Origin of the sequence: Stenotrophomonas sp. NPDC047960 (assembly GCF_043204395.1) — a bacterium.
Lineage (GTDB): Bacteria > Pseudomonadota > Gammaproteobacteria > Xanthomonadales > Xanthomonadaceae > Stenotrophomonas.
Window position 1 is genome coordinate 1 of sequence record NZ_JBIDBX010000006.1, and the last position, 115343, is coordinate 115343.

The window sequence follows — 115343 nt, forward strand, 5'->3', positions numbered from 1 at the left end:
CTCGGAAGTGAAACGCAGCTGCGCCGATGGTAGTGTGGCTCAAGCCATGCGAGAGTAGGTCATCGCCAGGGTTTACACCCCGAAAACCCCGCTGCTCACGCAGCGGGGTTTTTTCTTTGCATCACCGGGTGACGACCAACGGTCGGTACCCCAACGGATGCATGGAGAAGGCGCCCCGCAGGGCGCCTCTCGGGATCACGACCAATGGTCGTGATCTACCAGCCGGTAGCTATCGGCTGTCAGTCGATACGCACACCACCTCAGCGGAAGGCTGCAACCGCCTCGGTCAGGCCGGCTGCCTGCTGCTCCAACTCGCGGGCGGCGGCGCTGGCTTCTTCGACCAGTGCGGCGTTCTGCTGGGTAGCGTCGTCCATCTGGACCACCGTTTGGCTGATCTGGTCGATGCCTGCGGCCTGCTCCTGCGACGCGGCAGCAATGCTGGCCATGATCGCGCTGACGCCGGCCACGCTGCTGACGATCTCCTGCATGGTGCCGCCGGCGCTCTGCGCCAACCGGGCGCCATCGGCGACCTCGCTGGCAGATGCATCGATGAGCTGCCGGATTTCACGCGCGGCCTCCGCCGAACGTTGCGCCAGGCTGCGCACTTCGCTGGCCACCACCGCGAAACCACGCCCCTGGTCGCCGGCGCGCGCCGCTTCCACCGCCGCGTTGAGGGCCAGGATGTTGGTCTGGAAGGCAATGCCGTCAATGACGCCTGTGATCTCGCCAATCCGCTTGGACGCGGCATGGATGCTGTCCATGGTGCTGACCACGCGCCCGACCACCGCGCTGCCGCGCTCGGCCACCTCCTGCGCCCCAAGCGCAAGCGTGCTCGCGTTGCGTGCATGGTCCGCGTTCTGCCGGACAGTGGAGGTAAGCTCTTCCATCGAGGACGCCGTCTCTTCCAGATGTGCCGCCTGTCGTTCGGTGCGGGTGGATAGGTCATGGTTGCCACTGGCAATCTCCTCGGCCCCAAGCGCGATTGCGCCGGCACTGCGCCGGATGCGTTCGACCATGTTGCCCAGCTGGATCGCCGTCGCATTGGCATCGCGCTGCATGGCGGCGAACGACCCCTGGTAGTCGCCCTGCATGCGCTGGCCCAGGTCACCCTTGGCCAGGGCCGACAGCACGCGGCGAAGATCACCCACGGTGCTGCCGACCCGCTCCAGCAGTTGATTGATGCCGATGGTGAGGCCATCCATGAAGGCGCTGCCGCCGGCGGCAGGTGACAGTCGGCGGTCCAGGTCGCCACGGGCGGCGGCGCCCACGATCTCGGCCATGGCCGTCTCGAGCGCCAGCTCCTGAGTCCGGTCGTGCCATTCAACGGCAAAACCGACGCGTGTTCCGACTGCGTCGAACATCGGGCTCACCACCTGGGCAAAGTGCACCGGTCCGATCTGCACGCGCCCGTGATGGGTGGCCTGCAGTGTATCCAGGATGGCCCGGATGCGATCCGGGTTGGCGTGGAAGCGATGGATGCTGGTCCCCACCAGGGCATCGGCCTCGAAATCCGGAAACGCCTCGCGCAGATTGGCCTGCTGGTTGCGCAGTAGACGTACTACCGCGGGGTTTACATAGCGGATCACGTGGGACGCGTCGGCCATCATCACCGCGGTGGGCGAGACCTCCAGGGCCAGGCGCAGCGCAGCGTCGGCCGCAGCGCCGGCATGCTCGTGGGCGCAGCGTGCCTGCAACTGACCATGGCCGTTCGTTATCCGCGCCAGCTCAGCGTGCAGCTCGGCCCTGCTGCGCCGCACCCGCGGAGCCAGCACAACCAGCGCGCCGGTCGCGATCGCGATGCCAAGCGCAGTGACGGCCGGTTGCTGCCACAGGGCGCCGGCAAGGCCGCCCACGAGCCCAGCGCAGAGCACCCCTGCAGCGGCGCGCTCCCCGCGCGGATACGGGGGCAGCGCACAGGACGGCAGCGTTGGGTCGGGTGGACGGGACGAAGGGTGGCGGATGGCAGACATGACAACTCCAGTGAGAATGCGGAACGGAACGCCCTCCGCTGAAACGCGGAGAGACGGATGCGAGATCCTGCGGCCCATCGGCGAAAGACCTTGCGGAAATATGGATGCGTGGGAACGTGCTCCTTCCTGGAAGCCGGATGACACGCGGCTTCGCGACGGCGGAGCAGGTGACGACACAGGCGATCCTTGCGGGCCTGCGTCATCGGTATCGGACATCACCGATGGAAATTGAGTGCGACCCTGTGTCGCAGGGCTCCGACCGCGTATCGACCAGCGGTCGACGCCTACCTCAGAAAGCGGGCGATGACGTCGGCCACCAGCGCCGGGTGCTCCATGTGCAGATGATGGGTGCCAGGGAACACATCGAGTCGGCCATCGCGCAGCAGCTTGATCCGCTCGCTGCGCAGCGGTTCGGGATAGTACGACTGTGCCGGCGTGGCGTAGATCACCTGGGTGGGGCATTCGATTGCCGCCAGCAGGTCGTCGATCTGCCCTTCGCTCAACCGCATCGCGGTGGGCAGCATCAGGCGCTGGTCGCTGCACCAGCTGTAGCCGCCGTCCACCGGCATCACGCCGCGCTCGACCAGCAGGCGCGCACATGGCTCGCTGAGCTGGTTGGCCATCATCCGCGCACGCACCGGTGCGGCGAGGTCGGCGAACACGCGCAGCTTCTTCGACGGCAATGCGCGCACCGCGTGTACATGCTCGCGAAGGCGCTGCGCGGTTTCATTTTCGGGTCCGCGCAGGCCACCGAGTGCCTCAATGGCGATCAGCCGCTCCACGCGCTCCGGTGCGGCAGCAGCGGTGAGGCTGGCAATGCCGGCGCCCATCGAATGGCCCAGCAGCGTAAAGCGCTCCCAGCCCAACGCATCGGCTACCTCGAGCACATGGCAGATCGCGCCCGGCGTGTTGTACTGCGTGCCCGGCGGCATATGTGCGCTGTGGCCGTGACCGGGCAGGTCGATGGCCACCAGATCCAATCCGGGCAGCGCGGCAGCCAACGGGATGAAGCTGGCCGCGTTGTCGAGCCACCCGTGCAGGGCCAGCACACGCGTGCCCTGCGCGGCCGCCGAACGAAGCCCGGCCACGGTCGTGCCGGCCACCGGCAGTACAAACGGCTCGAGCGTCATGCCAGCGCGGCGATGCTCAGCCGCGCCAACGCCAGGGCGTGCGCGGGATCGGCGTTGAGGCAGGGGATGTAGCGCATCTGTGCGCCGCGTTCGGCAACGGTTTCTGTGAATCCCATCGCCACTTCCTCCAGCGTTTCCAGGCAGTCGGTGGCAAAGCCGGGGCAGACCACGTCAATGCGCTTCACCCCGCGCTCGGCCATCGCCCACAGCGTCGGTTCGGCGTAGGGCTGCAGCCACTTCTCGCGGCCAAAGCGCGACTGGTAGGTCAGTTTCCACTCGCTGTCGGCCAGGCCGAGTGCCTGCGCGATCGCCTGCGCACTGGCTTCGCAGCGCTGCGGATAAGGGTCGCCGGCGTCGGCCAGGCGCTGCGGAATGCCGTGGAAGGAAAACACCAGCTGCTCGCCGCGCCCATGGCGCTCCCACCACTGTCGGATGCTGCCGGCCACTGCCGCAACCCAATCCGGGTCGATGGCGTAATCGCGGATCAGGGTGACGGTAATGCCCGGGTGCCGGGGTTGCCAGTCGCGCACCTGGTCCTCGATGGAGGCGGTAGTGGTGGTCGAATACTGCGGATACAACGGCAGCACCACGATCCGTCGCATGCCCTCGGCCGCCAGCCGGTCCAGCTCGGCAGTAAGCGCAGGGGCGCCGTAACGCATGGCATGGCGCACACGCAGGTTGGGCATCAGCTGCTGCATGGCCTCGGCCAGGCGGCGGGTGTACACCATCAACGGGGAACCGTCGGCCAGCCAGACCTGCGCATACTTGGCCGCCGAGCGGCCACTGCGCAGCGGCAGGATCACTCCGTACAGCAGCGGTTTCCACAGCAGCGGCGGGATCGCCACCACGCGCGGGTCGGTGAGGAACTCGGCCAGGTAGCGCCTTACCGCCGGAGCGGTGGGCGTCTCGGGTGTGCCTAGATTGACCGCCAGCACGGCGGTGTCGGGTGCGTCGAGCATGGTGGCCATTCTCGCAGGTATGCGCGATGGAGAGCACATACTCATTGCGGATTCATTGAAACCCCTCTAATTTCGGGTACTTACGTATTGCCCCCACTCTGGAGCACCCATGCGCCGCTTGAGCCTTGTACTGCTGATCTCCGCCAGCCTGCTGTCGACCCAGGCGATGGCCGGGCCGGAGGAGGACCAGCGCGCCCGCAATGCGGTACGCGTGCTGAATGACATCCAGGATATTCCCGAGCAGGGAATTCCTGACAAGTTGTTGGACGAAGGGCGTGCGATCGTGGTCATTCCAGACACGATCAAAGCAGGCCTGGTGATTGGCGGTCGCCGTGGACATGGCCTGATGTCGGTCAAGAACCCCGATGGCAGCTGGTCCAACCCGGTGTTCATGAAACTCACTGGCGGCAGCATCGGTTTCCAGGCCGGCGTCCAGTCTTCGGACGTGGTGCTGGTGTTCCGCAACGACCGCAGCCTGGACAATCTCGTCAACGGCAAATTCACCCTGGGTGCCGACGCCGGCGTCGCCGCCGGTCCGGTGGGCCGCAACGCCGCGGCGGCCACCGATGGCCAGCTGAAGGCTGAGATCTGGTCGTGGTCGCGCGCGCGCGGCTTGTTTGCCGGCGTGGCGCTGGACGGCGCGGTGCTGCAGATCGACGACGAGGCCAATCTGGACGCCTATGGCAGCAACACCACCCCGCGCATGGTGTTCGAGGGCCGTATGGGCGAGCAGCCGTCGATGGACGTGGTGGCCTTCCGTGACCGCCTGGAAGAAGCCACCTACGCGGCGCGCCAGAACCGCGGCACCGCCAGCGCCCCTCCGGCGCCTCGCCCAGCCGGCCCGGCCGCGCAGGCCGCGCCCGCTGTGGCTGAACAGGCCAATGCCGGCGCCACCACCGCGCCGCTGCAGGCCGTTCCGGCGCAGCCCGCACCCCATCAGGGCTTCCAGCCAGTGGGTGAAGGCGAGGTGCGCACCGAATCACTGGACGGCAACTGACTTTCGTCACGCGCGCCGCCCTACCGGCGGTGCGCTATGCTCAAGTCCTTGTTACCGGTTAATGCGAGCAGAACATCATGGGCAGTATGAGCTTGTGGCATTGGGTGGTGGTACTGGTCATCGTTCTGCTGGTGTTCGGCACCAAGAAGCTGACCAGTGGCGCCAAGGACCTTGGCAGTGCCGTAAAGGAATTCAAGAAGGGCATGCGTGACGAGGACAAGCCCACCGCGCACCTGAGCGATGAGTCGCGTCCGCAGGATCCGACGACCACATCGCAGAATGAGCACGATCGCGACCGGCGCTGATCGGGGCGGCATGGCGTGTTCGACATCGGTTTCAGTGAACTGCTGGTCATCGCGGTAGTAGCGTTGGTCGTGCTGGGTCCCGAGCGTCTGCCCAAGGCAGCCCGCTTCGCGGGGCTGTGGGTGCGGCGCGCACGCAACCAGTGGGACTCGGTGAAGCAGGAGCTGGAGCGCGAGCTGCACGCCGATGAAATCAAACGCCAGTTCCGTGATGCACAGGAATCGGTGCGCGATACCGAGGCGCAGCTGCGTGCCAGTGGTGAGGCGGTTCGCCGCGAAGCCGAGCAGATGCGCAACCAGGTGCAGCGCGATGGCGATGCATCGGCCAGCACCGAGGAGCCGGTCATGACCGGGCCAGCACCGGGTTCGCCGGCCAGCGTCGCCCAGCACGTGGCGGCACCAGAGTCGGATGCCCTGCCCGAAGAGCCGCGTGATGCGATGGCCCCGCCGGGCATCGACGGTCAGGCGCCGCGCGATATGCCGCCCTCGACGACAGAGGCCCCACGATGAGTGGTAATGAGGCGCCGGAAAGCGGGTTGATCGAGCACCTGATCGAGTTGCGCGCGCGACTGATGCGGGCGCTGATCGGGCTGGGCGTGGTGCTGCTGGGGCTGATGCCGTTTTCGCGGCAGATCTATACGTGGCTGGCGCAACCGTTGATCTCGCAGCTGCCGAACGGGCAGTCGATGATCGCCACCAACCCGGCCGGTGCGTTCTTCGCACCGCTCAAGCTGACTTTCTTCGTGGCCGTGTTCATCGCGGTGCCGTGGTTGCTGTACCAGCTGTGGGCGTTCGTGGCGCCGGGCCTGTATGCGCGCGAAAAGCGCCTGGCGGTGCCATTGCTGGCAACCTCGGTGCTGCTGTTCTACATCGGCTGCGCGTTTGCGTACTTCCTGGTGCTGCCGGCGGTGTTCCACTTCCTGACCACGTTCCGCCCGGAGGTGATTGCGATCACGCCGGATGCGAATGCGTACCTGGATTTCGTGCTGGCGATCTTCTTCGCGTTCGGCAGCAGTTTCGAACTGCCGGTGGCGATGGTGATCCTGACCCTGCTGGGGTGGATCACGCCGCAGCAGTTCAAGGAAGGCCGTGGGTACGCGATCGTGGGCATCTTCGTGCTGGCGGCGGTGTTGACCCCGCCGGATGTGGTGTCCCAGCTGATGCTGGCGATTCCGATGTGCCTGCTTTATGAGCTGGGCATACATGCGTCGCGGTGGCTGGTGCCGGCCAAGGGTGACGAGCCTCAGGCGCAGTAGCGCCTTCAGAGCTTAAGAACAGCGTTTCGATTGCTACGTGCTGGGGAGGCCGACGGGCCCCAACCCGTATCAACCGAAACGCTGCAGTTGCCGTCAATCAAGCCGCGAAAATATTCCCAGGCCCATTCGACGGCGGAACCGGCGGCGGGGCGGCTCGGCCGCGGTGGGCGAACATCTGGTTCCAGGCGGCGTAAACCGCGCCCACGTACAGCGGCATGATCACCGCGGTGTTGGTCAGCTGCATCACGAACGCGGCCGCACCGGCGCCGCCGGCCATCAGCGCCAGCTGCATCACGATGATCATCACGAAGTAGATGCACATCGCCGCGATCAGGCCCAGCAGCATGAACACCGCCATCGCGCCAAAATTGCGGATGCAGCCCTGCAGACTCATGCGCAGCGCGTGCATGCCACTCTGGTGGTCGAACACCACCAGTGCCGGCTGGGTGAACATCGCCATGCTCAGCGCCACGAACGTGCCGAAGGCGATCAGCAACCACAGCAGGATGCGCATCACCGGCACGCCTGCCATCAGCGCCATGGTCTGCTCATTGCTCGGCGTGGCGCCGGACTGCTGCAGCTCCTGCATCCTGCGGAACATCTCGGCCGACGCGGTCAGGCCATCGGTGCCCATCATCACGTACAGCAGCGTACCCAGCGCGATCACCGCGATCAGCTGGATCGCCAGCGGCACCAGCAGGTGGGTCACGCGACGGTCGCGGATCGGCTGCAGCAGGTGCGTTGGCAGGGCGCGGTGGCCTTGCGCCACTTCGCTCACCGCCACCAGCATGCCGCCAAACACCAGCGGGCCTACCGCCACCGACACCAGCTGCAGCAGCACGCCAAGCCAGCTCGGCAACGCCTGCGCCAGTACCAGGATCAGCGAACTGACCAGCATGCCGATCACGCCAAGCACCGCCAGTTGCAGCGGTGCGCGGCGATACAGGGTGAACGCGTCCAGCAGCCATTGGGCGCCCGCCGAGGCGGGCAGCTTGCGAATTTCGCTCATACCATTCCGGAACAGGGGGAAGGGCGCGCACGCCCCGAATCCCAACGATTATCCCTGTTTTCCGTGCCCATCACCTGAAGGAAAGGTCGCTTCCGGCGGTCTTTCAATTATTGCGTGCCTGGCGGACAAAACGGCGCAGCAGCTGGCGGGCCAGCGGGGCCGCACTGACTCCGCGTGCCAGGCTGCGCGCACAGCCGCCGTGGCGGCTGATGCACTCGGCACGGGCGCGCACGTAGCCGCGCATGTGGTGGGTGGCGAACTCCGGGTGGAACTGCACCCCCCAGGCCTGCTGGCCCCAGCGGAAGGCGTGGCAGTTGTCCTGCGCCGAGCGGGCCAGAATGGCCGCGCCCTCCGGTGCGCGCAGCACGGTCTGCAGGTGGGTGGCGTGGGCCGGGAAGCGCGTGGGCAGGCCGGCGAACAGCGGGTCGTCCACCGCCGAAGGCTCCAGCGCCAGCTCGATCGTGCCCGATTCGCGCCCGGCCGGGTTGTAGGCCACCTCCCCGCCCAGGGCATGGGCAAGCAACTGGTGGCCGTAGCAGATGCCGAACACCGGGCGGTTGTCATGGGCGGCGGTGCGCAGCCATTGCGCGCTGCGTTCGCTCCAGTCGGCGCGGTCGGTCACGTACGCCGCCGAACCGCTGATGATCACCCCGGCAAAATCGCGGTGGTCGGGCAGCGCGCCGCCGTGCTCCACGTCCACCACCACCGTCTCGTCGGCATCCAGTCCCGCCGCTACCCGGATCCAATGCGGAAAACGGCCGTAGCGGCGCAGCGAGGCGACCGGTCGGCCGGTTTCAAGAATCAGGAAGGGCGAGCGGTTCATCGGGGGGAGGCAATACGCTGAGGACTTCCTCGATTGTAGTCAGCCCTGCCGCCACCTTTTCAAGCCCCGCGCGGCGCAGGGTTCGTACGCCTTCAGCACGCGCGGCGCGGCTGAAACCGGCCAGATCCATGTCCGCCCGGATCAGCCCCCGCAGCCGCGATGTCAATGGCAGCAACTCATACAGGCCTACCCGGCCCATGTAGCCGGTGCGCCGGCAGTCGAGGCAACCGGCAGGCGCATATGGCGTGGGCGACTCTGGTAATGCTTCATCGGCATCAGCCAGCGCCGCCCATTGGACCGCGCTGAGCGGCCTGGGCACCTTGCAGTGTGGGCACAGGGTGCGCACCAGGCGCTGGGCCAGCACCCCGTTGATGGTGCTGGCCAGCAGGTAATGCGGCACGCCCAGGTCGAGCAGGCGGGTGATCGCCGAGGGCGCATCGTTGGTGTGCAGCGTGGACAGGACCAGGTGGCCGGTCAGCGAGGCCTGCACGGCCATCTGGGCCGTCTCCAGGTCGCGGATTTCACCAATCATGATGATGTCCGGGTCCTGCCGCAGCAGGGTGCGTACGCCGGCCGCGAAGTCCAGGTCGATGTTGGTCTGCACCTGCATCTGGTTGAATTCCGGCGCGATCATCTCGATCGGATCTTCCACCGTGCACACGTTCACGTCCGGGGTGGCCAGCCGCTTCAGCGTGGAATACAGGGTGGTGGTCTTGCCCGATCCGGTTGGGCCGGTGACCAGCACGATGCCGTGCGGACGCTCCACCAGCGCCGTCCAGCCTGCCGCTTCCTGCGGGCTGAAGCCAAGCTGGTCAATGCTCTTGAAGGCCGCATCCGGGTCGAAGATGCGCATCACGCACTTTTCGCCGAAGGCGGTGGGCATGGTCGACAAGCGCATCTCGACCTCCCGACCGCCCGGCGAGCGGGTCTTGATGCGGCCATCCTGCGGGCGGCGGCGCTCGGCCAGGTCCATGCGGCCCAGCACCTTGATGCGGCTGACCATGGCCGTCATCACCGGCGGCGGTACCTCGAACACCTTGTGCAGCACCCCATCGATGCGGAACCGCATGCGCCCCATGTCGCGGCGTGGTTCCAGGTGGATGTCCGAGGCGCGCTGCTCGAACGCGTACTGCAGCAGCCAGTCCACGATGTGCACCACGTGCTGGTCGTCGGCGTTGACATCGCCAGAGCGGCCCAGCTCCACCAGTTGCTCGAAGCTGGGCAGGGTGCCACTGGCTTCGCTGCGCACGTCGCCGCGCGCGCCGCGCACCGACCGGGTGACCCCATAGAACTCCATCGTGTAGCGGTGCAGGTCCAGCGGATTGACCATGGCCAGCTCGATCCTGCGCCGGGCCAGGTGCTGCAGATCGAGCAGCCACTCCTGGGCCAGCGGTTCGCTGGTGGCCACCAGCAGACGCTCGGTGTCCACTGCCAGCGGCAGGAACCGATGGCGGCGCGCATACGCATGGGAGACCAGCGCGGTCACCGCCGCCACGTCCACCCGGGTCGGATCGATGCGCAGATAGCGGGTGCCGGTGCGGGTGGCCAGCCATTCGGTCAGCCGTTCCAGGCCAAGCTCACCGCCCGAGGCGGCAACCAGCTTCAGGTTGGCCAGCAGCACCAGCGGGTGGACTTCGCTGGCATTGCGGGCGCCCTGGCCGGAAAAGCGGATGCGTTCCAGATCGGACGGCGCAACCAGGCCATCGGCGACCATTGCGGCGGCGACCTGCTCGAAGACCAGCCGTCCCGGCGGCAGAGGCCCAGGGGCCGGAGCGGGGGCAAGGGTTGCCGGTGAGCGGTGTTCCATGGCGCCAGAATCCTCGGAGCGGGGCCTGCACGGCGTGATGGCAGCTTGCCTGGAATGCCGGCGGGCGGTCCGTCGCTATACTAGCGCACCCCCTGAGCAGGCAAGACTCCGCCGCATGTCCGCGACCCAGAACGTTCCGATCACTTTCCAGGGCCTGATCCAGACCCTCAACCAGTATTGGGCGCAGCAGGGCTGCGTGCTGATCCAGCCGCTGGACCTGGAGGTCGGTGCCGGCACCTTCCACCCGGCGACCTTCCTGCGCTCGATCGGTCCGGAAAGCTGGAATGCCGCGTACGTGCAGCCTTCGCGCCGCCCCACCGACGGCCGCTACGGCGAGAACCCCAACCGCCTGCAGCGCTACTACCAGTACCAGGTGGCGATGAAGCCCAGCCCGGACAACATCCAGCAGCTGTACCTGGATTCGCTGAAGGCACTGGGCATCGACCCGTTAGTGCACGACCTGCGCTTTGTCGAGGACAACTGGGAATCGCCTACGCTCGGCGCCTGGGGCCTGGGCTGGGAAGTGTGGCTGAACGGCATGGAAGTGACCCAGTTCACCTACTTCCAGCAGGCCGGTGGCCTGGAGTGCAAGCCGGTGCTGGGCGAGATCACCTACGGTCTTGAACGCCTGTGCATGTACCTGCAGAACTGCGACAACGTGTATGACCTGGTCTGGACCTACGGGCCGGACGGCACGCCGGTGACCTACGGCGATGTGTACCTGCAGAACGAAGTGGAGCAGAGCACCTACAACTTCGAATACGCCGACGTGGAAGAGCTGTTCCACCGCTTCGATGCGTGCGAGAAGGAAGCCCAGAAGCTGGTCGAGGTCGGCCTGCCGCTGCCGGCCTACGAGCAGGTGTGCAAGGCCAGCCATTCGTTCAACCTGCTGGATGCGCGCCGCGCGATCAGCGTGACCGAGCGCCAACGCTATATCCTGCGCGTGCGCGCGCTGGCCCAGGCGGTGGCGAAACTGTATGAAGCCAAGCGCCTCGAAGCGGTGGCGGCCAAGGAGGTGCAGGCATGAGCACGATGCTGCCGCTGCTGGTTGAACTGGGGACCGAAGAACTGCCCGTGAAGGCGCTGCCGGGCCTGGCCCAGGCCTTCTTTGATGGTGTGGTGGACGGCCTGACCAAGCGTGGTGTGGCGGTGGAACGCGGCGACGCCAAGCCGTTGTCCACCCCGCGCCGGCTCGCGGTGCTGCTGCCCGGGGTGGCCGTGGAGCAGCCGGAACAGCGCGGTGAAGTGCTGGGCCCGTACCTGAACATCGCGCTGGACGCCGACGGCCAGCCGACCAAAGCCCTGCAGGGCTTCGCGGCCAAGGCCGGGATCGACTGGACCGCGCTGGAGCGCACCAGCGATGCCAAGGGCGAGCGTTTCGTGCACCGTTCGGTGACCCCGGGCGCGCGCACCGCCGCGCTGCTGCCGGAGATCCTGGCCGAGGCGATTGCCGCCATGCCCATTCCCAAGCCGATGCGCTGGGGCAGCCACAGCTACGGCTTCGCCCGCCCGGTGCATTGGCTGGTGCTGCTGCACGGCAAGGACGTGATCGAGGCCGAGGTGCTGGGTCTGAAGTCCGACCGCATGAGCCGCGGCCATCGTTTCATGCACGACAAGACCGTGTGGCTGTCTTCGCCGGACGACTACCTCAGTTCGCTGCAGGCCGCCTACGTGCTGGTGGACGCCGATGCGCGCCGCAGCCGCATCGTGGAGGCAGTCAACGCCGAAGCCGCCGCCGCTGGTGGCCAGGCGCGCATCACCGATGACAACCTGGAGCAGGTGGTCAACCTGGTCGAATGGCCGGCACCGGTGTTGTGCAGTTTCGAGCGCGAATTCCTGGCGGTGCCGCAGGAAGCGCTGATCGAGACCATGGAAATCAACCAGAAGTTCTTCCCGGTGCTCGATAACAGCGGCAGGCTGACCGAGAAATTCATCGGCATCGCCAACATCGAATCGAAGAACGTGGCCGAAGTGGCCAAGGGCTACGAGCGGGTGATCCGCCCGCGCTTCGCCGATGCCAAGTTCTTCTTCGATGAAGACCTCAAGCAGGGCCTGGACGCGATGGGCGAGGGTCTGAAGACCGTCACCTACCAGGCCAAGCTGGGTTCGGTGGCCGACAAGGTGCAGCGCGTGGTGGCGCTGGCCGGGCTGATCGCACCGCAGGTGGGCGCCGATCCGGTGCTGGCCAAGCGTGCCGCCGTACTGGCCAAGAACGACCTGCAGTCGCGCATGGTCAATGAGTTCCCGGAGCTGCAGGGCATTGCCGGCCGCCATTACGCGGTGACCGGGGGCGAATCGCCCGAGGTCGCGCTGGCCATCGACGAGGCTTACCAGCCGCGCTTCGGTGGCGACGACATCGCGCTGTCGGAGCTGGGCAAGGTGCTGGCCATCGCCGAGCGTGCCGATACCCTGGCCGGTGGTTTTGCCGCAGGCTTGAAGCCGACCGGCAACAAGGACCCGTTCGCGCTGCGCCGCAACGCGTTGGGCCTGGCCCGCACGATCATCGAATCGGGCTTCGAGCTGGACCTGCGCGCGCTGCTGGAAACGGCCTTTGCCGGCCTGCCGGCGGCGGTGCGGCCCAGTGCCGAGCGCAAGACCGACGCGCTGCCGCAGGAACTGTACGACTTCATCATTGACCGCCTGCGCGGCTACTACGCCGACAAGGGCGTGCCGGCCACGCACTTCAACGCGGTAGCCGAACTGAAGCCGGCGTCGCTGTACGACTTCGATCGCCGCATCGATGCCATCGGCATCTTCGCTGCGCTGCCGGAAGCCGAGGCGCTGGCCGCCGCCAACAAGCGCATCCGCAACATCCTGCGCAAGGCCGAAGGGGCGATTCCCGGCATGGTGGATCCGGCGTTGCTGGCCGAACCGAGCGAAAGCGAGCTGGCTGAAGCCGTCGAAGCAGCCATCGACGACAGCAATGCCAGCCTGCATCAGAAGGATTATGTCAGCGTGCTGGCGCGCCTGGCCCGCCTGCGTCCGCAGGTGGATGCGTTCTTCGATGCGGTGATGGTCAACGCAGAAGATCCTGCGCTGCGTGGCAATCGCCTGGCCCTGCTCAAGCGCCTGGGCGACCGCCTCGGCAGCGTGGCGGCGATCGAGCACCTGTCCAGCTGACGGCAACAGCCTGATCGCGTCTCACCCTTGAAAGCGCCCGACTGGTTCGGGCGCTTTCTTTTTGTGCGCATCTGCTCAAATGCGACGAAAACTGCAATCAATCTGAATATTGATTGAGCGTGCCAACCGTCAAGGTGGCAAACGATAAATTCGTGCAATCGGTATTCCCCGGCGTCGCGTGATCATCCCGCGCCGCTCGTTCCTGCGGCAACGACATGCCGCGCGCCTTCCGCGCCGGCTCGCCCCCGCTTCGCACGGAAGTACCGCTCAATGCCCAAGTTGTCGACCGCCGCTGCAGACTTTCCCACTTTCAACCGCTTCACCGCACTGGCCGGCAAATGCGCGGCCCAGGACGAGGCCATCGCACCCGAGCGTATCGGCAATAGGCCCCCGCCCCGTTCCACCAAGAACACCGCACCGACGCAGGTACTGAGTCCACGCGAGGCGGCGATACGCGAGGCGATCCTCGCCACCGGCGCGCCCGAGAGCCGGGCACTGGTACGCACGCTGGAGAAATACCTGGCTACGGCCACCACGCCCGAGGCGCGCGAGGCGGTGACGCTGCGCATGGAACAGGCGCTGGCCGCACGCGGACACGATGTGGCGGTGCTGCGCGACCTGGGCATCCATGCGCTGGACAGCGTGCTGACCCGCGCGGCGTGGACCACCTTGATGGCCGAACTGCCGGGCTGGGCCAGCAGCGCGCTGACCGCAGGGCAGCTGGCGCGCAGCGTGTTCACCGGCACTTGGAGCTGCGTGGCGACTGTGTTGCCGTCGTTGGCGGCGGCGCTGCCAACGCTGCGCACCCAGGCCGATTTCGATGCGCTGGTGCAGTCGCTGCCCGAGTCGGTTCGCGCCGGTCTGTGGACCCTGCACGAGAGCGTGGCACAGGCCGATGCGCAGCTGCGCCCCAACCTCGGCGGCGGGCACCTGCTGTCGGCATTGGCGGTGGCGGCGCTGCTGTGGCAGCTGCGGCAGCAGTTGCCCAAGCCCTCGGGCCAGCTGCAGGGCATCGGCCGCCTCATTGCCGATCTGCCAGCACACTGGCAACGGCTCGCCGTACTCAACGGGGTGGGCGGGGCGCTGTTCAAGCCGGCGGAAGTGAGCGAAGTGCTCCAGCTTGCAGCACCCAAGGTCAAGCTGACCCCCGAGGAGAAGCAGGCGCGCACCCTGCACCAGGATGCGGTGAATCGCGGCAGCGCCGTTGTACCGGCGTGGGACACCCGCGTTGACCACGTAGAACTTGCGACCGCACCCGACACACTGCAACCAGGGAGCGCCGTCGCTGAGCCGCCGGCCGAGCTGATGGAACCACGCCCTGACCTCGCCACCTCGCCGGCCAGCCGCCAGCAGGGCGGCTGGCTGGCGTGGCTCGGCGCGGGCATTGCTGCACTGGGCCAGACTGCACGCAGCGGTTTCCAGGCCGTGCCACAGGCGCCGCCTGCCGTGGAAATGACGTTGATGGGCCGCTCGGCGCTCACAGAGGTCACCTCGACCACGCCGCTGGTGCCCAGGGAAATCGGGGCAGCCACGGGAACAGCGGTAACGCGGGCGTTCCCCGGTCTGCGCAGGACGCCATTGGCCGTGGCCGCAGGGTTGGCGGTGACGGGCGTCGGCGCATTGGCGGTGGGGTTGAAGAATTACTTCTGGCCTGACACCGCGCCGGCGACACCTGCAGAACTTGCAGAGCGTCTGGCTGCGCAGGTGGCAGCACTTCCCAGCGGCCACTGGGGTACCGGCCTGGATCGGGTGCTGGGAGAACTGGAGATCACCCAGCGTGGCGCGCGCATGCGCCGCGCCGCGCCCGATGCCACGTCGACACCCTCAGGATCCTCCGTCGACGCCGGCACGCAGGTACAGGACGTCCCTGCCGATCTGCTGGACGCACTGCGGGCCGACCGCGCGCTGATGCAGCAGGTGCAGTCGATGCGCCTGTGGTCGGTGGCGGTGGCGCGTGAGGTCGCCACCCACCCCGGCTGGGCATGGGTAGCGACGCTGCCCGCGTCCGAACAGGAGCTGTTGGTCAGCCAATGGCAACTGCTGCGTGAGCTTGCCCCCGCGCTCGCGCAGGTGGACGCGGCCACCGATGCAGCGATGGACGCCGCGTTGCAGAAGTCCGGTTGGAGTGGCCCCTGGCAGGATATCGAGGTGAAGCTGCCTGAAACCCAGGTGGCCGGCATCGTCGTGGACGACCGCCTGCCCCTGCTGCAGTACTGCCTGACGCGCGAGGCAGGGGAACGGCACGCCTTCCTGCGAGCAGGCGCCGAGGTATCCGCTGCCGAAAGCAAGCAGCTTGCCGCCTTCGTCAAGAGCGCCGATGCGCGCGGCCTGCGTGGGGCCATCAACGCCCGCATGGAACAGCTGCGTCCGGCGCTGAGCCAGGCGGTGCAGTCACGGCTGGTGATCGATGCGCTCAAGGCCAAGGCGCAGGGCGTACTGGGCAGTGGCAACGCGCACCGGCGAGGCGCCGATATCGTGCTCGGCTTCCTGCGCGGCACCGGCGAGGTCGAGCGCGCGACGCTGACCTATACCGACCGCCTGCCCAATGGCGATGAAGTGAAGATCGAGCTGCCCAACTACCTGATACTGCGCAGCGTCGAGCTGGGCACCAAGGGCCAGGTAGTGCTGTACCGGTCGGACCTGTCCCGCTTCCAGGCATTCGGCGATGAAACCGCGTTCCGCCAGTTCCTGGATACCCAGCGCGCTCAGGTCGGCGCCTTCGCCGACGTTGACATGGGCCGCACCTTGGCCGGCGACATCGTGCAGTCCGCACGGCCGGAGGAGCGTGCCGAAGTAGACGGGCTGGTGAAGTCCTGGGAGGCGCGCCTGGCAGCCTTCCAGAGTGGCCAGCGCGGACCGCAGGCGTGGGACCCGTCCAAGAGTTTCACGCTGGCTTTCACCCGCGTCGACCACCCGGAAGGGGCGCGGCAACAGTGGGCCGACACGCTGATCGCGCACGGCGAGGTCCTGGCGCAGGAGCGGTTGCAGCGCAACCAGCTGCGCTGGAGCCCGCTGGGCATCGCCAACATCGCCGCCGAAACCGCGTACGGCGAGCAGCAGGAGCGGGTGCTGCAGACGCTGCGCACCCACGCGCATGCCGGCGTTACCGAGGCGATGGTCGGCGCGCTGCGCATGGCCGGTTTCCAAGGACCGCTCGATGCATTTGATCCAGATCTGGTAAGGCTGCGCGTAGGCGAGCTCGAAATGAACCTGATCGACTGGGCCACCCACGGCTGGCAGGGTCAGGGCCTGCGCCGCCCGGCCATGCCGGCCAACCTGCCGGACTGGTCGCCGGATATCGGCGGGCTGCCGAACGTGCGGTTGGAACCGGCGGCCTGGCTGGATGACGACACGCTGGATGCGATGCAGCTGGTCGCGTACAGCCGCGACGCGCAGGGCACGGTGCGCGAAGACGCGGCCCTGAGCGACCAGCTGCGGGACGCCTCCCTGCGTCGCGCGATCTGCGGCGCGCTGGAAGAATTCGCTGAGAGCAACCGCCTGGCCAATGCCTACATCAACCATTTGAAGAAGTTGCCGCACAGCGCCGATGGCCCGGTGTTCGCCAAGGCGCTGGGCGAGCAGATCCGCGCCCGTACCGCCTGGATGATCGAGGTGGCCCGGCAGGATGGCAGCCTCGACGATGCCACGTACCGCGCGCTGCAGGCCGCGCATGCCCAGCTGGATCCCCAGCGGAACCGGCCGTCGTCGTTGCAGGGCGTGACCATCAACGGCCGTCCCATCGTCGGGTTGTGGGCGATCCGCAGCAGTGCAGGGCGCCACGTGTTCCTGCCCGATACCGCGCACGGCGACCGCCTGCTGGATGAGCGTGCATTCGCTGCGTGGCTGCGCCAGTCCGAGGCGCAAGGCTATCTGGTCAAGCGTGCGCAGATCCGCTACCAGAAAGCCCTGGAGAAGACGTTCGAGCACACTGCAAGCAGCCGGGGCATCCCGTTCGGGTTCACCCAGACACAGGGGCCGAAGGCGGCGGCCAGCGTGCTCTTCGATGCGCGGATGAGCGACGTGGACCAGATGACGGTGAGCCAGCTGGAGCGGCTGGGCGAGACGCTGAAGATGGTGGGGGGAATCGGCCTGGGCGCGCTCTGTTCGTTCGCCACCGGCGGCGCCGGTGTAGCGCTGTGCGTGGCGGGCACGCTGGGGCTGCTGGCCGATGACATCCGCGAGGGCATCCGACTGATGGAAAACGGCGACCGCGACGGCGCCATCCTTGCGTTGGGCGGCGGACTTCTCGGCGTGGTGGACATCGTGGAGCTCAGTGCCATTCCCGGCCTGGTCTATCAGATAGGCAAGCGCATCCGCAGCTTGCCCGACGCCATGGCCGCGCTGCGTCACTGGCAGCTGCAGGCGCGTGGTTTCACTGTCGACGGCCGGGTGAATGAAGCCTTCGAAGTCTCCCGGCAGTCGCTGGCCAGTATCGGCCTGCCGCTGCTGAAGCAGGCCGGGCCCGACGGCGCCACCGTCTATCGACAGGGCGAACGCACCTTCATCGAACAGGGCGGGTGCTACATCGAAGCAGCGCCGGGGGAGGACGGCGTGCTCCGCCTGCGCATGCCGGACGCGGCCGACGAACTGGGGCCTCCTGTGCAGTACAAGGACAACGCCTGGCAAAGGCAGCAGCAACAACCGTCGCCGCGACGCGGCACCACCACGCCCGCACCGCTGGGCAGACGCGAATGGATGAGCAGGTTGCCAGATGCAGAGAACCTTCCCCCGGAAAAGCTTGACGAGCTGGAGGCCGTGTTCGGCGTGCGTTCGCGTGCACCCTCACGCAGTGCCGATCTGCGCCATGTGATCCAGGAGCTCACCATCGACCAGCGCATCGAGCGGATTCTGAGCGAACCCGTAACGCTCGGGATGCCGGGCGACGAAGCCATCATCATGCGCGCCTGGGCCGACAGTCCTGCGTTGGGAAATGGCAAGGGCGTGGAAACCTTTATCGACACCCTTGGCGAGTGGACCCGTGGCGCACGCTTCGGTCGTGGCCCAGTGGGGTTGATGGTGCGGGTCGAAGATACCCGGACCCTTCCCGGCATCGAAGCGCTGATTGACGCTTCGGATATCGATGCGCTGGCACAGCGTCTGAGCCTGTCCGCCGACAGCCCACGGGATGCGTTGGTAGCGGCCGTCCGCACCGAACTGGTGGAAACCATCAAGCTCGACCCGAAACAGAGCCGGACGACATGGCAGCGCTGGATCGCCGCGCAGCACCGCCTGCCCACCGCGGCCGACAACCTGACCAAGCACTTCCCGGAGCTGACCAAGGCTGAGGCCGAAGAGATTGTCACTGCCGCCAGCAACAGGCAGAAGCGCGAGATGGAAGCGTGGATCTTCAATGAGCCCATCAGCAACGTTGTCGCCGACACGCTCACCAACCGCGCGCAGCGCCAGCAACGCCAGGCCGTGGTGAATGACGGCATTCGCACGCTGGCTGATGTGCAGCAGTTGGGAACGCACCTGCAGGCGGCACTGACCGGGCGCAGCATCACCGTCCTTGGAGATGGCAAGGACGGCTCTCTGCTGTTGGTCGCCTCCACCGCACCGGGTATCGATGCACGGATCGTTTTCACCCCCCGCAACGGTGGGGCGATGGTCGTTTCGAATGCGCAGGGGAAGGTCCAGGCCAGCTGGCAGCAGGCGTTGTTCGATCAGTTGAACAAGAGCGAACAGACTGCGCTTGGCGACGCGGCCAGTCTGCGGCGAGCGGTGGTCGAGCACATGCGACAAACCCCGTTGACCCGGGCCTGCCTGCTGCCTCGCGCGCTGCCGGGGAACCGGGTAAGACGCAGTATCGACCCATGTGAGCCAGCCGCTGGCGTGTCCCTTTCTCAGGAGGAGGTTGCCGCCCGCGATGCCGTCAGCGATCGCCTTTACCAGGTGCACCAGCGTGCGGAGCGGGAGTATGCCGGCATCCGCGATCTGTTCGCCGAATCGGAAGCGCTGAAGGCCGAGAAACGTACCTTGCAGGCGCAGGGGCAGACATTGTCCGAGACAAAGCAGGCGCGCATGCGCGAGCTGGCATCGATGGACCTGATGCACGAGCGCAATTTCCGCGTCAAGAACTTCGTGGCCTACTCGCTGGGCGACCTGCGCCTGCACGGTGAGCCGGTGCCACTGGGGGAATTCCCGTTGCAGGGCGGTGCGTACAGCGGACCCCCGGTGGCATGGATGAGCGGCACGAACTACGTGGGCAATACTCCAATCCGCCGCGTGCTTGTGGCCGACGACCAGGTCGAGAAAACCTACAAGGGGAAGGGCAAACAGCGCACGGAAGTCCCGATTCCGCCCAATGACCGCTTCCGGTCCGATTACGCCATGGGCGCCGACCTGCTGACCACCAGCAGCGAGCGTGCCCGCAGTTCAGGCGTGGTGGTCCTGACCGAGGAAGATCTGCGTGCGCGGATTGGCCCGGAGGGCCCGGACGGGACGCCGGGTTGGGTCCGGCTGTCCGACCTTGACGATGCTGCGCTGGCCGGGCTGCCGCGTAGCGCACTACCAGAGACACTGCAGAAGCTGCTCGGTGATGCCCAGCTGCTGCCCTCCAACGTGCGCGAGCTCAAGCCCGGGCCCCATCGTGTGTTCGAGGTCCGCTCGTGCAGCGAGGGCAAGGTTATCGACAGATGGTTCGAGGAAATGATAGCTGCACGCCCGGAACTGGCCACGCCGCTGCGCGCCGCCGTCAACACACCGGTGGAAGCGTTGACAGGCACACTGGAGGTGGCATCGGACATGCATCCATGCGAAACCAGCTGCAACCGCCGCATGGCTGCGCTGATGAAGGTTTTGCCGAAGGTGAAGACGCGGGTGTACTACCACTTCGTCGACAACCCTGAGCGCACCGAATGGCGGCTGGGGCTGATGGTGAAGCGCGAAATGGAGCGCACCCGTTCGCAATGGGAGCCGACAGGTGAGGCCGTCGACAAGGTGCGTGCCGGCATTCGCGCCGCGTTGCTGGACAAGGCCAACCCGCAGCGCCGCGAAGCGGCTGAAGCCGATTTGCTGCGCAACCCACCCCACGCCACAGACCTGCCGGTACCGCGTCTGTGGCTGCCGGAACGCGTGGAGGACGAAGGCATGTAAGCTACAGCGCAGGCAACGAAGGTGTGCACGGACACCTTCGTTGCCTGCGCGGGCGCCTTGCCAACACCCTCTTCACGCCGAGGCAGCGGGCCAACGGCGATCATTGCCCGGCCTGTGCCGTCGTGCAGATACCCCTGGAAGAAGAACATGCAGATCGAACGGAGCGGTCCCGGTGCGGTATTGAAGACGCTCGGCCCTCAGCCCCCGCGGACCCCTGCAGCTACCGCTGCCTCCCTCCTCTCCTCGGCCCAGGAGCATGCGCTGACCGCGCTGCGGGATCCTGAACTGAACTTTGAAACCTACGCACGACGCACTCTGACCGCCGAACTCGTTGGTCCTGGTGGCTACCTCACCCAAGGTTGGTTGCCGGAAGACAGTTATCGGTCCGGACCGGTGAGGCTGCTGCGTGAGCAAGCCACCTCTGCGGACGGAGTGGCATGGGATGCCACCAACCTGACCCTGCAGCCGGACGTGCAGGTGATTGGCATGCGCGAGACGCAGGGCGGGGCGGACAGCTACTTCGTCTGCCAACCCGATCCGGATGACCCGCAGGCACCGCCGCGGTTCTTCACCCTGTGCATCGAGTCGGGCCAGGGCACGGGCGTCTATGAAATCTTCGTGTCGCCGCCGCGCGACTGGCAGGCCTTCCTAGACCTGCTGGGGTGAGCCACTGGCTGCTCCCCTTGTTGCGCGCTCGACCCGTCCGGCTATCCTGTTGCCCATGATTTCAATGAAATACGCCCTGCCACTGATGTTCCTGTCGCTGGCCGCCGCCTCGACCGCGCACGCGCGCGGCACCATCGAGAAGGTGGACATCACCGGCCTGGACAGGAGCGACGATGCCGAGATGATCGAAAACATCGAGGTGTCCTTGTCGCTGTATGACACCATCGGCAAGGTCCAGGGCGAATCGCGGCTGGAATATCTGCTGTCGCAGGCCGAGCGCCAGACCCGGCGGGCGCTGGAGCCGTTCGGCTACTACAACCCGGTGATCAAGGTCGAAAGCCCCCGCGAAGGCGACAACCTGCGCGTGGTGATCCACGTCGACCGTGGCCCGCCGACCCTGGTGCGGCGCGAGAACATCGACATCACCGGACCGGCGCAGCTGGACCAGTACCTGCAGGAAGACCTGGAAAACTTCCGGCCGCGCAAGGGCCAGCGCTTCGAGCATACGCTGTACGACGCAAGCCGCGTGACCATCACCCGGCGCCTGGCCGAGCGTGGCTACTTCGACGCCGATTTCACCCAGCGCCGGGTGGAGATCACCCGTGCCGAGAATGCGGCCGACATCGATCTCACCTGGGACAGCGGCCGCCGCTACAACATGGGCGACATCCGCTTCCACCAGGATTACTTCGTGGAGCGCCTGTTCGACCCGCTGGTGTACTGGGAAAAGGGCAGCTACTTCCACGAAGGCAAGCTGGACCGCCTGCGCGAATCGCTGACCAAGCTTGATTACTTCAGCGTCATCGACATCCAGCCGCAGCCGGACCAGGCCGACGGGAACGGCAACGTGCCGGTGGATGTCACCCTGACCCGGGCCAAGCGCAGCATCTACACCGCCGGTATCAGCTACGGCAGCGAGAGCGGCGCCGGTGTGCGCGGGGGCCTGGAGCGGCGCTTCCTCAACAGCCGCGGGCACAAGATGAACACCCAGCTGGACTATGCGCAGAAACGCAAGAGTCTGGTCACCACCTACCGGGTACCGGCGTTCAAGTGGCTCGACGGCTGGTACGGGCTTACCGCCAGCGCCTACGACGAGCAGACCGATTACATCGACCTGCGCAACTTCAAGCTGATCGGCAGCCGCAGCGGCGAAATCAACGAAAACTGGACCGCCATCGCCTCGATCAACGCCCTGCGCGAGCGCTGGCGCTATGCGTCGGGCACCGAATTCACCGGTGCGATCTACAACACTTCCACGCTGGTGTACCCGCAGCTGGTGGCCGACTATGTAAACGTCGATGACCGGCTGGCCCCTCGCAGCGGCATCAGCGGCAGCGCCACCGTGCGCGGCGGCATTGAAGGCGCGGGCTCGGATACCAGCTTCGTGCAGGCCAGCATGATGCTGCGCTGGTTCATTCCGGTCGGTGATGCGGACCGCCTGATCCTGCGCGGCGAAGGCGGTACCACCTGGACCAGCGATCTGGTGGCGATGCCGCCGAGCCTGCGCTTCTTCGCCGGTGGCGACCGCAGCATCCGTGGCTACGCCTTCCGTGAAGTGGGCCCACGTACCCCGCCACCGGACAAGTTCGCGCTGGGCGCCAAGAATCTGGTGACCGCGTCGGCCGAATACGAGCACTACTTCAAGGGCGGTCCGTGGGGCGGCGCGGTGTTCGTCGATACCGGCAGCGCGTTTGACAACACCATCGACCTGCATACCGGCGTGGGCTTCGGCGTGCGCTGGAAATCCCCGGTGGGCCCGGTGCGCGTGGATATCGCCCACGGCCTGAACAATCCCGATTCCAAGTTCCAGCTGTACCTGAGCGTGGGGGCCGACCTGTGAGCACGCCGACCTCGACCGCGCCCACCCCGCCGCCACCGCGCGTGCGTTTCTACCGCAGGCGCCGGTTCTGGGCATGGTCCGGCTTTACCGTGCTGGGCCTGGTACTGCTGGCGCTGCTGCTGCTGTACTGGCTGCTGCAGACCGTGGCCGGGCGTGATGTGCTGCTGGCCCAGGTGGTGGCGCGGCTGCCGGTGGGTGCCACGCTGACCTGGAGCAAGGTTGATGGCCCGGTGGCCGGGCCGCTGGTGCTGCACAACCTGGATTTCCGCTACGACGACATCCACTTCACCGCCGAGCGCGCCTATCTGGATCCGGATATCCGCCCGCTGCTGGGCCGCAAGCTGCAGTTGGATGCGCTGCAGATCACGAACGCCACCTTGAACCTGGCCAAGAGCGATGAACCGTTCGAGATGCCCTCGTGGCCTGGTTCGCTGCCGCAGATCGAGATGCCACTGGCGATCCAGGCCGATACCATCACCATTGATGGCTTCCGCATCACCCAGGCGCAGGAACCGCTGATCGACATCACCAGGCTGCGCGGCGGACTGGAAGTGGCCAATGGCGAATTCCGCGCGAGCCAGCTGAAGGTCGACAGCGACCTTGGCGATTTCCGCGTTGACGGCCGCTATGTGCCGCGCAACGACTATTCCACCGACATCACCATCGGCGCGGTGCTGCCGGCCCCGCGCGGGCGCACCCCGGCGCGGCTGGGCCTGGTGGCCCGGGGTAATCTGGGCCGCATGGAAATCGCGCTGGCCGGGCATGCACCCGCGCCGCTGCAGGCCAGCCTGATCTTCGACGGCCGCGATGAGCCGGTGTGGAAGGCCAGTGCGCGCAGCAAGGAACTGGATCTGGCACTGCTGGTGCCGGGCATGGATGGCAGCACCAGCACGCCGCTGTCGCTGGATTTCAATGCCAGCGGCAAGGGCGGGCAGGCCAACCTGCAGGGCCGCATCCAGCAGGGCGAGCTGGCCGTGGAGCTGGCGCCGTCCAAGGTCGGCCTTGCCGACCAGGTGCTGACCGTGTCGCCGTTGGTGGTGAAGGGCTTTGGTGGCCAGGCCCGGCTGCAGGGCACCGCCGATTTCCGTGACCGCGAAAATGCCAGCCTGCGTTTTTCGATCGTCGCCAACGACCTGACCTTCGTTCCCGAAGCCGATCCCGCCACGCCAGGCGCGGCCAAGCCGGTGCCGGTGACGCTCAACGAAGCGCGCATGGGCCTGGCCGGCACGCTCAAGAACTGGGCGGCGGTCGGCACGGCCTCTGTGGAGCGCGAACAGCAATCGGCCGACCTGACGTTCGATGTGCGCGGCAGCGACACCGCCGCCCGGATCGAGCAGCTGCAGGCCAAGACCCCTGGCGGCGCGCTCGACGTGACCGGCCAGGTGGCGTGGGCGCCGCAACTGGATTGGGACGTGGCCGCCAAGCTGGCTGCATTCGATCCCGGCTACTTCGTGCCCGGGTGGGATGGCCGCCTGTCCGGCAACGTGGCCTCCAAGGGCCGCCAGTTGCCGCCGCCGGCGGGCAGCCCGGCCGGTACCGCCGGCATCTACGAAGCCACCGTGGACGTGCCCGGCATCAACGGCATGCTGCGCAACCGCCGCGTGGATGGGCAGGGCCGCTTTGCGCTGCGCGGGCAGCAGGGCGAAGGCAACGTGCGCCTGGCGGTGGGCAACAGCCGCCTGACCGCGCGCGGCAGCGTCGGTGATCGTCTTGATGTGCAGGCCCAGCTGGAACCAGTGCAGCTGGATGACCTGATGCCCGGCAGCACCGGCACGCTGCGTGGCCAGGTGCAGGTGCGCGGGCCGCGTACCGCACCGGACATCACTGCCGACCTGGTCGGCAGTGGGCTGCGCTATGCCGATTACAGCGCTGAAGCGCTGAGCATCCGTGGCCGCCTGCCGTGGCAGGGCAGCAACGGCACGCTGGCGCTGCAGGGCACCAAGGTGCAGGCCGGCATGCTGCTGGACACGATCAACGTGAACGCACGCGGCAGCGTGTCCAACCTGCGGCTGGATGCGCAGGCCAGGAACGAACTGGGCGCGGTGGCCCTGGAGGGCGGGGTACGCCAGCAGGGCAATGCCTGGCGGGGCGATATCGCCGCGCTGCGGATCGCACCGGTCAAGGGCGATGCATGGGCCCTGCGCGCACCGGCCACCTTCGGCATCCAGGGCAGCGCCTTCACCCTGTCCGATACCTGCCTGGGCGCGGCCACCGGCGGCGCGCTGTGCGCCAGCGCCAACTGGCCGCGCGATGGGTTGAAGGTGCGCGGCGACGCGTTGCCGCTGGCGCTGGTGCAGCCGTGGCTGCCGCCGCAATCCGGGCGACGGCTGCACCTGCGCGGCGAAATCACCCTGGATGGGCAGATCCGTCCGCGCGGCAATGCCTGGGAAGGCAGCGCCAGGATCGCCTCGCTGGAAGGCGGCATCCGCCTGGGCGACAACGCGCGCGGCGAGCTGGTGCGCTACGACCAGTTCTCGGCCACGCTCGAAATGACCCCGGCGCAGATCAACGCCAAGCTCGGTGTCGGCTTCCAGGGCAACGGCTTCGTCGATGCCAAGGTGCAGACCGGCTGGGACGCCAACGCGCCGCTCAACGGTGAGCTGTACCTCAACATGTCGCGGCTGTACTGGATCGAGCTGTTCTCGCCCGACATCGTGCGCCCCACCGGCCTGATCGAGGGCCATGTCAGCCTGCGCGGTACGCGTGGCACGCCATCGCTGGGCGGCGATGCCAAGCTGAGCAACTTCAAGGGCGAGTTCCCCGCACTGGGCCTGACCTTCGACCAGGGCAGCGGCAGCTTCACCGCGCAGCCGGATGGTTCGGCGAAGATCACCGCGCAGGCGAACTCGGGCAAGGGCACGCTGTATGTCGACGGCGGGCTGTCGTGGTTCGGCGATGCACAGCCGCTGCAGCTGCATATCCACGGCGAGAACGTGCTGCTGTCCAACACGCCGGAACTGCGCATCGTGGCGAACCCCAACCTCGATTTCACCCTGGCCAAGGCCGCCATGCAGCTGCGCGGCACCGTGCATGTACCCGAGGCGGACCTGGACCTGGAGCGGCTGGATCGCGGTACGTCGGTGTCCGAAGACGTGGTGGTGCTGGACCCGGCCGATCCGGAGGAAGGCCCGAGCCTGCCGCTGGACATGGACCTGACCGTGAGCCTGGGCGACAACGTGCGCATGGCCGGCTTCGGCCTGAAGGGCGGGCTGGGCGGCAAGATGCAGGTGTGGTCGCGGCCGGGCCGCGAGATGACCGCCAATGGCGCGCTGGAAGTGAGCGGGCGCTACAAGGCCTATGGGCAGGACCTGACCATCACCCGCGGCAACCTCAACTGGAACTTCAACGCGGTGTCCGATCCGCGCATCAACATCCGGGCCGAACGCCGGGTGGGTGATGTCACGGCGGGCATCGACGTGACCGGCCGCGCGCAATCGCCGCGGGTGGATGTGTGGTCGGAGCCGTCGATGTCGCAGTCCGAAGCGCTGGCGTTCCTGGTGCTGGGGCGCAGCCTCACCGGCGCCAGCAGCGACCAGACCCAGCAGGTGAACGCGGCCTCGGCTGCGCTGTCGGCCGGCAGCGGCCTGCTGGCCTCGCAGCTGGGTGCCAGGCTCGGGCTGGACGATGCCGGCGTCAGCCAGTCGCGCGCGCTGGGCGGTTCGGTGATCGGCGTGGGCAAGTACATCTCGCCCAAGCTGTACGTCGGCTACGGCGTCTCGCTGGTTGGCAGCGGTTCGGTACTCACGCTGAAGTACCTGCTGCGCCGTGGCTTCGACATCGAAATCGAGTCCAGCACGGTAGAAAACCGCGGCTCCCTCAACTGGCGAAAAGAAAAGTAGAACCAGGCCCTGCCTGGCTGCCGGCCGGGCGCTCGCCCGGCACGGCCGCGGGAATGATCGACACCGGGCCTCCGCCGCCCGCGCGATAGCGGGCCCGACACCGGTAGGGTCGCATCCCAATCGACCGCCGACGCGGCGCCAGCGCCCGGTGATGGCATTGCAGCAATCGGCATCGCGCCCGTCAGCCATGCAATTGCACAGGTCCATGCGTCAAAGAGATCGCGACCAGGGTCGGCGGTCGTTTGGGAACCGACCCTGCGCCGCCGGAACACAGCCGGGGATCGGCCCCGCCCCACCCCTGACCATCGGGCGTTGCCCCACCGGCCCCCAGTAGCTAAGGTGCCCGCTCGTTCCGCCGTACTGGATGCACCCATGCCCGCACGCAAGCCCCTCAGCGCCGCCCTGGCCCTTGGCCTCACCCTCGCCGCCGGCGCCCACGCCGACGAAGGCATGTGGATGCCGACCCAGCTGCCGGACCTGGCCAAGCCGCTGAAAGCTGCAGGCTTCAAAGGCAACCCGGCCGACCTGGCCAACGTGACCGCGGCACCGCTGAGTGCCGTGGTCCGTGCGGGTGGTGGCACCGGCTCGTTCGTCTCCGAAGACGGCCTGCTGCTGACCAACCACCATGTGGCCATGGGCGTGATCCAGTACAACACCACCGCCGAGCACAACCTGATCGACGGCGGCTTCATCGCCCAGGGCCGCAGCGATGAGCGCCCGTCCAATCCGGATTTCCGCGTGCTGGTCACCACCGGCTTCGACAAGGTCACCGATGAGGTGCTGCGCGATGCGCGCGGCAAGACCGGGCGCGCCTATTTCGACGCGGTGGACCGCGCCAGCAAGCGGCTGGTGGCCGAATGCGAGCAGGAAGGCAACGTGCGCTGCAGCGTGGCCGACATGTACTACGGCACCGATTTCTACCGCATCCGCCAGCTGGAGCTGAGCGACGTGCGCCTCGTCTACGCCCCCCCGCGTGCGATCGGCAACTACGGCGATGAGATCGACAACTTCATGTGGCCACGCCACACCGGCGATTTCACCCTGCTGCGCGCCTACGTGGGCAAGGACGGCAAGCCGGCCGCCTACAGCCCGGACAACGTGCCCTACCACCCGCCGGCGCACCTGAAGATGGCCATCGATGGCCCGAAGACCGGTGATTTCGCGATGCTGGCCGGTTACCCGGGCATCACCTACCGCCACCGCACGGCGGCCGAGTTCGCCGGCCAGATCGACACGGTGCTGCCGCGCCGGGTGGCGGTGTTCCAGCAGATGATCGATACCATTGAAGCGGCTACCGCCAAGGATGCGCAGGCGCGCACTCGCTATGCCGCGCAGCTGCAGTCGTTGAAGAACAACCGCAAGCGTGCCGCCGGTGAGCTGGAAGGCCTGCTGCGCAGCGATGCCAGGACCCAGCGCGCCACTGACGAAGCAGCGATGCTGAAGGCCACCGATGCGGCCTTGCAGCCGGACATCCAGGCCCTGCTGGGCTCGCTGTCGCAGGGCGCGTCGATGGGCGAGCGCGATTTCGTTCTGGAACAGGCCGCCGCGCAGAGCCAGCTGCTGCGTTCGGCGCTGTTGCTGGAGCGCCTGCGCATCGAATCGGCCAAGCCCGATGCCGAGCGTGAGAGCGGCTACCAGCAGCGCGACCAGGCGCTGATCGAGGGCACTCTCAAGCAGGTCCAGCGCCGCTATGCGCCGTCCGTGGAAAAGGCGTTGCTGACCGACCTGCTGACCCGCTACCAGCAGCTGCCCGATGCGCAGCGTGTGCCCGAGTTCGACGCCGCGTTCGGCCGTACCCCGGCCGCGCTGGCCAAGGCACTGGACGCGCTCTACAGCGGCACCCGGTTGGGTGACGAAGCCGAGCGCCTGAGCCGCTTTGCCGCCGCCAAGGAGGGCAGGCCGCTGGCGCACGACCCGCTCATCGACCTGGCCGGCCCGCTGGTGACCGCGCAGCTGCGCCTGGAAGACCAGCGCAAGGAACGCGAAGGCGAACAGCTGCGCCTGCGCCCGGCCTACATGCAGGCGCTGTTTGCCTGGCGTGCCAAGCAGGGCCGCGCGGTGTACCCGGATGCCAACCGGACCCTGCGCATCAGCTACGGCAAGGTGGAAGCGCTGTCGCCGCGCGATGCGGTGCGTTTCGACCCGGTCACCACCGTGGCCGGCATCGTGGAGAAAAACACCAACGCGTACCCGTTCGATGCGCCCAAGCCGCTGTTGGCGGCGATCGCCAAGGGTGATTTCGGCAGCACCGCCGATCCCGTGCTGAAAACCCAGACGGTCAATTTCCTGACCAACCTGGACACCACCGGCGGCAACTCCGGCTCGCCGGTGCTCAATGCGCGCGGCGAGCTGATTGGGCTGAACTTCGACAGCAACTGGGAATCGGTCAGCGCCAGCTGGTGGTTCGACCCGCGCTTCAAGCGCGCGGTGCACGTGGACATGCGCTACCTGCGCTGGCTGCTGGCCAAGGTCTATCCCGCGCCGGGGCTGCTGCAGGAGATGGGCGTTCCGGCCGAATAAGGCGGAGACAATCCGATCCAGTTCATCTGCAGGGGTGCGCGCAGCAGATCCAGCTCGTTGCCAAGTGGGTTGTTCGGGTCCCAGACATTTGGATTCGCCGTGGCGGCGGGGCGCTCTGGCGGAGTGGCGCCGTTCCACGCCGCCAGGTGCAACTGCAGCCCGCCTCCGTGTTGGGCGGGCTGCGGGGGAAGCTCCTGGAACCCCACCACCCTCACTTCAGTGGGCTGGATGCCACGTTGCAGGCCGTGCACGACCATTTCGGCGCCGATTGCCAGCACGGCCAGTTCCTGCCAGGCCTGCGGCACGGGGAACGGCAACAGAAGGAACTCGCGGTGCAGCTCGCGCAGCAGGTGGGCGTGGATATGACTTTGCGGGCGTGGAATGGCGGGATCAGCGGCAGGGTCCAGCGACGGGGCTGATTCCAGTTCGTGCAGGTAATGCACCAGGTGCAACGTGCCCCGTTCCTCAGCGCTGAACGGACCCGCTGCGGCGCCTGGCCTGGGCGCGACCAGGCATTGGTACACCTTCGCCATTGCCCAGCGGCTGTCGGGATCCGATGGCGGTGCGGTATGGGTCTGTAGCGGGAAGTTCTCCACCGAACGCAGCAGCATGCTTACGTCACTGCACGTGCTCGCACGCTGCGTCGGTGGCAGCGAGATTTCCAGGCGCTGGCGCAGCAACGGGGTAAGCGGGTCCGGGCGCAGGGTAGCTTCGGGCATGGGGCATCCATGAAGGTGGTGGCCTTTCACGCTGCCTGCGGCGTCGGGCTGGGACAAGTGGCATCCACGACGTCGCGCATCACCGGATTTGGCTCACCCGCTCCACGCGGCTAGACTGCAGGCTGGACCGGGGGGATGCGACGGCGCGTGACGGCAGCACGGGAACTGGAAGGACTGCATGTCTGGGTGGTCGAAGACGACGCCGAGCTGCAGGCGCTGCTGCTGGACGAGCTGGCCTGGCGCGGGGCGACCGTGCGCGGCCTGGGCAGCGCCGAAGCGCTGTACCGCGCGCTGCTGAGCGATCGCTGCGACATCGTGGTACTCGATGTGGGCCTTCCGGGCGAGGACGGCTACGCGGTGGCCAGCCATCTGCGCGCGTCGCAGTCGATCGGCATCGTCATGCTGACCGGCCGCAGTGATGCGCGCGACATGGCACTGGGGCTGACCCAGGGCGCCGATCTCTACCTGGTCAAACCCCCGGACATGGATGTGCTGGTCGCCGGCCTGCACAGCCTTCGCCGTCGCCTGCCGCTGCTGCCCTCCGGTCCGGCAGTTGCTGCCACAGCGCCGCCGCCACGCTGGCGCCTCGCCGATGACGACTGGACCCTGCATGCACCGACCGCCGCGACGCTGGCGCTTACGGTAATGGAGCGGGGTGTGCTGCAGCGGCTGTTCCACGCCGCAGGCGCGGCGGTCACCCGCGAGCAGCTGATCGCCAACATCACCGACGCTCCCTGGGATTTCGACCCGCACCGCCTGGATGTACTGGTGCACCGCCTGCGTACACGCGTGCGCAGCGCCACCGGCGTGGAGTTGCCGATCCGCGCGCTGCGCGGCCAGGGCTACCTCCTGACCGTCTGATCCGCCGCCCGGCGGGGCGGCGTGAGGCAGTGTGAGCGTGCGTGAGCCGCCGGCACTGACTTGCCTTCACCCCAACATCACAATTCGCCCCGCCCGGCACCGCCGGGATTGCTCTGACAGGGAACGTCTGGACCGGTTGCGTCGGAAAGTACGCATCGTTTGACGTTCCCTGCGAACGCTGCAACGACCGGAACAGGGGAAAACACATGTCCAGCCATAGCGATCGCGCAGCTCTCTGCGCGGCGGTGTCGTCGTTCGAGCGCGCGGCAGCGCCCTCATGGCGCGTGCGTTGCCTGCACGTCCTGGCCATCCTGCTGCTGGTCTCGCCGTTGACCGCTCTGGCGATAGACCTGCAGATCACCGACTTCTCCGATACCGGTTATGACCCGGTGCCTGCTGGCACCACGGTGATCTACAACGTCAAGGTCGAAAACGGCGCCAACGATACCGCCAGCGGCACCGTGACCCTGTTTGACCTGCCCGCCGGCACTGCGCTGGGCAACACCGCACCGGCAGGCTGCAGCAGCTCGGCCGGCGCCGCCGGAACCACCCGCGTGGTGTGCACCAACCCCGCATTGAATGCCACCACGGCGCCGTATGAGTTCAAGCTGCCGGTCACCACCCTTGCCTCGCAGCCGGCCACGATCACCGTGCGCGCCGCGATCGGCTTCGCCAGCGCACTGCCGCCGGCGACCACACCGATCAGCACGCTGCAGAATACCGACCCGTTCTTCGGCAGCGATACCAACGTTGCCAACAACCGCACCAGCCAGAACACCACCATCCAGGCCGCAGCCGACCTGGAACTGAGCAAGAGCGCTACGCCGGACCCGGTGATCGGCGGCGGCGAGATCGTCTACACCCTGACTGTGCGCAACAACGGCCCCAGCGTGACGACCGGCTTCCGCGTGGCCGACACGCTGCCGCCCAACGTCACCCTGGTCGGCACGCCGGCCGGCGCCGACTGGGCGTTCACCCAGCAGAACGGAACTTACAACGGCACGCTCGCGGTGGGCGGCACCACCAGCTATTCGTTCCGTGGCAAGGTCAATGTAGGCACCGGCAACATCGTCAATTCGGCGGTGGTCAACGCCGGCAATGTGCCCGACCCGGTGCCGGACAACAATGCCGCGCAGGTCACCACCGCAGTGACAGCCGGCGCGGACCTGCTGCTGTCCAAGTCGGTATCCCCGGCGCCGGCGGCTGCCGGTTCGGTGGTCACCTACACGCTCACCGTACGCAACGATGGCCCCAGCCCGGCCACCGGCGTGGTCGTGCGCGATCCGTTGCCGACCGGCTTTGTCATCACCGGCGGCACCGCGCCCGCCGGTTGGACCTGCAGCAGCGATACCGACAACAGCGTGCGCACCTGCAGCCTGGCCGGAAACTTTGCGCCGGGCGCGCAGGCCAGCATCACCATCACCGCGCAGGTGCCGACCACCGGCACCAACAGCAGCGGCACGGTCAGCAACACCGCGCAGGTCACTGCCACCACGCCCGATCCGGTGCCGGCCAACAATGCCGGCAGCGTCGGCCTGACCGTCATCCCCGACGGCGCCGATCTGCGCATGACCAAGACCAAGGCGCCAGCGCTGGTGCCGGTCTGGAACAACACCGGCCTGCGCACGGACAGCGTGATGACCTCCGCGCTGCGCGCGCAGAACCTGGGTCCGCGCACGGTGACCGGCAACCTGCAGCTGGTCGATGCGCTGGCCGTGGGCGAAGAGTGGGTGGACGCCAACGGCCAACCGTATGCGCCGGGCACGCCGGTCACCGTGGGCGGTTTCAGCTGCATCGCCGACCGTGCATGGAACGGCACCACTGGCCAGCTGGTGACCTGTACCCAGAGCGGCGGCTACCCGGTCGCGGTCAACGGCAATTCCGCCGCGCTGACCCTGTACACGCTGGCGCGCCTGCAGGGCACGCTCAACAACACCGCCTGTACCGGCGGCAGCGGCGGGTCTGCCGAGCCGACCACTGCGGGTGGCATCGACCTGGACCCCAACACGACCAACGACTGCACCGGCGCAGGCAGCCGTGCCACGGACGCGCGTTCCGACCTGTCGATCACCAAGCGCACCAACAACGTCGGCGATGCCGACAACGTGATCCGCGAAACCGATGCCGGGGTGACCTACACGCTGCAGGTCAGCAACGGCGGCGCGACCACCACCGGGGTGGTGGTCAACGACCCGATTCCGGGCTTCGTCACCGGCGTCACCACGGTCACCAAAGACGCCGTGCCCGCTGGCTGGACCTGCGACGTGGTCGGCAGCGGCTACATCTGCCGCTCCGGCACCACCGCGCTGGCCGCCGGCGCCACTGCGACCATCGCATTCACCGTCAACCGCGGCCTGTTCGACAGCCAGAGCCAGGCCGCAGGCAGCTGCGGCGGCGTGGCACTGCAGGCCGGCCGCTTCTGCAACACCGCGGGCGTGAGCATCGACCCGACCGTAAGCGGCTCGATCGGCGAAGCCAACGCCAGCAACAACTCGGCCTCGGACTGGGTGCAGATCGATCCGGTGGCCAACATGGCCACCACCGCCAAGGACATCACCTCGGGCAGCCCCGGGCGCGCCGGCGTCAACACCACCTACCGCATCACCTACCAGAACCGTGGCCCCTCCACGGCCCGGGGCGTGGTGTACAGCGACACCTTCACCCTGCCGGCCAACGACGCCGGCTTCGTGCTGGTCTCGGCGGTGCGCACCGGCGGCGGCAACACCGCGTGCAGCGTGACCGCCAACGACGCAGCGATCAGCTCGGCGCCCGCGCCGGGTGGTACCTCGTGGTTCAACACCGGCGGCACGCCGGCCACGTTGCGGCTGACCTGCGCGCCGCTGGACATGGCCAACAATTCCACGCAGACGATGACGGTGGTGATCCGCCCGAACGTCAACAGCGGCAACACCGGCCGCCGCTTCACCAACGACGGCTCCTTCTACTTCGACCCGGCCAATACCGGTACCGCCGTCCCCGCCAGCGGTGTGGATGGCAACGGGCGCAGCTACAACTACAACAGCCGCACCGACGATGACGTGCGCGCGGCCGCGCTGGACTTCACCGCCGGTGAAGTGGACCTGATCGTCAACAAGATCGACCAGAACTTCGCAGGCGCGGTGGATCCGCTGGGCTTCGATTCGCGCGCGGGCCAGGAAGCCAACAACTACATCCTGTACCAGGTGAGCGTGCGCAACGATGGCCCGTCGCTGGCCACCCGCACCGTGATCGAGGACACCATCACCCCGGCCAGCGGTGCCAACGTTGCCTTCGTCGGCAGCCGCATCGGCACCAACACCACGCCGCAGGGCGCAATCGAAGCACCGGGTACGCGCTGCACCGTGGCGCCGGGCAGCAGCAACCCGACCACTGCGGCGCAGACGCTGTCGTGCAGCATGCCCAGCGTCGGCGTAGCCACCACCGAACAGGGTGCGATCGCTGCCAACCAGACCAGTTACCTGTACCTGGTGTACCAGTACCTGAGCGCGCCGCCGGCGACCGGCGCGACCCTGCTCAACGAGGTGACCGCACGTTCGGCTGAAACCGAGCGCGACACCAGCAACAACAGCGCCGTGCAGGAAACCAGCATCCGCACCCGCTCGGACCTGGCGACGACCAAGACCAGCGTGGTGCTGGCGCCCAATGCCAACCCGGCGCAGCCGCTGCCGGCCGCCGCTACGACGATCAGCCTGCGCCAGCCGTTCTGGTACGTGCTGGACGTGGTCAACAACGGCCCCGGCCACAGCCTGTCGCGCGACCGCAGTGGCGACAACCCGCTGCGCGGCGATGGCGTGGTGGTCACCGATACGCTTCCGGTGGGGCTGGAAGTGATCGGCGGCGGTGAGGGCACCAGTTGGCAGAAGGCCGGCACCACCGCCGATCCCGGTGTGGTCACCAACGGCACCGGCACCTGCGCGGTGAATGGCCGCAACCTCATCTGCCGGATGGGCGACCTGGCGCTGGATGGCCGCACCCGCGTGCTGGTGCCCGCGCGCTGGACCACGCTGCCGGCCAATGGCGCCGGCATCAACACCGCGCGTGCCACCAGCGACCAGCTCGACCCGACCCCGGGCAATGACGAAGGCACCAGCACCCACACCGTGGTGCGCTCGTCGCTGGCCGGCGTTGTGTTCCAGGACCGTGACCGCACCGGTGCCGACGGCGGCACGCCGCAGCCCGGCGAGCCGGCCATCTCCGGTATCGAGATCCGCCTCACCGGCACCGATGCCTACGGCAACGTGGTGGCCCTGACCACCACCACCGACAGTAACGGCGCCTACCGTTTCGACAACCTCGCGCCCGCCGGCACGGACGGCTACAGCGTGACCCAGGTCCAGCCGGCCGCCTACGTCAACGGCCCGGTGGCCCCTCCCGGCACGGGCGGCCTGGCGCCCTCGGCCGGCGGCACCTTCGCCGTGGTGGATCCTGCGCCCAGCGCCAACTCGGTCTACACCACCATCGCACTCGGCGCAGGCGTGGATGCAGTGCGCTACAACTTCCCGGAAGTTCGCCGCCCGGCGCTGTCCGGCTTCGTCTACGTCGACAGCAACTACAGCAACACCCGCAACGCCGGTGATGCGCCGATCGCCAATGCCACCGTGGAGCTGCTCGATGCGGCCGGCACGGTGGTGGCCAGCACCACCACCGCCGCCGATGGCAGTTACAGTTTCAATGCGCTGGATCCGTTGCTGGTCTACACGCTGCGCGAAGTGCTGCCGACCGGCAGCTACCGCAACCGCGCCAGCGCGATCAACCCGGGCCTGGTCGGCACCGGCGCCTGTGTGGGCTGCACCGTGGCCACTGGCGCGGCCGGCGATGCGGCAACTACTGACCGGATCGGCAACATCGACCTGTCGCGCGGCGAAGACGCTACCGCGTTCAACTTCGGCGAGGATGCCATCACCGCCATCTCCGGGCATGTGTACCTGGACCGCAACGGCAACGGCGATTTCGACGCCGGTGATGCCGGCTCCCGCAACTCGCAGGCCAACGGCGGCCTGCAGGGCGTCACCGTCACCCTGACCGGTGCGGGTGCGGACGGCATCTTCGGCAACGCCGACGACCTGGCGCCGGTGGTAGTGCAGACCGATGCGCAGGGCCGCTACGACTTCGACAACCTGGTCGTCGGGCAGAACTACCGCATTACCGAAACGCAGCCGCAGGGCTATGCGAATGCCGCAGAGAACGCGGCCAACGTCATCACGCTCACTGCGCTCGCGCTTACCGGCTCGAGCGGAAACGACTTCGGCGAGACGCTCGGTTCGCTCAGCGGCGCGGTCTATGAAGACTTCTCCAACGTAGCGGCCAACAACAACAACGGCAGCCGCGACCCCGGTGAGAATCCGATCGCCAACGTCACCGTGACGCTGACCGGTACCGACCTGCTCGGCAACCCGGTGGCCTTCACCGCCACCACCGATGGCACCGGCAATTACCGTTTCAGCGACCTGCTGCCGCCGCAGGCGGGCACCGGCTATACGCTCACCGAAACCCAGCCGGCCGGCTACCTGGACGGCAGGCACACCGCCGGCAACGCCACCACGCCGGGCAGCACCACCGTGGCCAACGTGATTTCCGCCATTGCCATCAGCGCCGGCCAGGATGCCAGCGGCTACCTGTTCGGCGAACTGGCCAATGCACCGATCAGTGGCACGGTATACCTGGACCGAAACGATGACGGCGACCACGACGTCGGCGACATCGGCATTCCGGGCGTGACCATCACCATCGTGGGTGCCGGCAATGACGGCCTCTTCGGCACGCCCGATGACACCACCGTGAGCCTGGTCACCAACGCCGATGGCCAGTACAGCTACCCCGGCGCGATCGCAGGCCAGGACTACCGCATCACCGAGACCCAGCCGACCGGGCTGGGCGAAGGCCGCGAGCAGCCGGGCAACCTCATCACCCTCGACAACCTGCCGGCGGCCGGCGCCAGTGGCAACGACTTCGGCGAACGCGCTGCGTCGCTGTCCGGGACGGTGTTCCTGGACCGCAATAACAACGGCGTGCAGGACGCCGGCGAACCCGGGCTGCCCGGCGTGCAGCTGCAGCTGCCGGCCGGCAGCGTGGATGCCCTGGGCAACCCGGTAGCCGCTGCGGGCACTGACGCCGATGGCCGCTACCGCTTCGAGCATCTGCTGGCGGGGACCTACACGGTGACCGAGCAGGCGGCGCAGCCGACCTTCAACGGCGGCCCGACCCTCAACGGCATCACCCGTGCCGGCACGGTGGATGGCGCCGCTGCGGGCGTGGCCACCCCGGTCGCCACCGTGCCCAGCGCGATCAGCGCGATCGTGCTGCCGGCCGGCAAGGCATCGATCGAACAGAACTTCGCCGAACTGCTGCCGGTGGCGATTTCCGGCGCGGTGTTCTTCGACGTCGACAACGACGGCCTGCGCAATGGTGCGGCGGAAACCGGCATCGAGGCGGTGACCGTGCTGGTCAGCGGCACCGACGATACCGGCGCCAGTGTCAGCCTCAGCGTGCAGACCGATGCCGATGGCCACTTCACGTTCGAAAACCTGCGCCCGGGCACCTACACCCTGACCGAGCCGCAGCAGCCGGCCGGTACCAGCAACGGCATCACCACCGCCGGCACCGTAGGTGGAACGCCCCGTGGCACTGCCACACCGATCACCACCGTGCCCAGCCGGATCCGTACCATCGACCTGACTGCGCCGGGCAGCGCCTCGGTGGACAACCTGTTCGGCGAAATTCCGCTCAACAGCGGGATCAGCGGCAAGGTCTGGACCGACCGCAACAATGACGGCGTGGTGGATCCGGGCGAAACCGGCCTGGCCAACGTACGCATCACGCTGACCGGCACCGACCTGGCCGGCAACCCGATCAGCCGCGACACCGTGACCGATGCCGACGGCAGCTACAGCTTCGCTGAGCTGCCGCCGGGCACCTATGCGCTGACCGAACCGGAGCAGCCGACCGGCACCCGCGATGGCCGCACCGTGGCCGGCAGCACCGGCGGCAGCGTGACTGCGCCGGGTACCGCGCCCTCGCAGATCAACGCGGTGGTGCTGGGCGTGAACCAGCAGTCGGTGAACAACAACTTCGGCGAGATTCCGACCGCCAGCATTGCCGGCCGCGTCTACAACGACAGCAACGACAACGGCAGCGTCGACAGCGGCGAAGGCGGCATTGCCGGGGTCAGCGTGGTGCTGACCGGCACCGATGATCTCGGCCAGCCGGTGTCGCTCACGTCGAACACCGACGCCGAAGGCCGCTACCGCTTCGAAGGCCTGCGCCCGGGCACCTACACCGTGACCGAGCCGACCCAGCCGCCGCAGACGCTCAACGGCATCACCAGCGCCGGCACCGTCAACGCCGCCGTTGTCGGCGTGGCCAGCGACCGCGCCAGCGTGCCGTCGGCGATCAGCCAGATCGTGCTGCCGCTGGGCGTGGATGCGCTGGACTACAACTTCGGTGAGATCGGCGATTCGCCCGACCTGATGGTCACCAAGGCGTCCACCAGCACCCGCTTCACGGTCAACAACCTGGCCGGTTACACGATCCAGGTACGCAACGCCGGCCAGCAGCCGAGCCGAGGCGAGTACACCGTGCACGACCGCCTGCCGGCGGGCCTGAGCCTGGACAGCCTGCCGGTGGGGACCGGCTGGAGCTGTACCGGCGAACCCGGCGCGGTGCGTTTCAGCTGCACCAGCCAGCGGGTGCTGGCCGCCGGCGCGGTATCGCCGGACAGCATCGCCGTGGCGGTGCGCGTGGCCGCAGCAGCAGCCGAGGCCGGCACGGTCAACAATGCCGTGCTGGTGGAGGGCGGCGGCGAGAACCCGTTCCGCGCGCCGACCGCGACCGAACGTGCTGCGTTCGAGGGCGAGGTGGGCAACCTGCCGGCATGCGTGGACAGCATCATCCACAATGCCTGCCGCGTGCCCAACAGCGTGCAGCTGGCCGCATCGGTCGGCGGCACCGTCTGGTTCGACGTGGGCAGTGACGACCAGCTGCTGGATGGCGGCGACAGTCGCCTCCCGGCCTGGATCGTGGAGCTGGTGGACCCGGCCAACGGCCAGGTGGCGAAGACCACCGTGACCGCGGCCGATGGCAGCTACCGTTTTGCTGACGTGGTGCCGGGCGTGAAGTGGAACATCCGCTTCCGCGACCCGCGCTCGACCGTGCTGTGGCCGTTCCCGGTCACCCGCGAAAGCGCCGGCGGAGTGCAGGAAGCCTGCGACGCCGACGCAGCGATCGCGCGCGGTGGGGTCAGCGCCTGCCGCACCACCGACAACGGCACCAGCCAGCTGGAAGTGGTGCTGCGCGCCGGTGACCACCTGCCGCAGCAGAGCCTGCCGGTGGACCCGTCGGGCGTGGTGTATGACGCCACCACCCGCGACCCGGTACCGGGTTCGGTAGTGAGCCTGGCGCCGGTGGGCATGTGCAGCGGGTATGACCCGCGTACCGGCGTGCTCAACGCCGCCGGTGGCGGTTACCGCATCGAAGGCAACACCATTGCGATGACGGTGGGCAGCGAAGGTTTCTACCAGTTCGCCTTCGCCCCGGCCGCCCCGGCCCGCTGCGAATTCCAGCTGACCGTCACCCCGCCAGGCGGCTACACGTTCGTGTCGACGATGATCCCGCCGCAGGCCGGTGCGCTGTCGCCGGCCGGCAGCGCCGGTGCCAACCACGTGGTGCAGCCCAACACCCAGGCGCCGACCGGCGCGGTGGGCACGGCCACCCAGTACTACCTCACGCTGTTCGCCGGTTCGGCCACGGCGGCGATCGTGCACAACCACCTGCCGCTGGATACCGCGGTGGCCACGGGCCTGGCGATCACCAAGACCGGTGACCGCCAGACCGCCGAGATCGGCGACACCGTGCAGTACACCATCACCGTGCGCCAGACCGCCGGCAGTGCGCTGGCCGCGTTGAACGTGATCGACCGCCTGCCGCGCGGCTTCACCTACATCGACGGCACCGCGCGTGCCGACGGCCGCGCAGTGGCCGACCCGGCCGGCAAGCCTGGCCCGCAACTGGGCTTCGCACTGGGGCCGATCAACGTCGGCGGCCAGATCGTGCTGACCTACCGGGTCCGCGTGGGCGTGGGCGCGCAGCAGGGCGATGGCATCAACCGTGCACAGGCCCATGGCTGCTCCATCACCGGCGGCTGCATCGATCCGGTGGCAATCACACCGCTGCCCGGTTCGCTGGCCTCCAACCGTGCCGAGTACCGCGTGCGCGTCACCGGTGGCGTGTTCACCGAACAGGCCTGCGTGCTTGGCAAGGTGTTCATGGACTGCAACAACAACCACCTGCAGGACCGCGAGGAGCTCGGCATCCCGGGCGTGCGCCTGTACTTCTCGGACGGAACCTGGGTGATCAGCGATTCGGAAGGCAAGTACAGCTTCTGCGGCCTGCCGCCGCAGAGCCATACGCTGAAGGTGGACGCAAGCACGCTGCCGGTCGGTGCGCGCCTGACCACCAGCAGCAACCGCAACCTTGGCGATGCCGACAGCCTGCTGCTGGATCTCAAGAACGGTGAGCTGCACCGCGCCGACTTCATCGAAGGCAGCTGTGCAAACCCGGTGCTGGAGCAGGTCAAGGCCCGCCGCACCCAGGGCGAGGTGCGGGCGCCGGAGACCGAACCCGGCCAGGCACCGCTGCGTTTTGAAAGCAAACCCGCACGGGCGCCGCAGCAGGCGACCGACACGGCCAACCAGAGACCGATCGTGCATCCCAGAGCCACACCGCCCGCTGCCGCAGTGACGGAGGGCCAGCCATGAGCCATGCCTCCGTAGTGCGCCAACTGCCGCGCCTGAGCCTGTTGGCCTGTGCGCTGGCGACCCTGCCGGCGATGGCCCAGAGCGTGGGCACGCCGGGCCGCTTCACTCCGGTGCTGGGGGATGCCAGCACGCTGTACCCGCGCAGCCCGGCCAGCGTGGACGCCACGCCGGTGGCGGTGCGTGCCGCCGCCGGCGCCCTGGACCGCATCGTGGTCGCACTGGACCGCGATGGCGTGCCGGCCGATGGCCAGAGCCCGGTGCATGTGCGCGTGCAGCTGCTCGACCCCAGCGGCCTTGCGGTGGCCGGTACCACCTACGCGACGATTGAAAACAGCGGTGGCCGGATCCGTCTGCCGGGCTCGCGTACCGATGAGCTCGGTCCGGGTGCGCTGGACGCCGACAAGGTCACCCCCGGCGTGCAGCTGCAGGTGGTCGATGGCGTGGCCGAGTTCGACCTGATCGCCCCGCACGAGCCGCAGGATGTCCTGTTGCGCATCACCGCCGGCGCCGAAACCGCGCAGGGCAGCATCGGCTTCGTGCCGGAGATGCGCGAGATGATCGCCACCGGCCTGATCGAAGGCGTGGTCAACTTCCGTCGTAATGGCAATGGCGGGCTGGTCTCGCCGGTGGAGCACACCGACGCGTTCGACCGCGACATCCGCCGTTGGGAACGCCAGTTCAACAACGGCAAGGCCAACGTTGCCGCGCGCACCGCGTTTTTTGTAAAGGGCCGGATCAAGGGCGATGCCCTGCTGACCGCCGCCTACGATTCGGACAAGGACACCCGTGGCCGCCTGCTGCGCGACATCCAGCCCGAAGAGTTCTACCCGGTCTACGGCGACTCGTCGCTGCGCGGTTTCGACGCGCGCTCGGCCGAACGCCTGTACGTGCGAATCGACAACCAGCGCAGCTACCTGCTGTACGGCGATTTCCAGACCGGTGACGGCCTGGCCACGGCCACCGGCCTCGGCGGCAGCGGTCCCATCCCGCAGCGCAGCCTGGGTACCTACAACCGCACCGCCACCGGGTTGGGCTGGCATTTCGAAAGCGAACGCGTGCGCAGCAATGTGTTTGCCATCGAAGACTCCCTGCGCCAGGTGATCGAAGAGTTCCGCAGCCAGGGCAGTGGCCCGTATGCGCTGCGCAACAATGCGGTGCTGGAAGGCAGCGAGCGCGTGGAAGTCATCTCACGTGACCGCAACCAGCCCACCCGCATCGTCTCGGTGCGGCCGCTGGCGCGGCTGGTGGACTACAGCTTCGAGCCCTTCTCCGGACGCATCCTGCTCAACCAGTTCCTGCCAGCGTTCGACAGCGACCTCAACCCGGTCTCGCTGCGCATCACCTATGAGCTGGACCAGGCCACGGAAAAGTTCTGGGTGGTGGGCGCCGATGCGCAGGTCAAGCTGACCGACCGGCTGGAAGTCGGCGCGGCGGCAGTAGATGACCGCAACCCGTATGCGCAGTTCCGCATGGGCAGCGCCAACGCCAGCTACCGCTTCGGCGAGAACACCCTGCTGGTGGCCGAGTTCGCACGCACCCAGAGCGAGGTCAACACCAACAGCATCAACCAGATCACCTCGCAGGGACTGAAGGACGTCACCGGCGAGGTGGAAGGCGATGCCTGGCGCGTGGAGTTCGCGCACCAGGCCGGAAACCTGGAAGCGCGCCTGTTCGCCGCCCGCACCGATCCTGCCTTCAACAACCCGGCCGCGCCTCTGTACGGTGGCCGCGGTGAATACAACGCCCGCGTCGCCTACCAGCTTGGGCCGCGCCTGGAGCTTTACGTGGAAGGGCTGCGCAGCGAAGACCGCAACCCCGACGGTGGCGAGCGCGATGCCGGCGGCGCCGGGGTGCGCATTGGCGCCACGGAGCGTCTGACCGTGGACCTGGGCGTGCGCAGCATCCGCGAGACCATCGGCGTGACCTCGCCGTGGTCGTCGGGGGTGCCGTTCGGCAACGCCGGCGGGCTGACCGGCGGCTTCGCCACCGGTGCCGGTGGCGGCGCACTCGGCTATGGCCAGCAGGCGCTGGATCCGGCGACCGGGTTGATGGTGATCAACGGCAACAGCACCGGCAGCCCGATCACCAGCGACCTGCCGGTGGGCACCGAGCTGGAGTCGGACAGCGCCCGCTTCGGCATGGGCTACCGGCTGAGCGACACGCTCAGCAGTGGTGTCGAAATCGAGCACAGCGTGAGCGGCGAAGACCGCCGCCGCCTGGCCGCCGGCCTGGATTACCAGGTGTTTGAACGCAGCCGCCTGTATGGCCGCTACGAAAAGCAGACCGGCCTGACCAGCGCCTACGGCATCACCACTACCGACCGCGAGGCCGATGCGCTGGTGTTCGGTATCGACAGCAGCTACCTGCGCGATACCCAGACCTTCAGCGAGTACCGCCTGCGCGATGCGATCAGTGGCCGCGATGTGCAGGCTGCCTCGGGCATCCGCAACAACTGGGACATCGCCGAGGGCCTGCGTCTGTCCAGCTCGGCCGAGCACGTGAAGGTGATCGACGGCAGCACCGGTGACAGTACCGGCCTGGCGCTGGCGCTGGACTACGGCGCCAACCCACTGTGGCGCGGTGCGATCCGGGCCGAACACCGCATCTCCGACGACGTGCCGGACACCGACACCAACGAGGCGTTCAACACCACGCTGCTGCAGTTCATGCTGGCCCGCAAGCTCAGCCGCGACTGGACGTTGCTGGCCCGCAACTATCTGCTGAGCACCCGCTACGACGCGCGCGGCGACGTGCTGCAGGATCGCTTCCAGCTGGGCGTGGCCTACCGCGATACCGACCGCAACCGGATCAACGCGCTGGCCCGTTATGAGTACAAGCTCGAGCGCGACGAAAGCGGGCTGACCCTGGTCGATGGCAGCACGGTGGATGGCAGCAGCCAGGATGTGCGCACCCGCGCGCACATTGTCTCTGCCCATGCCGATTGGCATCCGTCGCGGCCGTGGTGGTTCACCGGCCGCGTGGCCGGCAAGTGGCAGCAGGACCAGTTCGCTTATGCCGATGGTGGCCGGGTCAACAGCGACTTCCGTGCCACGCTGCTGTCGGCGCGCGTGGTCTACGACATCACCGAAAACTGGGACATCGGCGTGCTCGGCTCAACGTTCCGCGGCCAGAGCGGCGCCAACCAGTACGCCTACGGCATGGAGGTCGGCCGCCTGCTGCGGCAGAACCTGTGGCTGTCGGCCGGCTACAACTGGACCGGCTTTGCCGGCGACCGCGACCTGAACGGCTATGAGTACACCCAGCAGGGCGTGTTCGTGCGCCTGCGCTTCAAGTTCGACGAAGACCTTTTCCGGCCGGACCCCGTCCGCTACCGCGACCCGGCACGCTGAGGATGCCCTGATGAACAACGCCAACCCGACCTTCCGTTTCGCGCGCCCGCTGCTGGGCGCGGCCATCCTCGCCGCCCTTGCCGGTCCCGCACATGCGCAGACGGCACAGCTGCTGCCGCAGCAGCAGCGCATCACCGACGAGGCGATTCACGCCGACCATTCGACCTATGAGGCAACCCAGGGGCGCATCCAGGCGCTCAATGACGGTGGCCGGCCGATCCGGGACTACCACCTGTCCAAGGCGCAGTGCTGGCTGGACGTGTCGTTCCACGAATACAGCCGCAACGACCGCAGTGAATTCCCACAGGCCGCACTGGCTGAATCCGAGCGGTTGATCATCGGCATGGAGCAGGGCACCCGCCCGCTGCCGACCGATACGCCGCTGGTCAACAATGCGAAGTACCTGCGCGATGACCTGTGGCAGCGCCTGCGCGTGCTGCATGCCGCGCCGGGTTTTGCCTGCGCCGCGCAGCAGGTGGCCTGCGGCGAGGTCGAGCTGGTGCACGCCGGCAACGAATTCAACCAGCAGCAGTGGCGGCATTCCAAGCCGTACATCCAGATCGCCGAGGAGCTGGTCAACGACGCCGAGGCACTGGCCCGCCAGTGCGACGTGGCACCGGCGGTGCTGGGGGCACCGGCCCCGCTGGTGGCCAACGTGCTGTTCGAGTTCGACCGGGACGGATACCGCGACATCCGCACCTACTCGCTGGAGAGCATCGACCGCGCGCTGGGCAGCATTGCCAGCGAGAAACTGCGGCTGATGGACGTGGTGCTGGTCGGCCATGCCGACCGCCTGCAGGGGCGCGGCTTCGATGCCAACCAGGCGCTGTCCGAGCGGCGTGCGCGTACCGTGCGCGAGCTGCTGATCGGACGCGGGCTGGACCCGGCGATGATCCGCTACGAGTACCGGGGCGACACCCAGCAGGTTCAGCAGTGCGACGGCGTGCGCCCGCGCGCGGCGCTGCTGGAATGCCTGCTGCCAAACCGCCGGGTGGAAGTGCGGTTCGAGGTTACGCGTCCCAACGAATAGGCCGGCTGCTACTGAGGCGCATCCACCCCTTCGACATTGCGTCCTCCGGATTCCCCAGCACCGCATACAGATGCGGTGCCTGGCTTCCGTCTTCGCCCCACACCCCCGCCCATGCGTTGCGCCCGCTCTGCCGTGCGCCCTGCAGTGCGCGATCGGCGGCGCGCAGGCTGTCATCCAGCACCGCGGGTGCATCGGCGAACAGCGGCAACGGCGCCACGCCCACGCTGGCGGTCAGGGTCAGGTGCTGGCCGGGTTCGATATCCACCACCAGCCGTTCGATCGCCAGCCGCAGGTGCCCGGCCAGTGCCTGCGCCGCTTCCGCGCGGGTGTCATGGCGGGCCACCAGGAACGCCGCGCCGCCCCAGCGCGCCAGCAGGTCGTGGCGGTCGCAGGCCGTGCGCAGGCAGTCGGCCACGCTGCGCAGCACGCTGTCGCCGGCCGCCTGGCCGTGGCGGTCGTTCAACGCCTTGAAGTCATCCAGTTCCAGCAGCAGCAATGCGCTGCGCTCCGACGCAGCGCTGCGTGCGGCGCGTTCGTCCAGCCGCCGCTCGGCCTCGCGCCGGTTGAGCAGCCCGGTCACGCTGTCGGTACGGCTGAGCAGGGTGAGCTGACGGCGCTGGTGGCGCAGCCGCAGCACCACCAGCGTGGCGATCACCCATACCGCCAGCAGGGCGATCACGGCAGTATTGCGCAGCACCCGTACGCGGCCCAGGTCCTGCTCCGCATTGACCTGCGCCGGGGCGATGCTGCGTTCGGCCGACGCCTGCAGCCGGGCCAGCTGGCCCAGCGTCTCGCCCTTGCTGCGGGCCTGGTCCAACGCGCGGCCCTGACGCATGTACTCCAAGGCCTGTTCGCGGTGGCCGAGCAGAATGTGGATGTCGCCGAGCAGGTCCAGCCCATTGCGGACTTCTTCAACGAAACGCCCGCGTTCGGCCAAGCGCTGCGCCTGCGTGGCGAGCGGCAGCGCTGCATCGGCCTGGCGACGGTCCAAGGCCACGCGTGCCAGCCGTTGCAGCGTCACGACCTGGCCTTGCGGGTCCTGCTGGGCCTGCCAAGCCAGCCCGGCGCGCAAGCCGGCCTCGGCCGCATCAAGCAGGCCGCCCCTGCGCTGGATCTCCGCACGATGGCTGGCGATGCGGTGCAGGAAGACGTCCTGCCCGCTCAGACGCGTGCCAATGGCCTCGGCACGTTTGAAGGCGGCAGCCGCCTCGCCATTGCGCTGCAGCATCAACAGTGCATAGCCGTAGTTGTAATACAGGATCAGGTCACCTGGATTGGGGGGCCGGTGCAGGTGATCGCTGAGCTGGGTCGCCTTGTGCAGGTAGGTGAGCGCGCCTTCAGCGTCGCCCATCGCATCGCCGCGGATCATCGCGATCTGCATCAGCGCGCCGATCTGGCCGTGTACATCGCGCTGGCGGACGGCCTCGTCGAGCAGGCTGCCGGTCAATGCCAGGGCACGGCTGTGGTCACCGCGCCACAGCAGCAGGTGAGCGGCCATGGTCTGCGCACGCAGCCGGTCGTCCGTGCTGGCGTCGGTGCGGGCGGCCGCCGTGAGCAGGCGGTCGGGCAGCTCGGTGGTCTGGTCGAGCCGGCCCAGGGCCCGCAGGGCGACGCCGAGGCAGCCCACTGCCCCGATTTCCATGGAGGTGGACAGCGACGGCCGGGACAGCAGCGATTGGGCGATCTGCAGCGATGCCTGCGGCTCGCTGGTCAGCAGCGCGTGGCACTGTTCGACCTGCGCCATCTGCGGCGCCCCATCTACCGGGCGCTGGGCCGCTGCGGGCAACGCGGCCAGCACCAGCAGGACGGCAAGCGCAGTGTGTCCGCGCCGGACTAGCGACAACATAGGCATGACGACAGCGACTTCCCCGGTCGAGTGCAGACAGACAACCGCATGCCGGCCCCTGCGGCACGCGCTGCTAATATAGCGCCGTTGCCGCCGCGTGCCGGCGCCGCCCGCCGATCCCGCCTCCCGCATGCCCGAGACGCCGACTTCCGCCCGCGCCGCCGCCCTTGATCGCCCGCCGGGGCTGGGCCGGCGTACCGACGCCATGCTGCGTGGCCTGCTGGTCATGGTGGGGCTGTACCACCCGGTGCTGGCGGCCTGGATGGCCGTACGCCTGGGCGCGGGCCTGGACATGATGGTGCCGGCCATGGCCGCTTCCCACGTGCTGCTGTGCCTGCTCTGCCTGATCGAACACCGCGCCGGCCGCAGCCTGCATGCGGCCGCGACTTTCCTGATCGGCGAACTGCTGCTGCTGGTGCTGGCCTATGGCTATTGGGGGCTGGCTGCGCAGCTGCGGGTGCAGCTGGTACAGCTGGTGCCGGCGCTGCTGGTGGCCGCAGTGCTGGGCAGCCGTCCGCTGGCCTGGACCACGGCATGGCTGTGCGGGCTGATGGCGCTGGGTGCGTGGGTCGACGCGGCCGGGGCGCTGTTCCGGCCGGACCGGGTAGTGCACGCCGCCACCGATCTGGCGGTGTCCGCTTGTGGCGCGCTGATGAGCGCCTGGCTGCTGCACCACAGTGTCACCGGGCTGCGTGAAAGCCTGCAGGAGGCCCGCCAGCGCAGCAAGGAACTGGCGCGCAAGCGCGACGAACTGCAGGTGCAGATGCAGGAGCGCGAACGCTCGCGCGACCAGCTGGTGCACGCCATGAAGATGGACAACGTGGGCCGCCTGGCCAGCGGCATCGCGCACGACTTCAACCATCTGCTGGCGCTCATCCAGGGCTACGTGGCCAAGGCGCGGCGCAGCGAGGGCGAGGCGCTGCAGGGGGCGCTGCAGGGCGCCGATTCGGCAACCCGCCGGGCCAGCGCGGTCAGCCGCCGTCTGCTCGACTTCAGCCGGCTGGAGCCCGGCCGGCCGCAGTTGCTGGACGCGGCCGCCACCCTGGTTGCGTTGGCGCCCACGCTGGAGCAGGTGTTCGATGCGGGAGTGCGCTGCGAGGTGGATACCGGCGGCGTGCAGCGGCTGATCCATTTCGACCCGGCCCAGCTCGAATCGATCCTGCTCAGCCTGGCAGTCAATGCCAACCAGGCCATGCCTGGCGGCGGCGCGTTCACCCTGCGCCTGCAGCCCCCCACCGCCGACGGCGAGCTGGTGCTGCAGCTGCAGGACACCGGCCAGGGCATGAGTGAAGCGGTGCGCCAGCGCTGCCTGGAGCCGTTCTTCACCACCAAGCCCGTGGGCCAGGGCACCGGGCTGGGGCTGTCGGTGACGGCCAGCCTGATGGCCGCCGCCGGCGGCTCGGTGCGGGTGCACAGCCAGCCGGGTCAAGGCACGCGGATCGACCTGCACCTGCCCTCCCGGCCACTGGCCGCGTGAGGATGGGGCCGGCGACGCCGATCCAGCGGCTACACTGCCGGTTACGCTCGCGGAAACATGCCCGTGGTTTCTAGCTGGATCCTGCTGCTGGTGTCGGTGGCCTATGCCGCCCTGTTGTTCGGCGTAGCCTGGTGGGGCGACCGCCGGCCGATGTACCCCGACCGCCCGTGGCTGCGCCCGGTGGTCTACAGCCTGGCGCTGGCGGTGTACTGCTCGTCGTGGACCTTCTACGGCGCGGTCGGCACGGCGGTGCGCAACGGTATCGGCTACCTGCCGATCTACCTGGGCCCGCTGCTGCTGCTGCTGTTTGGCTGGCGCATCATCGAGCGGCTGGCGCTGATCGCACGCAGCCAGAACGTGGTGTCCATCGCCGATTTCATCTCGTCGCGGTTTGGCCGCTCGCGACGGCTGGCGGCGCTGGTGGCGGTGATCGCGCTGATCGGCATCGTTCCCTACCTGGCGCTGCAGTACAAAGCCGTGGCGATGAGCCTGCAGGTGCTGACCGGCAGCTCCGGTCCCACCGGCTACTTCAGTGATCCGGCGTTGTACGTGGCGCTGCTGATGGCGCTGTTCGCCACGCTGTTCGGCACGCGTCAGGTGGATGCCACCGAACACCACCACGGCATGATGCTGGCCATCGCGCTGGAATCGATGATCAAGCTGATCGCGATGGTGGCGCTGGGCCTGTTCGCCTACCTGTGGCTGGCCGACCGTGGCGAAACCGTGGTGCGCAGCGCGCGCACGCTGTTCACCGGGCTGCCGCCGGTGGGCTTCATTTCGCAGACCCTGCTCAGTTTCCTGGCCATCGTATGCCTGCCGCGCCAGTTCCACGTGGCCGTGGTCGAATGTGGTGACGTGCGCGATGTACGGCGCGCTCGCTGGATGTTCGGCGGCTACCTGATCGTCATTTCGGCAATGGTGATACCGATCGCCACCGCCGGCGTGACCCTGTTCGGCACTGGCGGCAGCATCGCCGACGACAGCATGGTGCTGGCGCTGCCGTTGGCCGAAGGGCGCAAGTTCCTGGCGCTGGTGGCCTACGTAGGCGGCTTCTCGGCCGCCACCGGCATGGTCATCGTGTCATCCATCGCGCTGGCCACCATGGTCAGCAACGATCTGGTGATGCCGGTGCTGCTGCGCCGCAGTGGCGACCACCAGGAAGCCGCCGACGTGGCATCGCGGGTCCTGTGGATCCGCCGCATGGCCATCCTGTTGCTGGCGCTGGCCGCCTACAGCTACTACCGCGGGAGCAGCAACGACAGCACGCTTGCCTCGTATGGCCTGATGGCGTTCGCCGCGGTGGCGCAGTTCGCGCCGGGCCTGATCGGTGGCCTGTACTGGCGTGGTGCCAGCCGCAAGGGCGTGGAGGCCGGCATCCTGCTGGGCTTCGGCACCTGGATCTATACCCTGCTGTTGCCGGCATTGACCCACGCGGGCTGGATGGACGCCAGCTGGCTGAGCGAAGGCCCGTTCGGCATTTCCTGGCTGCAGCCGCAGCGCCTGTTCGGCATGACCGGCTGGGATCCACTCACCCACGGCACCTTCTGGTCGCTGCTGGTCAATGCGGCGGCGATGCTGCTGGTGTCGGTGCGTTGGCGGCCCGGCGTGGACGAACGCCTGCGCGCCGCCCCGTTCCTGGACCCGTACGCCGAGCGCCCCTCCGTGGCCGGTGCGTGGCCGGGCCACGTGCATGTGGGCGACCTGCTGGCGCTGGCCTCGCGCGTGGTCGGCGATCGCCACGCGCGCCGTTCGTTCTTCGAACAGGCGCAGTCGCTGGGTCGCGAACTGCAGGCTTCGGCGCCGGCTGACCGGGCCTGGGTACAGTTCACCGAACGCCTGCTGGCCGCCTCCATCGGCGCTGCGTCCGCGCGCCTGCTGCTGACCAGCCTCCTGCGCGGCTCGGGTATGGACCTGGGCGAAGTGGTGGCCGTGCTCGACGAGGCCGGCCAGGAACTGCGCTTCAATCGCGAGATCCTGTCCACCACCCTGGAAAACATCAGCGCCGGGGTCAGCGTGGTCGATCCGGACATGCGCCTGACCGCCTGGAACCGCCGGTACCAGCAGATGTTCGGCTACCCCGACGGGATGCTGTACGTGGGCCGCCCGGTGGCCGATCTGATCCGCTACAACGCCGAGCGCGGCGAACTGGGCGAGGGCGACATCGACGTCCAGATCAACCGCCGCATCGGCTACATGCGCGCCGGTTCGCCGCACATCTTCGAACGTACCCGCAGCGATGGCCGCGTGATCGAGATGCGCGGGCAGGCACTGCCCGGCGGCGGCTATGTCACCAGCTACAACGACATCACCGATTACAAGCACGCGGAAACCGCACTGCTGGAAGCCAACGAAACGCTGGAACAGCGCGTGGCGGAGCGGTCGCACGAAGCCGAAGTGGCGCAGCAGTCCAAGACCCGGTTCCTGGCGGCGATCAGCCATGACGTGCTGCAGCCACTGAACGCGGCGCGCCTGTTCGCCTCCGCATTGCGCGACAGCCACCACAACAATGACGAACAGCGTCACCTGGCCGAGCGCGTGGACGCTTCACTGCGCGCTGCCGAAGAGCTGCTCGACGGACTGCTGGACGTGTCGCGGCTGGATGCCGGCGGCCTGCACCCGGTGATCGGCGATTTCGACGTGAGCCTGCTGATGCGCGAACTGGCCGCGCAGTATTCGCCGGTCGCGGCCGGTCGAGGCCTGCGCCTGGACCTGTTCGCACGCCCTGCCTGGGTGCGCAGCGACCGCCGCCTGCTGCGCCGGGTGCTGCAGAATTTCCTGGCCAACGCGCTGCGTTACACCCGCCAGGGCCGCATCGTGCTGGCCGTGCGACATAGGCGCGACGAGATCGAACTGCAGGTGTGGGATACCGGGCCGGGTATTCCCGAGCACCACATGCAGCAGATCTTCAACGAATTCCATCGCTACCAGCAGCCGTTCGACTGGGGCGAGCAGGGGCTGGGCCTGGGCCTGTCGATCTGCCAGCGCATCTCGCGCCTGCTCGACCACCGCCTCAATGCACGCAGCCAGGTCGGCAGCGGCAGCATGTTCTCGATCCTGCTGCCGCGCGCACCGGTGCCCGACCTGCCCGCAAGCGACGTTGCGCCTGCGCCGCCCGAACGCAGCACGCGTACCGATTCGCTGGCCGGCATGCGCGTGCTGTGCGTCGATAACGACCAGGAGATCCTCGATGGCATGCGCGCGCTGCTGGGGCGCTGGCAGGTCCAGGTGATCACCGCCAGCACCGTGGACCAGGCGCTGGAGGCCGTGCAGGCGCAGCCGGACGTGATGTTGGTGGACTACCACCTGCATGATCGCCTGGATGGGCTGGATACGCTGGTGGCGCTGCGCGGGCGCGCCGGGCGCGACATCCCCGGTGCACTGCTCACCGCCGATGGCCGCGACGAGCTCAAGCGCATGGCGCGCGAGCGGGGGTACCGTCTGCTGACCAAGCCGATCAAGCCGGCCTCGCTGCGCGCCTACCTGGCGGCGCACTCGACCTTGAGCAGTTGAACCCGACACGCGGGCTACAGCCACGCCATCGTGTTGTCTATGCTGCGCAGCCCACTACCCGGCTGCGGAGGTCCCGTGCTTCCTTCCCCGTTGCAATCCATCCTGGGCACCCCGCTGCATTCGCCGTGGGCGGTTCCGCTGGGTTGCGTTGTGGGCGCCGCGGTCGGCGGCGCAGTCTCGGTGGCCTTCCGCGGTTGCAGCAACCTTGTGACGGACGTGCTGCTCGGCGGCTGGCTCGGAATCGGCGGGACCAACGTGCAGCGCTACCTGGACACGGTCAGGACCACCGCGCGGCTGCAGCCGCATGAGCGTGCGCTGGTCGACTACCCGGCCGTGCAGAAACGTCTGGCCGAGGTGGGCACCACGGTGGATGACGTGGATGCGCTGAAATCGCTGTCCGACCAGCTTGAAATCCAGTTCGGCCGGATGGTCACCCAGTTCAACGACTACTGCCGCAGCCGTGCGGTGCCGCCGAATCCGCTCATGGCCGGTGTCATCCGCCACTTCTACCTCACCCACTGTGGCGAGCGCGGCATCATGCTGCTGAGCAGGCGCAACCAGACCGCCTGCTACCTGGTGGCGGCGCGCGCAGCGCAGAGCAGCAGGATTGCCGACGCCCTCAACCAGGAGGGCGTACTGGCCGGCACCGTGCTGCGGCGACTGCGCTGCCCGTACCTGCGCGTGGACCTGGCCAATGAACACCTGCGCGGTGCGCGGGCGTTCATCACCCGGGAACTCGATGGCGAAATGCAGGTGCATCCGAAGGAGACGCCCTTCGAGATTGGACCGCTGGTAGAGATAACCCACCGCAGGTCAACCGGCTCGTCCGGCCCGTCGCGAGCGTCGGCTTCCCCACCGCTGGTGGAAGAAGCCGCCATCCGATGTCGCCATCGGGTTTCGGTGATCCGGGGTCCGCGCCTGCGCAAACGACTTGCCGAACTCGCGCTGCCGGCCGACAGCCGCACCTGGCGGGAGCTCAACAAGATCGAAGCAGATCTTGCCGCGCAACGACCGTGTGGACACCCCGTCTCCCACAAGGGCAAGGACTACATGTCCTGCGACATCCATCTGGGCGGCTGGGCAGCAGGCCGGAACAGGTGGCGCCTGCTCTATCGCCGCATCCCGGACGGATTCCTGCTGGAAGACATTGACGACACGCACGGGCCGCGTCCCTAGTGCGGGTGCTGGCCCTTGGCCGGCAACCCATCAGCCGGCCGCGCCGCTCAGGTGCTCGTACAGGATCGCGCTGCCCACCAGGATCAGAATGACGCCGCCGGCGATCTCCGCACGCTTGCCGATCATGTCGCCCAGCACCCGCCCGAGCATGATGCCGGTGGTGACCATTACCAGCGTGCACAGCCCGATCACCGCGGCCATCACGCCGATGTGCACGTCCAGGAACGCCAGGCCCACGCCCACCGCCATCGCATCGATGCTGGTGGCGAATCCGGTCACCGCCAGATGCCAGAAACCGTGGTGCTTGTCCGGGTCTTCGTGCGCGTCGTCGGTGTCGGGCCTCACTCCGTTGATGATCATGTGCACGCCCAGCGCGCCAAGCAGCACGAAAGCGATCCAGTGGTCGAACGCCTCCACGTAGGACGAGGCGGCTCGCCCGAGCAGCCAACCGATTACGGGAGTGATGCCTTCGATCACGCCGAAAATCAGGCCGGCACGCAGCGCATCTGGAAAGCGGGGCCTGCGCATGGCAGCGCCCTTGCCGATCGCCGCAGCAAAGGCATCGGTGGACATGGCAAAGCCGATCAACAGAATGGAGATGGGAGACATCAGGCGACAGTGCAGGTTGGGCGATGACGGACAACGGTCCACGTTCGCGCCCAACCTGTCGTTGCGCACGCGGACCGCTGGTCTCGCCAACCATCACTGGCTGCCCGCACCACGGCGCACTGGCCGAGCATGTTGATACGGGCGTTTCCTTTCAGCAGGAAACAGGCTACTCCCCAAGGGGACGCGAAGCTTAGCACCGCGCACGCGGTTTACCGCCCGAATCCGCGAATTGCGCAGGGGATGCTGGAATGTATAGCTGCGGCTATAACGCCGCAGGCGTGATGGCCGCAGCGGGTAGCGCCGGCCGTTGGCCGGCATCCAGGCGATGCCGGATCAATCTTCTTCCGGCGGCAGCACCAACGGCTCGTCATCCAGCGTCAGCTTACCGGCCATCAACACCGCCTGCGTCCGGTTGGTCACCCCCAGCTTGCGCAGGATCGCGGTCACATGTGCCTTGATGGTCGCCTCGGACACATTGAGGTCATATGCGATCTGCTTGTTGAGCCGACCGGCGCCCAGCATCTGCAGCACCCGGAACTGCTGCGGGGTGAGTTCGCGCAGGCGCTGGCCCACCTCACGCTCCTCACGCCCGGTCGGTGGCAGGTTGTGCGCCTCTGGCGGCGCCCAGGTTTCGCCATCCAGGATCGTGCCGAGCGCATGGCCGATGGTGTCCGAGTCGGCCGACTTGGGAATGAAGCCGAAGGCGCCGTGGTCCAGCGCCCGCCGCATCACCGTGGGTTCTTCGCGCGCCGACACCACCACCACCGGCAACTGCGGGTGCAGTGCCCGCATGTGCACCAGCGCATTGAAGCCTTGTGCGCCGGGCATGTTGAGGTCCATCAGGACCAGGTCGGCGTCGGGATGCTGGTCAGCGAGCTGGTACAGCGCTTCGACGCTGTCGGCCTCGTACAGCAGCACCCCCGGCATCACCCGCTGCACCGCGCCGCGCAGGGCTTCACGGAACAGCGGGTGGTCATCGGCAATCAGCAGGGTAGGCATGGGGGACGTGGGGACCAATTACTTGACCTTGCGCTCTTCCACCAGCGACGCCACCACCGACGGGTCGGCCAGGGTGGAGGTATCGCCAAGCTGGTCGGGGGCGTTCTCGGCGATCTTGCGCAGGATGCGGCGCATGATCTTGCCCGAGCGCGTCTTCGGCAGCCCTGGAGCCCACTGCAGATGGTCGGGCGAGGCGATCGGCCCGATCTCCTTGCGTACCCACGCCACCAGCTCCTTGTGCAGTTCCTCGGTCGGGGCTTCGTCGGCCACCAGGGTCACGTAGGCGTAGATGCCCTGGCCCTTGATGTCGTGCGGGAAACCAACCACGGCCGCCTCGGCGACCTTCGGGTGGGAGACCAGCGCGCTTTCCACCTCGGCGGTACCGATGCGGTGGCCGGAGACGTTGATCACATCGTCGACGCGACCGGTGATCCAGTAGTAGCCATCTTCATCGCGACGGCAGCCGTCGCCGGTGAAGTAGCTGCCCGGGTAAGTACGGAAGTAGGTATCGATGAAGCGCTGGTGGTCGCCGTAGACGGTCCGCATCTGGCCCGGCCAGGAATCGCGGATGATCAGGTTGCCTTCGGTGGCGCCGTCCTTGATCTCGCCATCAGCATTGACCAGCGCCGGCTGCACGCCGAAGAAGGGCAGGGTGGCCGACCCTGGCTTGAGGTCGATCGCGCCGGGCAGCGGCGAAATCAGGATGCCGCCGGTTTCGGTCTGCCACCAGGTATCCACGATGGGGCAGCGGCCATCGCCGACCACGTCGTAGTACCAGCGCCAGGCTTCCGGGTTGATCGGCTCGCCGACGCTGCCGAGCAGGCGCAGCGAGGCGCGCGAGGTGCGCTTGACCGGCGCTTCGCCTTCGCGCATCAACGCGCGGATGGCGGTGGGCGCGGTGTAGAAGATGCTGACCTGGTGTTTGTCGATCACCTGCCAGAATCGCGAGGTGTCGGGGTAGTTCGGCACGCCTTCGAACATCAGCGAGGTGGCGCCGTTGGCCAGCGGCCCGTACACGATGTAGCTGTGCCCGGTAACCCAGCCCACATCTGCGGTGCACCAGTAGATGTCCTCTTCGCGCAGGTCGAACACCGCCTCATGGGTGTAGGCCGCGTACAGCAGGTACCCACCGGTGGTATGCAGCACGCCCTTGGGCTTGCCGGTGGAACCGGACGTGTAGAGGATGAACAGCGGATCTTCGGCGTTCATCCGTTCCGGTTCGCACTGCGCCGGCTGCGGGTCCACCACATCGTGGAACCAGCGGTCGCGCGGGGCCTGCATGTCCACCGCACCGCCGGTATGGCGTACCACCAGCACGGTTTCCACCGTGGTGGTGCCGGGCAGCTTCAATGCGGCATCGACGTTGGCCTTCAGCGGAATCTTCCGGCCGCCGCGCAGGCCTTCGTCGGCGGTGATGATCAGCTTGCTGCCGCAGTCGATCACGCGGTCGGCAATGGAGTTCGGGGCAAAGCCACCGAACACCACCGAATGGATCGCACCGATGCGCGCGCAGGCCAGCATGGCCACGGCGGCGTCAACGATCATCGGCAGGTAGATGGTGACCCGGTCGCCCTTCTTGACGCCCAGGTTGCGCAGTGCATTGCCGAGGCGGCAGGTGCGCTCGTACAGCTCGCGGTAGGTCACGCCCTGCGACGGCGCATCCGGGCTGTCCGGTTCGAACAGCAGGGCGACCTTGTCGCCGCGCTTGTCCAGCTGGCGGTCCAGGCAGTTGACGCTGGCGTTGAGTTCGCCATCCTCGAACCAGCGGATGCGGAAGTCGTCGAGCTGGTAGCTGACGTTGCGGATCGTGGATGGCTTCCTGTACCAGTCAAGCCGCTCGGCGGCCTTGCCCCAGAACGCGTCGGGGTTGTCCACCGACTCGCGGTAGAGCTGCTGGTAAGTGCTCTTGTCAATGCGCGCCTTGGCGGCAACGTCCGCCTTGACGGGGTAAATATCGGCCATGGCACCCTCACTTGCACTAGGACTGGGTTGTGCGATCGCAGCATAACCCGCGATTCATCCCGCTCAGTTTGCCGCATCCACCGCGCCGCGAGGTAGGGGAAGGGTTAGACCATGGTCGTACCAATCCAAGGGCGGTAGGTCACGACCGTTGGTCGTGACGACGGGGTTCGACCAATTGCCAATAGCCGGGGTGCGTCAACCGGCCGCACGCTCGGCTCGACCGTGACCCCACACGCGGCGATCACTTTGCCACCCGGGAGAGAGGGCAACATGAGTACCCGTATGTTGAAGACCATGCGCAGACCGTTGGCGAGCTGCCTGTTGTTAGCGCTGGTGGCGCCTGGCATGGCGTTCGCTGAAACAGCCAAGGAGAAGCAGCTGGAAGCGCGCGTTGCCGAACTGGAACGCCAGGTGCAGCTGTTGCTGTCCACCACCCAGCAGCAACAGACCCAGATCAGCCAGGCGCAGACAGACGTCACTGCAGTCAAGACGGTCCAGGCGCAACAACCTGCCGGCGCCACCGTGCCGGCAGGCAAGCAGCCGATCCAGGTCACCACCATCACCCCGGGCGCCGCGCCGGGCACCACGGTCAAGATCGGCGGTTTCATCAAGGCCGACTTCCTGGCCACCCAGACCGGCGATGGGCAGCTGGCCGACGACGCAACGGGTCGAGCCCTGTACCTGCCGGGCCAGACCCCGGTCGCCGGTGCTGGCGGCAGCGGCGAGCGTTCGGACGTGGACTTCAATGCGCACGCCAAGTTCTCGCGCTTCAACCTGGGCATCGACAACGTCTCGGACAAGGGCAACAAGTCCGGTGCGTTCTTCGAGATGGACTTCTTCGGCAACTCACTGGGCAACCAGACCGCCACCAATACGTACGGCGTGACCCTGCGCCACGCCTATATGTACTGGAACAACTGGATGGCCGGCCAGACCTGGTCGAACTTCATGGATGCGGCTTCGCTGCCGGAAGCGGCCGACTTCGTCGGTCCCACCGACGGCGTGCTGTTCGTGCGCCAGGCGCAGATCCGCTACACCCAGGGCGGCTTCAGCGTCGCGCTGGAAAACCCGGAAACCACCGTACTCACCGGTACCCGCAATCCCGTCACCGGGGCGTGGACCAACGTGGCCAGCAACAGTGACCGCGGCTCTCTGCCGGACCTGACCCTGCGTTATGGCTGGAAGGGCGACTGGGGCACCTTCGGCGTCGGCGGTATCGTGCGCCAGCTCAAGGTCGACAACCAGGCCACCGGCGCCGACGCCGACAAGATCGGCGGCGGCCTGACCCTGGGCGGCAAGTGGGTGATGGGCGGCAGCGACCAGCTGCACTACCAGATCAGCGGTGGCGAAGGCATCGCCCGTTACGTAGGTCTGGGGGTCACCGCCGATACGGCCTACGACGTGGCCCAGGACGAGTTGAACCCCACCGGTGTACTGGCCGGCTATGTCGGCTGGCGGCACGCCTTTACCCCGAAGCTGCGCACCAACCTGATCTACGCCCGCAGCGATTACGACAACGACAGCGTGCTGGGCCCGCTGGTCACCAAGAGCGTGCAGAGCATCCGCGGCAACATCTTCTACACGCCGATGCCCAAGGTCGATATCGGCGCGGAGTACATGTACGGCGTGCGCGAGATCGAAGATGGTCGGAAGGGCGACATCAACCGCGTGCAGTTCACCACCAAATACAGTTTTTAAAGGAGTGCCGACCAACAGTCGGCGCTACCGGAACACAACACGAACGCCGGCACACAGTCGGCGCTACCAATGATTGCTTCGGAGGGGAAGCGTCTTATGTCCACCACACCCGTACCTGCAAAAGCAGAACTTACCAAGGGCCACAAGAAGGTCATCTTCGCGTCCAGCCTTGGCACCGTGTTCGAATGGTATGACTTCTTCCTGTATGGCTCGCTGGCGGCGATCATCGCCAAGCAGTTCTTCAGCGGGGTCAATGAAACCACGGGCATGATCTTCGCCCTGCTGGCCTTCGCGGCCGGCTTCTTCGTGCGCCCGTTCGGCGCGGCCTTCTTCGGCAGCCTCGGCGACCGCATCGGCCGCAAGTACACCTTCCTGGTCACGATCCTGATCATGGGCATCTCGACCTTCCTGGTCGGCGTGCTGCCCAACTACGCGTCCATCGGCTTCGCCGCGCCGGTGATCCTGATCATCCTGCGTCTGGCCCAGGGCCTGGCCATGGGTGGCGAGTACGGTGGTGCGGCGACCTACGTGGCCGAGCACGCACCGGCCAACAAGCGCGGCCTGTACACCAGCTTCATCCAGTGCACCGCCACGCTCGGCCTGTTCATGTCGCTGCTGATCATCCTGGCCTGCCGCTACTTCCTGGGCAACGAGGCGTTCGAAGCCTGGGGCTGGCGCATTCCGTTCCTGGTTTCCATCATCCTGCTCGGCATCTCGGTGTGGATCCGCCTGCAGCTGAGCGAGTCGCCGCTGTTCCAGCAGATGAAGGCCGAAGGGAAGGGCTCCAAGACTCCGTTCCGTGACAGCCTCAAGGACGGCAACCTCAAGCTGATGCTGCTGGTCCTGCTCGGCGCTGCGGCCGGCCAGGCCGTGGTGTGGTACGGCGGCCAGTTCTACGCGCTGTTCTTCCTGAGCAGCATGCTGAAGGTCGATGCCACCACCTCCTACCTGCTGATCGCCGGCGCGCTGGCCCTGGGTACGCCATTCTTCATCTTCTTCGGCTGGCTGTCCGATCGCATCGGCCGCAAGAAGATCATCCTGGCCGGCTGCCTGTTGGCCGCGGTGACCTACATCCCCGTGTTCAAGGGCCTGACCCACTTCGCCAACCCGGCCATCGAAGAAGCCCGCAGCAACTCACCGGCCCTGGTCATCGCCGATCCGAACACCTGCTCGTTCCAGTTCGATCCGGTGGGCCTGCGCAAGTTCACCAGCTCCTGCGACGTGGCCACCGCCGCGCTGACCAAGGCCGGTGTGCCGTACGACGTGCAGCCTGCCGCCGCCGGTTCGCTGGCGATGGTGAGCGTGGGCAACACCCAGGTGACCTCGTTCGAGGCCGCCGGCCTGACCAAGGATGAGCTCAAGGCCAAGGGCGATGCCTTCGGTGGCGAGCTCAAGGCGGCGCTGACCGCAGCGGGTTACCCGGCCAAGGCCGACAACGCGCGCATCAACATCGCCGGCACCGTGCTCATGCTGTGGATCCTGGTGCTGTACGTGACCATGGTCTACGGCCCGATCGCGGCCTACCTGGTCGAGCTGTTCCCGACGCGCATCCGCTACACCTCGATGTCGCTGCCGTACCACATCGGCAACGGCTGGTTCGGTGGCTTCCTGCCGGCGATTTCCTTCGCGCTGGTGGCGGGTACCGGCAACCTGTACTACGGCCTGTGGTACCCGATCATCATCGCGCTGATGACGGTCGTGGTGGGTGGCCTGTTCCTGCATGAAACCAAGGGCGTGGACATCACCAAGTAACCGGTGATGGCGTGAACCAGAAGGGCCGTGGCATTGCCACGGCCCTTTTCGTTTGGCGCAGACGCCGGTAGGGTCGCATCCCGATCGACTGCCGATAAACCAACCACGGGCGATGGCGGCATGATCCTCGATCGGAAACGCGCTCTGGGGCGCGGGACGCACGTTGCTTCGATCAGGGTCATGCCATCACCGGGCTGCTCACCGCCACGTGCGGTCGATTGGGATGCGACCCTACCAGTGCCCCCCATTCCATTGGCCGTCGGCATCACATGGTGTGACGCTATAGTCGCGGCATGAGCGATGTCCACACCGACCCTGCGGATCTTCCTGTCGTCCTGCAAACCCTGCGGATCGCCTGGCAGGCCAATCGTCCGTCGCTGGAACAGCGCCGCAGCGACCTGCAGCGCCTGCGCACGGTCCTCAAGGCGCGCCTTCCGCAGATGGCCGAGGCCATCGCCGCCGATTTCGGCCACCGCTCCACGCATGAGTCGCTGATCGCCGACGGCATGACCGTGCTCAATGAGATCAACCACCTGCTGGCACGCCTGCGCGGCTGGATGCGCCCGCGCCGGGTCGGGGTGGGCTGGCGGTTCTGGCCGGCGCGGGCGCAGACCCGGCCGATACCACTCGGCGTGGTCGGGGTGATCTCGCCCTGGAACTATCCGGTGAACCTGGCGCTGATCCCGCTGGCCACTGCCATCGCCGCGGGCAACCACGTCGTCCTGAAACCCTCCGAGCACACCCCGCGCACCAGCGCCTTCCTGCACGATCTGCTGGCCGAGGTGTTCCCCGCCGACCGGGTGGCGGTAGTGCAGGGCGATGCCGCGTTGGCATCGGCGTTGGCCGGCTCACCGCTGGACCACCTGGTGTTCACCGGCTCCACCGCCGTAGGCCGCAAGGTCATGGCCGCCGCCGCGCAGCACCTGACCCCGCTCACCCTGGAACTGGGCGGCAAGTCACCGGCCATCGTGTGCAGCGACTACCCGCTGGACAAGGCTGCCGCGCGGCTGGCCACCGGCAAGTGGTTCAACGCCGGCCAGACCTGCATCGCGCCGGACTACGTGCTGGTTGACGGCCCACGCCAGCGCGAGCTGGTGCAGCAGCTGCAGACCCAGGTGCGCGCGCGCTACGGCGATTTCAGCAACACCGACGACTACACCCGCATCATCAATGAAGGCCAGTACCAGCGCCTGCTCGGCTACCTGGCCCAGGCGCGCGAACGCGGCGTGCCGGTGATCGAACTGGCCAGCATCGATCCCGGGCGCGCGCGCCGCGAACGGCTGATCGTGCCGACCATTGTGCTCGACCCGCCCGCCGACCTGGACCTGATGCAGGACGAAATTTTCGGCCCGATCCTGCCGGTGTGCGCCTATCCCGACCTGGATGCCGCGCTCGAATCAGTGCAAAGCCGTGACCGCCCGCTGGCGCTGTATGTCTTCAGCGAACAGCGGCCGGTAGTGGAGCGCGTGCTCGGCCAGATCGTGGCCGGCGGCGTCACCGTCAACGACACTCTGCTGCATTTCGCCATCAACGGCCTGCCATTCGGCGGCGTCGGCCCCAGCGGCATGGGCGCCTACCACGGCCGCGCCGGCTTCGACGCCATGAGCAAGCACCTGCCGATCCTGTGGCAGTCACGCTGGGCAGCGAGCGATCTGCTCAAGCCGCCCTATTCAAGAATTGCCACCTTGCTGAAGGCCATCCTCCGGTAGCGCCGGCCGTTGGCCGGCCCATGCAGGACCATCGGAGCCGATGAGACCGGCCAACGGCCGGCGCTACCGGCGGTGCGGCGACGCTACAATGCTCCCCATGAAAATCGCCTCATGGAACGTAAATTCGCTCAACGTGCGCCTGCCACACCTGGAACAGTGGCTCACCGCGTTCGCGCCGGACGTGGTCGGCATCCAGGAAACCAAGATGGAGGACCACAAGTTCCCCGACGCGGTGCTGGCCGGGCTGGGCTACCGCAGCGTGTTTGCCGGGCAGAAGACCTACAACGGCGTGGCGCTGCTGTCGCGCGAGCCGGCCCAGGACGTGCAGATCGGCATTCCGGGCTTCGAGGACGAACAGAAGCGGGTCATCGCCGGCACCGTGAACGGCGTGCGCATCATCAACCTGTACGTGGTCAATGGCCAGGACGTGGACACCGACAAGTACGCCTACAAGCTGCGCTGGCTGGACGCGGTGCACGCCTGGGTGGCCTCGGAACTGCAGAAATACCCGGAGCTGGTGGTGATGGGTGATTTCAACATCGCCCCCGACGCGCGCGACGTGCACGACCCGCTGGTCTGGAACGAAAACCACATCCTGACCTCCACCGCCGAACGCGGCGCGCTCAACAAGCTGCTGCAGCTGGGCCTGCACGATGCCTTCCGGCTGCACAGCGAGGACGAGGGTGTGTTCAGCTGGTGGGATTACCGCGCGGCGGGGTTCCGCCGCAATCTGGGCCTTCGTATCGACCTGACCCTGGTGTCCGATGCGCTCAAGGCACGTGCGCTGGCCTCGGGCATCGACCGCGAGCCCCGGACCTGGGACCGGCCCAGCGACCATGCGCCGGCGTGGGTGCAGCTGGGGTAGAACCAACAAGGCCCGGCGGGTGCCGGGCCTTGCTGGAAAGGGGCAACGACCAACGGTCGTTACCCACCCTGTCGGTTATCGGACGCTTCGGCGGGTGAAGAGGTTCACGATGGCCAGCAGGATCACGGCACCGATCAGCGAGAACAGGAACGTTCGGATGGTGATCGCCTCATTGATGCCGCCGCCGAACAGGAACCCGGCAATCAAGGCACCCACGATGCCGACCACGATGTTGAGGATGATGCCCTGCTGCGCGTCGCGTCGCATGATGATGCTGGCAAGCCAGCCCACGATGCCACCGACGATCAACCAGATGATGATGCCCATGTTGTTGACTCCAAGTGTCAGTCTGTGGATGAGACGCAGCCAGTTGACGGCAGCGCCTGTGAAGTCATCGTGCAGCCGCGTTGTCGGCCCGTTCGCATGACCCTCCCCGACACCCTCCCGGCAACCCTGGACGGCCCTTGGCGATTCGGCCCGGTCACCGTCTGGCGCCTGCCACACGTGCCCGGTACCCGTGGCGAGCCGCAGGCGCGGCTGCTGCTGGCCCAACAGCTGGGGGGCAGCCCGGAACGCCTGCCGCTGCAGCGCGATCGGCGGGGCCGCCCTGAGCTGCATGGCCCGCTGGCCCATATCGGCACCGGCTGGAGCCACAGCCATGGCCTGCTGCTGGTAGGGCTGGGCGAGGGCGTGCGGCTGGGCGTGGATCTGGAGCCGCTGCGCCCACGGCCGCGCATGGCCGAGATCATCGAACGCTTCTTCCACCCGGCTGAAGTGGCCTGGCTGCTCGGCCTGGACGAGGATGCCCGTACCCATTGGTTCTTCCGGGTCTGGTGCGCAAAGGAAGCCATCCTCAAGGCGCAGGGGCAGGGCATCTCGTTCGGCCTGCACCGCCTGCAGCTGGCGCCCGGCAGCGACGGCGCCCTGCACCTGGCCTGGTGCGACCCGGAACTGGGCCCAGCCCAGCGCTGGCACCTGCACGAATGGCAGGCCGCGGACGACTTCCGCGCCGCGCTGGCCTGGCACGCGCTCTAAGCGCACCGGATCCGCGCAGTCAGCAGGCTCCCACCCTGCGATAATGGGCGCATGACCGAACACACACTCCCGGCCGGCGTGGCCGAAGCGCTTGAGCGCGGCCTGGCCGCCATGGGCCTGGATGCCGCCCTGGCGCCGCCCCTGCTGACCTACCTGGCGCTGCTTGACCGCTGGAACCGCACCTACAACCTCACCGCCATCCGCGATCCGATGGAGATGGTCACCCGCCATCTGCTCGATTCGCTGGCCATGCAGCCGTACCTGGAGCAGGGCACCCTGGCCGACCTGGGCACCGGCCCCGGGCTGCCCGGCATTCCGCTGGCCATCGCCCGCCCGCAACTGCAGGTGACCCTGGTGGAAAGCAACGGCAAGAAGGCCCGCTTCATGCGTGAAGCGGTGCGCCAGCTGGGGCTGACCAACGCCCGCGTGGCCGAATCCCGTGCCGAAGCCCTGGCCGAACCGGGCGCCTATGACAACCTGACCGCCCGCGCCATGGACACCCTGGCCGGCATCATCGCCGTCGGTGGCCACCTGCTGCGCCCGGGCGGACGCCTGCTGGCCATGAAGGGCGTTCATCCGCACGATGAGATCGCCCAGCTGCCCGCCGGCTGGCAGGTGGAACAGGTCCTGCCGCTGCATGTTCCGGGCCTCACCGGCGAGCGCCATCTGGTGGTGGTGGCCGGTCCGTGAGACACGACACGCCCCATGCCCGCATAATGCCCAGTCCCACCCCCTGCCGATGAGGCTCACCCGCATGGCCCGCATCATCGCCATCGCCAACCAGAAAGGTGGCGTCGGCAAGACCACGACTGCCGTCAATCTGGCCGCTGCCCTGGCTGCTGCGCCCAAGCGCGTGCTGCTGGTCGACCTCGATTCCCAGGGCAATGCGACCATGGGCAGCGGTGTGGACAAGCGCGAAGTGGCGGCCTCCACCTGCGACCTGCTGCTGGGCGAAAGCACCGCAGCCGAGGTCCGGGTGACCACTCCGGAAGGCTTTGACCTGCTGCCGGGCAACATCGACCTGACCGCCGCCGAGATCCAGCTGATGGACCAGGGCGAGCGCGAACAGCGGCTCAAGCGCGCGCTGGCCCCGATCCAGGACGAGTACGACTTCATCCTGATCGACTGCCCGCCGGCGCTGTCGCTGCTGACCCTCAACGCGTTGGCCGCCGCCGACTCGGTGATCGTGCCGATGCAGTGCGAGTACTACGCGCTGGAAGGCCTGAGCGCGCTGGTGGAAACCATTGATGCGCTGCGCGCCAACCTCAATCCCAGCCTGGAGATCGAGGGCGTGCTGCGCACCATGTTCGATGTGCGCAACAACCTGGCCAATGCCGTGTCGGCAGAACTGACCGACCACTTCGGCGACCGCGTGTTCCGCACCATCGTGCCGCGCAACGTGCGCCTGGCCGAGGCGCCCAGCCACGGCCAGAGCATCGTCGGCTACGACCGCGCCTCGCGCGGCGGCGTCGCCTACCTCGGCCTGGCCGGCGAGATCATCCGCCGCCACCACCAACGCAACACGGCCGGCAAGGCCATGGAGACCGCCTGATGAGCACCAAGCCCGCCCCCGGCAAGAAACGCGGCCTCGGCCGTGGCCTCGATGCGCTGCTGGGGCCCAAGGGCGCGGTGACACAGGTGCAGGCCGCGGCCGTGATCGAACCGCTGCCGGGTGAAGTGCTGCGCAAGCTGCCGGTCAAGCAGCTGCAGCCCGGCAAGTACCAGCCGCGCCGCGACATGGACGAGACCAAGCTCGCCGAGCTGGCCGACTCCATCAAGGCGCAGGGCGTGATCCAGCCGATCCTGGTCCGCCAGCTCGGCCCGGACAGCTTCGAGATCGTGGCCGGCGAACGCCGCTGGCGCGCCTCGCAGCTGGCCGGCCTGGACGAAGTGCCGGTGGTGGTGCGCGAACTGGAAGACCGCACCGTCATCGCGATGGCGCTGATCGAGAACATCCAGCGCGAAGACCTCAATCCGCTTGAAGAAGCCGAAGCCCTGCAGCGGCTCATCAGCGAATTTGCCCTGACCCACGCCGAGGCCGCCCAGGCCGTAGGCCGCTCGCGCGCGGCGGTGTCCAACCTGCTGCGCCTGCTGGAGCTGCCGGTGGCGATCCGCCTGCTGCTGGAAACCCGCCGGCTGGAAATGGGCCATGCCCGCGCGCTGCTGACCCTGGCGCCGGAACTGGCCAGCAAGCTGGCCCAGGAAGCAGCCGACCAGGGCTGGTCGGTCCGCGAAGTGGAACACCGTGCGCAGCAGTTCGCCGCCGGCAAGGTGCCTGCCTCGCTGCGCCGCAAGCCGGGCGCGGCCGCCCCGCAGGCCGACATCGCTTCGCTGGAAACCGAGTTGTCCGAATCGCTGGGCGCCCGCGTGGCGATCAACCACGGCCGAGGCGGCAAGGGCAAGCTGATCATCCATTACACCGACCTGGACACGCTGGACGGCGTGCTCGAGAAGCTCCGCGTACGCAAGGGCTGAGTCCCCCACCACGCAAGAGGAACCCATCCGCCTGATGAACCCCACCAAGGTCGATCGCAACCATCTGTTGCGCCTGACCGACCTGCCAAACGTCGGGCCGGCCTGTGAGAAGGATCTTCGTCTGATCGGCATCCGTGTTCCCGCGCACGTGCGCGGCCGCGATGCCTACGACATGTACGCACAGCTGTGCATGCGCACCGGCGTGCTGCATGACCCCTGCGTGATCGATGTGTTCCTGTCCATCGTGCGCTTCATGCAGGGCGAAGCCCCCCGTCCCTGGTGGGATTTCAGCAAGGAACGCGAGGCCACGCTGGCGCGCGAAGCGCCGCTGAGCCTGTAGTGACGTACGGGTAACGGCGCTATCCTGTCGCCTGGAATTCCCGGGACGATTGCCATGACGCTTCTTGTGACCGGCGCTGCAGGCTTCATCGGCGCCAATACCGTGCGTGCGCTGCTCGATGCCGGGCACACGGTGGTCGGCCTGGACAACTACAACGACTACTACGACCCGCAGATCAAGCGTGATCGCGTGGCCGCGCTGTGCCCGGAAGCGGATATCCGCGTGCTCGACCTGACCGACCGCGACGGCCTGGCGGCGCTGTTCGACGAGGTCCAGCCGACCCGGGTGATCCACCTGGCCGCGCAGGCCGGCGTGCGCTATTCGCTGGAGAATCCGCACGCCTACGTGGACAGCAACCTGACCGGGTTCGTCAACATCCTGGAACTGTGCCGTCATCGCGGCGTGGCCCACCTCGTGTACGCCTCCAGCAGCTCGGTCTACGGCGATTCGGCCACCCCGCCGTTCTCCGAAGACCAGCGCATCGACAAGCCGCGCTCGCTGTACGCGGCCACCAAGGCGGCCAACGAGCTGATGGCCTACACCTACGCGCAGCTGTACGGCCTGCATGCCACCGGCTTGCGCTTCTTCACCGTGTACGGCCCGTGGGGCCGCCCCGACATGGCGCCGCTGCTGTTCGCGCGCGCGGTGCTGGCCGGGCGCCCCATCGACGTGTTCAACGACGGCAGGATGCAGCGGGACTTCACACATGTTTCCGACATCGTGGCCGGTATCCTCGGCGCGCTGGCGCATCCGTCCGGCGAGGACGTACCGCACCGTGTCTTCAACCTGGGCAACCACACCCCCATCGAGCTGGAACATTTCATCGGGATCATCGAGGCCGCCGCTGGACGCCCGGCGCAGAAGGTCTACAAGCCGATGCAGCCCGGCGACATGGTCCGCACCATGGCCGATACCCGTCGTGCCCATGACGCTTTCGGCTATGAGCCGGTCACCCCGATCGAGCGCGGCCTGCCACCGGTGGTGGCCTGGTGCCGCGATTATTTCGGTGAGCGCGCCTGACTTACATGCCCGGGTTCATCTTCGGATAACCTTCATCTCGGAAAATGCGCGGTCTTTTTCATTCCTGGCCTTTCGCAGAGCCCGATCATGAGCCAACCCCAGTTGTCGGTCGTCGTCCCGGTATTCAATGAACGCGACAACGTGCAGCCCCTGATCGAGGAGATCACCGCGGCGCTGCGCGGCAAAGTGGATTTCGAGATCGTCTACATCGACGACCACTCACGTGATGACACCCTGGCGGTGCTGGAATCGTTGAAGCCGGCCAATCCCGAACTGCGGGTGCTGCACCATGTCACCCAGAGTGGGCAGAGCACGGCGGTGAAAAACGGGGTCAAGCACGCCCGCGCGCCGTGGATCGCCACGCTTGATGGCGACGGCCAGAACGACCCCGCCGACATTCCCAGGCTGCTGGCTGCACGTGCGACCGCCGAGCCCCAGGTCAAGCTGTTCGCGGGCTGGCGCGTCAACCGCCAGGACAGCGGCAGCAAGCGCTGGGCCAGCAAATGGGCCAATGCTATCCGTGCCCGCATGCTGCGCGACAACACCCCGGACACCGGCTGCGGCATCAAGCTGTTCGAGCGCGCCGCGTTCCTGGAGCTGCCGTATTTCGATCACATGCACCGCTACCTGCCCGCGCTGATGCAGCGGGCGGGCTGGAAGACGGTGAGCGTGCCGGTCAACCACCGCCACCGCACCGCCGGCGTATCCAAATACAACAACCTGGGTCGTGCACTGGTCGGCATCCGCGATCTGCGCGGCGTGGCCTGGCTGATCACGCGCAGCAAGCGCACGGACGTGGAAGAACGCTGATGGAACTGCACTGGCTTGATCAACCGCTGACGTGGCTGTTCTGGACCGGGCTGCATGTAACGGGCTGGAAGCTGATCGGCTATACCGGCGCGCTGATGTTCGGCGGCCGCTGGCTGGTGCAGTTCGTCGCCTCGCGCCGGGCCGGCAAGCCGGTCATCCCGCGGCTGTTCTGGTACATGAGCGTGGTGGGCAGCCTGATGACGCTGAGCTACTTCCTGTTCTCGGCCAAGCAGGACTCGGTGGGAGTGCTGCAGAACCTGTTTCCGGCGTTCACCGCGCTCTACAGTCTGAAGCTGGATATCCAGCACCGCGGGTGGAAGCGGGACAAGGCGGAACATTGAACGCTTGACCCGATTACCGCGCCTCTGGCGCGTGGGTCTCGGTCTGCGGCCGATCCCCGGTCCTGCCCGCTGCGCGGGCAGGACCTTTGATCCATGCGCGGGGGGGGATGGGGTGCCATGATCGGGGTTTGCCGCCCCTCGGGAACCCCTGCTCGTGAAATCACCGCTCGTTGCTGCGTTGCTGCTCGCCCTGGCCCTTCCTGCCCCTGTGGCGCTGGCCGCGCCGTCGGCACCGGCTGCCGCGCCGGCCAGCCTGGCCACCGGATCGCCTGCCGACGCCGCGTTCCGCGCCATCTACGAGAAGGAATGGGCCTGGCGCCAGGCCGGTGGGGGGGAAGCCAGTGAAGACGGCGACGGTCCGGCCACGGCCACCCGCATGCCCGACGTGGGCGCGGCGGCGCAGCAGGCACGCCTGGCCGTGTGGGATGACGTCCTGGCCCAGCTCGACAAGCTCGATACCCGGGCGCTCTCACCCACCAACCAGGTCAACCATGCGATCTACCGCGACCAGGTGTTCAACCTGGCCCAAGAAGTGCGCCTGCGCGGCTACGAAATGCCATTCAATTCGGATTCTTCGTTCTGGTCCAACCTGTCGTTCATGGCGCGCCGCGAGATGAAGACCGCTGCGGACTACCGCAATTACATCGCTCGTCTCAACGACGTGCCGCGCTACTTCGACCAGCAGACCGACAACATGCGCGCTGGCCTGAAGCGGGGATTCAGCGTGCCGCGCGCGGTGCTCGATGGCCGTGAAGTTTCCATCGCCACCGTGGCCGAGCTGAAGGATCCGACCCAGTCGCCCCTGTATGCGCCCTTCAGGAAGCTGCCTGCCAGCATTCCCGCCGCCGAGCAGGCCGCGCTGCAGGCGCAGGCACGCCAGGCCATCAGCGCCAGCGTGGTGCCGGCCTTCGTCAAGCTGCGTACCTTCTTCGTGAGCGAGTACGTGCCACAGGCACGCACCACCCTGGCCGCCGAAGCACTGCCCGATGGCAAGGCGTACTACCAGCAGCAGATCCACCAATACACCACGCTGGACCTCACCCCGCAGCAGATCCACGAGATCGGTCTGAAGGAAGTGGCGCGCATCCAGAAGGAAATGAACGACGTCATCAAGCAGGTGAAGTTCAAGGGCAGCTTCGCTGAGTTCCTGGCCTTCCTTCGAACCGACCCCCAGTTCTACGCCAGGACCCCGGACGAGCTGCTGCATCGTGCCGCCTGGATTTCCAAGCGGGTGGACGGGGTGATCGGCAAGTACATGACGCTGCCGCGTGCGCGCTTCACCATCGTGCCGGTGCCGCCGGATATCGCCCCGTTCTGGACCGCCGGCCGGGGCGGCATGGGGACCTACTGGGTCAACACCTACAACCTGCCGGCGCGACCGCTGTACAACCTGCCGGCGTTGACCCTGCACGAGTCAGACCCCGGCCACGCGCTGCAGGGCGCGCTGGCGGCCGAACAGGGCGAGCAGCCCGAGTTCCGCCGCAACGCCTACATCTCCGCCTATGGCGAAGGCTGGGGGCTGTACAGCGAAAAGCTCGGCGTGGAGATGGGCATCTACGAAACCCCGTATGAGGATTTCGGGCGCCTGACCTACGAAATGTGGCGCGCTGCGCGGCTGGTGATCGATACCGGCGTCCACCACAAGGGCTGGACCCGCGACCAGGCGCTGGCCTACCTGCGCGACCATACCGCGCTCAGCGAGCACGAAGTCACCACCGAAGTGGATCGCTACATTTCCTGGCCGGGCCAGGCGCTCAGTTACAAGCTGGGCGAAATCGCCATCGTGCGCCTGCGGGGTGAAGCGGAGAAGGCGCTGGGCGACCGCTTTGACGTCAAATCCTTCCATGACGCCGTGCTCAGGCAGGGTTCGGTGCCGTTGCCGGTGCTGGATGCGCAGATCCGCGCCTACATCGACGAGCGCCGCGCGCCCTGATGTCGTGAATGGTCGGTGCCGATGTGCGCTCGCGCACGCATCGGCACACGGCCTTCAGCACCGCGCTCAAAACTGCTTAGCCCATCGCAGCGTGGGTGCAGCAGAGCACTAGGCTGGTCAGGGCGCGCCTATTGGCGCGCGTCTTCCCCCACAAGGAGCCTGACCATGCTGGATGCCCTGTCCGCACTGAAGTACCGCCTTTTCAACCCCACCGCGCCCGCACCACAGCGGCGCACCGGCACCGAGCCCAGCCTGCTCAGCCTGCGCAATCTTCCCGACAGCGGATGCTTGCGCCCCGGCAACGTGCCTTCACCCCGTGATACCCGGCCGGACCCGCTGCAGGCGTATGCGATGTCCCCGCAACAAGGTCAGCTGCTGGTGGGACTGCTGCAGAAGCATCGCAAGGCGCTGGATCCAAGCTACTGCATGCCGATGCAGCCCGAACAGCGCGCGATGATGGATGACTTCTTCACCAAGCGCACGCAGCTGCTGGATGTGGCGCTGTCCAGCACGCCAAGCGCCGGCACCGATCTGCGTGCGTGGCCCGATCTGGCGCCGGTGCGCACCCACGCCGACCTGCTCAGGGAGCTGCTCGGCAGCAACAAAGGGCTGCTCGTGGGCGAGACGCATGCGGCTCGGGCCAGCAAACTTCTCTTGATGGACAACATGGCGCACCTGCGCCACCTGGGCGTTGACACGCTGTACCTGGAGCATCTGCAGGCCGATATCCACCAGCCAGACCTGGATCGATACCACCGCACCGGCGTGCTCTCGCCCGCCCTTGTCCGTTTCCTTGCCGAACAGGACAGCGGCCACATGACGGACGCGGACAGTGGTGCCACGTTCCGCAACCTGGTCGATGCCGCGTTCAAGGTGGGAATGCGCATCGTGGCGCTGGACCTGATGACCAGCTACCACGTGCGCGGCCTGCAGCGTGGTGATGGCGAAGACATGGTCGACCCGCTGCAGGCGCGGATTCAGATGAAGAACTACGTCGCAACCGCACGGATCGTCCACGATCAGCGGCAGCAGGCCGGCAAACCCGGGCCGCAGCGCTGGGTTGCGCTGGTCGGCAATGCACATGCAGGTGCCTTCCAGTCCATCCCCGGCATGGGCACGCTTCTAGGCGCTCCCAGCCTTCGCGTGGAAGACGCCAGCCGGTTCCAGGTGGGCTGCGACCCCGGCCGGACGGTGCCCCCAACGTTGCAGGGCAGCGGTGGCCAGATCCAATGCGACTACCTGCTCAAGATGCCTGCCGGGAAACGACGTTCCATGCCCGAGACGCCCGGGCCCTGCACGTCCGCCGAAGCGTTGCGCATGCGTAACGTCCGCCAGGCCATCTGCGCGCTGCCCGAGGCGCGCAGCGCATGAACGCGCGCCCGCGCTGCGATTGTGTAACGGGCAGCGCCGCCGCTACCCTGCGCCGATGATGTCCCGCCTGCGCCACCGCCTGTCGCTGCCCCTCCGCCTGCTGATGCTGGTGGTGGTGCTGTTGGGCACGGCCGGTGGCGCACTGGCGGCGGCGCTGGGTGACCTGCACGCACTGTCCCACAGCGACGCCGGACTTGCGCATGCGCTGTCGCATGCGCAACCGGCGGACGCCACAGCGGCACTGAATGCCGACGCCGATCACGACAAAGACGAAAGCGCCCGCCTGCTGCACGCGCTGGTCCACTGCGGGCATTGCCATGGCCACGGCGGCGTGCTGCCGCTGGCCGCATCGGCGTGGTCGCTGCCGGCTGCCCCGGCCCACCTCGCGCCGGGCGGCCTGAGCGCGCAGCTGATGGCGCAGCCGCCCGAGAGCCTGCTGCGCCCCCCGATAGCGGTGTGATGCCACGCGGCCAACGGCCGCGGCTTCACCTCTGAACCGCTTTCTGGAGATTCCCATGTGGATGCGTCTGGCAGCCGTCGCTGCCATTGCGTTGCTGCCGTGCGCGTATGCGCAGGGCACTGCGTCTGTTGCCCCTTCCGCCCAAGCAGCGCCACCCGCTGCAGCGGCGTCGAACCCCCCGTTGACCCTGGACGAGGCCATCGCCCGCGTCGCCCGGTACCACCCCGACCTGCGCCTGGCCGATGCCCAGCGTCCGGTCTGGGAGGCGCGTCGTGAGGCGGCCGCGTTCGGGCCGCCACTGACCGTCGGCGTCGAGCTGGAAAACGCGCTGGGCACCGGTGGCAGCCGTGGCTTCGATGCCGCCGAACTGACCGTCACCCTGGCCGGCGTGCTGGAGCGCGGCGGCAAGCTGGATGCCCGCCGGGTACTGGCCCAGGCAAATCTCGATGCGCTGGCACCGCAGCGCGAAACCGCACGGCTGGACCTGATGGCCGCCGTGGCCCAGCGGTATATCGCCATTGCCGAAGCCCGCGCGCAGCTTGCCATTGCCGACACCGACATCGACCAGCGTCGCCGCGCGGTCGCCGCCGCCCGGATGCGTCTGCAGGCCGGCGCGTCGCCCGAATCGGTGTTGATGACCGCGCAGGCGATGTTGGCGCAGGCCGAAGTGGACCGCGATCGCGCCCGCCAGGCCGACCGCGCCGCCCGTCTCGCGCTGTCGGCGCTGTGGCGTGAGCGCGAGCCCGGCTTCGACGTGGTCAGCGGCGACCCGCTGCTGCTGCCCGCACTGCAACCCTTCGATATCCTCGCCGACGAACTGCAGCGCACGCCGGAACTGGCCGTGCTGGCCGGCGAACGCCGCGTGCGCGACGCCCAGCTGCAGCTGGCACGCACCCAGGCACGGCCGGATATCAGCTGGCAGGTCGGCGTGCGCAACAGCCGCGACAGCGGTGATACCGCGTTGGTCGGCGGCTTCAGCCTGCCACTGGGCAACGTGCGCCGCGCCGGTCCGGAGATCCGCGCGGCCGAAGCCGAGCTCACCCTCAACGGAGTGGAGCGCGAAGCACGCGCGCTGCAGCTGTACGCCACCCTGGCCGAAGCGCATGGACGCTATGAAACCTCGCGGCTGGAGGTCACCCGCATGGCGAGCGACGTATTGCCGCAGCTGCGGCGCGCCGAGAACGCCGCCGAAAAGGCGTGGCGTGCCGGTGCCATCAGCTACATGGAGTGGGCGCAACTGCAGGCCATGCGCATCGAGGCGCGGCAACGCCAGCTCGATGCCGCCATCGCCGCGCAGCGCGCGCTGATCGAACTGCAGCGGCTGACCGGCCAGGGCCTGCTTGCCCATGCCAACACCGCCCCCGCTACCGCGACCGTGTCCACGGAGGACCGCCGATGAACCTTTCGACCAGCCGCGCGGCGCGCATCGCCGCCCTCCTGCTGTGCCTGCTCGCACTGGCGGGCTGTGCCAAGGACGCATCCACCGCACCCGCCGACACCGACGCCGGCCACGCCGAGCCGGGCCACACCGACACGAGCGAAGACCACGACGACGCCCCCGACAGCACTACCATTCCCGCGGCGATGGCCGAGCAGTCCGGTATCAAGGTCGCCCCGGTCGCCGCCGGCACCATCGCCGACGAACACGACGTGCAGGGCCTGCTCACTCCGGTGGACGGCCGTGTCGCCCAGGTGATGGCCCGTTTCCCCGGCCCGATCCGCTCGCTGCGGGCCAACGTGGGCGACACCATCAAGGCCGGCCAGGTCCTGGCCAGCATCGAAAGCAACCTGAGCCTGACGACCTACACGATCAGCGCCCCGATCAGCGGCGTGGTGCTGGCCCGCCAGGCGCAGGTCGGCGGGGTGGCGGGCGAGGGCACGCCTTTGTTCGAAATCGGCGACCTCTCCACGCTGTGGGTGGACCTGCACATCTTCGGCAACGACACCCAGCACATCACTGCCGGCGTACCGGTCACGGTGTCGCGCATGACCGACGGCGTTACCCAGGCCACCACGCTGGAACGCGTGCTGCCCGGCACCGCCACCGCCAGCCAGAGCACTGTGGCGCGCGCCACACTGCGCAATGACGATGGCCTGTGGCGGCCGGGCGCTGCGGTGAAGGCACGCATCGTGGTCGCCACGCGACCTGCCCCGCAGGTGGTACCGCTCACCGCGCTGCAGACAATGGAAGGGAAGGATGTGGTGTTCGTACGCACCGGCGAGACCTACACCGCCCGTCCGGTGCGCCTCGGCGCGCGCGACGCCAACCAGGTGGAAGTGCTGGAGGGCCTTACCCTCGGCGATGAAGTCGTCACCGCGCAGAGCTACGTGGTGAAAGCCGACATCGGCAAGACGGGAGCGTCGCATGAGCATTGAATACGCACCCATCCTCCGGCGCGGAGGGCATCGCCATGCTTGAGCGCATCATCGCCGCCTCCATCGCCCATCGCTGGCTGATGATGAGCCTCACCCTGGCGCTGATCGCTGTGGGCGCGTGGAGCTTCACCAGGCTGCCCATCGATGCCACCCCGGACATCACCAACGTCCAGGTGCAGATCAACACCGCCGCCCCGGGCTATTCGCCGCTGGAAGCCGAACAGCGCATCACCTACCCGGTGGAAACGGCGATGGCCGGCCTGCCACGCATGGAACAGGCACGCTCGCTGTCGCGCTACGGGTTGTCGCAGGTCACCGTCGTGTTCGAGGACGGCACCGACATCTACTTCGCGCGCCAACAGGTGTCCGAACGCCTGCAGCAGGTGAAATCACAGATCCCGGCCGGGCTGGACCCGCAGCTGGGGCCGATCTCCACCGGCCTCGGCGAGATCTTCATGTATACCGTCGACGCCGATCCCGCGGCGCGCAGACCCGATGGCAGCGCCTACACCGCCACCGACCTGCGCACCCTGCAGGACTGGGTGATCCGCCCTCAGCTGCGCAACGTGCCGGGCGTGACCGAGGTCAACACGATCGGTGGCTTCCAGCGCCAGGTGCACATCACCCCCGATCCGGCCCGCCTGCGCGCGCTGGGTTTCACCCTGGAAGACGTGGTCCAGGCGGTGGAGCGCAACAACCAGAACGTCGGCGCCGGCTACATCGAACGCAACGGCCAGCAGTTCCTGGTGCGCATTCCCGGCCAGGTGGCCAACCTGGAGGAAATCGGCAACATCGTGCTGGCCCGTCGCGAAGGCGTGCCGATCCACGTGCACGACGTGGCCGACATCGCCGACGGACCCGAACTGCGCAGCGGCGCCGCCACCCAGAACGGCCATGAAGTGGTGATGGGCACGGTGGTGATGCTGATCGGCGCCAACAGCCGCGACGTGGCCCAAGCCGCCGCCGCGCGGCTGGAGCAGGCGCAACGCAGCCTGCCGGAAGGCGTCACCGTCACCGCCAGCTACGACCGCACCACCCTGGTGGATCGCACCATCCAGACCGTGGCCAGGAACCTGGTGGAGGGCGCGCTGCTGGTGATCGTCGTGCTGTTCCTGCTGCTGGGCAATTTCCGCGCGGCGTTGATCACCGCCGCGGTGATTCCGCTGGCGATGCTGTTCACCCTCACCGGGATGGCACGCGGCGGCATCTCGGCCAACCTGATGAGCCTGGGCGCGCTGGACTTCGGCCTGATCGTCGACGGCGCGGTGATCATCATTGAGAACTGCCTGCGTCGCTTCGCCGAGCGCCAGCACGGGCTGGGGCGCGACATGACGCGCGAGGAGCGCTTTGTCGAAACCGCCAGCGCCACCGCCGAAGTAATCCGCCCGAGCCTGTTCGGCCTGGGCATCATCACCGCGGTGTACCTGCCGATCTTCGCGTTGTCGGGCGTGGAAGGAAAAATGTTCCACCCCATGGCCATTACCGTGGTACTGGCATTGACCGGGGCGATGGTGCTTGCCTTGACCTTCGTGCCAGCCGCCATCGCCCTGTTCCTGGGTGGCCGCGTGCAGGAGAAGGAAAACCGGGTGATGGCCTGGGTGCGCAGGCGTTACCAACCCCTGCTGGCGTTCTCGCTGCGGCGCGGGCGCTGGATGGTGGGGGGCGCGCTGGTGCTGGTGGTGGGATGCGGCCTGCTTGCCACCCGGCTGGGCAGCGAGTTCGTGCCCAACCTGGATGAAGGCGACGTGGCCATGCACGCCATGCGTATTCCCGGCACCAGCCTGAGCCAATCGATCGAGATGCAGAAGCTGATCGAGAACCGGCTGGTGCAGTTCCCGGAGGTGAGCAAGGTGTTTTCCAAGATCGGCACGCCCGAGGTCGCTTCGGACCCGATGCCGCCGTCGGTGGCCGATACCTTCATCATGATGAAACCGCGCAGGGACTGGCCGGACCCACGCAAAGCGCGCGCGGCGCTGTTGGCCGAACTGGAAGCAGCGGTGGAGCAGCTGCCCGGCAACAACTACGAGTTCACCCAGCCTATCCAGATGCGCACCAACGAGCTCATCTCCGGCGTGCGTGCCGACGTGGCGGTGATGCTGTTCGGCGATGACCTGGAGACGTTGCTGAAGGTGGGCAAGCGCATCGCCAGCGTGGCCGGCAGCGTGCCCGGCGCGGCGGATGTGCGCGTGGAGGAAACCAGCGGCCTGCCGCTGCTCACGGTCACCCCCAACCGCGGCGCGCTGGCCGGCTACGGGCTCAACCCGGGGCAGGTGCAGTCCACCGTGGCCACCGCCGTGGGCGGGCAGGTGGCCGGCCAGCTGTTCGAGGGCGACCGCCGCTTCGACATCGTGGTGCGCCTGCCCGAGGCCCTGCGCCAGGACCCGGCCGCGCTGGCCGACCTGCCGGTCTCGCTGGCGCCGGCACTGGACGGCGATGCCGACGAATCCAGCCAGGCCGGCGGCTGGACCAGCGGCGCCGCGCGCACCGTGCCGCTGCGCGAACTGGCCACGCTGGCCAACAGCGAGGGTCCGAACCAGATCAACCGCGAGAACGGCAAGCGCCGCATCGTGGTCACCGCCAACGTGCGCGATCGCGACCTGGGCAGCTTCGTCAGTGACCTGCAGCAGGTGATCAACCGCGATGTGCAGGTGCCCGATGGCTACTGGATCGAGTACGGCGGCAGCTTCGAGCAGCTGATCTCGGCCAGCCAGCGGCTGGCGATCGTGGTGCCGGTCACCCTGATCCTGATCTTCGCGCTGTTGTTCTGGGCGTTCGGCTCGGTCAAGGATGCGGCCATCGTGTTCAGCGGCGTACCGCTGGCGCTCACCGGGGGCGTGCTGGCCTTGGCAGCACGTGGCATTCCGCTCTCCATCTCCGCAGGCGTCGGCTTCATCGCGCTGTCGGGCGTGGCGGTACTCAACGGACTGGTGATGATCAGCTTCGTGCGCAGCCTGCGCCAGGGAGGCATGCCGCTGGCCGATGCGGTGCGCGAAGGCGCATTGGGCCGGCTGCGTCCGGTGCTGATGACCGCACTGGTGGCCTCGCTCGGCTTCGTGCCGATGGCCTTCAACGTAGGCGCCGGCGCCGAAGTCCAGCGCCCGCTGGCCACGGTGGTGATCGGCGGCATCGTCTCCTCCACGCTGCTCACCCTGCTGGTGCTCCCAGTGCTGTACCGCTGGCTACACAAACCGAGGTAGAGCCGGCCTCTGGCCGGCTTGCACCGAAGCCAAGCGCAAATCTGGGCACTGGTAGACGGCCAGAGCCCAGATTCCAGATGCTGCATCGTCACCAATGATCTGGCTTCACGAGAGGACGCTTTCCTGTGTGTATACGAGAAGGGAGCTGACACGTCGCAAGCTCTTCGTCATGGATGTGACTGCGAGTCCAGTCTGCGTGCTTGGATAGGGACGACATGACATTTCGATGGGACCGGGTACCGGACTCTGGAGGCGGTCGAGGAGTTATCACTCCAATCCGGATTCCGGGAAAGTCTTCTCTGATCGCACGGAGTACAGGCTCAACGTCACTGTCATTGGAACAGATGACCAACTGCGAGAACCTGCCAGAGCGGGCGTCCCGATACATCGCCAAAGCAATGTTCACATCCGTCTGCTTCTCGTCCAGCCGCCATACCTTGACGCGATCGCGCCGGTTGAAACGCGAACCTTCAACGTACCGAGGCATGCTGATACCGTAGCGGTCATGGGTATGAGTTCCCATCGTCTTGCAGAATCGTGGTCCATGCTTCATCTCATGGACGCGTAGATATCTGTTCTGGGCTTCGGCGGAATCCGTTCCATGCGTGGCGAAGTTTGCCAAGCAGTAGGCGCTGAAGTAGCGGACAACCTCCACCTGGCTATCGGGAGCCTGCTTCCGAACAACACTATCGAACAGTGCGACCAAGTCCACCCATTTGTAACGCGTGCCGCGGATACGACCGTAATAGAGGTTGTAGCCGTCAATGTACACGGCAGTAGATCCGCCCATCTCGATTCCCATCGGGCAAGAAAAAACCGCCTCGCGGCGGTTTTTTCAACCCAAGCCGCTTGGCCAACTTAATGACGGCTGCGAGGGCGAGGTCGTGGGATCATTAGATCAGGGGTTTAAACCCCAGTCAATGCAATCCATCGCACTTCAATTCGCCTGTTCAGAAAGCAACTGGCCTCTGGTCCGTCATCGGTTCTTGAAGGATGACCTTCAAGGGTCTCGGCAGTGCAACGCGTCGGCATTCGCCTATCCCGCCAATGGCTGAGGAAAGTGCAGAGCATGTCTGACTTCGCAGCGCGACTATCCTGTTTACAAGGTCCGATCAGCAGCGCCGCGCGCATGCTGGCACAGGCTGTGAGATTCTGCATCATTGCCCGACGCAACTGGCTCAGATGCGGCGCTTTCGCCTAGCGGGATGACAGTAACTGTTCGATGACACCGACAGCGACGGATACGCCATCCTCGCGTGCCATAGCATTTCCGAGCGTTCTCGCTCGACTGATGACATCGGAACGTCCGGCAAACGCAATCGCATTCACCAGCGTGTCGTGATCGAGTTGCTTCTGCGACAACGGCGAAGGCGCCACGCCCAAGGCCTGCAACCGTGCCGCCCAGAAGAACTGATCTGCCGCAAGCGGCATGACTATCGAAGGTACGCCTGCACGACAGGCAGAGTGCGTGGTGCCGCTGCCGCCGTGATGGATCACCATCGCGCAGCGCGGGAACAGTGCTTCGTGCGGACTAGGGCCAAGCACGAATACGTTCGCAGGCAGCGGTCCGTCGGGCACGCCGGCCCAGCCGGGGAACAACAGCACGCGTCGCGGTGCCAACGCCCGCAGCAGCGAGGGCATCACGCTGCGGTCGAAGCCAGTCATGCTGCCAAATCCCACATAGACCGGGGCAGGGCCCGCCTCCAGGAACGCCTGCAGCGCAGGCTCGGGTTGCCAGTGCGCATCCGGCGCACGCCACTGCCCGCACACATGATGATTGGCCGGCCAGTCCGCAGGCGGCGGCATCAGGCTCGGCGAGATGCCATACAGCATTGGAAGGTCACGCCACAGCGAGCGCCGCGCCGGCATGCCCAGCGCCCGCCGTGCGTCGTTGATGGGTGCGCGGAAGGTCCGCCACACCGCCTGGTTGACCAGCCCGTAGCTGAGACGGTTGAGCAGGCCAGGCAGCCGCAGTCGCGGCAGGAACGGGGAGGGGAACGCACCGGTTGGGGTCAGCGGAATCATCCCGGTGCCAATGGCCGGCACCCCGTGGTGCTCGGCCACCGTCATGCCCACGAAGGCGGCAAGCCCACCGATCAACACCGCATCGCACCCAGCCGCGGCCACATCGGCCTGCCGCATCCACGCCGGCACATGCCGCTGCGCCATCCGCGCCAGCCCGCGCGATGCCGCCGCCATGTCGTTGCCCCGCGACACCAGCGCCACCACCTCGTCGTGGATGTCGCCTTCCAGCGCCGCATGCGGCACACCCAGCGCCTGCGCGCTGCCCAGCGTGCCACCCTCGGCCAGCACCATCACCTCATGTCCAGCCGCCTGCAGCCCATGGCACAGCATCACCAGCGGCCGGGTGTCGCCTTCGGTTCCATAGGTCACTGCCAACAGCCGCATGCCATCCTCCCGGTAGAGGTGCCAGTATCGCCAGCGGCTGCGACCGTGGTGTGCAGGGGCAGGTCGTTCAGCCACGGCTGGCAGGGTCGGTTGTGGACAACTTGCACCCAGGGGGCGGCTCCGGCATAATGCGCGGCTCGCTGTGTCCGGATTTGTCCGGATTGGTGGCCGGGAACACGTCATCCGGTCTGCCCACGTCAGCGTAACCCTTTGATTCTCATGACGTGTGGCGGGAAACCGTCGAGGCCGCCGTCGCCCGGGCTATGGGCTGACACATACTTTCATCGAGGTGCGCAATGTCCCGCGTATGCCAAGTTTCCGGCAAGCGAGTGCAGACGGGTAACAACGTCTCGCACGCCAACAACAAGACCCGTCGTCGTTTCCTGCCCAACCTGCACGAGCGTCGCTTCTGGGTCGCCAGCGAAAACCGCTGGGTCAAGCTTCGTGTTTCCGCGCATGCACTGCGCACCATCGACAAGAACGGCATCGATTCCGTTCTGGCTGAGCTGCGTGCGCGCGGCGAAAAGGTCTGAGGAGTAGACGATCATGGCCGGCTCGCGCGATCCGTTCCGTATGATTTCGACCGCCGGTACCGGTCACTTCTACACGACCGACAAGAACAAGAAGAACACCCCCGGGAAGATGGAATTCTCGAAGTACGATCCGGTCGTGCGCAAGCACGTCCCGTACAAGGAAGGCAAGATCAAGTAATCCCTCACGGGGTTGCTCGATGGCCAACGAAGAACCCGCCTCACGGCGGGTTTTTTGTTGGCAGAATGGGGCACACCCCAAACGGGCGCACCGATGCTGTTCGAATGGCTGCTGGGTTCATGGCTGCTGCTGCTGGACTGGCTGATCCGGCTGGCCGCGCTGTTCTGGATTCCCAGCCGCACCACGCCAGGCGCCGCGCGCAGCTGGCTGCTGCTGGTCGGCTTCGTGCCGCTGCTGGGCCTGCCACTGTATTTGCTGTTCGGCCACCCCTGGCTGTCGCGCCAGCGCGTGCAGCGCCAGGCCGAGGCCTCGCAGGTGATCCGCGAAGAACAGGCGCTGCAGCCGCCGCTGCGCTGGACCCCGGTGCCCGATACCGCCACCGCTGAAATGGTGCCGCTGATCGAGCGCCAGGGCGACTTCATGCCCGTGCACGGCAACGCGGTGGAACTGCTGACCGACTACGACGCCTCGCTGCAGGCGCTGATTGACGACATCGACCAGGCCCGCGACCGCGTGCACCTGCTGTACTACCTGATGTTCGACGACGCGGTGGGCGAAGCGGTGGTGCAGGCGCTGCAGCGCGCCGCCGCGCGCGGCGTGCACTGCCGCCTGTTGCTGGATGCGGTGGGCGCCAAACGTGGCCTGCGAAGTTATCGCCACCGCCTGCAGGCACTGGGCGTGGACGTGCGCGCGATGCTGCCCGGCGGACTGCGCTGGCGCCGCAGTGGGCGCATGGACCTGCGCAACCACCGCAAGATCGCGGTGATCGACAACCGGGTGGGTTACATCGGCTCGCAGAACCTGGCCCAGCCCGAATTCGTGCCCGGCTACCCCAATCGCGAGCTGGTCGCGCGGGTGCGCGGCCCGGCGGTGGCGCACCTGGAAGCGGTGTTCGCCAGCGACTGGTACATGGAAACCGGCCAGCGCCTGGACGTGATGATGGTCGAACCGGTCTGCGCCGACGACGTGCCCACCCAGCTGCTGCCCAGCGGCCCGGCCTATCCCTTCAGCAATGCGCGCGATGCGGTGAACGCGCTGATCCACCTCGCACGCCGCCGCATCGTGCTGGTCACCCCGTACTTCGTGCCGGACGAGGCCACGCTCAGTGCGCTGCGCATCGCCGCGCTGTCGGGGGTGCAGGTGCAGCTGATCCTGTCGGCCAGCAACAACCAGCACCTCACCGCGTGGGCGCAGGAGGCGTACTACGACGAGCTGCTGCGCGCCGGCGTGCGCGTAGCGTTGTACGAACCGCATTTCCTGCATGCCAAGCACCTCACCGTGGACGAGGACATCGCGCTGGTCGGCTCGATCAACCTGGACATCCGCTCGTTCGCCCTCAACGCCGAGATCGGCATGCTCTGCTACGACCGGGGGCTGGTACGACAGCTGATCGGGATCGAAGACGACTACCTGCGGCAGTCGCGCCAGCTCGAGCTGAAGGCGTGGCGGCTGCGGCCCGCGTGGCGACGCAGCCGGGAAGGCATCGCGCGGCTGGCCGATGCGTTGATGTAGCACACGGGGCGTCGTGGTCGCATGTCCTACAATGCGGGCATGACCGACTCCGAACCCATGCTCCAGGCCGACCTGGCCATCATCGGCGGCGGTGCAGCCGGCGTGCTGGTCGCGCTCAACGCGCTGCGCAGCGCCACGGCGCCCGTGCAGGTGGTCCTGTTCGAGCCCGCGTCCACGCTGGCCAAGGGCATCGCCTACGCCACGCCGTGGCCGGAGCACCTGCTCAACGTGCCGGCCGGCAAGATGAGCGGCCTGCCCGAGCAGCCGGGCGATTTCGTCGATTACCTGCTGCAGGCCGACGCACTGCCGGGCCTGTCGCGCGATGCACTGGCCGAGACCTTCGTTCCGCGCCGCCATTACGCGGCGTACCTGCAGCATCGCCTTGCCGACGCCGAGGCACAGAGCCCGGCGCACCTGCAGGTGGTGCACGCTCCGATCGTTTCCTTGGTGCCGGGTACGCCGTTGCACACACTGCTGCTGGCCGACGGTGGGCAGTGGCAAGCGCCGCAGGTGGTACTGGCCTGCGGCAACAGCATGCGCCCGTTGCCCGCGCCCGGTGCCGAGGCCCTTCCGCCCGGCCGTGTGGTGGACGCATGGGATTACGACGGCGTGCGCCTGCTGGCCGGCGATGGCGACGTGGCCATCATCGGCTCGGGCCTGAGCATGGCCGACAGTGTGGTGGCGCTGGCCACCGCCGGCCATCGCGGCCGCATTCACGTGCTTTCACGCCACGCTCTGCTGCCGCTGCCACATGCGCACGGTGGTATCGCCAAGTTCGATCCGCAGCCGCTGCTGGCGATGCCACTGCGCACCCGCATGCGTGCGCTGCGTGGCCATGTGCGTGATGCGGCTGCAAAGGGCATTCCGTGGCAGGGCGTGATGGACCGTATCCGCCCGCTGGGCCAGGCACTGTGGCAGGGGCTGGATGCGGCCGACCAGCGCCGCTTCCTGCGCCATGTGGTGCGCTACTGGGACGTGCACCGGCACCGCATCGCCGAAACCGTGCACGCGCAGTTGGCGGATCTGGAGCAGTCCGGCCAGCTGCAGCGCCATCGCGCGCGGCTGGATGCGCTGCTGGTGCTGGACGGGACCCTGCAGCTGCACGCGCGCGCGCCACAGGGCGGCATGCAGCCACTGAACGTAGGCGCGGTGATCAACGCCACCGGCGTGGAAACCCGAGCGCTGGCCATGCGCAACCCGCTGTTGCAGCAGCTGCTGGCCGATGGCCACGCGCGCCCCGGCCCGCATGGGCTGGGGCTGGACAATGAAAGTGCGGGCTTCCTGTTGGACGGCCAGGGCAGGCCGCAGCCGGGCGTGCAGGTGGTGGGCAGCCTGCGTATCGGCACGTTGTGGGAAAGCCTGGCTGTCCCGGAACTGCGCGTGCAGGCCCAGCAGGCGGCAACGGCCGCGTTGAGGCGTCACGACCAACGGTCGTGACCTACCGTGAACGGGTTGCGCGCGCCGCCCCTGTGTGGCGGTGGGCGGGGTAAAATGGGGGCATGGATGTCTCCCACCTGCTCGACGGGCTCAACCCCGCTCAGCGCGAAGCTGTGTCCGCCCCGCCTGGCCACCATCTGGTGCTTGCCGGTGCCGGTTCCGGCAAGACCCGCGTACTGATCCACCGCATCGCCTGGCTCAATGAAGTCTGCGGCGTGCCCACCCATGGCATTTTCGCGGTGACGTTCACCAACAAGGCTGCCGGAGAAATGCGCCACCGCATCGACGTGCAGCTGCCGCACGGCAGCCGAGGCGCGTGGATCGGCACCTTCCACGGCCTCGCGCATCGTCTGCTGCGCCTGCACTACCAGGAAGCCAAGCTGCCCGACAGCTTCCAGGTGCTGGATTCGGACGACCAGCTGCGGTTGGTCAAGCGCGTGGTGCAGCAGCTGGAGATCGACGACAGCAAGCATCCGCCCAAGCAGATCGCCTGGTGGATCAACGAGCAGAAGGACGAAGGCCGCCGCCCGCAGCACATCCAGCCCGAGCCCAACGATGCCTGGCTGGAAACGATGCGCCAGGCCTACGCGGCCTACCAGGAGCGCTGCGACCGCGCCGGCCTGGTCGACTTTGCCGAGCTGCTGCTGCGCGCGCACGAACTGCTGCGCGACAACCCGGCACTGCTGGCCCACTACCGCTCGCGTTTCCGCGAGATCCTGGTGGACGAGTTCCAGGACACCAACGCCATCCAGTACGCTTTCGTGCGCGTGCTGGCCGGCGACAGCGGCCACGTGTTCGTGGTCGGCGACGATGACCAGGCCATCTACGGCTGGCGTGGTGCCAAGGTCGAGAACGTACAGCGCTTCCTGAAGGATTTCCCCGGCGCGCAGACCGTGCGCCTGGAGCAGAACTACCGCTCCAGCGCAAACATCCTGGGCGCGGCCAATGCGGTGATCGCGCACAACCCGGACCGGATCGGCAAAGAGCTTTGGACCGACAGCGGCGATGGCGACCCGATCGACCTGTACGCGGCCTACAACGAAATGGACGAGGCGCGTTATGTGGTCGAGCGCGCACGCCAGTGGGTGCGCGACGGGGGAAGTTACGGCGACGCGGCCGTGCTCTACCGGAGCAATGCGCAGTCGCGTGCATTCGAAGAAGCGCTGCTCTCCGAGCAGGTGCCGTACCGCGTGTACGGCGGCATGCGCTTCTTCGAGCGCGCCGAAATCAAGGACGCGCTGGCCTACCTGCGGCTGATGACCAACCGCAACGATGACGCCGCCTTCGAGCGCGCGGTCAACACGCCCACCCGTGGCATCGGCGACCGCACCCTGGACGAAGTGCGCCGGCTGGCGCGCACCCAGGCGATCTCGCTGTGGGAAGCCACCATGCTCACCACCCAGGGCAACGAGCTGGCTGCCCGCGCGCGCAACGCGCTGGCCGGCTTCCTCACCCTGGTCAACCAGCTGCACGCCGAAGCCGGCGAGATGACCCTGGCCGAGCGCATCGACCATGTGCTGATCCGCTCGGGCCTGCGTGAGCACTGGTCCAAGGAAAGCCGCAACGCGCTGGATTCCGAATCGCGCGCCGACAACCTGGATGAACTGGTCTCGGTGGCCTCGCGCTTCACCCGTCGCGAGGACGACGTCGAGGAAGCCGGCGAGACCATGAGCGAGCTGGTGGCCTTCCTGTCCTACGCCTCGCTGGAGGCCGGCGAAGGCCAGGCCCAGGCGGGCGAAGAAGGCGTGCAGCTGATGACCCTGCATTCGGCCAAGGGCCTGGAATTCCCGCTGGTGTTCCTGGCCGGCATGGAAGACGGCCTGTTCCCGAGCGCGCGTTCGCTGGAAGAAAGCGGGCGGCTGGAAGAGGAGCGCCGACTGGCCTACGTGGGCATCACCCGCGCACGCCAGAAGCTGGTGCTCAGCTATGCCGAATCGCGCCGCATCCATGGCCAGGAAAACTACAACGTGCCCTCGCGCTTCCTGCGCGAGATTCCGCGCGAGCTGCTCAACGAAGTGCGCCCGAAGGTGCAGGTCTCGCGGGGTGCCTCGCTCGGCGCCAGCCGCCCGGCCGGCCATGCCGCGCTGGAAGCGCCGCCGCTCAAGCTGGGCGCCATGGTCACCCATGCCCGTTTCGGCGAAGGCATGGTCACCGACTACGAAGGCAGCGGCGCACACGCGCGCGTGCAGGTGGAGTTCGCCGAGGCCGGCAGCAAGTGGCTGGTGATGGCCTACGCCAACCTCACCGTGATCTGACCGGGCGTGTCACGGATGACCCGCCATGTGCTCTTCCTCTGCAGCCAGAACCGCCTGCGCAGCCCCACGGCCGAGCAGGTGTTCGCCGACTGGCCGGGCGTGGAAACCGCCTCGGCTGGCGTGCTGGCCGATGCGGATGTGCCGGTCAGCCCGGAGCTGCTGCAGTGGGCGGATGTCATCTTCGTGATGGAGCGGGCGCACCGTACGCGGTTGTCGAGCCGGTATCGGCAGTGGTTGAACGGGAAGCGGGTGATCTGCCTGGATATCCCGGACGACTACGACTTCATGCAGTCGGAGCTGGTGGCACTGTTGAAGAAGAAGGTCACGCCACACCTGCCGTAAACCCATTCCCGCATCCATTTCCAGGTATCCCCATGTCCACCCCCCCCGTCGCCATCAACGTCAAACTCAACGCCCGGCTGCAGCCCGAGCACCGCCTGCAGCTGTTCGAGGATCCGCTCGAGGCGATGCTGGAAGCGGCCGGCATCGGCGAAATCATGGGCGGCGGCACCGCGCTGACCGACCAAGGCGAAGTGGAATACGGCGACCTGGAAATCCAGCTGAACGACGCCGCCGCAGTGCCGACCGTCATCGAACTGCTCGAACAGCTCGGCGCGCCCAAGGGTTCACTGATCCAGCGCGAAGGCGAGCCCGATGTACCGTTCGGCATCACCGAAGGCCTGGGCCTGTACCTCAATGGCACCGATCTGCCCGACAAGGTCTACGAGCAGTGCGATTCGAACTACGTGTTCGACCAGATCGTCGAGCGCATCGACGGCCACGGCGAAGTCTGCAGCTGGTGGCAGGGCCCGAGCGAAACCGCGCTGTACCTGTACGGCACCTCGTTCGAGACCCTGCGCGAGCGCATCGCCGAGCTGGTGGCAACCTACCCGCTGTGCCAGGGCGCGCGCGTGGTTCAGATCGCCTGAGCCCCGCGCCTGGCTGCGCGGGAAGCGGTCATCCCCGCTTCCGTGCGCCCGCTTCATTCCCGGACAAGCGCGACTCATCCCGGATTTCGCATGCTTCGTCACGTGCGCCTTGTGAACTCCCGGGCGGGCGCCCAGAGTCTGGCGCTGTCTGCTGGGAGCGCGCACATGAACAAGGGAATCCCGTACCTGATGGCTGCACTGGTCGCGCTGACACTGTCGGCGGGCTGGGCGGCGCCGGTACTGGCCCTGTTCGAACACGCGGCCGCCTGCCTGGACAGCGGCGGCAGCCTGGACCTGCTGCGGATGCGCTGCACGCCGCCCAGTGCCGTGCGTGATCTGCTGCTGCAGGGTTGGTGCTTCTGGGTGACCGCGGCGGCAGTCGCGGCGGTCGCGCTCGTGCTGACCCGCACGCGTCCGTCGCGCCGGCGTTCGTCCCTGCCGCAGTGATCTTTGCAACCAGTCCGAACGGTGGGCGAGCGGAACACTGATAGTGTCCTTGCCCTTCTCCGGACAGGCCCGGGCCATGATCTCCAGCGCGCCGCAGCGGGCGTCGTCCCTGCCATCCCTTTCCGCGCCGCACGCAGGGGCTGCGCGGGGCGAGTCGCAACCGACGTTGACCCTGACCGCGGCGCGTAATGACGGGTTTTCCGGCCGGTGCACGCTGGATCTGGCCCGGTGCCCGACCACCCCGTGGCGTGGGGCGGGCAGCCAGCCGGCCGTGGTGGTCGCGCGGGGGGCCGAACGCTGGCGGGTCAAGGCCACCGCAGACGCTGACTGCGCGGCCATGGAAGTCGCGCTGGGCAAGCTCTTCCAGCTCACCGGGCTGGTCGCACCCGACACCGAACGGGTGGCCGGTGTCGAGGGCCTGCCGCCCGGTGGCCAGCATGTCGGCTCACGCTTCGAGGCGGACTTCCAGGATCTGGGCGACTTCCTCGTCAGTGACGCGGCCGTGGCGCTGGTCGCGGCGGTCTGCCCTTCATCGGGCCGTGCCTACGAGGCATTGCGGGAAGACCATGCGCAGGCCGTATCCGACAACGCCAACCTGTTAAAGAACGCCGGGGTTGAATGGTGGGCCCTGCGCGGGGACGAAGCCCGACGGCACGCCGCCAACGACCAGCGCCGGTTCAACGCGCTGGACGCGATGAACCGCCGGCTGCCCGTACCCCTCCGCTGCGAACAGCTGCGCCATTTCATCGCTTCGAGATGGCTGTGCAACTGGGACCAGCTCAACTACCGGATGGAGAACTTCGGCTACACCCTCCGGGACGGGGTCAGGGTGGGCATGTCGCTGGATTTCGGCTCCTGTGGGCCGCTCGGCTTCCGCGACCTCCAGACGGGCGCGATGCTGCCCAAATCGGCAAGCCAGGCGGTAGCCATCGCACAACGGCCGCCATCGTTGTTCCCGATTCCACTGGCATATATGACCAACGTCGGTCATTTCGATGCGATGTGCGGTGATCCCGGGCCCCTGCACGATCTCAACGCGTGGCCCTATGGCTTCCAGTCCGAGAGCATCGCCACCCTGTTCCGGCCACCGGTCGCGCTTGATCCTGCGGTGGCCGACACGCTTGCCGAAATGGGCTACCGGCTGAAGCTGCTCTGCGTGCCTGCGCTCACCGCCATCATCCAGCGCCACTGGCCGAGGTCGCCTGGCGGGGCGGGGCAGGCGTGGCCCACGGCAGCCGAGCTGGCCGCGCACCTGCTCAGCCGCCGGGATGCCCTGCTGGCGCGGTTCGATCGAGCGCAGATCGCCGACTGGGTGCAGGCCGACCCCGACCGCGCGGCGAGGGTCCGGCAGGCGCTCACCAACGCCGCGCAGACGATGCTCGGCGCCCCGGCCAACCGCCCGGATTGATCCGCCTCAAGGCACGGTCTCCACGCCGGGTGTGCAATGGTGTTCCCACTGCCTTCGCCAAGGAGCGTGCCATGTACAAGCGGATCCTGATTGCCACCGATGGCTCCGAGCTGTCCGAAAAGGGCCTGCTCAAGGGGCTGGAACTGGCCCGCGACCTCAATGCCGAGGTCGATATCGTCACCGTTTCCGAGCCTTGGGCGGTGGGCATGTACGACGCGATGGGCTGGAGCGTGGGCTACATGAACAGCCCCGAGTACAAGGCCGACCGCGAAGAGACCGCAGAGAAAGTGCTGGCACCGGCCAAGGCTGCCTGCGAGGCCCAGGGCGTGCCCGCCACCACCGTGCACGTTCTGGACCGTTATGCCGCCGACGGCATCATCGACACCGCCATGGAGCGCAACAGCGACCTGATCGTGATGACCTCGCACGGCCGCCGCGGCGTCACCCGCGTCCTGCTCGGCAGCCAGACCGCCGAAGTCCTGGCACGCAGTACCGTGCCGGTGCTGGTCATCCGCTGACCGTTACGGGCGCAGCTTCAAGGTCATCGACTCGTCCAGGCTGCCGTCCGGCTGCAGTACCACGTACCGGGCTCCGGTGCGGTCGAACAGCACCGGGATCGGGTCGCGAAACAGCGGGCGGCGCACGAAGCGCAGCGCCCAGCCGAAATGCTCCAGGGTGTCCACCGCCTGGCGCTGCTCGTCGGTCAGCCCCGCGCGCAGGGCGGCGGGGTCCATGGGCTTGCGTCGTTCAGGGGTCGTCATCGGGTACGGCGCAACCAGCTCACCAGCTGTAGAGCTTCCAGTAGACCGGCGAGGTGCCATCCTTGCTCCGGTCCACGCCGCCGTGCTGGCTGCCTTCGTACATGTAGTACGGCGCGCCGCGGGAAGGGGTGACCTTGACCATGCGCAGCTGGCCGCTGACCCGGTATTCCTCGATCACATCGCCGTTGTCCATCACCCGCTTGGCGATATCGGCGCCCCGCACATCGACCGGGGGCACGCCCGCACCGCCCGGGGTGCTGGCACAACCCGCCAACACGAGCACGCCAGCCAGCAGCAGAGTTTTCATGGGCATGGTTCCTGGGTCGGGGGAGTCGCGATTATGCCCGATGCCCCGTGATGCCGGTGCCGCGAACGGCCCCGGCGGGGCGCGTAGAATCGTCGCATGAGCCGATTAGTCCTGATTGACGGGTCCAGTTACCTGTATCGCGCGTTCCACGCGCTTCCGCCGCTGACCAACGCGGCCGGTGAACCCACCGGCGCGCTGTTCGGCGTGGTCAACATGTTGCGCGCCACCCTGAAGGAGCGCCCCGAGTACGTGGCCTTCGTGGTCGACGCACCCGGCAAGACCTTCCGTGACGACCTGTATGCCGACTACAAGGCCAACCGGCCGCCGATGCCCGAGGACCTGCGCCCGCAGATCGAGCCGATGTGCCAGATCGTCGAGGCGCTGGGCCTGACCATCCTGCGCATTCCCGGGGTGGAAGCCGACGATGTGATCGGCACGCTGGCGCTGCAGGGCCACCGCGAGGGAATGACGGTCACCATCTCCACCGGTGACAAGGATTTCGCGCAGCTGGTCCGCCCGGGCATCGAACTGGTCAACACCATGAGCGGCAGCCGCATGGATTCGGACGCCACCGTGATGGACAAGTTCGGCGTGCGCGCCGACCAGATCGTCGACCTGCTGGCGCTGATGGGCGACGCGGTGGACAACGTGCCCGGCGTGGAGAAGTGCGGCCCCAAGACCGCCGCCAAGTGGCTGGCCGAGTACCAGACCCTGGACGGGGTGATGGCCGCCGCGCCCGGCATGAAGGGCAAGATCGGCGAAAACCTGCGCGCGGCGCTGGAGCGCCTGCCGTTGAACCGCGAACTGGTCACCATCCGCACCGACGTGCCGCTGGATGCCACCCCGCAGACGCTGGCCCTGCGCGACCCGGACGTGCCCGCGCTGGGCGAGCTGTACCTGCGCTATGGCTTCACTCAGGCGCTGAAGGAGCTGGGCGGCGCGGTGCCGGCCCCCACAGCCGCCAGCGACGCGCCGGTGAGCCTGCGCGGCACCGCCGCCGGTTACGCCCGGGGCGCCTCCAGCGAGCCGGCACCCGTGCCGGATGCGGCCCTGTCCGCGCCGGGCGAGTACGAAACGGTGCTGACCACCGAACAGCTGCACGCCTGGGTGGCCCGCGCCGAGGCGGCCGAGCTGATCGCCTTCGATACCGAAACCGACGCGCTCGATGCCATGCGCGCCAACCTGGTGGGCATCAGCCTGGCGGTGGAGCCGGGCCGTGCTGCCTACATCCCGGTCGGCCATGACTACCCGGGCGCCCCGGCGCAGCTGCCGCGCCAGCAGGTGCTGGATGCGCTGCGCCCGGTGCTGGAGAACCCGGACAAGAAGAAGCTGGGCCAGCACGGCAAGTACGACCTGCACGTGCTGCGCCGCCACGGCGTGGACGTTCAGGGCTACCACGACGACACCATGCTCGAAAGCTTCGTGCTCAATTCCACCGCCACCCGCCACGACATGGATTCGCTGGCCATGCGCTACCTGGGTTACAGCACCCTCAAGTTCGAGGACGTGGCCGGCAAGGGCGCCAAGCAGATTCCCTTCTCGCAGGTGGGGCTGGAGGAAGCCAGCCGTTACGCCGCCGAAGATGCCGACATCACCCTGCGCCTGCACCACGTACTGCAGCCGCAGCTGGTGGCATCGGCCGCGCTGGACAACGTGTACCGCAGCATCGAAATGCCGCTGGTGCCGGTGCTGGCCCGGATCGAGGCCAACGGCGTGTACATCGACAGCGCCGAACTGCGCCGGCAGAGCCAGGACCTGGGTACGCGCATGCTGGCCGCCCAGCAGAAGGCCACCGAACTGGCCGGGCGCACCTTCAGCCTGGACTCGCCCAAGCAGCTGCAGGCGGTCCTGTTCGACGAACTGAAGCTGCCCGCGCTGGTGAAGACCCCCAAGGGTCAGCCGAGCACGAACGAAGAGGCCCTGGAGGCGATTGCCGAGCAGCACGAGCTGCCGCGGGTGATCCTGGAATACCGCGGCCTGGCCAAGCTGCGCAGCACCTACACCGACAAGCTGCCGGAGATGGTCAACCCCGACACGGGCCGGGTCCACACCAGCTACCACCAGTCCGGCGCGGCCACCGGCCGGCTCTCCTCGTCGGACCCGAACCTGCAGAACATCCCGATCCGCACCGAGGACGGCCGCCGCATCCGCCGCGCCTTCGTGGCCCCGCCGGGGCACAAGCTGCTGGCCTGCGATTACTCGCAGATCGAACTGCGCATCATGGCCCACCTGTCCGAGGACCCGGGCCTGGTACGCGCCTTCGAACAGGGCGTAGATGTCCACCGTGCGACCGCAGCCGAGGTGTTCAGCCGCGCACTGGATGAGGTCACCCCGAACGAGCGCCGCGCCGCCAAGGCCATCAACTTCGGCCTGATGTACGGCATGAGCGCCTTCGGCCTGGCCCGCAACCTGGGCATCGACCGCGGCCAGGCGCAGGATTACGTGGCCCTGTACTTCAGCCGTTACCCGGGCGTGCGTGATTTCATGGAACGCATGCGCCAACAGGCCCGCGACCACGGGTACGTGGAAACGCTCGAGGGGCGGCGGCTTTACCTGAACGACATTCACGCGCGCAACCAGGGCCTGCGTGCCGGCGCCGAGCGCGCGGCGATCAATGCACCGATGCAGGGCACCGCCGCGGACATCATCAAACGCGCCATGGTGAAGGTGGACGACTGGCTGCAGGGCCAGGGCGGCCGCGCCCGCATGATTCTGCAGGTGCACGATGAATTGGTATTCGAAACCGAAAGCGAGTTTCTGGAAACCTTGCGCACGCAGGTGGTCGAGCTGATGTCGTCTTCAGCTCAATTGCGCGTGCCGCTGGTGGTGGATGCCGGGGTAGGGGATAACTGGGATGAGGCACATTGAGACGTGAATCACGTTGAATAAGCTGAATTGGTTCATTGCGGGCCGATTAACTGACTCCTTGATGAATGTTTTGGGTTTCACCCCAGTATTAATTGGCGCCCTTCACGAACTATCAATGTTCGAGGTGCTTTTATAGACCTCGACAGGCGCAACGCCTGTTGTGGATCTCTCCCATCCCCTGGAGCAGATCTCGGAACGGGGGCTCCTCCCCAAGCACCCGTTCCCCGGCCCCGCTGACCTCCCCCTGGTCGGCGGGGCTTTTTATTTTCCGGCGTCCGGCCAACGGCCCGCGCTACCCGTATGCTTCAGGCCATCTTTTCCTCTGCGGGGTTCGCATGACCGATCTGTTCGACCTGGCCATGCCGTGGTGGGAGTTCATCCTGCGCGCGGTGGTGGTGTACGTGGTGGTGCTCGGCATGGTCCGGCTGTCGGGCAAGCGCGCGCTGGGACAGATCACCCCGTTCGATGTGCTGCTGATCGTGCTGCTCGGTAATGCGGTGCAGAACGCGCTGCTGGGCAAGGACACCTCGCTGGGCGGCGGCCTGCTGCTGGCGGCCACGCTGATCGGCATCAACTACGGCGTGGGTTGGCTGAGCACCCGCAGCAGGAAGGTGGAAGCACTGGTGGAAGGCGAACCGGTGCTGATCGCACGCGATGGCGAAGTGCTGGCCTCGGTGCTCAAGCGTGAGCTGGTCACCCGTGCCGACCTGGAAGCGGCCATGCGCCAGCAGGGCTGCACCCATATCAGCCAGGTGTCGATGGCGCTGCTGGAAATCAATGGCCACATCACCATCGTGCCCAGGCAGCCCAAGGAAGACGGTAACGGTTGAGCGGAACGTGAAAGTGCATCGCCGCACGCACTGCTGAAATCGGCCGCATCAGGGGCCGCTGCTGGAGTGGCCCGCGCAACGGAGATGCCTGCCATGCCCCTCGAACCCGCTTCCTCGCCCCGTCCCTGGGTTGCGATCTACTCACCCCGGTCGGGTTTTGCCCGCGTCCGCAGCGATCCTGCGCCGGCAGACGATCTGCCACCCACCTATGACGAGGTGATGAGCCAGGACATGGCTCAACGGCGGCTGCCGGCATCGCACGCCATTCCATTGGAGGTCGCCAACGAACCGCCCGCATGGCGATCGCGTTCCGCCGCAGCACCCGCGCACCCCGCAACCCAGGCGCGCGAGCTCCAGAAGCTGCTGGACCGCCGCGCCCGCACCCAGCGCAAGCTGGATGTCGCCCGCGAGAATCTTGAAACGCTGCGGTTGGATCACGCCCTGCGGCCTGGCTCCTTCCGCAATTTCTGCGGCGGCGGACTATTCGACGACAGCCCATGCGTGGCGGAAGCGGTGGCCCAGCGCGAGGTCGAACATTACGAAGCGAAGAAGCAGACCCTTCTGCAGGAGCACATGGCAATGCTCAACCGGTAGAGCTACGCCGCGCCCCGTGCCAGCAGGGCGAATTCGGGCGACCGCGTCGCCACGCGCCCGGCACCACCGCGAGCAACGGGAATGATCCTGGTGCGTGACTGCTTATGGCAGCCAACCTGCTCAGCGCGCGGCCAACCACTCTCTAGGCACCAGGTAATCGCCCAGCCGCGCCTCGGCGCTGCCGGGCTCCGGCTGGAACCCATACTCCCAGCGCACGCGCGGGGGCAGGCTCATCAGGATGCTCTCGCTGCGCCCGCCGCTCTGCAGTCCGAACAGCGTGCCGCGGTCGTACACCAGGTTGAACTCCACGTACCGGCCCCGCCGGTACAGCTGGAACTCGCGCTCGCGTTCGCCGTACGGGGTGTGCTTGCGGCGTTCCACGATGGGCAGGTAGGCCTGCAGGAAGCCATCGCCCACCGCGCGCAGGTAATCGAAATCGCGTTCGAAGTCGCCGTGCAGGTCGTCGAAGAACAATCCGCCCACGCCGCGCGTTTCATTGCGGTGGCGCAGGAAGAAATACTCGTCGCACCAGCGCTTGTGCGCCGCATAGCGCTCTTCGCCGAACGGCGCGCACAGGTCGTGGGCAGCCTGGTGCCACTGCTGCACGTCCTCGTCAAACGGGTAGAACGGGGTCAGGTCGAAGCCGCCGCCGAACCAGGAAGCCACCTGCTGGCCATCACGCTCGGCGCTGAAGTAGCGCACGTTGGCGTGGGTGGTGGGCAGGTACGGATTGAGCGGGTGGAACACCAGCGACACGCCGGTGGCGCGCCACGAGGCGCCGGCCAGCTCCGGCCGGTTGGCCGAGGCCGACGGCGGCAGACGCGTGCCGGAGACGTCGGAGAAGCCGATACCGGCCTGCTCGAACACCGCGCCATCGCGCAGGATGCGGGTACGGCCACCGCCGCCTTCGGCGCGTTGCCAGAGGTCTTCGCTGAAACGGGCCTGGCCGTCGGCGGTTTCAACCGCGCCGCAGATGCGGTCCTGCAGGTCGGTCAGGTAGCTGCGTACGCGCTCGAATTCGTTCATGGCGGTACTTTACCGCAGGGCAGCCGGGCAGGGCCTGCACAGCGAGGCAGGACCTCGCGCTACGGGACTTTTCTGCCGAACAGCGCCCTTACGTCCGGGCGCAGCACGCGTGCCACCAGCCAGGCATGCAGTGCGGCGAACGCCAGCGCGGTGAGCACGGTCAGGCCGGTGTAGATCACGCGCTGCGTCTGCAGGTCGCGGCGCAGTTGGCCGGCATCCGCGTCTGCGTGCGGCGGCAGGTGCACGATCAGCTGGCGGAATACCTCGTCGATCACCCACGCACCGACGAAGTTCAGCAGCGCGGTGACCACCAGCAGCGCGATGAAGGTCCACAGCGCCCAACGGTTGCGCCGCAGCAGGCCCCAGCACGCCGCAGCGCCCACCAGCGACAGGACCAGCATGCCCACGTTCACCGCCACCGCATTCCGGCCGAACCAGCGCAGCGATGACGGCATCCAGGACAGGTCGGTGCCGTCCAGCAGGTCCTTCAACCAGGCCGACTGCGTGAGGAGTGCGGCAACCACCGCACCACCGGCCCAGCACACGGCCGACACGATGCACACCACCAGCACCGACTTGGCCAGTGGGGCAAGGAAAGCAGGCGTGCCATCGCCCTTAGGGCGCGGGTTGGCAACAGGCAGCAGCGGGGGCGTGGTGGTAGACATCCGGTGTCCTGGCAGTGAGCGGTGGGGTCAGCCCGGCACGATCACGCGCGCGGCCGCCGGCAGGATATGGTCTTCGCTCAACGGTGCCAAGCGGCGTCCGTGCGGTGGCTGCAACGGCACCCAGGCCAGTTCGGCGATCTCCGCCCGCGCCTGTGGGGTGCCCAGCACCCGTACCCACCACGCATCGGCGTGCACCCGGCAGCCGGACTCGTGCACCGCCCAGTCGCTGTAGGTGCCCAGTGGCACCGCCGTGGCGGGCGCCAGCTGCACGCCCAGCTCCTCGTCCAGCTCGCGCGCCAGCGCAGCCAGCGGTGCTTCGCCCGGCTCGGGCTTGCCGCCCGGCTGGATGAACACCGCCGAGCCATGCTTGCGCACCACCAGCACGCGCTGGGCGGCATCGGTGATGACCGCGGCGACGATCCGTATCGTCGCCGCGTCATGGCTCACTTCAGGTTCTCTTCGAACAGCTTCAGGATGCGCTTGTACTGGTCCAGCCAGGAATCGGCACGCACGTAGCCATGGCGTTCCAGCGGGTAGGGCGCGATGCTCCAGTTGTCCTTGTGCAGCTCGATCAGCTTCTGGGTGAGGTTGACCGAGTCCTGGAAGAACACGTTGTCGTCCATCATCCCGTGCGCGATCAGCAGGTGGTCCTGCAGGCCCTCGGCATACTCGATCGGCGAGGAGACGCGGTACGCCTCCGGGTCGATGTCAGGGGTGTTGAGGATGTTGGCGGTGTAGCCGTGGTTGTACTGGTGCCAATCCACCACCGGGCGCAGCGCGGCGCCGGCCTTGAACGTGCCCGGCGAACGGAACAGCGCCATGAAGGTCATGAAGCCGCCGTAGGAGCCGCCGTAGATGCCGGCATGGTCGCGGTCACCCTGCTGGGTGGCCACCAGCCACTCCAGGCCGTCCTTGTAGTCTTCCAGTTCCGGGTGGCCCATGTTGCGGTAGATCGCCGTGCGCCAGTCGCGGCCGTAGCCTTCGCTGCCGCGGTAATCCATGTCCAGCACCACGTAGCCCTGCTGCACCAGCAGGTTGTGGAACATCTGCTCACGGAAGTAGGCCGGGTAGCGCTGGTGCACGTTCTGCAGGTAACCGGCGCCGTGCACGAACATGGCGATCGGATACTTCTTGCCCGGCTCCAGGTTTTCCGGGCCGTAGTACTTGGCCCAGACCACGCCCGCGCCATGCTTGGACGGCACCTGTACCAGCTTGGGCTGGATCCACTCGCGCGCCTTGAAGGCCGCGCTGCGGGTATCGGTCAGCACCTTGGCCTGGCCACCGGCGGCAGGCACCACCGCCAGCTGCGCCGGCAGGTAGGCGCCGGAGTAGCGCACCAGCAGCTGCTGGCCGTCCGGGGACAGCGAGAAGTCTTCCACGCCGTTGAGCGAGGTCAGCTCACGCACCTGCCGCGAGGCGGTATCCACCGCACACACTTCGTAATCGCCCGGCGCCTGCTGGTTGCACAGCACGTAGAAGCCACGGCCGTCGGCGCTGGGCACCGGCATCGAGGTTTCCCACTTGCCGCTGGTCAGCGCCTGCGGCTTGGCCGTGCCCTGCTGGGTGTACAGGTGAGAGTAGCCGGACTCCTCGGACAACAGCCACAGCGTGCGGTTGTCGTTGGACCAGCCGAAATCGTTGAAGCTCCAGTTGATCCAGGCCGCATCGGTCAGGCGGTGGCGGGTCTGCAGCCTGGCGTCGGCCGGGCTGACGCTCGCGATCCAGCGGTCCTTGTTGTCGTTGGCGCGCAGCAGGATCGCGGCCTGCTGGCCGTCATTGCTCCAGCGGATGCCCGGCGCGCCGGGGCCGCCCAGCACCTGTACCGGGCGGCTGCCCTTCAGCGCGTCCTTGCCGGCGGCCTTGCGCAGCGCGGCCAGCGGGTCGGTGCCGATGCCCGGCAGGCTGTCCAGCGACAGCGGCTTGACCGTGCCAGTGACGGCGTCGACCAGCCACAGCGCGTTCGGTTCCGGGTCGTTGCGGCCGACGCGGGTACGGGTGTCCTCGAACTCCTCGTAGCCCGATTCGGTCACGTACTTGGGCATCTTGCCGCCACGGCCTTCATCGAAGCCCTTCGGCTTGGTCACCACGATCAGGCTGCGGGTGTCGGGCGACAGCGCGCTGTCGACGATCTCCACATCGGCGCCCAGATACACCGGACCGGGGGCGCGGGTACTGTCAGCGCGGCGCCAGCTGGCTTCCTGCTCCTTCAGTGCCTCCCGCTGGGCGCGGTCGTTGCGCAGCGTAGCCAGGGTGCGCAGCTGCTGGTCGCGCAGGACGTCCGCCTTGGGCGCGTCATCGGGGTTCTTCTCCGCCTTCAGGCTGGCCACCTGCTGCACCCCGCCGGCGGCGGTCCAGTGGAACCAGTTCTGGCCGGTGCGCCAGATCACCCCGCCGTCGCGGGCGAAGTTGACCGCGCTGGCCTTCTCGGTGCTGCGGGTGAGCTGGGTCAGCGCGCCGCTGCGCAGGTCACGCAGGAATACGTCGCCATTGCGCACGAACACGCTGCGCTGGCGGGTGCTGTCGTAGACCGGGCTGTCCACGTCGAGGCTGCCGCGCTGGTCATCGGCGACCTGGCTGGCGGCGCCGCCGCTGATCGGCTGGCGGAAGGTGTCGCGGACCGGGCTGCCGGTGCGCTTGAGCTGGTACTCCACCTGCTGGCTGTTCCACGACCACCAGGCGCTCTCGACCGGCGGACCGATCCAGTCCGGGTCGGCCATGGCCTGTTCAATGGTGATCGGCGTCGGTGCCGCGTGGGCCGTGCCGCCGAGGGCGGCGAGCAGCAGCAGGGACAAGGGCAGCGTTCTGGGCATTGCGGGCAGCACCGTGAAGGAAAACCCGACAAGCGTAGCAGCCGCAACGGCTCCGGGAGGGGGCCACAGGTCATGGACCGTGGCCCATGACCTGTGAATGGCACTCCATCCTGTACTGGGCGCCACCTGCGACCAAGTGAAGCAGCGCGTCACCGGGTCGCATGTGCCTTTCACAGATACAGGCCCAGACTGGTGCGGATTCCAGAAATCCTGCGGAGGCGTCGCTTGGACGCGTTGTTGTTGTCTCGGATCCAGTTCGGGTTCGTCATCAGTTTCCATGTGCTGTTCCCGGCCTTCACCATCGGCACCGCCAGCTGGCTGGCGTTCGTGGAAGGCCAATGGCTGCGTACCCGCAAGCCGATCTGGCGCGAGCTCTATTTCTTCTGGCAGAAGATCTTCGCCGTATCGTTCGGCATGGGCGTGGTCAGTGGCATCGTCATGGCCTTCCAGTTCGGCACCAACTGGCCGCGCCTGAGCCAGGTGGCCGGCAGCGTGATCGGGCCGTTGCTGACCTATGAAGTGCTCACCGCGTTCTTCCTGGAGGCCAGCTTCCTGGGCGTGATGATGTTCGGCTGGGGCAAGGTCTCCCCGCGCCTGCATTTCTTCTCCACCTGCATGGTGGCGCTGGGCACCCTGGTGTCCACCTTCTGGATCCTGTCCTCCAACAGCTGGCTGCAGACCCCGGCCGGGCACGCCATCATCGACGGCATCGTGGTGCCGCAGGACTGGTGGCAGGTGGTGTTCAACCCCTCCTTCCCCTATCGGCTGGCGCACATGGCGCTGGGTTCGTTCATCACGACCTGTTTCGTGATCGGCGGGGTCGGCGCCTGGTACCTGCGCAGGGGCACCCACATGGAGGCCGGGCGCACCATGCTGCTGGCGGCGGTGGCGTTTGCCGCACTCACCGTGCCGGTGCAGATCTTCGTGGGCGACATGCATGGCCTGAACACGCTCAAGCACCAGCCGATGAAGATCGCCGCGGTGGAAGCGCACTGGCATGCCGAAGGCGATGGCGAAGGGGTGCCGCTGGTGGTGTTCGCCGTGCCCAACGAAAAGGCCGAGCGCAACGATTTCGAGATCGCCATTCCGCGCCTGGGCAGCCTGATCCTGACCCATTCGCTGGACGGTACGTTCGACCCGCTCACCTCGGTGCCGGCCAGCGATCGCCCGCCGGTGGTGCCCGTGTTCTTCGCGTTCCGCATCATGGTCGGGCTGGGCACGCTGATGCTGCTGCTGGCCTGGGCCTCGGCGTTCCAGTGGTGGCGCGGCCGCCTGCTGGAATCGCGCTGGCTGGTGCGTGGCTGGAACTGGATGCTGCCCAGTGGCTTCATCGCGCTGCTGTCGGGCTGGTTCGTCACCGAAATGGGCCGCCAGCCGTGGGTGGTGTACGGTGTGCTGCGTACCGCCGATGCGGTGGGCCCGCAGAGCGCCTGGATGACCGCGCTGTCGCTGGGCGTGTACATCGTGGGCTATGCGTTCGTGTTCGGCTGGGGCGTCTGGTACCTGGTCAAGATCATCCGTACCGGGCCCAAGCCACACGACCAGCAACCGCCGATCGAAGACGGCAGCCATACCCCGGCGCGGCCGCTGTCCGGTGCCGACGAACCGCTGGAGGAGCGCTGACATGGAGATGACGACCTGGCTGCCGGTGGCATGGTTTGCGGTGATCGGCTTTGGCGTGCTGATGTACGTGGTGCTGGATGGCTTCGTGCTGGGCATCGGCATCCTCGCGCCGATGGCCGAGGATGAGGAACAGCTCGATGTGATGATGAATACCGCCGCCCCGATCTGGGACGGCAACGAAACCTGGCTGGTGCTGGGCGGGGCAGGGCTGATGGCCGCCTTCCCCAAGGCGTATGCCGCGCTGCTGTCGGCGCTGTACCTGCCGGTGCTGCTGCTGGTGGTGGCGCTGGTGTTCCGCGGGGTGGCGTTCGAGTTCCGCTTCAAGGCGCACCGCTCACGGCGGCTGTGGAGCGTGGCCTTCGGGCTGGGCTCGCTGCTGGCCGCGTTCGCCCAGGGGGTGATCCTGGGTGCGCTGGTGCAGGGCCTGCAGGTGGCGGACGGGCAGTACGTGGGCGGGCCGTTCGGCTGGTTCAGCCCGTTCTCGATGCTGACCGGAGCGGCGGTGGTGTTCGGCTATGCGCTGCTTGGCAGTACCTGGCTGATCCTGAAGACCGAAGGGCGCGAACAGACCTTTGCCCGCACCCTGACCCGGCCGCTGGTGGTGGCGGTGATCGTGTTCATGGGGTTGGTCAGCGCGTGGCTGCCGTTCCTGGATTCACGGCTGATGGCGCGCTGGTTCAGCGATGGCAACTTCTGGTGGCTGTCGCCGGTGCCGCTGCTCACCCTGGGCGTTGCAGTGGCGCTGTGGCGCAGCGCAATGCACCCGCGCCGCGACCTGCCGCCGTTCCTGCTCACGCTGGCGCTGTTCGTGCTCGGCTTCATCGGGCTGGTGCTGGGCATGTGGCCATACCTGCTGCCGCCCAGCATGACCTTGTGGCAGGCGGCGGCGCCGGCCTCGTCGATGGGCTTCAGCTTCGTCGGGCTGGTGGTGCTGCTGCCGGTGATCCTGGGCTACACCGCCTGGTCGTACCGCGTGTTCCGCGGCAAGGTCCGCGCAGACGCCGGATACCACTGACGGATCGGGTGACGACCGTTGGTCGTCACGCCCTGCAGCCGTGCAGGCCTTCGATCTCGACCAGCAGCTCCGCCCGGCACACCTCGGCATGCAATACCACGAACGCCGGTGAACCCGGCAGCTGCGCCATCCGCGCCGCAATGGCCGGCATGTCCCCGGCACGGCGCACATACACCTTCAACAGGGAGTCGGCGCCCAACGTGGCTGGCAACCCCGGCCGTTGCAGGCGCGCGGCATCCACAAGGCTCTGCAGGTTGGTCAGGGTCTCCTCCAGCTGTTCCATCACCGAACCGGTGTGCTGCGACACATGCCCCACGATGGCGGCGGTGCCCGATTGCAGCAGCGGCAGCCCGGTGGCCAGTGGCGGCAACAGGGCGCGCGAGAAGCTGGGCGACTGCGGCCCGTACTGGCGCGGGTACCGGAAGGCGCTGACCTGGCGTGGGTTCTCCAGCGGCAGGCCAGCCTCGCGGGCCGCCAGCCAGTACACCTGGAGCCGGCGCACCCCATCGAAACGGCCGATACAGGTGGCCGCCGGGAGGGCGGCTTCGTCCAGCTCGCGCAGGCCGCGCACCCGGCCCACGCAGAAGCGCCGGTAGCGCTCCTGGTCGCCATCGCCTTCGGTCACCGCATCCAGATAGTTCCAGGTGCGCAGCAGATGCGGGAAACCGCAGCTGGTCAGGAAACCACTCATGCGTGCGTACGCGTCTGCCGCCGCGGATTCGATATCGTCCTCGACCTCGTCAATCTCGATCGCACCGAACAGCAAGGTGTCGTTGGCCGACCAGCGCACGCCATCGCGCACACCGTGCTGGACGGGGCCGACGCCCTGCCAGATTTCGACCTGCGCCGGACCCTGTTCGGCCAACGGCACCCGCAGCCAGCGTGGGTCGTCGCTGGGCGCGGCACCGGCCGAAAACCCGAACACGGCCAGGGTGCGCGGGTCGGCCAGGGCGGCATCGCGTTCAGCAGCGGGGGCATAGAACGCACGGAACAGCGCGGAGTCTGCCGAAGGAGAAAGGACCTGCGCATCCGCTACGCTGTGGATCGTGCTACTCATTTCAGATTGTGAAAGCTGCCAGTGCCGAGGGTGTCATGATAGCGTGCGCTCCTTTCGCGGCGTGCCCGAACGCGCCGGACGATGTCGAAGACAGGCGTGGGCCGGCTGGAATGGGGGAGCCGATCCGCGTTGCCACCACGGCTCGTGCTGTCCAGGTGCCCATAAACATGTTGGCGTGAATGATCGAGTTCTCTGTTGTGGATTGGTCGGCCTGGGCACCGGGACTGACCACGAAATCGGATTGGCAGGCGTGGGCCCATGCCCCGACGTTGCCTGAAGGCGCCGACACGCCCGCGTTGCCGGAAGTGCCGGCCATGCAGCGCCGCCGCATCGAGCGCCTGGGCCGCATGGCCATCCAGGCCGCCTGCTGGTGCGAACAGCCTGACGATGCCGGCCAGGTGCCGCTGGTGTTCGCGTCCCGGCATGGCGACGTGGCCCGTTCGATGGAACTGCTCGACACCCTGCGCCAGGACGCCCCGATGTCGCCCACCGGCTTTGGCCTGTCGGTGCACAACGCGGTGGCCGCGCTGTATTCCATCGCCCGCGGCCAGCGCGGCAACTATCTGGCCCTGGCCGGCGGCCGTGGCACGGTGGAGGCCGCCTGCGTGGAGGCCTTCGGGCTGCTCGCTGATGGCGCCCCGGAAGTGCGCGTGATCGTCTACGAATCGCAGTTGCCGGCCGTATACGCCGGCTTCGCCGACGAGCCTGACCCGTTCTTCGCCTGGTGCTGGCGGCTGGCCCGCGCCGACGTGCCGGGCACCCGGCTCTCCCTGGGCTGGGGCCGGGGCGGACAGGACAGCCCGCCCGGCGCGCTGCCGCACAGTCTGGACGCGCTGCGCTTCCTGCTGTCGGCCGAGCCGGCGCTGCAGTTCCAGGCCGATGGTCAGCAGTGGTCCTGGCAACGCCATGGCTGAGCGCTGGCCCGCCCGCCTTGACCACGCCTGGCGCGTGGTCGGTACCGGCATCAGTTTCGCCGCCTTCGGAATCGGCGGGCTGCTGCTGGGCGGGCTGTTGTTTCCGCTGCTGTTCCTGGTCCGCCATACCGCCCGGCGGCGCAGGCTGGCGCGGCGGCTGGTCCAATTCAGTTTCGCCAGCCACGTGGCCCTGATGCGGCGGCTGGGACTCATGACCTATGAAATCCGGGGGGCCGAACGCCTGCAGCGCAACGGCCTGCTGATTCTGGCCAACCATCCCACGCTGATCGACGTGGTGCTGTTGATCGCCCAGCTGCCCAACGCCGACTGTGTGGTCAAGCAGGCAGTCGCATGCAACCCATTCATGCGCGGCCCGGTTCGCGCGGCCGGCTATGTGGCCAACAGCGACGGGGCGGGCCTGATCGACGACTGCATTGCGGCGGTGCGCGCCGGGGGCAACCTGGTGATCTTCCCCGAGGGCACCCGCACCGTCCCGGGACAGCCTTTGCGGCTGCAGCGGGGGGCCGCCAACATTGCCGTCCGGGGTCGGCTGGACATAACGCCGGTCAGAATCACCTGCACCCCGCCTACCCTGAGCAAGGGCCAGAAATGGTATCGTGTGCCATCACGGCGTTTTCACGTTCAGCTGGAAGTCGGGGAAGATCTCCCGATCACCCCCTTCCTGATGGGGGCCGACGACACGCCCAGGGGGGATGCCTTGGCGGCCAGGCGCGTGACCGATCATCTTGCCCACTACTTTGACTTCGCTGGAGAACCAAGCCGTGCAGGCACTTGAGCACGAGATCAAGGAATTGATCATTTCATCGCTTTCACTGGAAGACATCACTCCGGACGATATCGACGCCGCCGCACCCCTGTTCGTGGAGGGGTTGGGTCTGGATTCGATCGACGCGCTTGAACTTGGTTTGGCCCTGCAGAAAAAGTACGGTGTCAGCCTGTCCGCCGACTCGGAAGAGACCCGTCGCCATTTTTCCAGCGTGCGTGCACTTGGCGAGTTTGTCGCCGCACGCCAGCAGTCTTAACGGCGTCTCAGGATTTGCCATGACCAAGAACGAACTTTTCGATCGCATCGTCAAGATCCTCAAGGACAGCTTTGAGATCGAGCCGGTGCGCATCACGCCCCAGGCCCGCCTGTACGACGACCTGGACATCGACAGCATCGATGCCGTCGACCTGATCGTGCAGCTCAAGCCGCTGCTCGGCCGCAACCTGCAGCCGGAAGCCTTCAAGGCGGTCCGCACCGTGCAGGACATCGTCGATGTGGTGCATGGGCTGCTGCCCGGGCAAGCGGCCGCCTGACGGCTGCCGCTGAAGATCGACCATGGTCCGGGTGCGCGTCGCGGCGTTTGCAGTGCTGTCGCTGGCGTATCCGCTGGTGGTGTACTTCTCGCTGGGCCGCTTCGAGCCGCGCTGGATGGCGTTGCTGCTGTTCGCGCTGGCGGCGTTGCGCGCGCTGACCACCCGCCAGCCGGTGTGGTGGGTGGCCGCTGCAGGCGCCGGCCTGCTGGCCCTGCTGGCCACCGCGTTCAACCAGGCCCTGCCGCTGAAGCTGTACCCGGCGCTGGTCAACGCGGTGATGCTGGTGATCTTTGCCACCAGCCTGCGTTTTCCGCCCAGCGCGGTGGAGCGGCTGGCGCGCTTGACCGAGCCGGAACTGCCGCCATTCGCGGTGGTGTATACCCGCCGTGTCACCCAGGTGTGGTGCGGTTTTTTTGTTCTCAACGGGGGCCTGGCCCTGCTCACGGCGTTCTGGGCCTCCAACCAGGTCTGGGCGCTCTACAACGGATTGTTGGCGTACGTGATGATGGGAGTCCTGTTTGGCGGTGAATGGCTGGTGCGGCGGCGGGTGAAGGCGGCGCATGCGCATGGCTGAATGGATCGCGCTGGACCGGTTGGCGCAGCTGCCGCGGGCCGAACGCATCGTCGGCATCACGGCCGATGGCCGCACGGTGGCGCACCCGCAGTTCCGCGCCCGGGTCATCGGCTGGCAGCTGGCGTTCGCCGCCGTGCCCGGCCGCGACTGGGCCCTTTATTTCGACGACACCCTGGATTTCGCCGCCGCGCTGTTCGGCGCCTGGCACGCCGGCAAGCGGGTGTTCCTGGGCGGCGATAACCTTCCGGCCACCCTGGAAGGACTCGGGCCGCGCGTGGCCGGCTTCGCCGGTGATGTGCCGGCGCGTTATGCGCCGCTGCAACCGCGCGATGTGCACGATCCCCAGGGTGAACTGTCGCTGCTGGACGAAGACACGCTGGAACTGGTGGTGTTCACTTCCGGCAGCACCGGCGCGCCCAGCGCCATCAGCAAGCGCATGTGTCAGCTGAGCCGCGAGGTGGATGCGCTGCAGGCCGCGTTCGGTGACCAGCTCGATGGCGCGCAGGTGCACGGCACTGTGTCGCACCAGCATATCTATGGGTTGCTGTTCCGCGTGCTGTGGCCGCTGGCGGCGGGCCGCGCGATCCAGCCACGCCGCTTCTTCCATGAAGACCTGGTCAGCGCACTGGCGCAGCAGCCCTCGGTGCTGGTGGCCACACCGGCCCACCTCAAGCGGCTGCCCGGACAGCTGGACTGGCCGTCGCTGGGCGGCCGGCTGCGCGCGGTGTTTTCCTCCGGCGGTCCGCTGCCCAGCGAGGCCGCGCTGCAGGCCCGCGCGCTGCTGGGCGTGGCGCCTACCGAAGTGTTCGGCAGCAGTGAAACCGGCGGTATCGCCTGGCGTCGCTGGAGCGCCGAACAGCCGCAGTGGCACCCGCTGCCGGGCGTGTCCTGGCGGATCGAGAACGGCTGCCTGGCCGTGTCCTCGCCGCACCTGGCCGATGACGCCTGGTGGCAGACCCAGGACCGCGTGGAAGCCGACGCCGGGCGGAGCTTCCGCCTGCTCGGCCGCGCCGACCGCATCGTCAAGATCGAAGAGCGCCGGGTCTCGCTGGACGCGCTGGAGCAGCAGCTGCGTGCCCACGCACAGGTACAGGACGTGCGCGTGCTGGTACTGCCGGGTGCGCGCGAACAGCTCGCTGCCGTGGTGGTTCCGTACGGCGAGGGCGTGGCACAGTGGACCGATGGCCAGCGCCGACAGCTGTCGCAGGCGCTGGGCGCCCACCTGGCCCACAGCCATGATGCCGTCACGCGCCCGCGGCGCTGGCGCTTCGTCGACGAGCTGCCGTACAACGCGCAGGGCAAGATCACCGCAGCGTCGCTGGAAGCGCTGTTCCGGCCGCTGCTGCCGGCGGCGCAGTGGCGGCAGCGCGACGCCGACGCTGCGCAGCTGGTGTTGCCGCTGGAACCGGACCTGGTGGCCTTTGATGGCCACTTTCCGCAGGCGAAGATCCTGCCCGGGGTGGTCCAGCTGGACTGGGCGATCCATTACGCGCGAGAAGCGTTCAGCATGCCGCCCCGCTTCGAGCGGATGGATGCCCTCAAGTTCCAGCACGTGGCGCGGCCGGGCGACCAGCTGCACCTGACCCTGGGCTGGGATGCGCTGAAATCGGTACTGAGTTTCCGCTATGTCTCCGACCATGGCGTGCACGCCAGCGGCCGGGTGGTGTTCGGCGATGCATGAGCCGCTGGTGGTGATTCCGGTCTACGACCACGAACAAGCGATCGGCGCGGTGGTGCAGGGCGTGCGTGCCAGTGGGCTGCCATGCCTGCTGGTGGATGACGGGTCGCACCCGGCCTGCGCGCAGGTGTTGCAGGCCCTGGCGCAGGCACATCCGGACCAGGTCACGCTGCTGCGCCTGGCGGTGAACCAGGGCAAGGGCGGCGCGATGCTCGCCGGCTTCGCCGAAGCGGCGCGGCGTGGTCACACCCACGTGCTGCAGATCGATGCCGATGGTCAGCACGACCCGTCTGATATTCCGCGCTTCGCAGCCTTGTCAACGCAGCACCCGCAGGCGGTGATCTGCGGCATTCCGGTCTACGACGACAGCGTGCCCAAGGCGCGGCTGTATGGTCGCTACGCCACCCACATCTGGGTCTGGATCAACACGCTGTCGCTGCAGATCCGCGATTCGATGTGCGGCTTCCGGTTGTATCCGCTGATGCCGGTCATCGGCCTGGTGGGGGAGGAAACCATCGGCCGGCGCATGGATTTCGACAGCGAGATCCTGGTGCGGCTGTTCTGGCGCGGCGTGCAGGTGATCAGCCTGCCCACCCGGGTTACCTATCCCAGTGATGGCGTGTCGCACTTCGATGTGTGGCGTGACAACGTGCGTATCAGCCGCATGCACACCCGGCTGTTCTTCGGCATGCTCCGGCGCGCACCGCGCCTGCTGTGGCGCCGTGCCCGTGGAGCAGCTGCGGCATGAGCGCACCGGTGCCGGCCAACGCCCCGCACTGGGCCGACCTGGGCGAAAGCACCTCCGCTGCCGGAGTGCTGTTCCTGTGCTGGGTGCACCGCTGGTTCGGGCGCTGGCCGTTCCGCCTGTGCGTGTACCCGGTGGTGCTGTGCCACTGGTTGAGCAACGGCGTGGCGCGTCGCGCCTCACTGCAGTACCTGCAGCGGCTGCAGGCGCACACCGGAGTGTTCGGCGGCCCTCCGGGGCGCTGGACCAGCCTGAAGCACTTCGCGCTGTTCGCCGACACGTTGCTGGACAAGCTGCTGGGCCTGGGCGGGCGTTACCCGCCCGAGCGCATCCACCTGCAGCGCGACCTGATGCTGGAAAAGATCGCGCGCCGCGAGGGCGGGCTGATCCTGACCGCGCACATCGGCTGCCTGGAACTGTGCCAGGTGCTGGCCGAGCAGGTGCCGGGCTTCCACATCACCGTGCTGGTACACACCGCGCACGCGCAGCGCTTCAACCGGCTCATGCAGCGGCTGGACCCATTGGCCTCGGTCGAACTGATGCAGGTCACCGACATGGGCCCGGCCACTGCCGTGGAACTGCAACGGCGCGTGCAGGCCGGCGGCTTCGTGGCCATCGTCGGCGACCGCGTGCCGCTGCGCGGCGGCCGCACCGTGCCGGCACCCTTCCTCGGCCACACCGCACGGTTCCCGATCGGCGCCTACGTACTTGCCTCGGCGCTGGGCTGCCCGGTGTACACCATGGCCTGCCTGCACCAAGGTAACGGCTACCGCGTGCGCTTCGAGCACTTCAGCGACCGCATCGCCCTGCCGCGCGGCTCGCGCGACGCCGCGCTGACCGCGCAGGCCGAACATTTCGCCCGGTGGCTGGAACTCCAGGTCACCGAAGCCCCCTTGGACTGGTTCAACTTCTTCCCCTTCTGGGATCAGGCATCTCATGGCACGTAATGCAGGCTCCACCCCGGCCCGGACCCTTCGCTTCGGCGATGCGCCGCTGACCATCGAAGACGTGGTCGCGCTGTCCCAGCGCAAGGCCGACGCCGTGGTCAGCGACGACCCGGCGTTCACCGCGCGCATCCAGCGCGGCGCCGATTTCCTCGACCGCCTGCTGCGCGAAGACGGGGTGATCTACGGCGTGACGACCGGCTACGGCGATTCGTGCACGGTGAACATTCCGCCGGCCCTGGTGGCCGAACTGCCGCACCACCTGTTCACCTACCATGGCTGTGGCCTGGGCCGCTTCCTGGACGAGCAGGAGACCCGCGCGGTCATCGCCGCGCGCCTGGCCTCGCTGGTGCGCGGCATGTCGGGCGTGAGCCATCCACTGCTGCAGGGCCTGGCCATGCTGCTGCGCCACGATGTGCTGCCGCTGATTCCGGCGGAAGGTTCGGTCGGCGCCAGCGGCGACCTCACCCCGCTGTCCTACGTGGCCGCCGTGCTCTGCGGCGAACGCGACGTGATGTACCAGGGTGCACGCCGCCCGGCAGCCGAGGTACTGGCCGAGATCGGCATGGTGCCGCTGCGGCTGCGGCCGAAGGAAGGCCTGGCGATCATGAACGGCACCGCGGTGATGACCGCGCTCGCGTGCCTGGCTTACGACCGCGCCGATTACCTGACCCGGCTGGCGACCCGCCTGACCGCGTTCAACGTGCTGGCCAGCGACGGCAACGCACACCATTTCGATGAAATGCTGTTCGCCGCCAAGCCGCACCCCGGCCAGATGCAGATCGCCGCGCGCCTGCGCGACGACCTGCACAGCGACCGCCCGCCGCGCAACGAACAGCGCCTGCAGGACCGCTACTCGCTGCGCTGCGCCCCGCACGTGATCGGCGTGGTCCAGGACGCGCTGCCGTTCCTGCGCCAGTTCATCGAAACCGAACTCAACAGCGCCAACGACAATCCGCTGATCGATGCCGATGGCGAGCGCATCCTGCACGGTGGCCACTTCTATGGCGGCCACATCGCCTTCGCGATGGATGCACTCAAGAACACCATCGCCAATCTGGCCGACCTGCTCGACCGCCAGCTGGCGCTGGTGGTGGATGCGCGCTACAACCACGGCCTGCCAGCCAACCTGTCGGCCTCCACCGGCGAGCGCGCGGCGATCAACCACGGTCTGAAGGCGCTGCAGATCAGCGTCTCGGCCTGGACCGCCGAAGCACTCAAGCAGACCATGCCGGCCTCGGTGTTCTCGCGGTCCACCGAATGCCACAACCAGGACAAGGTCAGCATGGGCACCATCGCCGCGCGCGACTGCCTGCGCGTGATCGAGCTGACCGAACAGGTGGTGGCCGGCATGCTGATCGCCGCGCGCCAGGGTGTGGCCCTGCGCGAACGGGTCGGCATGAACGCCACCCTGCACGGCGACCTTGCCGCCATGTACCAGGATCTGTGCGAGCGCATCGCGCTGGTGGAAGAAGACCGCGCCCTGGACGGCGAGCTGCGCTGCCTGCTCGCCGATATCCGGGGCCAGCGCTGGAGTCTGTATGACCGCCCCTGACCTGAGTTTGGACGTGGCCCTGTCGCCGACCTTCCACGACTGCGATCCCATGCACGTGGTGTGGCACGGCAACTACTTCAAGTATTTTGAAGTGGCCCGCTGCGCGTTGCTGCAGCGCTACGACTACGACTACCCGCAGATGCGCGATTCCGGCTACATCTGGCCGGTGGTCGACGCGCGGGTGAAGTACATCCGCCCGCTGCTGTACGGCCAGGCGCTGCGCGTGCGCGCCACCATCACCGAGTGGGAAAACCGCCTGAAGATCGCCTACGAGATCTTCGATGCCGACAGCGGCCAGGTGCTCACCCGCGCCCATACCATCCAGGTCGCGGTCGACGCGGCCACCAACGAAATGCTGTACCTGTGCCCGCCGGTGCTCTGGGAACGGCTGGGAGTGCAGGCCCCATGATCCGATTCGTTCGCACGCTGGCCGTGCTGGTGCTGTTGGCCGTGACCAGCCCCGTGCTCGCCGCGACGGCCGCCAGCGTGGACCTGGTCAAGCAACGCGTGGCCAAGGTCGAGGTGCTGCGTGGTGAGTTCAGCCAGGACAAGCAGGTGGCCGGTTTCAAGAACCCGCTGCGCTCGCAGGGCCGCTTCGTGCTGGCCCAGGACCGGGGCGTGATCTGGACCACGCTCAAGCCGTTCCCCTCCGAGGTGGTCGTCACCCGCGACCGCATCCTCAGCCGCCAGCGCGACGGCAGCAGCCGGGTCGAACTGGACGGCCGCCAGCAGCCGGCGATGCGCTCGGTCAACGCGATCATGTTCGCGCTGATGAGCGGTGATGCGCAGGCGCTATCGGCGCAGTTCACGGTCAAGGTCGATGCACTGCCCGACAACGGCTGGCGCATGCACCTCACCCCGCGTTCCCCGATGCTGGCCAAGGTGTTCAGCGCGCTCGAACTGAGCGGCGACCGCTACGTACGTGAGGTGCAGATCACTGAAGCGAACCAGGATGTCACCCGCATCCACTTTGCCGCCCTGAGCGAAACCCCGGCGCAGCTGAGTGCCGACGAGGGCCGCCGGTTTGAATGAATCGCTGAATTCGGCCTGGCGCGAAAACGGCCGGCTGCAGCGCGCCTGGCGCTGGCTGGCGGTGGCCTGGTTGCTGGTGCTGGTTGGGCTGGGCGTGCAGCAGTGGCAGCTGTGGTCGGAGGAATCGCGGATCGACACCGACATCCTCGCGCTGCTGCCACAGGATGCGCACGACCGCCTGTTGTCCGACGTAACCCGGCGCATCGCCGATGCGAATGCGCGGCAGATCGTGGTACTGCTCGGCAGCGCCGACGGCGTGGCCACCAAGGCCGCCGAACGGGCCTTCCGCCAGACCCTGCGCAACGATGCCCAGGGCAAGGCGTTGTTGCAGGAAAGCGGCTCCATCGAAGGCTGGTTTGACCAGGCGCGCGCGTTCTACGCGCCCTACCGCGACCGCCTGCTGACCGGGCAGCAGCGCCAGCGCCTGCAGGATGAGTCCGCCGACAGCCTGTCCGAATCCGCGCTGGCCGCGTTGTATGGCCCGATGGGCGCACCGCGCCTGACCGAATGGCGGCAGGACCCGCTGTCGCTGTGGCCGCAGTGGTGGCAGGAGCGCGCTGCCGCCTCCGGCCTGCGCATGGGGGACGACGGCCTGCTCGACGCCGATGGCAAGCACTGGTCGGTCATCCAGTACGAAACGCTGGGGTCGGCGTTCCAGCTCGACGGCGAACGCCATATCGACCGGCTGCTTGATGCCGCCACCGCCGCTGCGGCCAGGCACGCGCCCGGCCTGGAAGTACTGCGCGCCGGTGTGCCGCTGCATGCCGAAGCCGCGGCCGTGCAGGCCAACTGGGAAATCAACACCATCGGCTGGGGTTCGCTGGCGGCGGTGCTGCTGCTGGTGTGGTTGGCATTCCGCTCGCTGCGCCCGATCCTGCTGGTGGCCGCCTCGCTGCTGATCGGCTGCGGCGTGGCGCTGGCGGTGACCGTGCTGGTGTTCGGCAAGGTGCACGTGCTCACCCTGGTGTTCGGCGCGTCGCTGGTCGGCGTGGCCGAGGATTACGGCATCCACTGGTTCGCTTCGCGCCAGGCCGAACCGGCCGACCGCCGCTGGAAACTGCTGCGGCACCTGCTGCCCGGCCTGTGGCTGGCCCTGGTGACCAGCGCGCTGGCCTACCTCGCGCTGGGTCTGGCCCCGTTCCCCGGCCTGCGCCAGATGGCGCTGTTTTCGGTGGTGGGGCTGGCCGGCGCGTTCCTGACCGTGATCTTCTGGTTCCCATGGCTGGATGGCGGCGAAATCCGCAGCACCCGCTTCGCGCGCTGGTTGGGCGCCACCCTGGAGCGCTGGCCGCGCCTGCACGGGCGCCGCCCGGTTGGCCTGTTCCTGGGCGTGGTGGTGGTGGTGTCGGGCGTGGGCATGCTGCGCCTGACCGCCGATGACGACCTGCGCAGCCTGCAGTCTTCGCCGATGTCACTGATCAACCAGCAGATCCGCATCAGCCAGATGCTGGGCATGCCCAGCCCGGCGCAGTTCTACCTGGTGCAGGGCGAGAACGCCGAGCAGGTGCTGGAACGCGAGGAGGCACTGATCGAGCGCCTGCGCGTGCTCGCGGCCAACAAGCAGATCGGCGGCTACCGTGCCATCAGCGAGTGGCTGCCATCGGTGCAGCGCCAGCACGCAGATGCCGCCCTCACTGCGCGGGTCGAGCCGCAGGTGCTGGGCGCCGTGGGGAAGGCCGTGGGCGAAACCCTGCAGCGCCCGGACTACGCAGCGCAGGACCTGCAGGCCGACGCGTTCCTGGCGTCGCCTGCGGCCATGCCGTTCCGCCACCTGTGGCTGGGGGAAGTGGGCAAGGGCATGGCCTCGGTGGTGATGGTCGATGACCTCTCCCGCGCCGATGCGCTGACCCTGCTCGAAGCGCAGGCCAAGGGCATCGACGGCGTGCGCTGGGTGGACCGCACCGCCGATTTCTCCGCGCTGCTCAAGCACTACCGCAAGCTGATGAGCGCGCTGCTGCTGGTGGGCATCGTGCTGGTGTTCGCGGTGCTGTATTGGCGCTACCGCGCGCAGGCGTGGCGCGTGTTCGCGCCCACGCTGGCCGCCGGTGCGCTCACCCTGGGCCTGCTCGGCCTGTTCGGGCAGCCGCTGCAGCTGTTCAACGTACTGGCGCTGATGCTGCTGCTCGGCATGGGCATCGATTACGGCATTTTCCTGATCGAACACCGGGGTGACGCCAGCGCCTGGCTGGCGGTCTGTGTGGGCGCGGCCAGTACCTGGCTGTCGTTCGGCCTGCTTGGCCTGTCGGCCACCCCGGCGCTGCGCGCGTTCGGTCTCACCCTGCTGTTTGGCATCGGCCTGGTCTGGTTGATCTCGCCGCTGTTCCGCCCGCCACCGCACGACGCACCGCACTGAGCGACCGCGCCGGATACCCCCACGTTTCAGATCAAGGATGCATCGATGACCGCAGCACTGGAAACAACTGAAATCCTGGTGATCGGCGCCGGCCCCGCCGGTTCCGTGGCCGCCGCCATGCTGCGCCAGCAGGGACGCCAGGTCCTGATGCTCGAGCGCCAGCAGTTCCCGCGCTTCTCCATCGGTGAGAGCCTGCTGCCGCAGAGCATGGAGTACATCGAGGCGGCCGGCCTGCTGCAGGATGTCGTGGAGGCGGGCTTCCAGTACAAGAACGGCGCGGCCTTCGTGCGCGGCGAGCGCACCACCGAATTCGACTTCCGCGACAAGTTCTCGCCGGGCTGGGGCACCACCTACCAGGTGCAGCGCGCCCACTTCGACGATGTGCTGGCCCGTGGCGCCGAGCGCATGGGCACCACCCTGCGTTTCGGCGACGAAGTGCTGGCGGTGGAGCCGGGCAGCCCGGCCCGCGTGCAGGTGCGCCGCCCGGATGGCAGCGAGTACACCATCGAAGCCGGCTTCATCCTGGATGCCAGCGGTTTCGCGCGCCTGCTGCCGCGCCTGCTGAACCTGGAATCGCCCTCGAACTTCCCGGTGCGTGGCGCCATCTTCTGCCACGTGCGCGACCACATTCCGGCCGATGCCGGTTTCGACCGCAACAAGATCCTGATCACCACCCACCCCGAACACGTGGACGTGTGGTACTGGACCATCCCGTTCTCCAATGGCTGCTGTTCGCTGGGCGTGGTCGCCGAGCCGAGCTTCTTCGAGAAATACGACGGCACCGACCTGGAGAAACTGCAGGCCATCGTCGGCGAAGACCCGAACCTGACCCGCCTGCTCAAGAACGCCGAGTGGGCGGTGCTGCCGGTGCGCACCATCACCGGCTATTCGGCCAACGTCAGTTCGCTGTGGGGCGAGGGATACGCGCTGCTGGGCAATGCCGGTGAGTTCCTTGACCCGGTGTTCTCCTCTGGCGTGACCATCGCCTTCAAGTCCGCGCAGCTGGCCAGCGACTGCCTGGCGCGCCGGCATGCCGGTGAGCAGGTGGACTGGGAGCGTGAATTCGCCATTCCGCTGCGCGCCGGGGTGAAGACCTTCCGCCGCTTCGTCGAAGCCTGGTACGCCGGTGGCTTCCAGAAGATCATCTACCACCCCGACCCGCAGCCGGATGTGCGCCGCATGATCTCCTCGATTCTGGCCGGCTATGCGTGGGACACCAACAACCCGTACGTGGCCGATGACAGCGGCCGTCGCCTGCGGGTGCTGGAGGAATTGTGCACCGGCTGATCCTGACGTTGCTGTTGAGCGTGCTGCTGGCCGCCTGCGCCAGCACCCGCATGCCCGCCCCGCTGGTGCAGCTGCCGACCCTGCAGCTGGCACCATCGGCGCTGGCCGGGCCGCTGCAGCTGCAGCAGCGTCTGCAGTTCCGCTTCGGCAGCCACGAGCGCGAACTCGATGCTCTTCTCGAAGCCGATGGTGAGCAGGTGCGGCTGGCGGTCCAGGCCATGGGCCAGACCGGCGTGCGCATGGTCTGGGACGGGCACACGCTGGAACAGAC

General features: G+C 67.7%; 86 protein-coding genes (1 of these 86 running past the window's edge). 65 read left to right on the top strand and 21 right to left on the bottom strand.

Annotated features, from left to right (window positions below; all coding sequences use genetic code 11):
- Positions 1-260 precede the first annotated feature (260 nt).
- From ACGFZ3_RS13705 to hemH, 3 genes are all read right to left on the bottom strand, one after another.
- Positions 261-1970 (bottom strand): methyl-accepting chemotaxis protein, encoded by a 1710-nt coding sequence (locus tag ACGFZ3_RS13705; protein ID WP_392922059.1) that lies wholly within the window; start codon positions 1968-1970, stop codon positions 261-263.
- Between the two features lie 284 nt (positions 1971-2254).
- On the bottom strand, positions 2255-3100 hold the full coding sequence (locus ACGFZ3_RS13710) for an alpha/beta fold hydrolase (protein ID WP_392922062.1): 846 nt from the start codon (positions 3098-3100) through the stop codon (positions 2255-2257).
- Entirely contained in the window at positions 3097-4059 is a 963-nt protein-coding gene (gene hemH, locus ACGFZ3_RS13715) for a ferrochelatase (protein ID WP_392922065.1), read from the bottom strand. The genes ACGFZ3_RS13710 and hemH overlap by 4 nt, the downstream gene beginning before the upstream one ends.
- Positions 4060-4168: 109 nt before the next feature.
- Between hemH and ACGFZ3_RS13720 the strand changes: the two genes are divergently transcribed.
- The 4 genes from ACGFZ3_RS13720 (at position 4169) to tatC (ending at position 6614) form a co-directional block, all read left to right on the top strand.
- Complete coding sequence (locus ACGFZ3_RS13720; RefSeq protein ID WP_392922068.1) at positions 4169-5056, top strand: lipid-binding SYLF domain-containing protein; 888 nt, start codon at positions 4169-4171, stop codon at positions 5054-5056.
- 77 nt (positions 5057-5133) lie between these two features.
- Positions 5134-5361 (top strand): Sec-independent protein translocase subunit TatA, encoded by a 228-nt coding sequence (gene tatA, locus ACGFZ3_RS13725; RefSeq protein WP_068847929.1) that lies wholly within the window; start codon positions 5134-5136, stop codon positions 5359-5361.
- A gap of 15 nt (positions 5362-5376) precedes the next feature.
- The gene (tatB, locus tag ACGFZ3_RS13730) at positions 5377-5868 is read left to right on the top strand and encodes a Sec-independent protein translocase protein TatB (protein WP_392922072.1); all 492 of its coding nucleotides are present in this window, start codon (positions 5377-5379) and stop codon (positions 5866-5868) included.
- Positions 5865-6614 carry a twin-arginine translocase subunit TatC gene (gene tatC / locus ACGFZ3_RS13735; protein ID WP_392922074.1) on the top strand — a complete coding sequence of 250 codons (750 nt, stop codon included), beginning with the start codon at positions 5865-5867 and terminating at the stop codon, positions 6612-6614. The genes tatB and tatC overlap by 4 nt, the downstream gene beginning before the upstream one ends.
- A gap of 97 nt (positions 6615-6711) precedes the next feature.
- On the opposite strand, the gene ACGFZ3_RS13740 is transcribed toward tatC, so the two are convergent.
- From ACGFZ3_RS13740 to ACGFZ3_RS13750, 3 genes are all read right to left on the bottom strand, one after another.
- Positions 6712-7623, bottom strand: a complete 912-nt coding sequence (locus ACGFZ3_RS13740; RefSeq protein WP_392922076.1) for a BPSS1780 family membrane protein — start codon at positions 7621-7623, stop codon at positions 6712-6714.
- Between the two features lie 103 nt (positions 7624-7726).
- Positions 7727-8446 (bottom strand): glutamine amidotransferase, encoded by a 720-nt coding sequence (locus ACGFZ3_RS13745; protein WP_392922079.1) that lies wholly within the window; start codon positions 8444-8446, stop codon positions 7727-7729.
- Positions 8418-10253 carry a GspE/PulE family protein gene (locus tag ACGFZ3_RS13750; RefSeq protein WP_392922082.1) on the bottom strand — a complete coding sequence of 612 codons (1836 nt, stop codon included), beginning with the start codon at positions 10251-10253 and terminating at the stop codon, positions 8418-8420. The genes ACGFZ3_RS13745 and ACGFZ3_RS13750 overlap by 29 nt, the downstream gene beginning before the upstream one ends.
- 115 nt (positions 10254-10368) lie before the next feature.
- Here ACGFZ3_RS13750 and glyQ point away from each other — a divergent pair, with 115 nt between their 5' ends.
- From glyQ to ACGFZ3_RS13785, 7 genes are all read left to right on the top strand, one after another.
- Positions 10369-11280 carry a glycine--tRNA ligase subunit alpha gene (glyQ, locus tag ACGFZ3_RS13755; RefSeq protein ID WP_068847918.1) on the top strand — a complete coding sequence of 304 codons (912 nt, stop codon included), beginning with the start codon at positions 10369-10371 and terminating at the stop codon, positions 11278-11280.
- Entirely contained in the window at positions 11277-13373 is a 2097-nt protein-coding gene (gene glyS, locus ACGFZ3_RS13760; protein WP_392922086.1) for a glycine--tRNA ligase subunit beta, read from the top strand. The genes glyQ and glyS overlap by 4 nt, the downstream gene beginning before the upstream one ends.
- A 270-nt stretch (positions 13374-13643) precedes the next feature.
- Positions 13644-20468, top strand: a complete 6825-nt coding sequence (locus tag ACGFZ3_RS13765; RefSeq protein WP_392922089.1) for a hypothetical protein — start codon at positions 13644-13646, stop codon at positions 20466-20468.
- A 147-nt stretch (positions 20469-20615) separates the two neighbouring features.
- Complete coding sequence (locus ACGFZ3_RS13770) at positions 20616-21134, top strand: hypothetical protein (RefSeq protein WP_392922091.1); 519 nt, start codon at positions 20616-20618, stop codon at positions 21132-21134.
- Positions 21135-21189: 55 nt separating this feature from the next.
- Complete coding sequence (locus ACGFZ3_RS13775; RefSeq protein ID WP_392922094.1) at positions 21190-22974, top strand: autotransporter assembly complex family protein; 1785 nt, start codon at positions 21190-21192, stop codon at positions 22972-22974.
- The gene (locus tag ACGFZ3_RS13780) at positions 22971-26813 is read left to right on the top strand and encodes a translocation/assembly module TamB domain-containing protein (protein ID WP_392922097.1); all 3843 of its coding nucleotides are present in this window, start codon (positions 22971-22973) and stop codon (positions 26811-26813) included. The genes ACGFZ3_RS13775 and ACGFZ3_RS13780 overlap by 4 nt, the downstream gene beginning before the upstream one ends.
- 372 nt (positions 26814-27185) lie before the next feature.
- Complete coding sequence (locus tag ACGFZ3_RS13785; protein ID WP_392922100.1) at positions 27186-29333, top strand: S46 family peptidase; 2148 nt, start codon at positions 27186-27188, stop codon at positions 29331-29333.
- Here ACGFZ3_RS13785 and ACGFZ3_RS13790 read toward each other — a convergent pair.
- Positions 29285-30052, bottom strand: a complete 768-nt coding sequence (locus tag ACGFZ3_RS13790) for a hypothetical protein (RefSeq protein WP_392922103.1) — start codon at positions 30050-30052, stop codon at positions 29285-29287. The two genes, ACGFZ3_RS13785 and ACGFZ3_RS13790, sit on opposite strands and share 49 nt — an antisense overlap.
- Positions 30053-30199: 147 nt before the next feature.
- On the opposite strand from ACGFZ3_RS13790, the gene ACGFZ3_RS13795 reads away from it, so the two are divergent.
- The 4 genes from ACGFZ3_RS13795 (at position 30200) to ACGFZ3_RS13810 (ending at position 45045) form a co-directional block, all read left to right on the top strand.
- A complete protein-coding gene (locus ACGFZ3_RS13795) occupies positions 30200-30913 on the top strand; it encodes a response regulator transcription factor (RefSeq protein ID WP_392922106.1) in 714 nt (237 codons plus the stop codon).
- A 206-nt stretch (positions 30914-31119) separates the two neighbouring features.
- The gene (locus ACGFZ3_RS13800) at positions 31120-40665 is read left to right on the top strand and encodes an SdrD B-like domain-containing protein (protein WP_392922109.1); all 9546 of its coding nucleotides are present in this window, start codon (positions 31120-31122) and stop codon (positions 40663-40665) included.
- Positions 40662-44015 (top strand): hypothetical protein, encoded by a 3354-nt coding sequence (locus ACGFZ3_RS13805; RefSeq protein ID WP_392922112.1) that lies wholly within the window; start codon positions 40662-40664, stop codon positions 44013-44015. Before ACGFZ3_RS13800 ends, ACGFZ3_RS13805 begins: the two co-directional genes overlap by 4 nt.
- 10 nt (positions 44016-44025) lie before the next feature.
- Positions 44026-45045: an OmpA family protein gene (locus ACGFZ3_RS13810; protein WP_392922114.1), complete on the top strand. Its 1020-nt coding sequence runs from the start codon at positions 44026-44028 to the stop codon at positions 45043-45045.
- On the opposite strand, the gene ACGFZ3_RS13815 is transcribed toward ACGFZ3_RS13810, so the two are convergent.
- Positions 45026-46891, bottom strand: coding sequence for a diguanylate cyclase domain-containing protein (locus ACGFZ3_RS13815; RefSeq protein WP_392922118.1), 1866 nt, complete (start codon positions 46889-46891; stop codon positions 45026-45028). The two genes, ACGFZ3_RS13810 and ACGFZ3_RS13815, sit on opposite strands and share 20 nt — an antisense overlap.
- Positions 46892-47021: 130 nt before the next feature.
- Here ACGFZ3_RS13815 and ACGFZ3_RS13820 point away from each other — a divergent pair, with 130 nt between their 5' ends.
- The 3 genes from ACGFZ3_RS13820 (at position 47022) to ACGFZ3_RS13830 (ending at position 53054) form a co-directional block, all read left to right on the top strand.
- Positions 47022-48368 carry a sensor histidine kinase gene (locus ACGFZ3_RS13820; RefSeq protein ID WP_392922122.1) on the top strand — a complete coding sequence of 449 codons (1347 nt, stop codon included), beginning with the start codon at positions 47022-47024 and terminating at the stop codon, positions 48366-48368.
- A 63-nt stretch (positions 48369-48431) separates the two neighbouring features.
- Positions 48432-51878 (top strand): NahK/ErcS family hybrid sensor histidine kinase/response regulator, encoded by a 3447-nt coding sequence (locus ACGFZ3_RS13825; RefSeq protein ID WP_392922901.1) that lies wholly within the window; start codon positions 48432-48434, stop codon positions 51876-51878.
- Positions 51879-51968: 90 nt separating this feature from the next.
- Positions 51969-53054, top strand: coding sequence for a hypothetical protein (locus tag ACGFZ3_RS13830; protein ID WP_392922125.1), 1086 nt, complete (start codon positions 51969-51971; stop codon positions 53052-53054).
- A gap of 30 nt (positions 53055-53084) precedes the next feature.
- On the opposite strand, the gene mntP is transcribed toward ACGFZ3_RS13830, so the two are convergent.
- From mntP to acs, 3 genes are all read right to left on the bottom strand, one after another.
- Positions 53085-53663 (bottom strand): manganese efflux pump MntP, encoded by a 579-nt coding sequence (mntP, locus tag ACGFZ3_RS13835; RefSeq protein WP_392922128.1) that lies wholly within the window; start codon positions 53661-53663, stop codon positions 53085-53087.
- Positions 53664-53996: 333 nt separating this feature from the next.
- The gene (locus tag ACGFZ3_RS13840) at positions 53997-54662 is read right to left on the bottom strand and encodes a response regulator (protein WP_392922131.1); all 666 of its coding nucleotides are present in this window, start codon (positions 54660-54662) and stop codon (positions 53997-53999) included.
- An 18-nt stretch (positions 54663-54680) separates the two neighbouring features.
- Positions 54681-56624 (bottom strand): acetate--CoA ligase, encoded by a 1944-nt coding sequence (gene acs, locus ACGFZ3_RS13845; protein ID WP_392922134.1) that lies wholly within the window; start codon positions 56622-56624, stop codon positions 54681-54683.
- A gap of 270 nt (positions 56625-56894) precedes the next feature.
- On the opposite strand from acs, the gene ACGFZ3_RS13850 reads away from it, so the two are divergent.
- The 4 genes from ACGFZ3_RS13850 (at position 56895) to xth (ending at position 62648) form a co-directional block, all read left to right on the top strand.
- Entirely contained in the window at positions 56895-58322 is a 1428-nt protein-coding gene (locus tag ACGFZ3_RS13850) for a DcaP family trimeric outer membrane transporter (protein WP_392922137.1), read from the top strand.
- A 96-nt stretch (positions 58323-58418) separates the two neighbouring features.
- Positions 58419-60074 carry an MFS transporter gene (locus ACGFZ3_RS13855; RefSeq protein ID WP_392922140.1) on the top strand — a complete coding sequence of 552 codons (1656 nt, stop codon included), beginning with the start codon at positions 58419-58421 and terminating at the stop codon, positions 60072-60074.
- 293 nt (positions 60075-60367) lie between these two features.
- Positions 60368-61783, top strand: coding sequence for a coniferyl aldehyde dehydrogenase (locus ACGFZ3_RS13860; protein ID WP_392922143.1), 1416 nt, complete (start codon positions 60368-60370; stop codon positions 61781-61783).
- 97 nt (positions 61784-61880) lie between these two features.
- Complete coding sequence (xth, locus tag ACGFZ3_RS13865; RefSeq protein WP_392922146.1) at positions 61881-62648, top strand: exodeoxyribonuclease III; 768 nt, start codon at positions 61881-61883, stop codon at positions 62646-62648.
- Positions 62649-62723: 75 nt separating this feature from the next.
- Here xth and ACGFZ3_RS13870 read toward each other — a convergent pair whose 3' ends face one another.
- Positions 62724-62975: a GlsB/YeaQ/YmgE family stress response membrane protein gene (locus ACGFZ3_RS13870; protein ID WP_068854466.1), complete on the bottom strand. Its 252-nt coding sequence runs from the start codon at positions 62973-62975 to the stop codon at positions 62724-62726.
- Positions 62976-63071: 96 nt separating this feature from the next.
- Here ACGFZ3_RS13870 and ACGFZ3_RS13875 point away from each other — a divergent pair, with 96 nt between their 5' ends.
- From ACGFZ3_RS13875 to ACGFZ3_RS13940, 14 genes are all read left to right on the top strand, one after another.
- Positions 63072-63683 carry a 4'-phosphopantetheinyl transferase family protein gene (locus tag ACGFZ3_RS13875; protein WP_392922149.1) on the top strand — a complete coding sequence of 204 codons (612 nt, stop codon included), beginning with the start codon at positions 63072-63074 and terminating at the stop codon, positions 63681-63683.
- Positions 63684-63734: 51 nt separating this feature from the next.
- A complete protein-coding gene (rsmG, locus tag ACGFZ3_RS13880) occupies positions 63735-64373 on the top strand; it encodes a 16S rRNA (guanine(527)-N(7))-methyltransferase RsmG (RefSeq protein ID WP_392922152.1) in 639 nt (212 codons plus the stop codon).
- 64 nt (positions 64374-64437) lie between these two features.
- The gene (locus ACGFZ3_RS13885) at positions 64438-65235 is read left to right on the top strand and encodes a ParA family protein (protein ID WP_068847867.1); all 798 of its coding nucleotides are present in this window, start codon (positions 64438-64440) and stop codon (positions 65233-65235) included.
- On the top strand, positions 65235-66158 hold the full coding sequence (locus tag ACGFZ3_RS13890) for a ParB/RepB/Spo0J family partition protein (protein WP_392922156.1): 924 nt from the start codon (positions 65235-65237) through the stop codon (positions 66156-66158). The genes ACGFZ3_RS13885 and ACGFZ3_RS13890 overlap by 1 nt, the downstream gene beginning before the upstream one ends.
- Before the next feature lie 34 nt (positions 66159-66192).
- The gene (locus ACGFZ3_RS13895; protein WP_392922159.1) at positions 66193-66498 is read left to right on the top strand and encodes a helix-hairpin-helix domain-containing protein; all 306 of its coding nucleotides are present in this window, start codon (positions 66193-66195) and stop codon (positions 66496-66498) included.
- A gap of 54 nt (positions 66499-66552) precedes the next feature.
- A complete protein-coding gene (locus ACGFZ3_RS13900) occupies positions 66553-67518 on the top strand; it encodes an NAD-dependent epimerase/dehydratase family protein (RefSeq protein ID WP_392922162.1) in 966 nt (321 codons plus the stop codon).
- An 87-nt stretch (positions 67519-67605) separates the two neighbouring features.
- Positions 67606-68328, top strand: a complete 723-nt coding sequence (locus ACGFZ3_RS13905) for a glycosyltransferase family 2 protein (protein ID WP_392922165.1) — start codon at positions 67606-67608, stop codon at positions 68326-68328.
- Positions 68328-68669: a lipid-A-disaccharide synthase N-terminal domain-containing protein gene (locus ACGFZ3_RS13910; protein WP_392922168.1), complete on the top strand. Its 342-nt coding sequence runs from the start codon at positions 68328-68330 to the stop codon at positions 68667-68669. The genes ACGFZ3_RS13905 and ACGFZ3_RS13910 overlap by 1 nt, the downstream gene beginning before the upstream one ends.
- 154 nt (positions 68670-68823) lie before the next feature.
- Entirely contained in the window at positions 68824-70602 is a 1779-nt protein-coding gene (locus ACGFZ3_RS13915; protein WP_392922171.1) for a DUF885 domain-containing protein, read from the top strand.
- 165 nt (positions 70603-70767) lie between these two features.
- Complete coding sequence (locus ACGFZ3_RS13920; protein ID WP_392922174.1) at positions 70768-71973, top strand: membrane-targeted effector domain-containing toxin; 1206 nt, start codon at positions 70768-70770, stop codon at positions 71971-71973.
- 58 nt (positions 71974-72031) lie between these two features.
- Positions 72032-72433, top strand: a complete 402-nt coding sequence (locus tag ACGFZ3_RS13925; protein ID WP_392922177.1) for a hypothetical protein — start codon at positions 72032-72034, stop codon at positions 72431-72433.
- A gap of 55 nt (positions 72434-72488) precedes the next feature.
- Positions 72489-73832, top strand: a complete 1344-nt coding sequence (locus ACGFZ3_RS13930; protein ID WP_392922180.1) for a TolC family protein — start codon at positions 72489-72491, stop codon at positions 73830-73832.
- The gene (locus ACGFZ3_RS13935) at positions 73829-74809 is read left to right on the top strand and encodes an efflux RND transporter periplasmic adaptor subunit (RefSeq protein ID WP_392922183.1); all 981 of its coding nucleotides are present in this window, start codon (positions 73829-73831) and stop codon (positions 74807-74809) included. Before ACGFZ3_RS13930 ends, ACGFZ3_RS13935 begins: the two co-directional genes overlap by 4 nt.
- Before the next feature lie 35 nt (positions 74810-74844).
- A complete protein-coding gene (locus ACGFZ3_RS13940) occupies positions 74845-78006 on the top strand; it encodes an efflux RND transporter permease subunit (protein ID WP_392922186.1) in 3162 nt (1053 codons plus the stop codon).
- An 88-nt stretch (positions 78007-78094) separates the two neighbouring features.
- Here ACGFZ3_RS13940 and ACGFZ3_RS13945 read toward each other — a convergent pair whose 3' ends face one another.
- Positions 78095-78808 (bottom strand): NYN domain-containing protein, encoded by a 714-nt coding sequence (locus tag ACGFZ3_RS13945; RefSeq protein ID WP_392922189.1) that lies wholly within the window; start codon positions 78806-78808, stop codon positions 78095-78097.
- A gap of 395 nt (positions 78809-79203) precedes the next feature.
- The gene (locus ACGFZ3_RS13950; protein WP_392922191.1) at positions 79204-80415 is read right to left on the bottom strand and encodes a glycosyltransferase; all 1212 of its coding nucleotides are present in this window, start codon (positions 80413-80415) and stop codon (positions 79204-79206) included.
- Positions 80416-80711: 296 nt separating this feature from the next.
- Between ACGFZ3_RS13950 and rpmB the strand changes: the two genes are divergently transcribed.
- The 10 genes from rpmB to ACGFZ3_RS14000 all read left to right on the top strand — a co-directional run bounded on the left by rpmB (position 80712) and on the right by ACGFZ3_RS14000 (position 89632).
- On the top strand, positions 80712-80948 hold the full coding sequence (gene rpmB, locus ACGFZ3_RS13955; RefSeq protein ID WP_005411638.1) for a 50S ribosomal protein L28: 237 nt from the start codon (positions 80712-80714) through the stop codon (positions 80946-80948).
- A 10-nt stretch (positions 80949-80958) separates the two neighbouring features.
- Positions 80959-81126, top strand: coding sequence for a 50S ribosomal protein L33 (gene rpmG / locus ACGFZ3_RS13960; protein WP_392922904.1), 168 nt, complete (start codon positions 80959-80961; stop codon positions 81124-81126).
- 93 nt (positions 81127-81219) lie between these two features.
- A complete protein-coding gene (gene cls, locus ACGFZ3_RS13965) occupies positions 81220-82638 on the top strand; it encodes a cardiolipin synthase (RefSeq protein ID WP_392922211.1) in 1419 nt (472 codons plus the stop codon).
- Between the two features lie 21 nt (positions 82639-82659).
- Positions 82660-84075 (top strand): FAD/NAD(P)-binding protein, encoded by a 1416-nt coding sequence (locus ACGFZ3_RS13970; RefSeq protein WP_392922214.1) that lies wholly within the window; start codon positions 82660-82662, stop codon positions 84073-84075.
- 62 nt (positions 84076-84137) lie between these two features.
- Positions 84138-86330 carry a DNA helicase II gene (gene uvrD, locus ACGFZ3_RS13975; protein ID WP_392922217.1) on the top strand — a complete coding sequence of 731 codons (2193 nt, stop codon included), beginning with the start codon at positions 84138-84140 and terminating at the stop codon, positions 86328-86330.
- Positions 86331-86345: 15 nt separating this feature from the next.
- Positions 86346-86672, top strand: coding sequence for a low molecular weight protein tyrosine phosphatase family protein (locus ACGFZ3_RS13980; RefSeq protein WP_392922219.1), 327 nt, complete (start codon positions 86346-86348; stop codon positions 86670-86672).
- A 32-nt stretch (positions 86673-86704) separates the two neighbouring features.
- The gene (locus ACGFZ3_RS13985; protein ID WP_392922222.1) at positions 86705-87259 is read left to right on the top strand and encodes a hypothetical protein; all 555 of its coding nucleotides are present in this window, start codon (positions 86705-86707) and stop codon (positions 87257-87259) included.
- A gap of 165 nt (positions 87260-87424) precedes the next feature.
- Entirely contained in the window at positions 87425-87706 is a 282-nt protein-coding gene (locus tag ACGFZ3_RS13990) for a hypothetical protein (RefSeq protein ID WP_392922226.1), read from the top strand.
- A 49-nt stretch (positions 87707-87755) separates the two neighbouring features.
- Positions 87756-89114, top strand: coding sequence for a hypothetical protein (locus ACGFZ3_RS13995; protein WP_392922229.1), 1359 nt, complete (start codon positions 87756-87758; stop codon positions 89112-89114).
- Positions 89115-89185: 71 nt separating this feature from the next.
- Positions 89186-89632 (top strand): universal stress protein, encoded by a 447-nt coding sequence (locus tag ACGFZ3_RS14000; protein ID WP_392922232.1) that lies wholly within the window; start codon positions 89186-89188, stop codon positions 89630-89632.
- Positions 89633-89635: 3 nt separating this feature from the next.
- On the opposite strand, the gene ACGFZ3_RS14005 is transcribed toward ACGFZ3_RS14000, so the two are convergent.
- Positions 89636-89848: a hypothetical protein gene (locus ACGFZ3_RS14005; protein WP_392922235.1), complete on the bottom strand. Its 213-nt coding sequence runs from the start codon at positions 89846-89848 to the stop codon at positions 89636-89638.
- 46 nt (positions 89849-89894) lie between these two features.
- The gene (locus tag ACGFZ3_RS14010) at positions 89895-90182 is read right to left on the bottom strand and encodes a DUF2782 domain-containing protein (RefSeq protein ID WP_392922238.1); all 288 of its coding nucleotides are present in this window, start codon (positions 90180-90182) and stop codon (positions 89895-89897) included.
- A gap of 96 nt (positions 90183-90278) precedes the next feature.
- Between ACGFZ3_RS14010 and polA the strand changes: the two genes are divergently transcribed.
- The 3 genes from polA to ACGFZ3_RS14025 all read left to right on the top strand — a co-directional run bounded on the left by polA (position 90279) and on the right by ACGFZ3_RS14025 (position 94474).
- Positions 90279-93050, top strand: coding sequence for a DNA polymerase I (gene polA / locus ACGFZ3_RS14015; RefSeq protein WP_392922241.1), 2772 nt, complete (start codon positions 90279-90281; stop codon positions 93048-93050).
- Positions 93051-93385: 335 nt separating this feature from the next.
- Positions 93386-93880 (top strand): DUF421 domain-containing protein, encoded by a 495-nt coding sequence (locus ACGFZ3_RS14020; RefSeq protein WP_392922243.1) that lies wholly within the window; start codon positions 93386-93388, stop codon positions 93878-93880.
- 93 nt (positions 93881-93973) lie between these two features.
- The gene (locus ACGFZ3_RS14025) at positions 93974-94474 is read left to right on the top strand and encodes a hypothetical protein (protein ID WP_392922246.1); all 501 of its coding nucleotides are present in this window, start codon (positions 93974-93976) and stop codon (positions 94472-94474) included.
- A gap of 120 nt (positions 94475-94594) precedes the next feature.
- On the opposite strand, the gene hemF is transcribed toward ACGFZ3_RS14025, so the two are convergent.
- The 4 genes from hemF to ACGFZ3_RS14045 are packed head-to-tail and all read right to left on the bottom strand — an operon-like array spanning position 94595 to position 98975.
- Positions 94595-95500, bottom strand: coding sequence for an oxygen-dependent coproporphyrinogen oxidase (gene hemF / locus ACGFZ3_RS14030; RefSeq protein WP_392922249.1), 906 nt, complete (start codon positions 95498-95500; stop codon positions 94595-94597).
- Positions 95501-95559: 59 nt separating this feature from the next.
- A complete protein-coding gene (locus ACGFZ3_RS14035) occupies positions 95560-96165 on the bottom strand; it encodes a hypothetical protein (RefSeq protein ID WP_392922252.1) in 606 nt (201 codons plus the stop codon).
- 27 nt (positions 96166-96192) lie between these two features.
- Positions 96193-96612 carry an NUDIX domain-containing protein gene (locus ACGFZ3_RS14040; RefSeq protein ID WP_392922255.1) on the bottom strand — a complete coding sequence of 140 codons (420 nt, stop codon included), beginning with the start codon at positions 96610-96612 and terminating at the stop codon, positions 96193-96195.
- Positions 96609-98975, bottom strand: a complete 2367-nt coding sequence (locus tag ACGFZ3_RS14045) for a S9 family peptidase (RefSeq protein WP_392922258.1) — start codon at positions 98973-98975, stop codon at positions 96609-96611. The genes ACGFZ3_RS14040 and ACGFZ3_RS14045 overlap by 4 nt, the downstream gene beginning before the upstream one ends.
- A 225-nt stretch (positions 98976-99200) precedes the next feature.
- Here ACGFZ3_RS14045 and ACGFZ3_RS14050 point away from each other — a divergent pair, with 225 nt between their 5' ends.
- On the top strand, positions 99201-100598 hold the full coding sequence (locus ACGFZ3_RS14050; protein WP_392922261.1) for a cytochrome ubiquinol oxidase subunit I: 1398 nt from the start codon (positions 99201-99203) through the stop codon (positions 100596-100598).
- Between the two features lies 1 nt (position 100599).
- A complete protein-coding gene (gene cydB, locus ACGFZ3_RS14055) occupies positions 100600-101613 on the top strand; it encodes a cytochrome d ubiquinol oxidase subunit II (RefSeq protein WP_392922263.1) in 1014 nt (337 codons plus the stop codon).
- A gap of 25 nt (positions 101614-101638) precedes the next feature.
- Here cydB and ACGFZ3_RS14060 read toward each other — a convergent pair whose 3' ends face one another.
- Complete coding sequence (locus tag ACGFZ3_RS14060; RefSeq protein ID WP_392922266.1) at positions 101639-102670, bottom strand: pteridine-dependent deoxygenase; 1032 nt, start codon at positions 102668-102670, stop codon at positions 101639-101641.
- Positions 102671-102849: 179 nt separating this feature from the next.
- Here ACGFZ3_RS14060 and ACGFZ3_RS14065 point away from each other — a divergent pair, with 179 nt between their 5' ends.
- The 14 genes in view from ACGFZ3_RS14065 to ACGFZ3_RS14130 are tightly spaced (at most 45 nt apart) and all read left to right on the top strand, a layout consistent with a single transcriptional unit that may run on beyond the window.
- Positions 102850-103584: a beta-ketoacyl synthase chain length factor gene (locus ACGFZ3_RS14065; RefSeq protein WP_392922269.1), complete on the top strand. Its 735-nt coding sequence runs from the start codon at positions 102850-102852 to the stop codon at positions 103582-103584.
- Complete coding sequence (locus ACGFZ3_RS14070; RefSeq protein WP_392922272.1) at positions 103577-104380, top strand: lysophospholipid acyltransferase family protein; 804 nt, start codon at positions 103577-103579, stop codon at positions 104378-104380. The genes ACGFZ3_RS14065 and ACGFZ3_RS14070 overlap by 8 nt, the downstream gene beginning before the upstream one ends.
- Positions 104367-104627 (top strand): phosphopantetheine-binding protein, encoded by a 261-nt coding sequence (locus ACGFZ3_RS14075; protein ID WP_068854459.1) that lies wholly within the window; start codon positions 104367-104369, stop codon positions 104625-104627. The genes ACGFZ3_RS14070 and ACGFZ3_RS14075 overlap by 14 nt, the downstream gene beginning before the upstream one ends.
- 19 nt (positions 104628-104646) lie before the next feature.
- A complete protein-coding gene (locus ACGFZ3_RS14080) occupies positions 104647-104904 on the top strand; it encodes an acyl carrier protein (protein ID WP_068854458.1) in 258 nt (85 codons plus the stop codon).
- Between the two features lie 22 nt (positions 104905-104926).
- Positions 104927-105478, top strand: a complete 552-nt coding sequence (locus tag ACGFZ3_RS14085) for a hypothetical protein (protein ID WP_392922276.1) — start codon at positions 104927-104929, stop codon at positions 105476-105478.
- The gene (locus ACGFZ3_RS14090; protein ID WP_392922279.1) at positions 105471-107159 is read left to right on the top strand and encodes an AMP-binding protein; all 1689 of its coding nucleotides are present in this window, start codon (positions 105471-105473) and stop codon (positions 107157-107159) included. The genes ACGFZ3_RS14085 and ACGFZ3_RS14090 overlap by 8 nt, the downstream gene beginning before the upstream one ends.
- On the top strand, positions 107152-107904 hold the full coding sequence (locus ACGFZ3_RS14095; RefSeq protein WP_392922282.1) for a glycosyltransferase family 2 protein: 753 nt from the start codon (positions 107152-107154) through the stop codon (positions 107902-107904). The genes ACGFZ3_RS14090 and ACGFZ3_RS14095 overlap by 8 nt, the downstream gene beginning before the upstream one ends.
- Positions 107901-108848 carry an acyltransferase gene (locus ACGFZ3_RS14100; protein ID WP_392922285.1) on the top strand — a complete coding sequence of 316 codons (948 nt, stop codon included), beginning with the start codon at positions 107901-107903 and terminating at the stop codon, positions 108846-108848. The genes ACGFZ3_RS14095 and ACGFZ3_RS14100 overlap by 4 nt, the downstream gene beginning before the upstream one ends.
- A complete protein-coding gene (gene hutH, locus ACGFZ3_RS14105; RefSeq protein ID WP_392922288.1) occupies positions 108838-110400 on the top strand; it encodes a histidine ammonia-lyase in 1563 nt (520 codons plus the stop codon). Before ACGFZ3_RS14100 ends, hutH begins: the two co-directional genes overlap by 11 nt.
- Positions 110387-110809, top strand: a complete 423-nt coding sequence (locus ACGFZ3_RS14110; protein WP_392922291.1) for an acyl-CoA thioesterase — start codon at positions 110387-110389, stop codon at positions 110807-110809. The genes hutH and ACGFZ3_RS14110 overlap by 14 nt, the downstream gene beginning before the upstream one ends.
- A complete protein-coding gene (locus tag ACGFZ3_RS14115) occupies positions 110806-111432 on the top strand; it encodes an outer membrane lipoprotein carrier protein LolA (RefSeq protein ID WP_392922294.1) in 627 nt (208 codons plus the stop codon). Before ACGFZ3_RS14110 ends, ACGFZ3_RS14115 begins: the two co-directional genes overlap by 4 nt.
- The gene (locus ACGFZ3_RS14120) at positions 111425-113785 is read left to right on the top strand and encodes an MMPL family transporter (RefSeq protein WP_392922297.1); all 2361 of its coding nucleotides are present in this window, start codon (positions 111425-111427) and stop codon (positions 113783-113785) included. Before ACGFZ3_RS14115 ends, ACGFZ3_RS14120 begins: the two co-directional genes overlap by 8 nt.
- A gap of 45 nt (positions 113786-113830) precedes the next feature.
- Positions 113831-115072 (top strand): NAD(P)/FAD-dependent oxidoreductase, encoded by a 1242-nt coding sequence (locus ACGFZ3_RS14125; RefSeq protein ID WP_392922300.1) that lies wholly within the window; start codon positions 113831-113833, stop codon positions 115070-115072.
- A protein-coding gene (locus tag ACGFZ3_RS14130; RefSeq protein WP_392922303.1) for a DUF3261 domain-containing protein crosses the window boundary here: on the top strand, positions 115060-115343 show its 5' portion. The gene runs 268 nt beyond the window's last position; 284 of the gene's 552 nt are visible here — the first part of the coding sequence; its start codon is at positions 115060-115062; the stop codon falls past the right edge of the window. Before ACGFZ3_RS14125 ends, ACGFZ3_RS14130 begins: the two co-directional genes overlap by 13 nt.

What these genes read in the sequence shown, in the direction of transcription:
- ACGFZ3_RS13705 (WP_392922059.1), bottom strand. Translation starts at nt 1,970, where the DNA reads ATGTCTGCCATCCGCCACCCTTCGTCCCGTCCACCCGACCCAACGCTG.
- ACGFZ3_RS14005 (WP_392922235.1), bottom strand. Translation starts at nt 89,848, where the DNA reads ATGGACCCCGCCGCCCTGCGCGCGGGGCTGACCGACGAGCAGCGCCAG.
- acs (WP_392922134.1), bottom strand. Translation starts at nt 56,624, where the DNA reads ATGGCCGATATTTACCCCGTCAAGGCGGACGTTGCCGCCAAGGCGCGC.
- ACGFZ3_RS13770 (WP_392922091.1), top strand. Translation starts at nt 20,616, where the DNA reads ATGCAGATCGAACGGAGCGGTCCCGGTGCGGTATTGAAGACGCTCGGC.
- rsmG (WP_392922152.1), top strand. Translation starts at nt 63,735, where the DNA reads ATGACCGAACACACACTCCCGGCCGGCGTGGCCGAAGCGCTTGAGCGC.
- ACGFZ3_RS13710 (WP_392922062.1), bottom strand. Translation starts at nt 3,100, where the DNA reads ATGACGCTCGAGCCGTTTGTACTGCCGGTGGCCGGCACGACCGTGGCC.
- ACGFZ3_RS13750 (WP_392922082.1), bottom strand. Translation starts at nt 10,253, where the DNA reads ATGGAACACCGCTCACCGGCAACCCTTGCCCCCGCTCCGGCCCCTGGG.
- ACGFZ3_RS13990 (WP_392922226.1), top strand. Translation starts at nt 87,425, where the DNA reads ATGAACAAGGGAATCCCGTACCTGATGGCTGCACTGGTCGCGCTGACA.
- ACGFZ3_RS13945 (WP_392922189.1), bottom strand. Translation starts at nt 78,808, where the DNA reads ATGGGAATCGAGATGGGCGGATCTACTGCCGTGTACATTGACGGCTAC.
- ACGFZ3_RS13895 (WP_392922159.1), top strand. Translation starts at nt 66,193, where the DNA reads ATGAACCCCACCAAGGTCGATCGCAACCATCTGTTGCGCCTGACCGAC.
- ACGFZ3_RS13985 (WP_392922222.1), top strand. Translation starts at nt 86,705, where the DNA reads ATGTCCACCCCCCCCGTCGCCATCAACGTCAAACTCAACGCCCGGCTG.
- ACGFZ3_RS14025 (WP_392922246.1), top strand. Translation starts at nt 93,974, where the DNA reads ATGCCCCTCGAACCCGCTTCCTCGCCCCGTCCCTGGGTTGCGATCTAC.
- hutH (WP_392922288.1), top strand. Translation starts at nt 108,838, where the DNA reads ATGGCACGTAATGCAGGCTCCACCCCGGCCCGGACCCTTCGCTTCGGC.
- ACGFZ3_RS13785 (WP_392922100.1), top strand. Translation starts at nt 27,186, where the DNA reads ATGCCCGCACGCAAGCCCCTCAGCGCCGCCCTGGCCCTTGGCCTCACC.
- ACGFZ3_RS13740 (WP_392922076.1), bottom strand. Translation starts at nt 7,623, where the DNA reads ATGAGCGAAATTCGCAAGCTGCCCGCCTCGGCGGGCGCCCAATGGCTG.
- ACGFZ3_RS13775 (WP_392922094.1), top strand. Translation starts at nt 21,190, where the DNA reads ATGATTTCAATGAAATACGCCCTGCCACTGATGTTCCTGTCGCTGGCC.
- ACGFZ3_RS13970 (WP_392922214.1), top strand. Translation starts at nt 82,660, where the DNA reads ATGTCCTACAATGCGGGCATGACCGACTCCGAACCCATGCTCCAGGCC.
- ACGFZ3_RS13850 (WP_392922137.1), top strand. Translation starts at nt 56,895, where the DNA reads ATGAGTACCCGTATGTTGAAGACCATGCGCAGACCGTTGGCGAGCTGC.
- ACGFZ3_RS13920 (WP_392922174.1), top strand. Translation starts at nt 70,768, where the DNA reads ATGCTGGATGCCCTGTCCGCACTGAAGTACCGCCTTTTCAACCCCACC.
- ACGFZ3_RS13765 (WP_392922089.1), top strand. Translation starts at nt 13,644, where the DNA reads ATGCCCAAGTTGTCGACCGCCGCTGCAGACTTTCCCACTTTCAACCGC.
- glyS (WP_392922086.1), top strand. Translation starts at nt 11,277, where the DNA reads ATGAGCACGATGCTGCCGCTGCTGGTTGAACTGGGGACCGAAGAACTG.
- ACGFZ3_RS13870 (WP_068854466.1), bottom strand. Translation starts at nt 62,975, where the DNA reads ATGGGCATCATCATCTGGTTGATCGTCGGTGGCATCGTGGGCTGGCTT.
- tatA (WP_068847929.1), top strand. Translation starts at nt 5,134, where the DNA reads ATGGGCAGTATGAGCTTGTGGCATTGGGTGGTGGTACTGGTCATCGTT.
- ACGFZ3_RS13885 (WP_068847867.1), top strand. Translation starts at nt 64,438, where the DNA reads ATGGCCCGCATCATCGCCATCGCCAACCAGAAAGGTGGCGTCGGCAAG.
- hemF (WP_392922249.1), bottom strand. Translation starts at nt 95,500, where the DNA reads ATGAACGAATTCGAGCGCGTACGCAGCTACCTGACCGACCTGCAGGAC.
- ACGFZ3_RS13930 (WP_392922180.1), top strand. Translation starts at nt 72,489, where the DNA reads ATGTGGATGCGTCTGGCAGCCGTCGCTGCCATTGCGTTGCTGCCGTGC.
- ACGFZ3_RS13860 (WP_392922143.1), top strand. Translation starts at nt 60,368, where the DNA reads ATGAGCGATGTCCACACCGACCCTGCGGATCTTCCTGTCGTCCTGCAA.
- ACGFZ3_RS14080 (WP_068854458.1), top strand. Translation starts at nt 104,647, where the DNA reads ATGACCAAGAACGAACTTTTCGATCGCATCGTCAAGATCCTCAAGGAC.
- polA (WP_392922241.1), top strand. Translation starts at nt 90,279, where the DNA reads ATGAGCCGATTAGTCCTGATTGACGGGTCCAGTTACCTGTATCGCGCG.
- ACGFZ3_RS14090 (WP_392922279.1), top strand. Translation starts at nt 105,471, where the DNA reads ATGGCTGAATGGATCGCGCTGGACCGGTTGGCGCAGCTGCCGCGGGCC.
- ACGFZ3_RS13940 (WP_392922186.1), top strand. Translation starts at nt 74,845, where the DNA reads ATGCTTGAGCGCATCATCGCCGCCTCCATCGCCCATCGCTGGCTGATG.
- ACGFZ3_RS13890 (WP_392922156.1), top strand. Translation starts at nt 65,235, where the DNA reads ATGAGCACCAAGCCCGCCCCCGGCAAGAAACGCGGCCTCGGCCGTGGC.
- ACGFZ3_RS14095 (WP_392922282.1), top strand. Translation starts at nt 107,152, where the DNA reads ATGCATGAGCCGCTGGTGGTGATTCCGGTCTACGACCACGAACAAGCG.
- rpmB (WP_005411638.1), top strand. Translation starts at nt 80,712, where the DNA reads ATGTCCCGCGTATGCCAAGTTTCCGGCAAGCGAGTGCAGACGGGTAAC.
- ACGFZ3_RS14035 (WP_392922252.1), bottom strand. Translation starts at nt 96,165, where the DNA reads ATGTCTACCACCACGCCCCCGCTGCTGCCTGTTGCCAACCCGCGCCCT.
- ACGFZ3_RS13950 (WP_392922191.1), bottom strand. Translation starts at nt 80,415, where the DNA reads ATGCGGCTGTTGGCAGTGACCTATGGAACCGAAGGCGACACCCGGCCG.
- ACGFZ3_RS14085 (WP_392922276.1), top strand. Translation starts at nt 104,927, where the DNA reads ATGGTCCGGGTGCGCGTCGCGGCGTTTGCAGTGCTGTCGCTGGCGTAT.
- xth (WP_392922146.1), top strand. Translation starts at nt 61,881, where the DNA reads ATGAAAATCGCCTCATGGAACGTAAATTCGCTCAACGTGCGCCTGCCA.
- ACGFZ3_RS13855 (WP_392922140.1), top strand. Translation starts at nt 58,419, where the DNA reads ATGTCCACCACACCCGTACCTGCAAAAGCAGAACTTACCAAGGGCCAC.
- ACGFZ3_RS13815 (WP_392922118.1), bottom strand. Translation starts at nt 46,891, where the DNA reads ATGTTGTCGCTAGTCCGGCGCGGACACACTGCGCTTGCCGTCCTGCTG.
- ACGFZ3_RS14000 (WP_392922232.1), top strand. Translation starts at nt 89,186, where the DNA reads ATGTACAAGCGGATCCTGATTGCCACCGATGGCTCCGAGCTGTCCGAA.
- hemH (WP_392922065.1), bottom strand. Translation starts at nt 4,059, where the DNA reads ATGCTCGACGCACCCGACACCGCCGTGCTGGCGGTCAATCTAGGCACA.
- ACGFZ3_RS13925 (WP_392922177.1), top strand. Translation starts at nt 72,032, where the DNA reads ATGTCCCGCCTGCGCCACCGCCTGTCGCTGCCCCTCCGCCTGCTGATG.
- ACGFZ3_RS13745 (WP_392922079.1), bottom strand. Translation starts at nt 8,446, where the DNA reads ATGAACCGCTCGCCCTTCCTGATTCTTGAAACCGGCCGACCGGTCGCC.
- ACGFZ3_RS14020 (WP_392922243.1), top strand. Translation starts at nt 93,386, where the DNA reads ATGACCGATCTGTTCGACCTGGCCATGCCGTGGTGGGAGTTCATCCTG.
- ACGFZ3_RS13800 (WP_392922109.1), top strand. Translation starts at nt 31,120, where the DNA reads ATGTCCAGCCATAGCGATCGCGCAGCTCTCTGCGCGGCGGTGTCGTCG.
- ACGFZ3_RS13910 (WP_392922168.1), top strand. Translation starts at nt 68,328, where the DNA reads ATGGAACTGCACTGGCTTGATCAACCGCTGACGTGGCTGTTCTGGACC.
- ACGFZ3_RS14010 (WP_392922238.1), bottom strand. Translation starts at nt 90,182, where the DNA reads ATGAAAACTCTGCTGCTGGCTGGCGTGCTCGTGTTGGCGGGTTGTGCC.
- ACGFZ3_RS13805 (WP_392922112.1), top strand. Translation starts at nt 40,662, where the DNA reads ATGAGCCATGCCTCCGTAGTGCGCCAACTGCCGCGCCTGAGCCTGTTG.
- uvrD (WP_392922217.1), top strand. Translation starts at nt 84,138, where the DNA reads ATGGATGTCTCCCACCTGCTCGACGGGCTCAACCCCGCTCAGCGCGAA.
- ACGFZ3_RS13720 (WP_392922068.1), top strand. Translation starts at nt 4,169, where the DNA reads ATGCGCCGCTTGAGCCTTGTACTGCTGATCTCCGCCAGCCTGCTGTCG.
- ACGFZ3_RS13905 (WP_392922165.1), top strand. Translation starts at nt 67,606, where the DNA reads ATGAGCCAACCCCAGTTGTCGGTCGTCGTCCCGGTATTCAATGAACGC.
- ACGFZ3_RS13980 (WP_392922219.1), top strand. Translation starts at nt 86,346, where the DNA reads ATGACCCGCCATGTGCTCTTCCTCTGCAGCCAGAACCGCCTGCGCAGC.
- tatC (WP_392922074.1), top strand. Translation starts at nt 5,865, where the DNA reads ATGAGTGGTAATGAGGCGCCGGAAAGCGGGTTGATCGAGCACCTGATC.
- ACGFZ3_RS13935 (WP_392922183.1), top strand. Translation starts at nt 73,829, where the DNA reads ATGAACCTTTCGACCAGCCGCGCGGCGCGCATCGCCGCCCTCCTGCTG.
- ACGFZ3_RS14115 (WP_392922294.1), top strand. Translation starts at nt 110,806, where the DNA reads ATGATCCGATTCGTTCGCACGCTGGCCGTGCTGGTGCTGTTGGCCGTG.
- cls (WP_392922211.1), top strand. Translation starts at nt 81,220, where the DNA reads ATGCTGTTCGAATGGCTGCTGGGTTCATGGCTGCTGCTGCTGGACTGG.
- ACGFZ3_RS13820 (WP_392922122.1), top strand. Translation starts at nt 47,022, where the DNA reads ATGCCCGAGACGCCGACTTCCGCCCGCGCCGCCGCCCTTGATCGCCCG.
- ACGFZ3_RS13810 (WP_392922114.1), top strand. Translation starts at nt 44,026, where the DNA reads ATGAACAACGCCAACCCGACCTTCCGTTTCGCGCGCCCGCTGCTGGGC.
- ACGFZ3_RS14065 (WP_392922269.1), top strand. Translation starts at nt 102,850, where the DNA reads ATGATCGAGTTCTCTGTTGTGGATTGGTCGGCCTGGGCACCGGGACTG.
- glyQ (WP_068847918.1), top strand. Translation starts at nt 10,369, where the DNA reads ATGTCCGCGACCCAGAACGTTCCGATCACTTTCCAGGGCCTGATCCAG.
- ACGFZ3_RS14110 (WP_392922291.1), top strand. Translation starts at nt 110,387, where the DNA reads ATGACCGCCCCTGACCTGAGTTTGGACGTGGCCCTGTCGCCGACCTTC.
- ACGFZ3_RS14070 (WP_392922272.1), top strand. Translation starts at nt 103,577, where the DNA reads ATGGCTGAGCGCTGGCCCGCCCGCCTTGACCACGCCTGGCGCGTGGTC.
- ACGFZ3_RS13900 (WP_392922162.1), top strand. Translation starts at nt 66,553, where the DNA reads ATGACGCTTCTTGTGACCGGCGCTGCAGGCTTCATCGGCGCCAATACC.
- mntP (WP_392922128.1), bottom strand. Translation starts at nt 53,663, where the DNA reads ATGTCTCCCATCTCCATTCTGTTGATCGGCTTTGCCATGTCCACCGAT.
- ACGFZ3_RS14125 (WP_392922300.1), top strand. Translation starts at nt 113,831, where the DNA reads ATGACCGCAGCACTGGAAACAACTGAAATCCTGGTGATCGGCGCCGGC.
- ACGFZ3_RS13790 (WP_392922103.1), bottom strand. Translation starts at nt 30,052, where the DNA reads ATGCCCGAAGCTACCCTGCGCCCGGACCCGCTTACCCCGTTGCTGCGC.
- ACGFZ3_RS14060 (WP_392922266.1), bottom strand. Translation starts at nt 102,670, where the DNA reads ATGAGTAGCACGATCCACAGCGTAGCGGATGCGCAGGTCCTTTCTCCT.
- ACGFZ3_RS13840 (WP_392922131.1), bottom strand. Translation starts at nt 54,662, where the DNA reads ATGCCTACCCTGCTGATTGCCGATGACCACCCGCTGTTCCGTGAAGCC.
- ACGFZ3_RS13875 (WP_392922149.1), top strand. Translation starts at nt 63,072, where the DNA reads ATGACCCTCCCCGACACCCTCCCGGCAACCCTGGACGGCCCTTGGCGA.
- ACGFZ3_RS14045 (WP_392922258.1), bottom strand. Translation starts at nt 98,975, where the DNA reads ATGCCCAGAACGCTGCCCTTGTCCCTGCTGCTGCTCGCCGCCCTCGGC.
- ACGFZ3_RS14100 (WP_392922285.1), top strand. Translation starts at nt 107,901, where the DNA reads ATGAGCGCACCGGTGCCGGCCAACGCCCCGCACTGGGCCGACCTGGGC.
- cydB (WP_392922263.1), top strand. Translation starts at nt 100,600, where the DNA reads ATGGAGATGACGACCTGGCTGCCGGTGGCATGGTTTGCGGTGATCGGC.